Annotated in this window: 111 protein-coding genes and 4 tRNA genes (2 of these 115 only partly in view); 86 read left to right on the top strand and 29 right to left on the bottom strand. The window is 69.6% G+C overall.

Features of this window, described 5'->3' with window-relative positions; all coding sequences use genetic code 11:
- Together nuoN and HNR67_RS02670 are read left to right on the top strand one after the other, a co-directional pair.
- A protein-coding gene (nuoN, locus tag HNR67_RS02675; protein ID WP_246492808.1) for an NADH-quinone oxidoreductase subunit NuoN crosses the window boundary here: on the top strand, positions 1 to 877 show its 3' portion. The gene continues 626 nt to the left of window position 1, outside the view; 877 of the gene's 1503 nt are visible here — the last part of the coding sequence; the start codon falls outside the window, past its left edge; its stop codon occupies positions 875 to 877.
- 20 nt (positions 878 to 897) lie between these two features.
- Positions 898 to 1908, top strand: a complete 1011-nt coding sequence (locus HNR67_RS02670; RefSeq protein WP_185000546.1) for a polyprenyl synthetase family protein — start codon at positions 898 to 900, stop codon at positions 1906 to 1908.
- 1 nt (position 1909) lies between these two features.
- On the opposite strand, the gene rarD is transcribed toward HNR67_RS02670, so the two are convergent.
- Entirely contained in the window at positions 1910 to 2839 is a 930-nt protein-coding gene (gene rarD / locus HNR67_RS02665; protein WP_185000545.1) for an EamA family transporter RarD, read from the bottom strand.
- Positions 2840 to 3011: 172 nt separating this feature from the next.
- Here rarD and HNR67_RS02660 point away from each other — a divergent pair, with 172 nt between their 5' ends.
- Positions 3012 to 4634: a hypothetical protein gene (locus HNR67_RS02660; protein WP_185000544.1), complete on the top strand. Its 1623-nt coding sequence runs from the start codon at positions 3012 to 3014 to the stop codon at positions 4632 to 4634.
- A 60-nt stretch (positions 4635 to 4694) separates the two neighbouring features.
- Here HNR67_RS02660 and HNR67_RS02655 read toward each other — a convergent pair whose 3' ends face one another.
- The 4 genes from HNR67_RS02655 to HNR67_RS02640 all read right to left on the bottom strand — a co-directional run bounded on the left by HNR67_RS02655 (position 4695) and on the right by HNR67_RS02640 (position 9169).
- Positions 4695 to 5765, bottom strand: coding sequence for a 2-oxoacid:ferredoxin oxidoreductase subunit beta (locus tag HNR67_RS02655; RefSeq protein ID WP_185000543.1), 1071 nt, complete (start codon positions 5763 to 5765; stop codon positions 4695 to 4697).
- Positions 5762 to 7642 carry a 2-oxoacid:acceptor oxidoreductase subunit alpha gene (locus HNR67_RS02650; RefSeq protein WP_185000542.1) on the bottom strand — a complete coding sequence of 627 codons (1881 nt, stop codon included), beginning with the start codon at positions 7640 to 7642 and terminating at the stop codon, positions 5762 to 5764. Before HNR67_RS02650 ends, HNR67_RS02655 begins: the two co-directional genes overlap by 4 nt.
- 251 nt (positions 7643 to 7893) lie before the next feature.
- Positions 7894 to 8655: an enoyl-CoA hydratase gene (locus tag HNR67_RS02645; protein ID WP_185000540.1), complete on the bottom strand. Its 762-nt coding sequence runs from the start codon at positions 8653 to 8655 to the stop codon at positions 7894 to 7896.
- A gap of 61 nt (positions 8656 to 8716) precedes the next feature.
- Positions 8717 to 9169: an Lrp/AsnC family transcriptional regulator gene (locus HNR67_RS02640; protein ID WP_185000538.1), complete on the bottom strand. Its 453-nt coding sequence runs from the start codon at positions 9167 to 9169 to the stop codon at positions 8717 to 8719.
- A 74-nt stretch (positions 9170 to 9243) separates the two neighbouring features.
- Between HNR67_RS02640 and ddaH the strand changes: the two genes are divergently transcribed.
- The gene (ddaH, locus tag HNR67_RS02635) at positions 9244 to 10128 is read left to right on the top strand and encodes a dimethylargininase (RefSeq protein WP_185000537.1); all 885 of its coding nucleotides are present in this window, start codon (positions 9244 to 9246) and stop codon (positions 10126 to 10128) included.
- A gap of 308 nt (positions 10129 to 10436) precedes the next feature.
- Here the strand turns inward: ddaH and HNR67_RS02630 are convergent, their stop codons facing one another.
- The gene (locus tag HNR67_RS02630; protein ID WP_185000535.1) at positions 10437 to 11648 is read right to left on the bottom strand and encodes a DNA sulfur modification protein DndB; all 1212 of its coding nucleotides are present in this window, start codon (positions 11646 to 11648) and stop codon (positions 10437 to 10439) included.
- 408 nt (positions 11649 to 12056) lie between these two features.
- Between HNR67_RS02630 and HNR67_RS02625 the strand changes: the two genes are divergently transcribed.
- The gene (locus tag HNR67_RS02625) at positions 12057 to 12671 is read left to right on the top strand and encodes an NYN domain-containing protein (RefSeq protein WP_185000533.1); all 615 of its coding nucleotides are present in this window, start codon (positions 12057 to 12059) and stop codon (positions 12669 to 12671) included.
- 582 nt (positions 12672 to 13253) lie between these two features.
- Here the strand turns inward: HNR67_RS02625 and HNR67_RS02620 are convergent.
- Positions 13254 to 14195, bottom strand: a complete 942-nt coding sequence (locus HNR67_RS02620) for a hypothetical protein (protein ID WP_185000532.1) — start codon at positions 14193 to 14195, stop codon at positions 13254 to 13256.
- Positions 14196 to 14284: 89 nt separating this feature from the next.
- On the bottom strand, positions 14285 to 15043 hold the full coding sequence (locus HNR67_RS02615; RefSeq protein ID WP_185000530.1) for a GntR family transcriptional regulator: 759 nt from the start codon (positions 15041 to 15043) through the stop codon (positions 14285 to 14287).
- A 133-nt stretch (positions 15044 to 15176) separates the two neighbouring features.
- Here HNR67_RS02615 and HNR67_RS02610 point away from each other — a divergent pair, with 133 nt between their 5' ends.
- From HNR67_RS02610 to htpX, 4 genes are all read left to right on the top strand, one after another.
- Positions 15177 to 15593: an NADH-quinone oxidoreductase subunit B gene (locus HNR67_RS02610; RefSeq protein WP_312986268.1), complete on the top strand. Its 417-nt coding sequence runs from the start codon at positions 15177 to 15179 to the stop codon at positions 15591 to 15593.
- Complete coding sequence (locus tag HNR67_RS02605) at positions 15590 to 16171, top strand: NADH-quinone oxidoreductase subunit C (protein WP_185000526.1); 582 nt, start codon at positions 15590 to 15592, stop codon at positions 16169 to 16171. The genes HNR67_RS02610 and HNR67_RS02605 overlap by 4 nt, the downstream gene beginning before the upstream one ends.
- Positions 16168 to 16623, top strand: coding sequence for a 4Fe-4S binding protein (locus HNR67_RS02600; RefSeq protein ID WP_312986266.1), 456 nt, complete (start codon positions 16168 to 16170; stop codon positions 16621 to 16623). The genes HNR67_RS02605 and HNR67_RS02600 overlap by 4 nt, the downstream gene beginning before the upstream one ends.
- Before the next feature lie 72 nt (positions 16624 to 16695).
- On the top strand, positions 16696 to 17571 hold the full coding sequence (gene htpX, locus HNR67_RS02595) for a zinc metalloprotease HtpX (protein WP_185000524.1): 876 nt from the start codon (positions 16696 to 16698) through the stop codon (positions 17569 to 17571).
- A 12-nt stretch (positions 17572 to 17583) separates the two neighbouring features.
- Here htpX and rfbA read toward each other — a convergent pair whose 3' ends face one another.
- Both rfbA and HNR67_RS02585 read right to left on the bottom strand, forming a co-directional pair.
- The gene (gene rfbA, locus HNR67_RS02590) at positions 17584 to 18474 is read right to left on the bottom strand and encodes a glucose-1-phosphate thymidylyltransferase RfbA (protein ID WP_185000522.1); all 891 of its coding nucleotides are present in this window, start codon (positions 18472 to 18474) and stop codon (positions 17584 to 17586) included.
- A 16-nt stretch (positions 18475 to 18490) separates the two neighbouring features.
- Positions 18491 to 18982, bottom strand: a complete 492-nt coding sequence (locus HNR67_RS02585; protein ID WP_185000520.1) for a YajQ family cyclic di-GMP-binding protein — start codon at positions 18980 to 18982, stop codon at positions 18491 to 18493.
- A 141-nt stretch (positions 18983 to 19123) separates the two neighbouring features.
- Here HNR67_RS02585 and HNR67_RS02580 point away from each other — a divergent pair.
- From HNR67_RS02580 to HNR67_RS45510, 3 genes are all read left to right on the top strand, one after another.
- Positions 19124 to 19204, top strand: a tRNA-Tyr gene (locus HNR67_RS02580).
- Between the two features lie 77 nt (positions 19205 to 19281).
- Positions 19282 to 20574, top strand: a complete 1293-nt coding sequence (locus tag HNR67_RS02575; RefSeq protein ID WP_185000519.1) for an HNH endonuclease — start codon at positions 19282 to 19284, stop codon at positions 20572 to 20574.
- Positions 20575 to 20683: 109 nt separating this feature from the next.
- Positions 20684 to 21526 (top strand): DivIVA domain-containing protein, encoded by an 843-nt coding sequence (locus tag HNR67_RS45510; RefSeq protein ID WP_185000517.1) that lies wholly within the window; start codon positions 20684 to 20686, stop codon positions 21524 to 21526.
- Here HNR67_RS45510 and HNR67_RS02565 read toward each other — a convergent pair.
- Positions 21523 to 21789 carry a DUF3892 domain-containing protein gene (locus tag HNR67_RS02565; protein ID WP_185000515.1) on the bottom strand — a complete coding sequence of 89 codons (267 nt, stop codon included), beginning with the start codon at positions 21787 to 21789 and terminating at the stop codon, positions 21523 to 21525. The genes HNR67_RS45510 and HNR67_RS02565 overlap by 4 nt on opposite strands.
- 145 nt (positions 21790 to 21934) lie before the next feature.
- The gene (locus HNR67_RS02560; protein WP_185000513.1) at positions 21935 to 22948 is read right to left on the bottom strand and encodes an aldo/keto reductase; all 1014 of its coding nucleotides are present in this window, start codon (positions 22946 to 22948) and stop codon (positions 21935 to 21937) included.
- Between the two features lie 369 nt (positions 22949 to 23317).
- On the opposite strand from HNR67_RS02560, the gene HNR67_RS02555 reads away from it, so the two are divergent.
- The 6 genes from HNR67_RS02555 to HNR67_RS02530 all read left to right on the top strand — a co-directional run bounded on the left by HNR67_RS02555 (position 23318) and on the right by HNR67_RS02530 (position 27622).
- A complete protein-coding gene (locus tag HNR67_RS02555; RefSeq protein WP_185000512.1) occupies positions 23318 to 25963 on the top strand; it encodes a putative bifunctional diguanylate cyclase/phosphodiesterase in 2646 nt (881 codons plus the stop codon).
- A 94-nt stretch (positions 25964 to 26057) separates the two neighbouring features.
- Positions 26058 to 26130: transfer RNA gene (locus tag HNR67_RS02550), tRNA-Thr, on the top strand.
- A gap of 74 nt (positions 26131 to 26204) precedes the next feature.
- Positions 26205 to 26278 (top strand) — tRNA-Met (locus HNR67_RS02545).
- A gap of 5 nt (positions 26279 to 26283) precedes the next feature.
- Positions 26284 to 26607, top strand: coding sequence for a 50S ribosomal protein L33 (gene rpmG, locus HNR67_RS46595; RefSeq protein ID WP_407645107.1), 324 nt, complete (start codon positions 26284 to 26286; stop codon positions 26605 to 26607).
- Positions 26608 to 26711: 104 nt separating this feature from the next.
- Positions 26712 to 27188, top strand: coding sequence for an FAS1-like dehydratase domain-containing protein (locus HNR67_RS02535; RefSeq protein ID WP_185000509.1), 477 nt, complete (start codon positions 26712 to 26714; stop codon positions 27186 to 27188).
- A complete protein-coding gene (locus HNR67_RS02530) occupies positions 27185 to 27622 on the top strand; it encodes a MaoC/PaaZ C-terminal domain-containing protein (protein ID WP_185000507.1) in 438 nt (145 codons plus the stop codon). Before HNR67_RS02535 ends, HNR67_RS02530 begins: the two co-directional genes overlap by 4 nt.
- A gap of 79 nt (positions 27623 to 27701) precedes the next feature.
- Here the strand turns inward: HNR67_RS02530 and HNR67_RS02525 are convergent, their stop codons facing one another.
- The gene (locus tag HNR67_RS02525) at positions 27702 to 28904 is read right to left on the bottom strand and encodes a pyridoxal phosphate-dependent aminotransferase (RefSeq protein ID WP_246492448.1); all 1203 of its coding nucleotides are present in this window, start codon (positions 28902 to 28904) and stop codon (positions 27702 to 27704) included.
- Positions 28905 to 29116: 212 nt separating this feature from the next.
- Here HNR67_RS02525 and HNR67_RS02520 point away from each other — a divergent pair.
- The 5 genes from HNR67_RS02520 (at position 29117) to rplA (ending at position 31858) form a co-directional block, all read left to right on the top strand.
- Positions 29117 to 29189 (top strand) — tRNA-Trp (locus HNR67_RS02520).
- Positions 29190 to 29223: 34 nt separating this feature from the next.
- Complete coding sequence (secE, locus tag HNR67_RS02515; protein WP_185000503.1) at positions 29224 to 29622, top strand: preprotein translocase subunit SecE; 399 nt, start codon at positions 29224 to 29226, stop codon at positions 29620 to 29622.
- A 71-nt stretch (positions 29623 to 29693) separates the two neighbouring features.
- Positions 29694 to 30497 carry a transcription termination/antitermination protein NusG gene (nusG, locus tag HNR67_RS02510; protein WP_185000501.1) on the top strand — a complete coding sequence of 268 codons (804 nt, stop codon included), beginning with the start codon at positions 29694 to 29696 and terminating at the stop codon, positions 30495 to 30497.
- A 118-nt stretch (positions 30498 to 30615) separates the two neighbouring features.
- Positions 30616 to 31050, top strand: coding sequence for a 50S ribosomal protein L11 (gene rplK, locus HNR67_RS02505; RefSeq protein WP_185000499.1), 435 nt, complete (start codon positions 30616 to 30618; stop codon positions 31048 to 31050).
- Between the two features lie 91 nt (positions 31051 to 31141).
- On the top strand, positions 31142 to 31858 hold the full coding sequence (gene rplA, locus HNR67_RS02500; RefSeq protein WP_185000497.1) for a 50S ribosomal protein L1: 717 nt from the start codon (positions 31142 to 31144) through the stop codon (positions 31856 to 31858).
- 69 nt (positions 31859 to 31927) lie between these two features.
- Here rplA and HNR67_RS02495 read toward each other — a convergent pair whose 3' ends face one another.
- A complete protein-coding gene (locus HNR67_RS02495) occupies positions 31928 to 32548 on the bottom strand; it encodes a hypothetical protein (protein ID WP_185000495.1) in 621 nt (206 codons plus the stop codon).
- A 305-nt stretch (positions 32549 to 32853) separates the two neighbouring features.
- Here HNR67_RS02495 and rplJ point away from each other — a divergent pair, with 305 nt between their 5' ends.
- The 17 genes from rplJ to HNR67_RS02410 all read left to right on the top strand — a co-directional run bounded on the left by rplJ (position 32854) and on the right by HNR67_RS02410 (position 57226).
- Positions 32854 to 33420, top strand: a complete 567-nt coding sequence (gene rplJ, locus HNR67_RS02490) for a 50S ribosomal protein L10 (RefSeq protein ID WP_185000493.1) — start codon at positions 32854 to 32856, stop codon at positions 33418 to 33420.
- A 60-nt stretch (positions 33421 to 33480) separates the two neighbouring features.
- Positions 33481 to 33867, top strand: a complete 387-nt coding sequence (rplL, locus tag HNR67_RS02485; protein ID WP_185000492.1) for a 50S ribosomal protein L7/L12 — start codon at positions 33481 to 33483, stop codon at positions 33865 to 33867.
- A 259-nt stretch (positions 33868 to 34126) separates the two neighbouring features.
- Positions 34127 to 35251, top strand: coding sequence for an ABC transporter ATP-binding protein (locus HNR67_RS02480; protein WP_185000490.1), 1125 nt, complete (start codon positions 34127 to 34129; stop codon positions 35249 to 35251).
- Positions 35248 to 36036 carry an MlaE family ABC transporter permease gene (locus HNR67_RS02475; RefSeq protein WP_185000488.1) on the top strand — a complete coding sequence of 263 codons (789 nt, stop codon included), beginning with the start codon at positions 35248 to 35250 and terminating at the stop codon, positions 36034 to 36036. The genes HNR67_RS02480 and HNR67_RS02475 overlap by 4 nt, the downstream gene beginning before the upstream one ends.
- The gene (locus HNR67_RS02470; protein WP_185000486.1) at positions 36036 to 36875 is read left to right on the top strand and encodes an MlaE family ABC transporter permease; all 840 of its coding nucleotides are present in this window, start codon (positions 36036 to 36038) and stop codon (positions 36873 to 36875) included. The genes HNR67_RS02475 and HNR67_RS02470 overlap by 1 nt, the downstream gene beginning before the upstream one ends.
- The gene (locus HNR67_RS02465) at positions 36872 to 38233 is read left to right on the top strand and encodes an MCE family protein (RefSeq protein ID WP_185000484.1); all 1362 of its coding nucleotides are present in this window, start codon (positions 36872 to 36874) and stop codon (positions 38231 to 38233) included. Before HNR67_RS02470 ends, HNR67_RS02465 begins: the two co-directional genes overlap by 4 nt.
- Entirely contained in the window at positions 38230 to 39255 is a 1026-nt protein-coding gene (locus tag HNR67_RS02460; protein WP_185000483.1) for an MCE family protein, read from the top strand. The genes HNR67_RS02465 and HNR67_RS02460 overlap by 4 nt, the downstream gene beginning before the upstream one ends.
- Positions 39252 to 40235, top strand: coding sequence for an MCE family protein (locus HNR67_RS02455; RefSeq protein WP_185000481.1), 984 nt, complete (start codon positions 39252 to 39254; stop codon positions 40233 to 40235). The genes HNR67_RS02460 and HNR67_RS02455 overlap by 4 nt, the downstream gene beginning before the upstream one ends.
- Positions 40232 to 41419 (top strand): MCE family protein, encoded by a 1188-nt coding sequence (locus HNR67_RS02450; protein ID WP_185000479.1) that lies wholly within the window; start codon positions 40232 to 40234, stop codon positions 41417 to 41419. Before HNR67_RS02455 ends, HNR67_RS02450 begins: the two co-directional genes overlap by 4 nt.
- Positions 41416 to 42597, top strand: a complete 1182-nt coding sequence (locus HNR67_RS02445; RefSeq protein ID WP_185000477.1) for an MCE family protein — start codon at positions 41416 to 41418, stop codon at positions 42595 to 42597. Before HNR67_RS02450 ends, HNR67_RS02445 begins: the two co-directional genes overlap by 4 nt.
- Entirely contained in the window at positions 42597 to 43853 is a 1257-nt protein-coding gene (locus HNR67_RS02440; RefSeq protein WP_185000475.1) for an MCE family protein, read from the top strand. Before HNR67_RS02445 ends, HNR67_RS02440 begins: the two co-directional genes overlap by 1 nt.
- 18 nt (positions 43854 to 43871) lie before the next feature.
- Positions 43872 to 44435, top strand: a complete 564-nt coding sequence (locus HNR67_RS02435; protein WP_185000473.1) for a hypothetical protein — start codon at positions 43872 to 43874, stop codon at positions 44433 to 44435.
- Positions 44436 to 44451: 16 nt separating this feature from the next.
- Positions 44452 to 45315, top strand: a complete 864-nt coding sequence (locus HNR67_RS02430) for a hypothetical protein (RefSeq protein ID WP_185000472.1) — start codon at positions 44452 to 44454, stop codon at positions 45313 to 45315.
- 435 nt (positions 45316 to 45750) lie between these two features.
- Positions 45751 to 46116: a hypothetical protein gene (locus tag HNR67_RS02425; RefSeq protein WP_185000471.1), complete on the top strand. Its 366-nt coding sequence runs from the start codon at positions 45751 to 45753 to the stop codon at positions 46114 to 46116.
- Positions 46117 to 46144: 28 nt separating this feature from the next.
- Positions 46145 to 48913 (top strand): helicase-associated domain-containing protein, encoded by a 2769-nt coding sequence (locus HNR67_RS45505; RefSeq protein ID WP_185000469.1) that lies wholly within the window; start codon positions 46145 to 46147, stop codon positions 48911 to 48913.
- Between the two features lie 816 nt (positions 48914 to 49729).
- Entirely contained in the window at positions 49730 to 53215 is a 3486-nt protein-coding gene (gene rpoB, locus HNR67_RS02415) for a DNA-directed RNA polymerase subunit beta (protein ID WP_185000467.1), read from the top strand.
- A gap of 99 nt (positions 53216 to 53314) precedes the next feature.
- On the top strand, positions 53315 to 57226 hold the full coding sequence (locus HNR67_RS02410) for a DNA-directed RNA polymerase subunit beta' (protein ID WP_185000465.1): 3912 nt from the start codon (positions 53315 to 53317) through the stop codon (positions 57224 to 57226).
- A gap of 70 nt (positions 57227 to 57296) precedes the next feature.
- On the opposite strand, the gene HNR67_RS02405 is transcribed toward HNR67_RS02410, so the two are convergent.
- From HNR67_RS02405 to HNR67_RS02370, 8 genes are read right to left on the bottom strand one after another with little or no spacing between them, the layout of a single operon-like run.
- Positions 57297 to 58412 (bottom strand): ADP-ribosylglycohydrolase family protein, encoded by a 1116-nt coding sequence (locus HNR67_RS02405; RefSeq protein ID WP_185000463.1) that lies wholly within the window; start codon positions 58410 to 58412, stop codon positions 57297 to 57299.
- Positions 58409 to 60409 carry a TNT domain-containing protein gene (locus tag HNR67_RS02400; RefSeq protein WP_185000461.1) on the bottom strand — a complete coding sequence of 667 codons (2001 nt, stop codon included), beginning with the start codon at positions 60407 to 60409 and terminating at the stop codon, positions 58409 to 58411. The genes HNR67_RS02405 and HNR67_RS02400 overlap by 4 nt, the downstream gene beginning before the upstream one ends.
- On the bottom strand, positions 60406 to 61407 hold the full coding sequence (locus HNR67_RS02395; protein ID WP_185000459.1) for a type VII secretion system-associated protein: 1002 nt from the start codon (positions 61405 to 61407) through the stop codon (positions 60406 to 60408). The genes HNR67_RS02400 and HNR67_RS02395 overlap by 4 nt, the downstream gene beginning before the upstream one ends.
- A gap of 2 nt (positions 61408 to 61409) precedes the next feature.
- Entirely contained in the window at positions 61410 to 62294 is an 885-nt protein-coding gene (locus HNR67_RS02390; protein ID WP_185000457.1) for a nucleoside hydrolase, read from the bottom strand.
- Positions 62295 to 62337: 43 nt separating this feature from the next.
- Positions 62338 to 62637 carry a hypothetical protein gene (locus HNR67_RS02385; protein ID WP_185000455.1) on the bottom strand — a complete coding sequence of 100 codons (300 nt, stop codon included), beginning with the start codon at positions 62635 to 62637 and terminating at the stop codon, positions 62338 to 62340.
- The gene (locus HNR67_RS02380) at positions 62634 to 70322 is read right to left on the bottom strand and encodes a WXG100-like domain-containing protein (RefSeq protein WP_185000453.1); all 7689 of its coding nucleotides are present in this window, start codon (positions 70320 to 70322) and stop codon (positions 62634 to 62636) included. The genes HNR67_RS02385 and HNR67_RS02380 overlap by 4 nt, the downstream gene beginning before the upstream one ends.
- 44 nt (positions 70323 to 70366) lie before the next feature.
- Positions 70367 to 70684: a hypothetical protein gene (locus HNR67_RS02375; protein WP_185000452.1), complete on the bottom strand. Its 318-nt coding sequence runs from the start codon at positions 70682 to 70684 to the stop codon at positions 70367 to 70369.
- Positions 70684 to 71202 (bottom strand): YbaB/EbfC family nucleoid-associated protein, encoded by a 519-nt coding sequence (locus HNR67_RS02370; RefSeq protein ID WP_185000450.1) that lies wholly within the window; start codon positions 71200 to 71202, stop codon positions 70684 to 70686. The genes HNR67_RS02375 and HNR67_RS02370 overlap by 1 nt, the downstream gene beginning before the upstream one ends.
- Before the next feature lie 408 nt (positions 71203 to 71610).
- On the opposite strand from HNR67_RS02370, the gene rpsL reads away from it, so the two are divergent.
- The 28 genes from rpsL (at position 71611) to map (ending at position 89058) form a co-directional block, all read left to right on the top strand.
- Complete coding sequence (gene rpsL / locus HNR67_RS02365; RefSeq protein ID WP_086785056.1) at positions 71611 to 71985, top strand: 30S ribosomal protein S12; 375 nt, start codon at positions 71611 to 71613, stop codon at positions 71983 to 71985.
- Entirely contained in the window at positions 71985 to 72455 is a 471-nt protein-coding gene (gene rpsG, locus HNR67_RS02360) for a 30S ribosomal protein S7 (protein WP_185000447.1), read from the top strand. Before rpsL ends, rpsG begins: the two co-directional genes overlap by 1 nt.
- An 89-nt stretch (positions 72456 to 72544) precedes the next feature.
- The gene (fusA, locus tag HNR67_RS02355) at positions 72545 to 74644 is read left to right on the top strand and encodes an elongation factor G (protein WP_185000446.1); all 2100 of its coding nucleotides are present in this window, start codon (positions 72545 to 72547) and stop codon (positions 74642 to 74644) included.
- A gap of 179 nt (positions 74645 to 74823) precedes the next feature.
- Positions 74824 to 76017, top strand: a complete 1194-nt coding sequence (tuf, locus tag HNR67_RS02350; RefSeq protein ID WP_185000444.1) for an elongation factor Tu — start codon at positions 74824 to 74826, stop codon at positions 76015 to 76017.
- 395 nt (positions 76018 to 76412) lie between these two features.
- Complete coding sequence (gene rpsJ, locus HNR67_RS02345; protein ID WP_003938093.1) at positions 76413 to 76718, top strand: 30S ribosomal protein S10; 306 nt, start codon at positions 76413 to 76415, stop codon at positions 76716 to 76718.
- Between the two features lie 48 nt (positions 76719 to 76766).
- On the top strand, positions 76767 to 77417 hold the full coding sequence (rplC, locus tag HNR67_RS02340; RefSeq protein WP_185000442.1) for a 50S ribosomal protein L3: 651 nt from the start codon (positions 76767 to 76769) through the stop codon (positions 77415 to 77417).
- Positions 77417 to 78109 carry a 50S ribosomal protein L4 gene (rplD, locus tag HNR67_RS02335; RefSeq protein ID WP_185000440.1) on the top strand — a complete coding sequence of 231 codons (693 nt, stop codon included), beginning with the start codon at positions 77417 to 77419 and terminating at the stop codon, positions 78107 to 78109. Before rplC ends, rplD begins: the two co-directional genes overlap by 1 nt.
- Positions 78106 to 78405: a 50S ribosomal protein L23 gene (rplW, locus tag HNR67_RS02330; RefSeq protein ID WP_185000438.1), complete on the top strand. Its 300-nt coding sequence runs from the start codon at positions 78106 to 78108 to the stop codon at positions 78403 to 78405. Before rplD ends, rplW begins: the two co-directional genes overlap by 4 nt.
- A 21-nt stretch (positions 78406 to 78426) precedes the next feature.
- Positions 78427 to 79260, top strand: a complete 834-nt coding sequence (gene rplB, locus HNR67_RS02325; RefSeq protein WP_185000436.1) for a 50S ribosomal protein L2 — start codon at positions 78427 to 78429, stop codon at positions 79258 to 79260.
- Between the two features lie 18 nt (positions 79261 to 79278).
- The gene (gene rpsS, locus HNR67_RS02320) at positions 79279 to 79560 is read left to right on the top strand and encodes a 30S ribosomal protein S19 (RefSeq protein ID WP_086785072.1); all 282 of its coding nucleotides are present in this window, start codon (positions 79279 to 79281) and stop codon (positions 79558 to 79560) included.
- A 41-nt stretch (positions 79561 to 79601) separates the two neighbouring features.
- Complete coding sequence (gene rplV / locus HNR67_RS02315) at positions 79602 to 80018, top strand: 50S ribosomal protein L22 (protein WP_185000434.1); 417 nt, start codon at positions 79602 to 79604, stop codon at positions 80016 to 80018.
- Positions 80018 to 80854: a 30S ribosomal protein S3 gene (rpsC, locus tag HNR67_RS02310; RefSeq protein ID WP_185000432.1), complete on the top strand. Its 837-nt coding sequence runs from the start codon at positions 80018 to 80020 to the stop codon at positions 80852 to 80854. Before rplV ends, rpsC begins: the two co-directional genes overlap by 1 nt.
- A 3-nt stretch (positions 80855 to 80857) precedes the next feature.
- Positions 80858 to 81277 (top strand): 50S ribosomal protein L16, encoded by a 420-nt coding sequence (gene rplP, locus HNR67_RS02305; protein ID WP_185000430.1) that lies wholly within the window; start codon positions 80858 to 80860, stop codon positions 81275 to 81277.
- On the top strand, positions 81277 to 81534 hold the full coding sequence (gene rpmC / locus HNR67_RS02300) for a 50S ribosomal protein L29 (RefSeq protein ID WP_185000428.1): 258 nt from the start codon (positions 81277 to 81279) through the stop codon (positions 81532 to 81534). The genes rplP and rpmC overlap by 1 nt, the downstream gene beginning before the upstream one ends.
- Positions 81531 to 81809, top strand: a complete 279-nt coding sequence (gene rpsQ / locus HNR67_RS02295) for a 30S ribosomal protein S17 (protein ID WP_185000427.1) — start codon at positions 81531 to 81533, stop codon at positions 81807 to 81809. The genes rpmC and rpsQ overlap by 4 nt, the downstream gene beginning before the upstream one ends.
- Positions 81810 to 81893: 84 nt before the next feature.
- Positions 81894 to 82262, top strand: coding sequence for a 50S ribosomal protein L14 (rplN, locus tag HNR67_RS02290; protein ID WP_185000426.1), 369 nt, complete (start codon positions 81894 to 81896; stop codon positions 82260 to 82262).
- Between the two features lies 1 nt (position 82263).
- Positions 82264 to 82578, top strand: a complete 315-nt coding sequence (gene rplX / locus HNR67_RS02285; RefSeq protein WP_185000424.1) for a 50S ribosomal protein L24 — start codon at positions 82264 to 82266, stop codon at positions 82576 to 82578.
- 2 nt (positions 82579 to 82580) lie between these two features.
- On the top strand, positions 82581 to 83144 hold the full coding sequence (gene rplE / locus HNR67_RS02280) for a 50S ribosomal protein L5 (protein ID WP_185000422.1): 564 nt from the start codon (positions 82581 to 82583) through the stop codon (positions 83142 to 83144).
- 3 nt (positions 83145 to 83147) lie between these two features.
- Positions 83148 to 83333 (top strand): type Z 30S ribosomal protein S14, encoded by a 186-nt coding sequence (locus tag HNR67_RS02275; protein ID WP_185000420.1) that lies wholly within the window; start codon positions 83148 to 83150, stop codon positions 83331 to 83333.
- Positions 83334 to 83421: 88 nt separating this feature from the next.
- Positions 83422 to 83820: a 30S ribosomal protein S8 gene (rpsH, locus tag HNR67_RS02270; protein ID WP_185000418.1), complete on the top strand. Its 399-nt coding sequence runs from the start codon at positions 83422 to 83424 to the stop codon at positions 83818 to 83820.
- Between the two features lie 15 nt (positions 83821 to 83835).
- Positions 83836 to 84375, top strand: a complete 540-nt coding sequence (gene rplF / locus HNR67_RS02265) for a 50S ribosomal protein L6 (RefSeq protein ID WP_185000416.1) — start codon at positions 83836 to 83838, stop codon at positions 84373 to 84375.
- Positions 84372 to 84779 carry a 50S ribosomal protein L18 gene (rplR, locus tag HNR67_RS02260; protein ID WP_312986250.1) on the top strand — a complete coding sequence of 136 codons (408 nt, stop codon included), beginning with the start codon at positions 84372 to 84374 and terminating at the stop codon, positions 84777 to 84779. Before rplF ends, rplR begins: the two co-directional genes overlap by 4 nt.
- Positions 84780 to 84813: 34 nt before the next feature.
- Positions 84814 to 85455 (top strand): 30S ribosomal protein S5, encoded by a 642-nt coding sequence (rpsE, locus tag HNR67_RS02255; RefSeq protein WP_185000414.1) that lies wholly within the window; start codon positions 84814 to 84816, stop codon positions 85453 to 85455.
- Positions 85456 to 85460: 5 nt separating this feature from the next.
- Positions 85461 to 85646 carry a 50S ribosomal protein L30 gene (rpmD, locus tag HNR67_RS02250; RefSeq protein ID WP_185000412.1) on the top strand — a complete coding sequence of 62 codons (186 nt, stop codon included), beginning with the start codon at positions 85461 to 85463 and terminating at the stop codon, positions 85644 to 85646.
- Positions 85643 to 86089, top strand: a complete 447-nt coding sequence (rplO, locus tag HNR67_RS02245) for a 50S ribosomal protein L15 (protein ID WP_185009984.1) — start codon at positions 85643 to 85645, stop codon at positions 86087 to 86089. Before rpmD ends, rplO begins: the two co-directional genes overlap by 4 nt.
- 299 nt (positions 86090 to 86388) lie before the next feature.
- Positions 86389 to 87702: a preprotein translocase subunit SecY gene (gene secY / locus HNR67_RS02240; protein WP_185000410.1), complete on the top strand. Its 1314-nt coding sequence runs from the start codon at positions 86389 to 86391 to the stop codon at positions 87700 to 87702.
- The gene (locus HNR67_RS02235) at positions 87702 to 88253 is read left to right on the top strand and encodes an adenylate kinase (RefSeq protein WP_185000409.1); all 552 of its coding nucleotides are present in this window, start codon (positions 87702 to 87704) and stop codon (positions 88251 to 88253) included. Before secY ends, HNR67_RS02235 begins: the two co-directional genes overlap by 1 nt.
- 13 nt (positions 88254 to 88266) lie before the next feature.
- Positions 88267 to 89058, top strand: coding sequence for a type I methionyl aminopeptidase (gene map, locus HNR67_RS02230; protein WP_185000407.1), 792 nt, complete (start codon positions 88267 to 88269; stop codon positions 89056 to 89058).
- Positions 89059 to 89113: 55 nt separating this feature from the next.
- Here map and HNR67_RS02225 read toward each other — a convergent pair whose 3' ends face one another.
- Both HNR67_RS02225 and HNR67_RS02220 read right to left on the bottom strand, forming a co-directional pair.
- The gene (locus tag HNR67_RS02225) at positions 89114 to 90121 is read right to left on the bottom strand and encodes a hypothetical protein (RefSeq protein ID WP_185000405.1); all 1008 of its coding nucleotides are present in this window, start codon (positions 90119 to 90121) and stop codon (positions 89114 to 89116) included.
- Complete coding sequence (locus HNR67_RS02220) at positions 90118 to 90645, bottom strand: RNA polymerase sigma factor (protein WP_185000404.1); 528 nt, start codon at positions 90643 to 90645, stop codon at positions 90118 to 90120. The genes HNR67_RS02225 and HNR67_RS02220 overlap by 4 nt, the downstream gene beginning before the upstream one ends.
- Positions 90646 to 90727: 82 nt before the next feature.
- Between HNR67_RS02220 and HNR67_RS02215 the strand changes: the two genes are divergently transcribed.
- From HNR67_RS02215 to truA, 10 genes are all read left to right on the top strand, one after another.
- Positions 90728 to 91156: a DUF1707 SHOCT-like domain-containing protein gene (locus HNR67_RS02215; RefSeq protein WP_221489751.1), complete on the top strand. Its 429-nt coding sequence runs from the start codon at positions 90728 to 90730 to the stop codon at positions 91154 to 91156.
- 88 nt (positions 91157 to 91244) lie between these two features.
- Positions 91245 to 91424 (top strand): hypothetical protein, encoded by a 180-nt coding sequence (locus HNR67_RS02210; protein WP_185000402.1) that lies wholly within the window; start codon positions 91245 to 91247, stop codon positions 91422 to 91424.
- Positions 91425 to 91680: 256 nt separating this feature from the next.
- Entirely contained in the window at positions 91681 to 91902 is a 222-nt protein-coding gene (gene infA, locus HNR67_RS02205; protein WP_029136093.1) for a translation initiation factor IF-1, read from the top strand.
- Positions 91903 to 91957: 55 nt separating this feature from the next.
- On the top strand, positions 91958 to 92071 hold the full coding sequence (rpmJ, locus tag HNR67_RS02200) for a 50S ribosomal protein L36 (RefSeq protein WP_010148647.1): 114 nt from the start codon (positions 91958 to 91960) through the stop codon (positions 92069 to 92071).
- A gap of 183 nt (positions 92072 to 92254) precedes the next feature.
- Entirely contained in the window at positions 92255 to 92635 is a 381-nt protein-coding gene (gene rpsM / locus HNR67_RS02195; RefSeq protein ID WP_185000400.1) for a 30S ribosomal protein S13, read from the top strand.
- A gap of 29 nt (positions 92636 to 92664) precedes the next feature.
- Positions 92665 to 93072, top strand: coding sequence for a 30S ribosomal protein S11 (gene rpsK, locus HNR67_RS02190; protein WP_185000398.1), 408 nt, complete (start codon positions 92665 to 92667; stop codon positions 93070 to 93072).
- A 22-nt stretch (positions 93073 to 93094) separates the two neighbouring features.
- Positions 93095 to 93700 carry a 30S ribosomal protein S4 gene (gene rpsD / locus HNR67_RS02185; protein ID WP_185000396.1) on the top strand — a complete coding sequence of 202 codons (606 nt, stop codon included), beginning with the start codon at positions 93095 to 93097 and terminating at the stop codon, positions 93698 to 93700.
- Positions 93701 to 93830: 130 nt separating this feature from the next.
- Positions 93831 to 94883 (top strand): DNA-directed RNA polymerase subunit alpha, encoded by a 1053-nt coding sequence (locus HNR67_RS02180; protein ID WP_185000394.1) that lies wholly within the window; start codon positions 93831 to 93833, stop codon positions 94881 to 94883.
- Positions 94884 to 94946: 63 nt separating this feature from the next.
- Positions 94947 to 95522 (top strand): 50S ribosomal protein L17, encoded by a 576-nt coding sequence (rplQ, locus tag HNR67_RS02175; RefSeq protein WP_185000393.1) that lies wholly within the window; start codon positions 94947 to 94949, stop codon positions 95520 to 95522.
- Positions 95519 to 96379: a tRNA pseudouridine(38-40) synthase TruA gene (truA, locus tag HNR67_RS02170; RefSeq protein ID WP_185000392.1), complete on the top strand. Its 861-nt coding sequence runs from the start codon at positions 95519 to 95521 to the stop codon at positions 96377 to 96379. Before rplQ ends, truA begins: the two co-directional genes overlap by 4 nt.
- A 26-nt stretch (positions 96380 to 96405) precedes the next feature.
- Here the strand turns inward: truA and HNR67_RS02165 are convergent, their stop codons facing one another.
- Together HNR67_RS02165 and eccE are read right to left on the bottom strand one after the other, a co-directional pair.
- Complete coding sequence (locus HNR67_RS02165; protein WP_185000390.1) at positions 96406 to 97131, bottom strand: hypothetical protein; 726 nt, start codon at positions 97129 to 97131, stop codon at positions 96406 to 96408.
- Positions 97128 to 98309 (bottom strand): type VII secretion protein EccE, encoded by a 1182-nt coding sequence (eccE, locus tag HNR67_RS02160; RefSeq protein ID WP_312989489.1) that lies wholly within the window; start codon positions 98307 to 98309, stop codon positions 97128 to 97130. Before eccE ends, HNR67_RS02165 begins: the two co-directional genes overlap by 4 nt.
- A 190-nt stretch (positions 98310 to 98499) precedes the next feature.
- Here eccE and eccB point away from each other — a divergent pair, with 190 nt between their 5' ends.
- The 3 genes from eccB to HNR67_RS02145 all read left to right on the top strand — a co-directional run bounded on the left by eccB (position 98500) and on the right by HNR67_RS02145 (position 101710).
- Positions 98500 to 100203, top strand: a complete 1704-nt coding sequence (gene eccB / locus HNR67_RS02155) for a type VII secretion protein EccB (RefSeq protein ID WP_312986240.1) — start codon at positions 98500 to 98502, stop codon at positions 100201 to 100203.
- A gap of 83 nt (positions 100204 to 100286) precedes the next feature.
- A complete protein-coding gene (locus HNR67_RS02150; RefSeq protein ID WP_185000383.1) occupies positions 100287 to 100607 on the top strand; it encodes a hypothetical protein in 321 nt (106 codons plus the stop codon).
- Positions 100604 to 101710: a hypothetical protein gene (locus HNR67_RS02145; RefSeq protein WP_185000381.1), complete on the top strand. Its 1107-nt coding sequence runs from the start codon at positions 100604 to 100606 to the stop codon at positions 101708 to 101710. Before HNR67_RS02150 ends, HNR67_RS02145 begins: the two co-directional genes overlap by 4 nt.
- Before the next feature lie 77 nt (positions 101711 to 101787).
- Here HNR67_RS02145 and mycP read toward each other — a convergent pair whose 3' ends face one another.
- Positions 101788 to 103227, bottom strand: coding sequence for a type VII secretion-associated serine protease mycosin (mycP, locus tag HNR67_RS02140; RefSeq protein WP_185000379.1), 1440 nt, complete (start codon positions 103225 to 103227; stop codon positions 101788 to 101790).
- Positions 103227 to 104603 (bottom strand): type VII secretion integral membrane protein EccD, encoded by a 1377-nt coding sequence (eccD, locus tag HNR67_RS02135; protein WP_185000378.1) that lies wholly within the window; start codon positions 104601 to 104603, stop codon positions 103227 to 103229. The genes mycP and eccD overlap by 1 nt, the downstream gene beginning before the upstream one ends.
- A gap of 242 nt (positions 104604 to 104845) precedes the next feature.
- Between eccD and eccCa the strand changes: the two genes are divergently transcribed.
- The 5 genes from eccCa to HNR67_RS02110 all read left to right on the top strand — a co-directional run bounded on the left by eccCa (position 104846) and on the right by HNR67_RS02110 (position 111857).
- Positions 104846 to 108862, top strand: coding sequence for a type VII secretion protein EccCa (gene eccCa / locus HNR67_RS02130; RefSeq protein WP_185000376.1), 4017 nt, complete (start codon positions 104846 to 104848; stop codon positions 108860 to 108862).
- Positions 108863 to 108875: 13 nt separating this feature from the next.
- On the top strand, positions 108876 to 110621 hold the full coding sequence (locus tag HNR67_RS02125) for a type VII secretion-associated protein (RefSeq protein ID WP_185000373.1): 1746 nt from the start codon (positions 108876 to 108878) through the stop codon (positions 110619 to 110621).
- Between the two features lie 44 nt (positions 110622 to 110665).
- Positions 110666 to 111061, top strand: a complete 396-nt coding sequence (locus HNR67_RS02120) for a hypothetical protein (RefSeq protein ID WP_185000371.1) — start codon at positions 110666 to 110668, stop codon at positions 111059 to 111061.
- A 95-nt stretch (positions 111062 to 111156) separates the two neighbouring features.
- A complete protein-coding gene (locus HNR67_RS02115; RefSeq protein ID WP_185000369.1) occupies positions 111157 to 111510 on the top strand; it encodes a WXG100 family type VII secretion target in 354 nt (117 codons plus the stop codon).
- Positions 111511 to 111575: 65 nt separating this feature from the next.
- A complete protein-coding gene (locus HNR67_RS02110) occupies positions 111576 to 111857 on the top strand; it encodes a WXG100 family type VII secretion target (protein WP_185000367.1) in 282 nt (93 codons plus the stop codon).
- A gap of 65 nt (positions 111858 to 111922) precedes the next feature.
- Here HNR67_RS02110 and HNR67_RS02105 read toward each other — a convergent pair whose 3' ends face one another.
- Positions 111923 to 113597: the 3' portion of an AfsR/SARP family transcriptional regulator gene (locus HNR67_RS02105; protein ID WP_185000366.1), read on the bottom strand. 1541 nt of this gene lie beyond the right edge of the window; only the last 1675 of its 3216 coding nucleotides appear in the window; the start codon falls outside the window, past its right edge; it ends in the stop codon at positions 111923 to 111925.

The raw sequence follows: 113597 nt of genomic DNA, 5'->3' as shown, positions 1-113597 counted from the left end.
GATCGCCAACGCGGCCGCGGGCAACGAGCGCTCCGACACCCTGCTCTACGCCGGGGTCGGCCTGCTGGTGGTCGGCCTGCTGTTCAAGGCCGCGGTCGGCCCGTTCCACACCTGGAGCCCGGACGTCTACCAGGGCGCGCCGACTCCGGTGACCGCGTTCATGGCCGCCTGCACCAAGGTGGCGGCCTTCGGCGCGATCCTGCGGGTCTTCCAGGTGGCGCTGAAGTCCAGCAGCTGGGAGTGGCAGTACGTGCTGTGGGCGGTGGCCATCGTGTCCATGGTCATCGGCGCTGTGCTCGGTCTCACGCAGAGCGACATCAAGCGGATGATCGCCTACTCCTCGGTGGCGCACGCGGGCTTCCTGCTCGTGGGCTCGATCGCGCTCACCCCGCAGGGGCTGTCCGGCACGATGTTCTACCTGCTGGCCTACGGCTTCACCACGCTGGCGGTCTTCGGCGTGATCAGCCTGGTCCGGGATTCGCACGGGGAGGCCACCGACATCTCCCAGTGGGCCGGTCTGGCCAAGCGGTCGCCACTGGTGGCCGCGGTGTTCACCTTCCTGCTGCTCGCACTGGCCGGCATCCCGCTCACCAGCGGGTTCATCGGCAAGTTCGTGGTGTTCGCGGCGGCGATCGAGGACGGGGCCGCTCCGCTGGTCGTGGTCGGCCTGGTCACCAGTGCGATCGCGGCGTTCTTCTACCTGCGGATCATCGTGCTGATGTACTTCCAGGAGCCCGCGGAGGACGGTCCCACGGTCACCGTGCCTGGGGCGTTCACGGTCATGGCCATCACACTCGGTGTGACCGTGACCTTGCTGCTCGGAGTCGTGCCGCAGTTCGCCCTCGACTGGGCGGACCTCGGAGTGTTCGCCTTCTGAGTGCTACGTAGGCTGCAAGTGTGACGACGAGTGAGCAGGCCGGTCGGGGCGCCGGCATCGTGCTGGCAGACCCCGACCTGGAGGCCACGGTTCTGGCCGGGCTGGCCGCGGTCGAGGAGCTGCTGCAGGACTCGGTCCGCAGCGACCTCGACTTCGCGACCGAGGCATCCCTGCACCTGATGGAGGCGGGCGGAAAACGAATCCGCCCGCTCTTCGCCCTCCTGGCCGCCCACTTCGGCGACCCGGGCCGCCAGGAGGTCATCACCTCCGCCGTCGTGGTGGAGCTGATCCACCTGGCCACGCTCTACCACGACGATGTGATGGACGAGGCCCCGATGCGGCGCGGCGCGCTCAGCGCGAACGCCCGCTGGAACAACTCGGTGGCCATCCTCACCGGCGACTTCCTGTTCGCGCACGCGTCCAGGCTGGTGGCCGACCTCGGCACCGACGCGGCCCGGATCATCGCCAACACCTTCGCCGAACTGGTCACCGGCCAGATGCGGGAGACCGTCGGCCCGGCCGAGGGCGCCGACCCGGTCACCCACTACCTCTCGGTGATCGATGAGAAGACCGGTTCGCTGATCGCCACCGCGGGCCGCTTCGGCGGCATGTTCTCCGGCGTGCCAGAGGAACAGGTCGAGGCGCTGTGCCGGTACGGCGACGTGATCGGCGCGGCCTTCCAGATCTCCGACGACATCATCGACATCGCCTCGCCCGCGGTGGAGTCCGGCAAGACCCCCGGCACCGACCTGCGCGAGGGCGTGCGCACGCTGCCGATGCTCTACGCGCTGGCCGAGGACCACGTCTCCGGCGCCCGGCTGCGTGAGCTGCTGTCCCGGCCGCTGGACACCGACGTCGAGGTCGAGGAGGCGCTGGAGCTGCTCCGGGCGTCCTCGGGCCTGGAAGAGGCGCGCAAGACCCTCAGCGAGTACTCCGAGCGCGCGCACGCCGCCCTGGTGGACCTGCCGGACTGCCCGGCCCGCTCCGCGCTGTCCGCGCTGGCCAACTTCGTGGTGGCCCGCTCCCAGTAGCTCAGGAGCCCACGGTGACCTGCGGAGCCGGTTCGGCCCGGCTCCGCAGCACCCGCCGGGCGGCCAGCACGCCGTCCACGGTGAAGACCATCACGGCCACCCAGACCAGCGCGAACCCGGCCCAGCGGGCAGGCGACATCGGCTCGTGCAGCACCAGCACGCCCCAGGCGAACTGCAGGATCGGCGCGAGGTACTGCAGGATGCCCAGCGTGGTCATGGACACCCGCCGCGCGGCGATGCTGAACATCAGCAGCGGCAGCGCGGTGATCGGCCCCGAGGCCATCAGCAGCAGATCGTGGCCGGTGAGCCCGGTGGTGAAGGTGCCTTGCGCGCCCAGCCAGACCAGGAACCCGATCGCGGGCAGGCCCAGCACCAGGCTCTCCGCGGTCAGCGAGTCCACCGCGGCCAGCTTCGAGGTCTTCTTGATCAGCCCGTAGGTGCCGAAGCTCGCGGCCAGCACCAGCGCGAGCACCGGCACGTCGCCGTGCTCGAAGGTCAGCACGCACACCGCGGCGCCGCCGACGGCCACCGCGGCCCACTGCGCCCCGCGCAGCCGCTCGTTGAACACCAGCACCCCGAAGAGCACCGAGACCAGCGGGTTGATGAAGTAGCCCAGCGAGGTTTCCACCACCTGCCCGCTGGTCACCCCGTAGATGTAGACGCCCCAGTTGATCGCGATGAGCACCGCACCGGCGCCTGCCATCAGCCAGCCGCCGGGGGAGAGCCGCCAGAGGATCTTGCCGCGGCGCAGCACCAGGGTGACCAAGGCCATCACCGCCAGGGTCCAGACCAGGCGATGTGCCAGGATCTCCAGTGGACCGGCGGGTGCCAGCAGGGGCCAGAAGGCGGGGAAGAAACCCCAGAGCACGTACGCGCCCGCCCCGCACGCCAGGCCGGCCGCGCCGGCCGAGGAGGAAGGCGACGACGGCACGGATCGAGCCTACGCCGCGGCGCTGACGGCCCGACAAGTAACTTCGTCACATCAACTGTCGCCACCTGGTCAACCAGACGCGGCGGGCGGCCCCGCGGGTTAGGGTTCGGCAAGGTTTCACCTGCGCGCGGAAAGCGCCAAAGAAAGTGGAAAAGGCCGGAGGGATGTCGCGGTGTCGTCGTTGTTCGGGCAGGTCTGGCTGTGGAGCCTGCTCGCATTCGTGATCGGTGGCCTGGCCACCTGGGTGCTCTTCGTCACCCCGGCCCGCCGTGAGCTGGCCGCGCTGGAGGACGAGCGCGCCACCCGCCGACCGGACCCGGTCGCCCCGACCGTGATCCGCCACGACGAGGACGACGAGATCGTCTTCGAACCCCTCCCCACGCCGAAGCCGGTCCGTCCCATCGCCACCGGCGAGGAGACCACGGTCCTGCCCACCCAGCCCAAGGCGGAGCAGCCCAAGACCGCCCTGTTCACCCCCGTCTCCACCCCGGAACCCCGCACCTCCATCTTCACCCCGGCCGAGGAGACCACCACCCAGGCCGACGCCCCGTGGGAACGCCGCCGCGAACCCACCTGGTCCCAGCCCGCCGAGCCCGCGCCCACCCAGCAGTGGTCCGCCCCGCGCCCGGAGGAGACCCGCCGCCCGGAACCGGCCCCGACCCAGCAGTGGTCCGCGCAACGCGCCGAAGCGGACACCCCGCCCGCCGAGCCCGCCGCCACCCAGCAGTGGTCGGCCCCCCGCACCGAGGACGAGGAACCCGCCCTGCAGTGGCACGAGGACACCTCCTCCCGCCCCGCCGAGCCCGCGGCCGCACCGACCAAGGCATGGTCGGCCGATCGCGCCGAGGACACCCAGCGCGCGGAGCCCGCCCCGACCCAGCAGTGGTCCGCTGATCGCGCCGAGGACTCCCGCCGCGCCGAGCCCGCCGCCACCCCGCAGTGGCCGGCCGACGCGGAGCCCGCGCCCACCCAGGCGTGGTCCGCCGAGCGCCCAGAGGACACCCGCCGCGAACCGGCTCCCACCCAGCAGTGGTCCGCGCAGCGTGCCGACGAGGACTTCCGCCGGTCCGAGCCCGCGCCGACCCAGCAGTGGTCCGCCCAGCCCCCGGCCGACGAGCCCGTGACCGCGCACCTGGAGGCCCCGGCCTCCCACCTGGAGGCGGACGACCAGCAGCCCTGGTCGGCCACCCACCCCGAACCCCCGGCCCCGGTCACCCGCCCCGCCGAGCAACCGACCACCGCGCTCTTCGCCCCGGTCGGCGAGCCCGCCGAAGCCCAGCCCGAGCCGGACGACCGGCCGCTGTTCTTCGAGGCCGAGACCCCGGCCTACGGCATCCCGAAGAACGAGATCCTCAACGCCCTGGAAGAGGACCCGGAACCCCGCCAGGCCCAGCGCCCGGTGCCTGCCCCCGCACCGCCCGCGCCGCAGGTGAGCGCGCCGCCGGAGCTGGACGTCACCGACACCGAGCTGGCCGATCACCGCCCGGCCCGGCCGCCGCGGCCGGCCCAGCGGGTGGCGCCGCCGCAGTTCCCGCCGCGGCCGTTGCCGCCGCAGGACCTCCAGGCCAGGGACACCGCCTACTTCCAGCACCTGGCCGCCTCCAGCGGTCCTGGCAACCCGCCCTCGGTGCCCGCACCGCCGCGCCAGATGCCGCCGGTGCCGCCCGCGCCGCCGCGGCCGGTGACCCCGGCCGAGCAGCCGCCGCCCCCGGTGGCGCCCGCCGAACCGCCCGCACCGCAGGGTGAGCGGTCCCGGTCGTTGTTCGAGCCGGTGATCGATCCCGACCGGCAGTGACATGGAGAAGGCCCCCGGGGAACGTTCCCCGGGGGCCTTTCTCGTTGCTACGTCAGGACATCAGGCCAGTACGGTCCAGGTGTCCTTGCCGCGGAGCAGACCCGCCAGGTCGGGGGTCTTGCCCTGCTTGGCCTGTTCCACCTGGGCGCGGGCCTGGTCGTCGTAGGTCGGGCGGGGCACCGAGCGGAACACACCGGTGACGGTGTAGTCCAGGTTCTGCCCACCCAGCCGGGACAGCGCGAAGGCGTAGCTGGGGTCCTGCAGGGTCGCGTCGTGCACCACCAGCGCGTCCTCGCCGACCTCGTCCACCTTGCGCACCACGAACGAGCCGTGCTGGCCCTCCCGGATCACGCCGTACTCCTGCTCGGCGCCGAACCGGATCGGCTTGCCGTGCTCCAGCGGCACGATCCGCCGTTCCTTCTCGCCCGGCTCCTTGAGCACGTCGAACGCGCCGTCGTTGAAGATCGGGCAGTTCTGGTAGATCTCCACCAGCGCGCTGCCCCGGTGCGCGGCGGCCTGCCGCAGCACGTCGGTCAGCCCGGCCCGGTCGGTGTCCAGCGCCCGGCCCACGAAGCTCGTCTCCGCGCCCAGCGCCAGCGAGATCGGGTTGAACGGGTGGTCCAGCGAACCCATCGGGGTCGACTTGGTCACCTTGCCGACCTCGGAGGTCGGCGAGTACTGGCCCTTGGTGAGCCCGTAGATCCGGTTGTTGAACAGCAGGATCTTCAGGTTCACGTTGCGGCGCAGCGCGTGGATCAGGTGGTTGCCGCCGATGGAGAGCGCGTCACCGTCACCGGTGACCACCCACACCGACAGGTCCGGCCGCGACACCGAGAGTCCGGTGGCGATGGCGGGCGCCCGCCCGTGGATGGAGTGCACCCCGTAGGTGTTCATGTAGTACGGGAAACGCGAGGAGCAGCCGATGCCGGAGACGAAGACGATGTTCTCCCGCTTGAGCCCCAGCTCCGGCAGGAAGCTCTGCATCGCGTTCAGGATGATGTAGTCACCACATCCCGGACACCAGCGCACCTCCTGGTCGGACTTGAAGACCTTGGCGGTCTGCTTCTCATCCGTCGTCGGAACACCGTCCAGGCCGCCGATGATCGGCAACCCGATGTCGACCGCGGTCATGCCTTGACCCCCTGGATGATCTCGATGAACACGTCCTGGAGTTCCTCGGCCTTGAACGGGGTACCCGCGACCTTGGTGTGGCTGATCGCGTCCACCAGGTACTTGGCCCGCAACAGCAACGCGAGCTGGCCGAGGTTCATTTCCGGGACGAGCACCTTGCTGTAGCTGCCCAGCACCTCACCCAGGTTGTTCGGGAACGGGTTCAGGTGCCGCAGATGGGCGTGCGCGACCTTGAGGCCCAGCCTGCGCACCCGGCGCGCGGCGGCGCCGATCGGTCCGAAGGTGGAGCCCCAGCCGACCACGAGCACTTCGGCGTCGCCGGTCGGGTCGTCCACCACGAGGTCCGGCACGTCCACGCCGTCGATCTTGGCCTGGCGCAGGCGGACCATCTTGTCGTGGTTGTCCGGGTCGTAGGAGATGTTCCCCTTGCCGTCGCCCTTCTCCAGCCCGCCGATCCGGTGCTCCAGCCCCGGCGTGCCCGGCACGGCCCACGGACGCGCGAGCGTCTCCGGGTCGCGCAGGTACGGCCAGAACTCACCGGAGCCATCGGGCGCGTTCGGCTCGGTGGCGAAGGTGACCCGCAGGTCGGGCAGGGTGTCGACGTCGGGGATGAGCCACGGCTCGGACCCGTTGGCGATGTAGCCGTCGGAGAGCAGCAGCACCGGGGTGCGGTACTTCAGCGCGATCCGGACGGCGTCCACGGCCATCTCGAAACAGTCCGCGGGCGTGGCCGGGGCCAGCACCGGGACCGGAGCCTCGCCGTTGCGGCCGAACATGGCCTGCAACAGGTCGGCCTGTTCGGTCTTGGTCGGCAGCCCGGTGGACGGACCGCCCCGCTGCACGTCGATGATCAGCAGCGGCAGCTCGGTCATCACCGCGAGGCCGATGGTCTCCGACTTCAGCGCGATGCCGGGGCCGGAGGTGGTGGTCACGCCCAGCGCGCCACCGTAGGCCGCGCCCAGCGCCGCGCCGATGCCGGCGATCTCGTCCTCGGCCTGGAAGGTGGTGATGCTGAAGTGCTTGTGCCGGGACAGCTCGTGCAGGATGTCCGAGGCAGGCGTGATCGGGTAGGTGCCGAGGAAGACGGGCAGCTCGGAACGCTGTCCGGCGGCCACGATCCCGTAGGCCAGCGCGGTGTTTCCGGTGATCTGCCGGTAGGTGCCCTCGGCCAGCTTGGCCGGGGCGACCTGGTAGGTCACCGCGAACGCCTCGGTGGTCTCGCCGTAGTTCCAGCCGGTGCGGAAGGCCAGCACGTTGGCCTCGGCGATGTCGGGCTTCTTGGCGAACTTCTCCCGCAGGAAGCGTTCGGTGCCCTCGGTCGGCCGGTGGTACATCCAGGACAGCAGCCCCAGCGCGAACATGTTCTTCGCGCGCTCGGCGTCCTTCTTCGACAGCCCGGTGGGCTCCAGCGCACCGCGGGTCAGGGTGGCCATGGCCACCCTGTGCACCGCGTACGGCTCCAGCGAGCCGTCCTCCAGCGGGTCGGCGGCGTAGCCGACCTTGCTGAGGTTGCGCTTGTTGAACTCATCGGTGTTGACGATGAGGATGCCGCCGTGCGGCAGGTCCTCGATGTTCGCCTTCAGTGCCGCGGGGTTCATCGCGACCAGGACGTCCGGCCGGTCGCCCGGGGTGAGGATGTCGTAGTCGGCGAAGTGGAGCTGGAAGCTGGAAACCCCGGGCAGGGTTCCTGCGGGCGCCCTGATCTCGGCGGGGAAGTTGGGCAGCGTGGCCAGGTCGTTGCCGAAGGCCGCCGCCTCCGACGTGAACCGGTCGCCGGTCAGCTGCATACCGTCACCGGAGTCGCCGGCGAACCTGATGACCACTCGGTCGAGCTTGCGGACCTCAGCGGTCTCGTGGCCCGGGGTGCTCACACTCATGGGCTCGCGATCCCTCTCTTACCTCACGCGCCTGATCGGCCGTTACTAACGCCGATGCTCCCCCAGCGAGGGTAGTCCGGGTCGGGGGCCATCAGCGTCGGGGAACTCACGCTTCGGATTTGCTGGAACTACCTTGACAACGCTGTGAACACGGTAAGGGTGCCCTTGGCGCACTCTCGGGATAGAGACGCAGGTCACACGCGTCGTTCCAAAAGCGCACAACGGCTCTAGGCGTAACCCGCGACTGCTGGCTACTTCCCGCTGATCCGGGCCTTCATCGCGGCCAGTCGCTCGGCGAAGGCCGGGCTGTTCATCGAGATGAGCTGGGAGACCAGTTCGACCTCGACCGCCTCGGCGTGCTCGGCCACCGCGGCGGTGCGGCGCATGGACTGCTTGGTGGCCAGCACGAGTTCGCGCGGCGCCCCGGCAGAAGCGGCGGCCAGCTCTACCGCCGCGTCGACCACATCTGCCGGTTCGCCGGGTGTCCGTGCCCACACCAGACCGGCCTTCTCGGCCGCCTCGGCGTCCAGGACCTGACCGAACAGGGCCATCGCCATCGCGGTCTGCGGGCCGACGATGCGGTCCAGCATCCAGGTCATGCCGCCGCCGGGGTGGATGCCCAGCTGCAGGAAGCGGGCGTCGAAGCGGGCCAGCGGACCGGCCAGGCGCACATCGCAGGCCAGTGCGAGGTTCAGCCCGGCGCCGACCGCGGCCCCGTTGACCGCGGCGATGGTCGGCAGCGCGCAGTCGGCCACGGCGAGGAAACCGGCGTAGATGGTGCGCAGGCCGGCCTCGCGGGACTCGCCGAGCGCGGTCAGGTCGGCGCCAGCGCAGAAGGCGGGCGGGGCGCCGGTGACCACCACGGCGTTCACCTCGCCGTTGTGCTCGCAGGCGGTGACCGCCTCGGCCAGCCGGGTGGAGATGGCCGGGGTCAGGGCGTTGCGGCGGTCGGGCGCGTTGATCGTGATGACCGCCACCCGGCCACGCTGCTCCAGGAGCACCTCAGCTGACATGGCCGTGATCCTGCCGCATCGGGTTGGCAAAGTGCCCATCCGGGCGGTGATTTCCGCCTCTTCAGCGAGGCGGTTCCGGCGCGGGCGGGCGCTCCAGCAGGGTCGAGAGGATGACCGTGGAGACGGTGCGGTCGACGAAGTCCAGCGCGCGCAGCCGTTCCAGCGCGGTCTCCAGGTGGTGGATGTCGCCTGCCCGCAGGTGCACGATCGCGTCGGCCGAGCCGGAGACGGTGTAGGCGGCCACCACCTCGGGCAGGGATTCCAGCCCGGCGCGGATCTTGCCGGGGGTCACGTTGCCCTGTCCGTGCACCTCCACGAAGGCCTCGGTGCCCCAGCCGAGCGCCTCCGGGTCGACCACCGCCGTGAAGCCACGTAACACGCCCGTATCCAGCAACTTGTCCACCCGGCGCTTCACCGCGGGAGCGGACAGACCGACGCTGGAACCGATCTCCGCGTAGCTGGATCGGGCGTTGGCGACCAGGCACGAAATGATTCGATGGTCGATGGTGTCCATGCGCAACATTCTGCCCCATTCCGGGCGCGATGCGGTGTTGAACGAACGTCATGTGGCCATTTACATTTCGAATCATGTCCTCCGCTCTCGACGTCTCGCCCGCCGCCTCGGTGGAGACCTCCGCGATCGCCGCCCCGGCGGTGCGCACGCCGACTCGTCGTCGTTACCTGATGTGCCCGCCGCGTTACTTCACGGTGGAGTACTCGATCAACCCCTGGATGGATCCCAGCCAGCCGGTCAGCGCGGACCGGGCGCTGGAGCAGTGGACTGCGCTCAAAACCACCTACGAGTCCCTCGGCCACCAGGTCGAGGTGATCGAACCGGCCCCCGGCCTGCCGGACATGGTCTTCGCGGCCAACTCCGGCACCGTGGTCGACGGCAGGGTGCTGGGCGCCCGCTTCCGCGCCGAACAGCGCGCGGACGAGGCCGAGCACTTCCGCCAGTGGTTCCTGGCACACGGCTACCGCGACGTGGTCATGCCCACCCGGATCAACGAGGCCGAGGGCGACTTCGCCTGGACCGGCCGCCTGCTGCTGGCAGGCACCGGCTTCCGCACCGACGCCGGCGCGCACGCCGAGGCCCAGGAGGTGCTCGGCGTCCCGGTGGTCTCCCTGCAGCTGGTCGACCCGCGCTACTACCACCTGGACACCGCGCTCGCGGTGCTCGACGACCGCCCGGAACAGGGCCTGGTCGTCTACTACCCGGAGGCCTTCTCCACCGGCTCCCAGCAGGTCCTGCGCTGGCTGTTCCCGGACGCGGTGCTGGCCACCGCCGAGGACGCGGCCTGCCTGGGCCTCAACGGCGTCTCCGACGGCCGCAACGTCATCCTGCCCACCGAGGCCACCGCACTGGGCGAACGCCTGGCCCTGCGCGGTTTCCAGCCCGTCTACGTGGACATCTCCGAACTCCGCAAGTCCGGCGGCGGCCCGAAGTGCTGCACCATGGAGCTGCGCGGCTGACCTCGCCCACGCAGTGCCGTTCCGTAGTCCCAGTTTGAAGGCCTCATACGTGGGTTGACCCGCCCCGATGCTGCCAATGGCGTCAGTGTCGGCAGGTCACGGTCTGCCGCTGACTGCGGCCTTCTGCGGGTGTCTGCGGAACATATGTGGAACAAGAAGAGCCCCCGGCGCGATCATCGCCGGGGCTACTTCGTGCCAGTCTACCTGCGCAAACACTATTGGTCGGGCCGACGGCTCTACTAAGACGGCGAGCGACCTCGCTGCGACGCTCGCGGGGCCTTGAGCCTCACGTCGGCGCTGTCGCGTGGTTACTTCCCGCGAATCCGTAGGCCCAGCGGTGAGTCGGGCCGAAGGATCGCGTCACAAACGCGGTGCCCGGAGTCCTTGGCGCCACCGGCGAACGACAGATCTCCTTTGGCGGTCCGCTTCGCGGCTACGCCTTCCCAGTACTGGGGCTCGCGATCCCAGCGGATATCCTTAAGAATTGAGACGAATTCTTCACGTTTCATCGGGGCTTCGTCGGCAGACCACGGCATCGTGGTATGTGCGGCCGCGCCGACGCCGGCCAACACCGCTGGTGTCGTAATGGCGGTTCGCCTGGAAAACTCGTCCGAGAAGGTGGAAATGATCAGAGACACTGTCGCTGCAACCTGGTCGCGAACTTCAGTCGACTGAAAGTTGGGAATTCGACTCGAATCGATCGTCCCTGAGGTCTCTTCGATTCCAGGCTTCCCTAGCATGACCGTGGCGGCGAGCGATCGCAGCGCCGACAGGGTGACCCACTCCTCATCGGTCTTGGCGAGCTGACGCTTCTTGGTGTTCACGTACTTCGCGAAGTCCACGAGCTTGCCGTCGACCTGAACCCTGGTCATGGCCATAGCATGTTGGGCCACTGTAGTGCCGAAGTCGCGCTGGTCCATCGAGAGTGCGAGGGTCTTCGCGACGGGCACGCCGAACAGGTTTCGGTCATGAAAGATCTGCCGCGCTTCCTCGCTTGAGATTCCCCAATAAAGCTCGTAGGGTACGGCCATATCTGTGAGTTCGGAGTCGTCAAGATCAAATGCATCAGGGTCGTTCATGATCTTATGCATGGCCGCGACTTGAGTTTCTGCATCGATCGCAATAACCGGGTTTCCAAGCGGGAGTGAAGCAACTACTGGGCGGCCAAGTCCTGGTTCTTCTGAGTCCTCGCCAGCGATCCGGAGGGGACGTGAAGACCAGAGGCATAGAGGCGGTGTCGACCACGCCTTGCCGAGGTCGCCTCGAATTCCTGCTGCGATGTACGACGCGTACGACGCAACATTACGCCCCTTCTGGGTTCCTTTGAGGAGGCGTTGCACGGTCGCGCGAAGCTCGGCGTGCTCACGAAGCCGGCGGTCGAAGCGAAGCGCGCCCTTCGTTTCTTCGAGGATGGGATCCGGGACGAGGGTCAGCAGGGTGCCCCAGCTCATGACACCGATTGCTGCCTGGTCCCTGAACAGCATCAGATGTACCGGTACGCCCTCGTGCATGGCGGCCATAGGGGCTCCTTGTCGTGCAGGAAGGGCTTGAGGCCCAGGTCTGGATGCGTCTCGACCATAGGGCCGCTGGCGCTCGCTCGCAACCCCGCACGCTCGTGTTTGCGAACTGCGGGGAGGCATTGCGCGGCGTGTTGCGTCCCGCTGCTGCTTCGGTCTACTCTACGGGCCTACGCAGCGCCACGAGCTGCACGGCGCGCACGGGAAGGTTGTATCCGCGGTTGGGGAGACGGTGCAGGTGTGCCGGGTGCACACCTGACTGGGGCTTCGTCGCGCGGCGTGGCCTGCTGCGCGAAGCAGGAGAAATAGAAACGGCCCCGTTGCCGGGGCCGTCGGGCCAAGGCTGCTCACCTTGGCGTGGTATGGCCATACCCTACCGGAGACGTAGGGCTGATCGCCAGGGAGGACCCCGTGGTGCGAGTCACCGCCTACGTCGATGGCTTCAACCTCTACTACGGCCTCAAGGCCGCGTCCGGCCGCAAGCACTTGTGGCTGGACCTTGAGTCGTTGGCGACCAGCTTGCTCCGTCCTGACCAGCAACTGGAGGGCGTCCAGTACTTCACCGCGGCCGTCCGCAACGATCCGACCGGCCTCCAGCGTCAGTCGGACTACCTTCACGCTCTCACGCATCACTGCCCACGGTTGACGGTGGTCAACGGCCGTTTCCAGCTGAAGGACCGTTTTTGCCGGACCTGCAACTCCCATTGGAACGTGTACGAGGAGAAGGAGACGGACGTCAGCATCGCCGTGGCGATGGTCGAGGACGCCGCGTGCGACCGCTACGACGTGGCTCTTCTGATCTCAGGCGACAGTGACCTGTGCCCTGGAGTTCGCGCGGTTAAGCGGATGTGTCCGGAGAAGCGGATCATCGTGGCCTTCCCGCCGAAGCGTCACTCCGGCGACCTCGCACGGGCTGTCGATGGCTCCTTTACCATCGGCGACGCCAAGATCCGCCAGGCGCAGTTGCCTGCGACTGTTACGACCTCGGGTGGGGTTGCGATTCCGCGGCCGGCGTACTGGGCGTGATGCCTGGTGCTTCGCCTGAGAAACAGGAGTCCGGACGCGAAGGTTCCGGGGACAGTCAGTTCCGAGGGGCCTTCTCATCCGTGTAGTGGGGGTTCGTCACGCGTTGCCGTTCAACATGGCGTCGATCTTCTGACTTGACTTCTCCTGCTGCCCGTCCAGCACCTTCGCGTAGACCTTCAACAGGACGTCGACCATGTGCCCAGCCCGCTCCGCGACCTCAGCCGGAGGCCGCCGCGAGCCACGTGGAGATTGCCGCGTGGCGGAGCGAGCACGGGGTGTCCGCCAACGGCGACTAGACCTGCTCCGGCGAGAGCGCGAGCTCACGAACCCGCCCCCACTCGTGGGTGTAGACCGTCGAGTTGATCGGTCCCCGCTAGGCAGTTTGGTCGAGCTGAGCCCGGCTGCCTGCCGCGCCTGTGGACAGCTCGCCGCCTAGACGGCGTCGACGAGCCCACAGTCTTGCCCACGGAACATGTGTGGAACAGAGTGCGCCCGCAGAAGCCGACAGGCGGCAGCCGCAGGTCAGGGTTATGATCAGCTCATTGCCCAAGCTTCGCACGATGGAGCTGCGCGGCTGAGCCCTCACGGGCCCTTGTGCCACACCAGGCCGTGGAAGACGAACCGGCCGTTGGCCGAGGGCGAGGACGGCAGTGCGATCACCCGGAGCCGGGCGTAGCGACCCTCCCGGCTCCGGGCGCACAGGTGCGTGCCGACCCGCAGCGCGCTGAAGTTCGCCCTGCCGGTCATGCCCTTGGCGTTGCGGCAGGCTGACCAGTCCGGCTCGCCGCCGGTCATCACCGCGAGCTGCGCGCCCAGCGCGGTGGCGATCCCGGTGCCGTCCATGTTCAGGTCGCCGTCCCGCTGGTGCTGCTGCCGCCAGTAGTCCATCCACACCGAGTCATCGCCCGGCGTCGTGTTCAGCGTGACCTCGCGCTGCTCGCTGACCGGCGGCGCCTGCCCGGTGCTCGGACCAGGGGTGTCCCGCCGGTCCTCGCCGGTGGTGGCCGGGGGGAGCGGTGGCCGTTCCGTCGCCGAGCCGCCCGCCGGCGTGGTCCCGGGCGGTGGCCGCCCGGACAGCCCACTGGGACTGGGCGTCGGACTGGACCAGGCGCCCGTCGACGAGCTGGGCGGGGCGTCGGTGGCCGGACCGCTCGACGGCCCGGCGCCGGTTGCCGGTTGCGCGGTGGGCGATGGCCCTGCGGTGTCGCCGGGCACGGCCAGCCACAGCCACGACCCGGCGCCCACCGCCAGCACGCAGCTCAGCGCCAGCAGCGCGCTCGCCGGCCCGCGGTGACCGCCATGCCTGCGGCCCCAGACCAGCCACACCAGCAGGAACAGCCCGGCCAGCAGCAGCACTACCGCCGCCAGCACCCGGACGCCCTGCCACAGCGCCAGTCTGGCCTGCACCACCAGGCCCACCACCGACAAGAGCACGCCGATCGCGGTCAGCAGCTCCTTGCGCACGTCGGCGAAAGCCAGTGCCGTCCCCCGTCCCGGTTCCCCGGGACTCTCCCTGTCTGCCACGTGTCCCCTCGGCTGCCGCGGCCCGTCTCACCGGAAAATGAGCTGAGCCTGTATTCGCGGCCGCCGTGGCCGGTGTTACCCGGTGCCGTTCAGGCCGGGAACTCGTACTCCAGCACGTAGGAACCCGCGTCCAGGGTCATCTCGGTGACCTCGATCGCCTCGCCGGTGGTGGTGAAGGCGGTGCGCACGATCACCACCAGCGGGGTGCCCGGTTCCAGCCGCAGCGCCTTGGCCTCCTCGCCGCGCGGCATCCGGGCCCTGATCTCCTCGCGGAAGGCCGCGGCGGGCTTGCCCAGCTCGCGGAGCCGGGCGTACACGCCGCCGGGGCCGGGATTGGCCCTGGTGAGCGCGGAACCGGCGACCAGCGAGGCCGGGAAGTAGGACACCGACAGCATCACCGGGTGACCGTCCACCAGGTTGCGCCGCCGCCGGGCCCAGACCCGGGCAGGCTCGTGCAGCCCGAGCACCCGCGCCACGTAGTGCGGCGCCTGCTCCTCGGCCACCTCGACGTTGTCGATGGTCAGCGTGCGACCGGTGAGATCGGTCTCCCACCGGCTCGGCCAGGACGCGCTCCGGTCCCCGCGCAGGCGCTGCGGCGAGTTGCGCCTGATCGGCCGGTCGTCCCGGACATAAACCCCCGAACCCCGGCGGGACCAGGTCAGACCCTCGTTCTTCAGTACCTCCAACGCCGCCCGAACCGTCATCCGCGCCGCGCCGTGCCGCTCCATCAGCTCGTTCTCGCCGGGCAAACGCGCGCCGGGCGGGTACTTGCCGCAGGAGATGGCGGTTCGGAGTTCATCGGCTATGCCGCGGAATTTAACCCGGTACGCAGAGCCCGCCTCAGCCACTGGATCGGCCCCTCTCGAGTCGCAGTTGCCGATCGTCAGAGTACTCTCTTTCCGTAATCAACTAGCTACGTTCCGCCTACAAAACCCAGGTCAATCGCTGCTCCAAGTGGGCGGTCTTTTACCCTCGGGAGCTGTGAACACCGCTGTTGAGCTGGACTGGGGGACCACCTACCAGGTCACCGTGCTCGATCTCGGCCTCGCCTGTTGCGGGGTCGAGGTCATGGCCGCCCTGAACGGCTCCGACCTGGCCGGATACGGGATCGACCCGGCAGGCGGCCCGGACCGGGCCCAGGTGCTGGTGGTCTCCGGCACGATCACCGACGTGATGCTGCCCGCGATCCTGGCCACCTACCGCGAACTGCCCGAACCGAAATACGTGCTCTCCGTCGGCGCCTGCTCCAACACCGGCGGCCCGTACTGGGACTCCTACGCGGTCACCAAGGGCATCGACCAGCTGCTGCCGGTGCACGTGGCCGTGCCCGGCTGCCCGCCGCGCCCGGAGGCGCTGCTGGAGGGCATGGTCGCGCTGCACAAGCTGGTGCGGTCGTGACCAGCCTCGCCCTGGCCGAGCAGCTCGCCGCGCTGTCGCCCGAGGTCACCGTGAAGACGGCCTTCGGCCAGAGCACCGCGCACGTGCCGGTCACCGCCTGGGCCACCGCCGCCAGGCAGGCCAGGGACGAGCTGGGCTGCGCCCTGTTCGACTGGCTGGGCGCGGAGGACGCCGGCCGTCCCGGCGCCCTCGGCGGCACGCACGCGGTGACCCTGCACGTGCTGCGGCCGGGCCCGTGGACCGGCCTGCTGCTGCGCACCGAGGTGCCGGCCGGCCAGCCGCTGCCCAGCGTGGCCGCGGTGTGGGCCGGAGCGGCCTGGCACGAGCGGGAGGCGGCCGAGATGTTCGGCCTGGACCTGGCCGAGCACCCCGATCCACGCAGGCTGCTGCTGCCGGATTCGTTCTCCGGGCACCCGCTGCGCAAGGATTTCGTGCTGGCCGCCCGCGTGGTCCGGCCCTGGCCCGGTGCGCTGGAACCCGGCGAGGACGGCACCGGCGCGCCCAGCCGCAGGCGGATCGCGCCACCAGGAGTGCCCGGCCCCGAGTGGGGACCGCGCCGAGAAGAGGGAGCCCAGTGACCACCCAGCCCGAGGACCTGGCGCCGCGCACCCGAGGCGTGATCGCGTTGCTGGAGGCCAACTGCACGGTGTGCATGCTGTGCGCGCGGGAGTGCCCGGACTGGTGCATCCACATCACCTCGCACACCGAGACGGTGGAGACCCCAGGCTCGGCGCGGGCCCGGCAGCGCAACGTGCTGGACCGCTTCGCCATCGACTACGGCCAGTGCCTCTACTGCGGCATCTGCGTGGAGGTCTGCCCGTTCGACGCGCTGCACTGGGCGCCGGACTTCGGCTACCCCGGCACCGGCTCGCCGGAGGGGGCCGGCGCGGTGGCCGAACTGGTGCACGAGCGGGACCGGCTGGGGGAGTGGGTGGCCGCCGCGCCGCCGCCCCCGCCGCTGGACCCGGCCGCCGAAGTGGCCCCGGAGGCAGCGTCCAGGGGCGGTCGGGGCAGCCGCCCAGGAACCTGACGCCTCTTTCACACGTTGACTTCATTGGCAGGCCGATTTGTCCGACCAGGCCAGGAGGAGGTCGAGGGACCCATGCACAAGCACTTCAACGGGCTCAAGACAGCCCTGCTGCTCGGCGGACTCAGCGCGCTGATCGTGCTGATCGGCTCGCTCTTCGGCGGACCGTGGCTGTGGGTGGCGCTCTTCGGCGCGCTGGCCTTCAACGCCTACGCCTACTTCAACTCCGACAAGCTCGCGCTGCGCGCCATGCACGCCAGGCCGGTCTCCCAGTGGGAGCAGCCGGGGATGTACCGGATCGTGCGCGAGCTGGCCACCTCGGCCCGGCAGCCGATGCCGCGGCTCTACATCAGCCCGACCGCCGCGCCCAACGCCTTCGCCACCGGCCGCAACCCGCGCAACGCCGCGGTCTGCTGCACCACCGGCATCCTGGAGCTGCTGGACGAACGCGAGCTGCGCGCGGTGCTCGGGCACGAGCTGGCGCACGTCTACAACCGGGACATTCTCATTTCCTCGGTGGCCGGCGCGCTGGCCAGCGTGGTGACCTTCCTGGCCAACATCGCCATGTTCGCCGGGCTCTTCGGCGGCAGCGACGAGGACCGGCCCGGCCCGCTGGCCGTGCTGCTGATCGCCATCCTGGGCCCGGTGGCCGCGGGCGTGGTGCAGCTCGCGGTGAGCCGCTCCAGGGAGTACCAGGCCGACGAGTCGGGCGCCGCGCTCACCGGCGACCCGCTCGCCCTGGCCTCGGCCCTGCGCAAGCTGGAACTGGGCACCCAGGCCGCGCCGCTGGCGCCCGAGCCGCAGCTGATGTCCCAGTCGCACCTGATGATCGCCAACCCGTTCCGGGCAGGCGAGTCGATGGCACGCTGGTTCTCCACCCACCCGCCGATCCAGGATCGGATCCGGCGGCTGGAGGAGATGGCCAAGCGCGGCAGTTACGGCGGCTACTGACCCGCCGCCGGGCTACTGGGCGGCCGGACCGGCCCCCGCGTTGAGCGCGACGTCCATCACGTACTGCCCGTAACCCGACTTCGCCAGCCCCGCGCCCAGCGCGTAGCAGGCGTCCGCGTCGATGTAGCCCATCCGCAGCGCGATCTCCTCGAGACAGGCGATCCGCACGCCCTGCCGGTGCTCCAGCACCTGCACGAACTGCCCGGCCTCCAGCAGCGAGTCGTGCGTGCCAGTGTCCAGCCAGGCGAAACCACGGCCCAGGTCGAGCAACTTCGCCCGGCCCTGCTTGAGGTAGGCCAGGTTGACGTCGGTGATCTCCAGCTCACCCCGGGGCGACGGCGAGAGCCCCTTGGCGATCTCCACCACCTCGTTGTCGTAGAAGTAGAGCCCGGTGATCGCCCGGTTGGAGCGGGGACGCTTGGGCTTCTCCTCGATGGAGATGAGGTTGCCCTCCTCGTCCGCCTCACCGACGCCGTAGCGCTCGGGGTCCTTCACCGGGTAGCCGAAGAGCACGCAGCCGTCCAGGTTGCCGACGAGCTGCTGGAGCTGCCGGGAGAAGCCCTGGCCGTAGAAGATGTTGTCGCCGAGCACCAGCGCCACGTCGTCGTCGCCGACGAAGTCCGCGCCGATGACGAAGGCCTCGGCCAGTCCGTTGGGCTGCGCCTGCTCCGCGTAGGACAGGCGCAGGCCGAACTGGGACCCGTCACCGAGCAGCCGCTGGAACATCGGCAGGTCGGCGGGGGTGGAGATGAGCAGGATCTCCCGGATGCCGGCGAGCATGAGCGTCGACAACGGGTAATAGACCATGGGCTTGTCGTAGACCGGCAACAGCTGCTTCGACACCGCCTGGGTGATCGGGTGCAGCCGCGTGCCGCTGCCCCCCGCCAGGATGATCCCCTTCATCGCCCCCGCCTTTTCCCTACCGGTAGTTCGTGAACTGGAGCGCGATGCCGAAGTCCTTGGACTTGAGCAGCGCGATGACGTCCTGCAGATGGTCCTTCTTCTTGCCGGTCACCCGCAGCTGATCGCCCTGGATCTGCGCCTGGACCCCCTTGGGAGCCTCATCGCGGATCACCTTGGCGATCTCCTTGGCCTTGTCCGAGGCAATCCCCTCGATGACCTTGCCGGTGACCTTGTAGATCTTCCCCGACAACTGCGGCTCGCCGATCTCGAACGCCTTGAGCGAGATCCCCCGCTTGATCAACTTCTCCTTGAGCACCTCGATCGCCGCCAGGCACCGCTCCTCGGTCTCCGCCTGGATCGCGATCCCGTCCTCACCGACCCAGGTGACCTTCGCGTCGACACCCCGGAAGTCGAACCGGGTGGTCAACTCCTTCCCGGCCTGGTTGACCGCGTTGTCCACCTCCTGCCGCTCGACCTTGCTCACCACGTCGAATGACGGGTCCGCCACGTTGCCGCACCTCTCCCAGCCGTGAACCCGAGCCTCCATCGAGGCTCCTCGCGGGCAAGACGCTACCCGCTGGATACCCGCTTGCACGCCCCTGCCCAGGGGTATGTAAGCTTGTCCCCGCAGCCGAGAGATCAGCTGCACGGCAGGTTGCCCGAGTGGCCAAAGGGAACGGACTGTAAATCCGTCGCGAAAGCTTCGAAGGTTCGAATCCTTCACCTGCCACAACAGCCAGAACAGCCCCCGGCCCCACCAGGCCGGGGGCTGTTCTTTTTGGCGTCGGCTGAACGTGGAGGGGAGCCATGCGGCGGACCGGGTTCATCTACATCCCGCAGGAATCCAGGGACAACCTGGAAATCGGACTGGCCCGAGGCGTGTGGGGGTGGAAAGACCAGGCGATGGCCCGCCAGGACGGGACGTCGAAGATCCGCCCGTTCGAGTTCGGCGACTACGTGGTGTTCGGCACAGGCGGCCCGAATCCGCGGATCTCCACCGAGCGCTACCGGGACGAGGCAACGCTCACCCGGATGGTGCTGGCCACGGTCGTCCGGCCGCTCTACCAGGACGACCGGCCGGTCTGGCCGGGTGAGTTCCCGCACCGGATGGACCTGGAGTTCCTGGTCGACCACTCCGGCTCGTTCACCGCCGCCGAACTCGGCGACGGCGCGCTCGAGGCGCTGCGGCAGTCGGCGAACCGGATCGGCCTGCTGGTGCCCGGCGATGGGCTGCGGGCAGTCGGGTACCTCGGCGAGTTCCCCCGGATCACCACTTCGGCGCCGCCGCTGACCGGAGTTCCCGCCACGCACCGGACCCAGCGGTACGGCCAGGTGCGCGAGGTCCGGCCGGGGCTGGAGCTGCCCACCCTGGCGGATTGGGAGCAGCGGAAGGTCCACCGGGACCCGGTGGCCGTGGTGTGCGGGGACCGGACCGACGGGGCGGAGTCCCTGGTACTCGCGGCGGAACCCGACCCGGCACAACCGGAGGCCGACCTGGTCCACGTCGTCGGCCCCGATGCCCCCGCCACCGCCAACGCCGTGCTGACCAAGAGCCGGGACAACGGCAAATCGGTCCGGGTGCTGAGCCCCTCCACCGGCGGCTTCCGCTACCTCGGCCTCTACCAGGTCGTCGACAACTACCTGGTCCACCAGGCGGGAGGCGCCGAGACCCACCACGTGCTGTCCCGGCTGGCTGAGCCGAAGGCGGGCACGGACCAGCCGGAGACCCGCACCGCGGTGGTCACCCGCCGGATCCGCTCCACCGCCGTGGCGGAGCAGGTGAAGGTCTTCTACAACCACACCTGCCAGGTCTGCCGGACCCGGCTGGTCGCGGCGGGCCGCGCCTACGCCGAGGGTGCGCACATCCGCCCGCTCGGTGGCAGGCACGAGGGCCCGGACCGGATCGAGAACATCCTCTGTCTCTGCCCGAACTGCCACACGCTGTTCGACCTCGGCGGCATCGTGATCGGCCAGGATCTCAAGGTGCACCAGGAGAACGTGATGCCCTTCGACCTGCACCGGATCCCGCAGCACGCCATCGACCTGGCCCAGCTCGCCTACCACTGGTCGCTGCACCGCTCGAAATCCCGAACCACCTGAACCATCCGCCGCGCACATCCGTACGGGGGTGTGTGGCTGGGCCGTCAGGCGGAGTTCCGCCATGCCCGAACCCGGGCACTATGGCCGCACCAAGTCTCCTGGAGGCGCCATGACGCTGACTCCCGAGGACGTGCGTGATGTCCGGTTCCACCGGCCGCCGCCGGATGCGAAGGGGTATGACGAGCCGCCGGTGGACGCGTTCCTGGAGCGGATCGCCGGCACGTTGCGTGGGCGGGACACCATTACCGCGCAGGATGTCCTGAAAGCGCGGTTCCCGCCCGCGGTGGTGGATGGCAACGGGTATGACCGGGACGAGGTCGAGTTGTTCCTCGATCTGGTGGCCACCGTGCTGGAGCAGCGGGCGCTGGCCGAGCAGGGCAGGCTGACCGCCGCCGATGTGGCCGAGGTGGGGTTCCAGCGGCCCAAACCCGGGGTCATCGGGTACGACGAGCGGCAGGTGGACGCGTTCCTGGCGCGGGTGCAGGCGACGTTGCGTGGGGCGGATGACCTGACGCCGCAGGATGTCCAGGCGGTGGAGTTCGCGGCGGCGACGGTGGGGCTGGGCGGGTATGACCGGGGTGGGGTGGACGCCTTCCTCGACCAGGTGGCGCTGACCCTGCAACGGGCCGCCGCGGCGCCCCGGCCGCAGCTGGTTCCCGTCCGCGGTGGGCCCTCGCCCGCGACGCTGACCGCGGCGGACGTGCACAACGTGGGGTTCCACCTGGTGGGGGCCGGGGCGGGGCGCCGCGGTTACGACGAGGACGAGGTGGACGGCTTCCTCGACCGGATCGAGGGCACCCTGCTCGGTGCGGACACCCTCACCCCGCACGACGTGCGCCGGGTGCGCTTCACCGAGCACCCCGGCACCGGCTACGACCCCGACGAGGTGGATGCCTTCCTCAATCTGGTCGAGGTGCACCTGCGCCGCCGCTACGGGCAGAACACCGGCTAGAACCGGGGCAGCTTCAGCAGTTCCTGGCTCAGCTGACCGCCGGTCTCGGTGCTCAGGTACCTGCCGCCGACCGCGACCACCTCGACCTTGGACCAGCCGCTCCAGACGAACACCCGCCAGCCGCGCCGGAGGCGGCCGACCATGGTCGCGGTGCTGTCGGTGTCCCACTCACTGCTGTTGTCCGCGTTCTGCCAGCGCACGGACTGGATGTGCCGGTAGGTCTCGCCACCGCTCAGGTGGATGTGCGTGATGCGAACCTCCACGAGCCGGACCTCCTGTTGATTGTGATCTCCAGGTGGTCTGTCCATCGTGGACAGTCGTGGCTCGGTTAACCGGCGTCATCGTCCTGTGTCCGTGCTGTAGTCGACCGTGTCCGGACCGTGGCCGTTCCGCGTCAGTACGGCGGGGTCAGGGCTGGGCCGGGCCGCTGCCCGCGCCGGTGCGCTCGATCGCCGCGGTGATCTCGGCCAGGTCGGCCGCGGTCAGCTCCAGCGATCCCGCCGGCAGCCAGCCGTCGATCTGCGCCGGGTTGCGGGCGCCCACGATCGCGCCGGTGACCCCCGGCCAGGACAGCGTCCAGGCCACCGCGACCGCGCCCTGGCCTACCCCGTGCCGCTGTGCCACCGGCCGTAGGGCTTCGGCCAGTGCGAGGTTGGCGGTCAGGCCGGTGCCGGTGAAGTCGGCGCTGCGGGAGCGCCAGTCGTCGGCGGGCAGCCCGGCCGCGCGCCCGGCGCTGAACGCGCCGGTGAGCAGACCGGCCTGCATCGGGCTGTAGACGATCACGCCGGTGCCGTTTTCGGCGCACCACGGCAGTTCGGCCGCGCCCACCCCGCGCCGGATCGCGGAGAACGGCGGCTGCAGGGTGTCCACGTGCCCGAGCTTCTCGGCCAGGGCGAGCTGCTCGGCGCTGTGGTTGGACAGCCCGGCCGCGCGGATCTTGCCCTCCGCCTTGAGGTCCAGCAGCGTCTGCCAGTAGTCCTCGACGCTCGCGCCGTCATCGGCCGGCCAGTGCATCTGGTACAGGTCGATCCGCTCCACGCGCAGGCGGCGCAGCGACTGCTCGACCTCCCGGCGGATGCTCGCCGGCGCGCCCGCCCTGGCCGGTTCCTCGCCGGGGTTCGCGGGATCCCAGACCATGCCGCACTTGGTGAAGACGTACGGCCGCTCGTTCTCCGGGATGTCCCGCAGGGCCGCGGCGACCACTTCCTCGGAGTGGCCGAGGCCGTAGACCGCGGCGGTGTCGATCCAGTTCACCCCGGCCGAGATCGCGTGCCGGATGGCCGCGATTGAATCCGCGTCGTCCTGGGCACCCCAGCCGTAGGCCCAGTCCGCGCCGCCGATGGCCCATGCGCCGAAGCCGACCCTGGTGATGTCCAGACCGGTGCTGCCGAGGGGGACGGTGGGAAGTGCTCCGCTTGTCATGTCGCCGATTCTTCTTCGAGACATTCACGCAGTCCAATAGAGGAAAAAGATGCCATTCAGCAGCTGGCGTGATGAGAGTACGGGCGTACGGAACGGCCTGGAGCTGTGGGCGAAACCACGCGGAGTGACCCTTGCGGTGGGCGAATGTTCACACTCTGGGCCGGTTGACCTTCATCTGATCGGGCTAAGTTGCAGGTCAAAGCTACCGCTGTCATTGCGCTGATCCCCCATCTGTGACACCACTACCCGGGCGCCTTCGCCAGGTGGGTGAGAACGCTCCGTCATCGCTCTGGTCAAGCGGCCGTACGTCAGTCACGATCGGCTGTTGATGCGGTTTGCAAGCTGCAAATCGAGGTGTAAGGAGGGTGGATGTCGGATCGCCGACGGCCACTGGACCCGGACTCGCCCCCTGACGCCCCGCGTCCGCTGGCGAGCCCGCTGGACCACGCCGCCCGCGGCCGGGCATTCACCCGGTTCTCCCTTGTCGTGCTCTTCGTCGGTCTGGCCGCGGCCGCCGCGGTGTCCTGGTGGCTGCCCACCGAACTGGACCCGCAGCTGCTCTGGATCGGCCCGCTGCTGGCCGCCGCCTTCCTGCTGGCCGAACAGCTGACCATCGACGTCGACGTGCGCACCGTCGGCTGGACCATCTCCTTCACCGAGATCCCGCTCGTCATCGGCCTGCTGGTGGCCCCCTTCGAAGTGGTGCTGGCCGCGCACCTGGTCGCCGGGCTCGGCGCCCAGCTCGGCCGCCGCGGCGGCGACCACGTGCTCTACAACGCGGGCGTCATGTGCCTGGAGATCGCGGTCCCGTTCACCGTGGCCACCCTGGTCCAGCGCGCCATCACCGACGGCCCGGCCTGGCTCGGCGCGGTTTTCGGCACCGTCACCTCGCCCCTGGTCAGCGTGATCTTCGCGCTGGCCGCGGTGTACGTGCTCGGCGGCGAGATGCGGGTGGCCGGCGCCGCCCGGCTCGGCCTGCGCACCCTGGTCATCGGCCTGCTCAACACCTCGACCGGCCTGGTCGGCTACGAGATCGTGCGCAGCACCGCCTGGGGCTGGGTGCTGGTGGTCCTGGTCTCGGCCGCGCTGGTGCTGCTCTACCGCGCCTACTCCGGCCTGCTGCGCGATCAGCGCGACCTGGAGGCGCTCAGCGACGTCAGCCTCACCGTCGCCCGCTCCGGCCAGCAGGCGGTCAGCAGACCCGCGGGCGCGGACCAGAACTACAGCGAACTGCACACCCCGACCAGCACGGTCGAATGGCAGCAGATCGCCGAGCGGATCCGCGAGCAGCTCAACGCCACCAGGGTGGTGCTGCACCTGCGCCCCGACCCGCCCGCCGGCGTGCGCACCCTGGTCGCGGGCGAACCACTGCCCGAGGGCGCCCCGGCCAGCGACGCGGTCGAACTGCGCGACGACCCCATGTTGCAGCTGCCCGGCAGCCACGTCCGCTACTTCCGCACCGTGGACGCCGCCGACGACGTGCGCGAGGCCCTGCAACGGCGCGGCGCGCACGAGGCGCTGGTGGTCCCGCTGCGCGGCGCGCACCAGCTGCTCGGCGCGGTCGAGACGCACGACCGGCTCAGCCGCTGGCGCGGGTTCGGCCGGGCCGACGTGCGGCTGTTGCGCACCCTGGCCAGCCACCTGGCCACCGCGCTGGACAACCGGCGACTGCTCGCCCGGCTCCGGCACGACGCCTACCACGACCCGCTCACCGGGCTGCTCAACCGGCCCGGCCTGCGCGAGGCCGCCGCCGAACCACTGCGGCAGTCCCCGCGCTCGGTGGTCATCCGGCTCGACCTCGACGTGCTCAGCCAGGTCAGCGACGCCCTCGGGCATGCCTGGGGCGACCGCATGGTGGTGGCCGCGGGCCGCCGCATCCGGGAGGCCCTCGGCGCCGAGGTGCCGCTCGCGCGCCTGGAGGGCGGCACCTTCGCCGCGCTGCTGGTGGACTGCACCACCGAGGCCGCGCACGGCATCGCGGAGAAACTGCGCGCCCAGGTCGCCGCGCCCTACCCGGTGGAACGGCTCACCGTGGAGGCCACCGCGGTGGTCGGCTACGTGCCCACCATCGCCGAGGACGGCAGCCCGGTGCAGGACGTGGACACCCTGCTCCAGCACGCCGACGTGGCCGTGCGCGCGGCCCGCTCCAGCGGGGACGCGGTGCGCAGCTACCTGCCCAGCATGACCCAGGGCTTCCTGCGCCGCTTCCAGCTCGTCACCCAGTTCCGGCACGCGCTGGACAGCGGTCAGGTGCAGGTGCACTACCAGCCCAAGGTGGCCCTGCCCAGCCGCGAGGTGGTCGGGGTGGAGGCGCTGGTCCGCTGGGTGCACCCGGAGTTCGGGCGGGTCGACCCGGACGAGTTCGTGCCGGCGGTGGAGGCCACCGGCCTGGTGGACGCGCTCACCGGGTTCGTCATGGAATGCGCGCTGATCCGCATCCGCAAGTGGCTGGACCGCGGGCTGCGGCTGTCCGTCGCGGTCAACCTCTCGGTGCGCAACCTGGAGGACGAGACCTTCCCGGACAAGGTCGCCGACGCGCTGCGCCGGCACGACGTGCCGCCCAGGCTGCTCACCTTCGAGCTGACCGAGTCCGGCGTGATGGCCGACCCGGAACGCTGCCTGCCGGTGCTGCGCAGGCTGCACGGGCTCGGCGTGGTGCTGGCCGTTGACGACTTCGGCACCGGCTACTCCTCGCTGGCCTACCTGCGCCAGCTGCCGGTGGACGAGGTGAAGATCGACAAGAGCTTCGTGCTCGGCATGGGCACCGACCTCGGCGACCTGGCCGTGGTCCGCTCCATCGTCGAACTCGGGCACTCCCTCGGCCTGCAGGTGGTCGCCGAGGGCGTTGAGGAGGACGCGGCCAAGGAGGCGCTGGTGCGCATGGGCTGCGACATCGCCCAGGGCTACCTGATCTCCCGGCCGCTGTCCGAGGACCGCTTCGAGGCCTGGTTGCGGGCGCGCACGGTGCGCGCGCGGGGCAGGCACGACGAGATGGTGCTCACGTTGGTCCGCTGACCCACCCCCCGATTTCGCTTCTGGGGGAGGCCTGTTGTAAAGTTCTCCACGTCCAGCCGGGAGGGCAACAACCTCCAAGCGGGACAAGCGCAACGCCCCAATAGCTCAGTCGGTAGAGCGTCTCCATGGTAAGGAGAAGGTCTACGGTTCGATTCCGTATTGGGGCTCTACGGGTGGGCCGGGGTGATCATCCAATGATCGCCACGGCCTGTCCGTGTGAGGGGACCTAGTCTCCTCGGATAGCGGTGTAGCTCAGCCTGGTAGAGCAAACGGCTCATAATCGTTGTGTCGCCGGTTCAAGTCCGGCCACCGCTACGCGAATGGTTGGACTGTGCCTGCCGCCCTTGGGGCTGCAGGCGGGTTCGCTTCCGCATCACACTGGGGGCCGAGCCCCCAGACCCCCAGCCGGGGGTGTGCCCCCGGACCCCCCGCTTCCGTGGCGGGGCCGGTTTTCCGAGTTGGTTTGGGAGGGCTGCCCTGTGGCTGCTACTGATGTTCGGCCGAAGATCACTCTGGCTTGCGAGGAGTGCAAGCACCGGAACTACATCACCAAGAAGAACCGGCGCAACGACCCGGATCGCTTGGAGATCAAGAAGTTCTGCCCGAACTGCGGCACGCACCGTGCGCACAAGGAAACTCGCTGAGCGTAGTCCCTGCTTGTGGGCTATAAGACATTCAAGACTGCTGGCTGAGAGGCTGCCCTGTTCGGAGCAGGGCAGCTTCTTTGTTTCCGGGTACTCTGCCCGCCGTGGCGCTTAACCAGTCTTTCGTAGGACGCTCATACCGGCTTCCCTGGGTCTACGAAGTCGGCCGCGAGGGCATCCGTGACCTCGCGTACGCGATCGGCGACCTGAACCGGGCCTACCGCGACCCCGAGGTCGCCAAGAGCTTCGGGCACGCCGACATCGTCGCGACCCCGACCTTCGCTACCGTGCTCGCCGTCCGCTCCCACCACGTGGTGACCGACGACCCCGAGCTGGGCATGGACTACAGCCGGATGATGCACAGCAGTCAGCGGTTCATCAACCACCGGCCGATCAAGCCCGGCGACCGCCTCGTCTGCGAGGTGCACGTGGACGACATCTCCTCGCGCATGGGCAACGACTACATCACCCTGCGCTCCGAGCTGCTGACCGAGGACGGCGAGGCGATCTGTTCGGCCATCGCCACCCTGATCGTCCGCGGCGAGAAGCCGGTTGCCGCCCAGGAGGGGGACTCCGCATGAGCATCGCGACCACGCTGCCGCGTTACGGCGACGTCGAGAAGGGCCTCCAGCTGCCCTCGCTGGAGCTGCGGATCACCCGCCGCGACCTCGTGCGCTACGCCGGGGTGTCCACCGACTGCAACACCATCCACTGGAGCGACCGGGCCGCCAAGGCCGCCGGGCTGCCAGGGGTGGTCGCACACGGTCTGCTGACCATGGCCATGGTGGCCAGGATCGTCTCGGACTGGACCGGCGACCCGGCCGCGATCATCGACTACCAGGTGCGCTTCGGCCGCCCGGTGGTCGTGCCCGACGACGACGAGGGCGCCACCGTCGAGGTCACCGCCAAGATCGGTGAGAAGCGGGACGACAACACCGTGCGGGTGGACATCACCGCCCGGTTCGGTGGGCAGTCGATCTTCGGGCGGGCCTACGCCATCGTGCGTCTGGCCTGAGGTGGGTTGAAGCTGACACGCTGATGGGGCGCCCTGGTCTGTGCGACCGGGGCGCCCCGTCGGCGTTTTCGGGAGTTGGTCAGCGGGCCTCTGACAGCAGGTCGGCGAGGCGGGTCACGCCGGTGACCAGGTCTTCCTCGCCCAGGGCGTAGGAGAGGCGGAAGTAGCCGGGGGTGCCGAAGGCCTCGCCGGGGACCACCGCGACCTCGGCCTCTTCCAGGGCCAGTTCGGCCAGTTCCAGGCTGGTGGCGGGGCGGCGGCCGCGGATCTGTTTGCCGAGGATCTCGCGGACCGAGGGGTAGGCGTAGAACGCGCCCTGGGGGGTCGGGCAGGTCATGCCGGGGATCTTGCTCAGCAGGTCGACCATCAGGCCGCGGCGGCGGTCGAAGGCCTCGCGCATGCGTAGCACCGCGTCCAGTGGGCCGGAGACCGCGGCCAGAGCGGCCCGCTGGGTCACGTTGGCGACGTTGGAGCACAGGTGTGACTGGAGGTTGGTCGCGGCCGTCACGACATCGCTGGGGCCCAGCAGCCAGCCTGCCCGCCAGCCGGTCATCGCGTAGGTCTTGGCCACCCCGTTGACCACCACCCAGCGGTCGGCCAGCTCTGGCGCGACCACCGGCATCGAGACGTGCTCGGCGCCGCCGTAGACCAGGTGCTCGTAGATCTCGTCGGCCAGCACCCAGACGTCGTTGGCCGCCGCCCAGCGGCCGATCGCGGCCACCTGCTCCGGCGGGTAGACCGCGCCGGTGGGGTTGGACGGCGAGCAGAACAGCAGCACCTTGGTGCGCGGGGTGCGCGCGGCCTCCAGCTGTTCGACGGTGGCCAGGTAGCCGGTGGACTCATCGGTCGGCACCACCACCGGCAGGCCGCCTGCCAGCGTGATCGCCTCGGGGTAGGTGGTCCAGTACGGCGCGGGCAGCAGCACCTCGTCGCCGGGGTCGAGCAGGGTGGCGAAGGCGGTGTAGACGGCCTGCTTGCCGCCGTTGGTGACCAGCACCTGACTGGGCTGGATCTCCAGGCCGGAGTCCCTGCGGGTCTTGTCCGCGATCGCCGCGCGCAGCTCGGGCAGGCCGCCCGGCGGGCTGTAGCGGTGGTTGCGGGTGTCCCGGCAGGCCGCCTCGGCCGCCGCGACAATGGGTTCGGGGGTGGGGAAGTCGGGTTCACCCGCGCCGAAGCCGATCACCGGCCGGCCCGCGGCCTGCAGGGCCTTGGCCCGGCTGTCCACGGCGAGGGTGGCGGAGGGGGCGATGCCGCCGATCCGCGCTGAGATGCGTGCGCCCATGAGAGGCATCGTGGCAGAGGACACCCGCCGGAACCGGCTGCTTTTCGCCGCCGACACCCCCTCCGACCACGCGGTTGGGGACTTCGGTGAGGTGTGCTCTACACTCATCGAACTGGGACGTCCGAACACCGAGCCCCACGCCCCACGTGGGGGTGGTGGAGGGCGGCCTAAATCGCGGTTGGGCAGTCTGTAAACTGAGTGCCGGATTGCGAAGGGGCGTAGCTCAATTGGCAGAGCAGCGGTCTCCAAAACCGCAGGTTGCAGGTTCAATTCCTGTCGCCCCTGCGTCAAAGTGGTCGGTCGAGCGGAGGGCGGCGGCGTGAGCGAAGACCGCGAGCAGGAAACGCGGCCGGAGGAAGAGAAGAAGGATTCCTCCCGCCCTGTTACCGCCGCTGCGCGGCGTGAACGTCGCGCCTCCGCCCGGCCGGAACGGACTCGCCCTGGCAAGAAGGCCGGCGAGGCCGAGACCAAGGGCACCAAGGGCCGGGCTACCCCGGCCCGGCGCACCAAGGAGCGCAAGGGCAACCCGATCAAGCGGCTCGGGCGCTTCTTCCGCGAGGTGTTCTCCGAGCTGCGCAAGGTCATCTGGCCGACGCGCAAGCAGCTGGTCACCTACACCGCGGTGGTCCTGGTGTTCGTCACCTTCATGGTGGCGCTGGTCACCGGACTTGACCTGGCCTTCGTGCAAGGCGTGACGTGGTTGTTCGACAACAAGTGACGCCCGCCCGCTGGGGTCGGCGTGAGGTCGTCGGCCACACGAGCAACGTTCGATAGGAAGCGAGACCCACTGTGACCTCACACGACGGCGGCCAGGAAGTGGCCGGCGTGACCGACGAGCAGGAAGCCCCCGGCATCGAGGGTGACTCCGCGCAGGTCGAGCACGCTGGTACGGACGCCGAGGAGGCCGCTGAGGTCACAGACTCGGAAGACGAGGCCGCGGAGCCCGCCGAAGAGGCGGAGCTGACCGAGCCCGTCGCCGAGGAAGGCGACCCCGCCGACGAGCTGCGTGAGGCACTGCGGCACGCGCCCGGCGACTGGTACGTCGTGCACTCCTACGCGGGCTACGAGAACAAGGTCAAGGCGAACCTCGAGACCCGGATCCAGACCCTGGACCAGGAAGACTTCATCTTCCAGGTCGAGGTGCCGACCGAAGAGGTCACCGAGATCAAGAACGGCCAGCGCAAGCTGGTCCAGCGCAAGGTGCTGCCCGGCTACATCCTGGTCCGCATGGAGCTGACCGACACCTCGTGGAGCGCGGTGCGCAACACCCCCGGTGTCACCGGGTTCGTCGGCGCCACCTCCAAGCCGTCCCCGTTGACGCTGGACGAGGTGCTGAAGTTCCTGCTCCCGCGGGTCGAGCAGGCCAAGCCCGAGAAGGGCGGCAAGCAGACCGCCGCGAACGTCGCCAAGCCCACCATCGAGGTGGACTTCGAGGTCGGCGAATCGGTCACCGTCATGGACGGCCCGTTCGCCACCCTGCCCGCGACCATCAGCGAGGTCAGCGCGGACGCGCAGAAGCTCAAGGTCCTGGTGTCGATCTTCGGCCGCGAGACTCCGGTCGAGCTGTCGTTCACCCAGGTCTCCAAGATCTGACCGCGCCGCCTCGGCAGGAGGCGCGGCGGCCGCGCCGGGGTCAGGCAAACCTCGACGTGGACATCCGGTGGGCGCCGTGGCACGGAGCCCACCTCAACACGGCAGAAGGAAAGACGAGATGCCGCCCAAGAAGAAGAAGCTGACAGCGATCATCAAGCTGCAGATCACCGCCGGTCAGGCGAACCCGGCACCGCCCGTTGGCCCCGCGCTGGGTCAGCACGGCGTCAACATCATGGAGTTCTGCAAGGCCTACAACGCCGCGACCGAGTCGCAGCGTGGCACCGTGGTGCCGGTCGAGATCTCCGTGTTCGAGGACCGCTCCTTCACCTTCGCGCTCAAGACGCCGCCGGCCGCGCGCCTGCTGCTCAAGGCCGCCGGTGTGGAGAAGGGCAGCGGCGAGCCGCACAAGACCAAGGTCGCCAAGGTGACCATGGACCAGGTGCGCGAGATCGCCCAGACCAAGATGGTCGACCTCAACGCCAACGACATCGACCAGGCCGCGAAGATCATCGCCGGTACCGCCCGTTCCATGGGCATCACCGTCGAGGGCTGAGTTCCGCCGTTCTTCGCATCACCTGATCACCCCGTGGGAGAGCCACGCGCTGGCTCGCTACCACAACTGACCTGAAGAAAAGGACAGCACCATGAAGCGCAGCAAGGCCTACCGCCAGGCAGCCGAGCTGGTCGACCGCGAGCGGCTGTACAGCCCGCTCGAGGCCGCCGAGCTGGCCAAGCAGACCTCCAAGGTCAAGCTGGACGCGACCGTCGAGGTCGCCATCCGCCTGGGCGTCGACCCCCGCAAGGCCGACCAGATGGTCCGCGGCACCGTGAACCTGCCGCACGGCACCGGCAAGACCGCCCGCGTCATCGTCTTCGCCGTCGGCGACAAGGCCGCTGAGGCCGAAGCCGCAGGCGCGGACGCGGTCGGCTCCGAAGAGTTGATCGAGCGCATCCAGGGCGGCTGGCTCGACTTCGACGCGGCGATTGCCACCCCGGACCAGATGGCCAAGGTCGGCCGGATCGCCCGCATCCTCGGCCCGCGTGGCCTGATGCCGAACCCGAAGACCGGCACCGTCACCCCGGACGTGACCAAGGCCGTCAACGAGATCAAGGGCGGCAAGATCAACTTCCGCGTTGACAAGCAGGCCAACCTGCACCTGGTCATCGGGAAGACCTCCTTCGACAAGGACAAGCTGGTCGAGAACTACGCGGCCGCGCTGGACGAGGTCCTCCGGGCCAAGCCCTCGGCCGCCAAGGGCCGCTACGTCAAGAAGGTCACCTTCAGCACCACCATGGGCCCGGGTATCCCGGTTGACCCGGCCCGCACCCGCAACCTGCTGACCGACGAGGCCACTGCCTGATCGGCTCGCAAGCAGCGAAAGGGGCGCTCTCCGCGAGGAGGGCGCCCCTTTTTCGCGTCTCCGGAAAGCTCAGCCGGTCAGGCAGTCCGCGGGCTCCTTCTCGTGCCCGGTGATCACCCAGCCCCCGTCGCCCTGCTTGGTCAGGATGAACACGCCGAGCCGGTCCCCGCCGGTGACGCCGAGGTCGCAGGACCGGATCTCCGAGGTGCTGCCGCTGGTGAAGGCGGCGTTCTCGGGGAAGTCCGGGTTGGCGTAGCGGGACTTGTCGGTCACCTTCGCCGCCGCGGCCTGGGCCGCCTGCAGGCAGTCCGGCACGCCGAAACTCTTGGCGAAGGCGGCCTTGCCGGTCGCGGAGAACACCGCGCACGCCTGCTTCGGATCACCGGCCACGTAGTGGTAGACGGTGCGCACCGCCTCCTTGGGTGAGGTCTGCTGCACGGTCTGGTCCTGCTGCCCGGCACCGCCGCCACCACCGCCGCCACCGCGTAGCGGGCTGTCCTCGCAGCTGAAGAAGTAGAAGTAGGCGAAGATCAGCACCGCCGCGAGCACGCCGTACTTGATCAGCCGGTTGCGCCAGGTCCGCTGTTTGGGCAGGCGCTTCTCCAGGCGCTGCACGATGCGGTCCTCGACCTGCCGCAACTCCAGTTCCCGCTTGTCCGCGGCGCCCTGGTCATCGAACTTTGGGTCCACCACTACCTCCTGTCCTGACACATGGTGCCGTCTCGGTCACCCGTCATGTGCGACCGCCGGGCTGATTTGGAGCCTTGACAGGCCGTCGCGTAGTCTGTTCGCAGTTCCACCAAAGACCGCTGGTCTTTCCCTTTCCGGTTCTCCGGTCAGGGAGACGAAGGCCCCGTGACTACGAGGGCGGCCCGCGCAGGAGGACGAGGCTAGCTTCGCGCGTTTTCGCGCGTTCTCTCACGCCCCGTGCCTGTGCGCCGGGGCGTTCGTCGTCTCCGGGCCCCATTTCATCAGAGCTTGGAGAGGAGGCGACCATGGCGAAGCCCGACAAGGTTCAGGCCGTCGCCGAGATCACGGAGAAGTTCCGTGGTAGCTCGGCCACGGTTGTCACCGAGTACCGCGGGCTCTCCATGGCGCAGCTGACGGAGCTGCGTCGTGCCCTCGGTACGGGCACCACGTACACCGTCGCGAAGAACACGCTGGTGAAGCGTGCCGCCGAGGACGCAGGCATGGCCTCGCTCACGGAGCTGCTGGTCGGCCCGACCGCGATCGCCTTCATCGAGGGTGAGCCGGTCGACGCCGCGAAGGCGCTGCGCAACTTCGCGAAGGACAACAAGGCCCTTGTCATCAAGGGTGGCTTCATGGAGGGCAAGCCGCTCTCCATTGATGAGGTCAACCGAATCGCGGACCTCGAGTCCCGCGAGGTGCTGCTCGCCAAGCTGGCGGGCGCGATGAAGGGCAACCTGGCCAAGGCCGCCGGTCTGTTCGCCGCTCCGGCGTCGCAGGTCGCGCGTCTGGCGCAGGCCCTGGCGGACAAGCGTGCTGCGGAGGGTGGCGCCGCGGCGCCGGCCGACGCCGCCGACGCGCCTGCCGAGAGCTGACCAAACCGAAATCCGCGTTCGCGCGATCACCGCGGCGCAATGTATGAGAGGAACGCCACCATGGCGAAGCTCAGCACCGAAGAGCTGCTCGACGTCTTCAAGGAAATGACCCTGCTCGAGCTCTCCGCGTTCGTGAAGGAGTTCGAGGACACCTTCGAGGTCACCGCTGCCGCGCCGGTCGCCGTCGCCGTCGCCGGTGGCGCCGCTGCGCCGGCTGAGGCCGCCGAGGAGCAGGACGAGTTCGACGTCGTCCTCGAGTCCGCCGGTGACAAGAAGATCCAGGTCATCAAGGTCGTGCGTGAGATCGTCTCCGGCCTGGGCCTGAAGGAGGCCAAGGAGCTCGTCGAGGGCGCGCCGAAGGCCGTCCTGGAGAAGGTCGCCAAGGAGGCCGCCGAGGCCGCCAAGGAGAAGCTGGAAGCCGCTGGCGCCAAGATCTCTGTCAAGTGATCTGAGCGGCCTCGGCCGCTTGAGCACAGCCGCTTAGCCGTACGGCGGGGCGGGTTCCCATTCGGGAGCCCGCCCCGCCGTCGTCTGTGCCTGTCAGGTTGTGCGCACCTTGTCCGACCACGTTATGCACCTGTGACCGCTAACCCAACTGGGCAGTAACTTGCTGCGGCAACGCTCGTTGCACCAGTGTGACGCCGGTCGCTCCGGCGTCAGTTGTCCTGGGCCGGCGCGGACGAGCCGCAGTGAAGCGGGAGGTGCGATGGGCGTCGAGGTGGTCGTCGAAGGCCTGAGCAAGTCCTTCGGCAGGCAGACCATCTGGGGCGATGTCACGCTGACACTGCCGCAGGGCGAGATCAGCGTGCTGCTGGGTCCCTCGGGTACCGGAAAATCCGTCTTCCTCAAATCACTCGTCGGTCTGCTCCGGCCCGAACACGGCCGGGTGATGATCAACGGGGTCGACATCTGCAGTTGCTCCGAGCACAAGCTGTACGAGACCCGCAAGCTCTTCGGCGTCCTGTTCCAGGACGGCGCGCTGTTCGGCTCGATGAACCTCTTCGACAACATCGCCTTCCCCTTGCGTGAGCACACCCGCAAGACCGAGGCCGAGGTGCGCCGGATCGTGCTGGAGAAGATGGAGATGGTCGGGCTCATCGGCGCGGAGAAGAAGCTGCCCGGTGAGATCTCCGGCGGTATGCGCAAGCGCGCCGGGCTGGCCCGCGCGCTGGTGCTGGATCCGGAGATCATCCTCTTCGACGAGCCGGACTCCGGCCTCGACCCGGTCCGGGTGGCCTACCTCAACCAGCTCATCGTCGACCTGAACGCGCAGATCGACGCCACCTTCCTGATCGTCACCCACGACATCGGCACCGCGCGCACGGTGCCGGACAACATCGGCATGCTCTTCCGCCGCGAGCTGGTCATGTTCGGCCCGCGCGAGGTGCTGCTCACCTCCACCGAACCGGTGGTCGAGCAGTTCCTCAACGGCCGCCGTGAGGGCCCGATCGGCATGAGCGAGGAGAAGGACGCGGCCCAGGCCGCCGCCGAACTCGCCGCGCTGGCCGCCAACGGCGGCAGCACCCTCGGCGGGCCCAAGGGCGGTGGCGGCACCGGCATCGTGCCGCAGATCGAGGTCAGCCCAGGGCTGCCGGTGCGGGCCGCGGTGCGCAGGCGCAAGGAGCGGGTGATGCGCATCCTGCACACCCTGCCGCCGACCGCGCAGCAGGCCATCGTGGCCAGCCTGACCCCGGACGAGCAGGCCTACTTCGGTGTCTACGCCGGCGCGGGCGCGCCGCAGCGGATGACCCAGCCGATCGCGCCGCCCAGCCCGCAGCCGAGGGAGCCGTGGACCCCCTCGCCGTGGACCAGGCCGGGAGGCGAGGCATGACCCGCTCCGCCCCGAACTTCCCCGGCGCGGGCGCGCTGGCCGAGACCGGCCGGTTGTTCGCCCTCGGCCTGGACACCACCAGGGCGATGTTCAAGCGGCCGTTCCAGTTCCGCGAGTTCATCCAGCAGTGCTGGTTCATCGCCAGCGTCACCATCCTGCCCACCGCGCTGGTCGCGATCCCGTTCGGCGCGGTGATCGCGTTGCAGCTGGGCTCGCTGACCAGGCAGATCGGCGCCCAGTCCTTCACCGGCGCGGCCAGCGTGCTCGCGGTGATCCAGCAGGCCAGCCCGATCGTGACCGCGTTGCTGATCGCGGGCGCCGGCGGTTCGGCGATCTGCGCCGACCTCGGCTCGCGCAAGATCAGGGAAGAGATCGACGCGATGGAGGTGCTGGGCGTCTCGCCGATCCAGCGCCTGGTGGTGCCGAGGGTGCTGGCCGCGATGCTGGTCGCGGTGCTGCTCAACGGCATGGTGAGCGTGGTCGGCGTGCTCGGCGGCTACTTCTTCAACGTGGTCATGCAGGGCGGCACGCCAGGGGCCTACCTGGCCAGCTTCTCCGCGCTGGCCCAGCTACCGGACCTGTGGATCAGTGAGATCAAGGCGCTGATCTTCGGCTTCATCGCCGGGATCGTGGCCGCCTACCGCGGGCTCAACCCGGCAGGCGGGCCCAAGGGCGTGGGTGACGCGGTGAACCAGTCCGTGGTCATCACCTTCCTGCTGCTGTTCTTCGTCAACTTCGTGCTGACCACGGTGTACCTGCAGCTGGTCCCGGCGAAGGGGATGTGATGGCGACCGTCGGCGACAAGCTCCGCAGCGCGGCCAAGGCGCCGCTGCACGGCCTGGACGCACTCGGCGACCAGCTCTCCTTCTACCTGCGCGCACTGGCCTGGGTGCCCCGCGCGCTGCGCCGGTACATGCGCGAGACACTGCGACTGCTGGCCGAGGTCAGCTTCGGCAGCGGCGCGCTCGCGGTCATCGGCGGCACCATCGGCGTGATGATCGGCATGACGGTCTTCACCGGCACCGTGGTCGGCCTGCAGGGCTACGCGGCGCTGAACCAGATCGGCACCTCGGCCTTCACCGGGTTCGTCTCGGCCTACTTCAACACCCGCGAGATCGCGCCCCTGGTGGCCGGGCTCGCGTTGTCCGCAACGGTCGGCTCCGGCTTCACCGCCCAGCTCGGCGCGATGCGCATCTCCGAGGAGATCGACGCGCTGGAGGTCATGGGCGTGCCCAGCCTGCCGTACCTGGTGACGACCCGGGTCATCGCCGGGTTCGTCGCGGTGATCCCGCTGTACGTGATCGGCCTGCTGACCTCCTACCTGGCCTCGCGCACGATCACGACCGAGTTCTACGGGCAGTCGGCAGGCACCTACGACCACTACTTCAACCTGTTCCTGCCACCGGAGGACGTGCTCTGGTCCTTCGGCAAGGTGCTCGTGTTCAGCGTGGTGATCATCATGACCCACTGCTACTACGGCTACCGGGCCAGCGGCGGACCGGCGGGTGTCGGCGTCGCGGTCGGCCGCGCGGTGCGCACCGCGATCGTCACCACGGCGCTGCTGGACTTCTTCCTCAGCCTGGCGATCTGGGGAACGACGACCACGGTGAGGATCGCTGGATGACCGCTCGCTCCACCCTGTCCGTGCTGCGCCGCCGACTGCTCGGCGTCGTGTTCCTGGCGGTCATCGCACTGGTGCTCGGCCTGACCGTGTCGGTCTACCGCGGCGTGTTCGAGCACACCGCGGCGGTCACCCTGCGCACCGACCACATCGGCAACCAGCTGATGACCGAGTCCGACGTGAAGGTGCGCGGGCTGATCGTCGGCGAGGTCAAACGCATCTCCAGCAGGGGCGACGGGGCCGAGCTGGAGCTGGCCCTGCAACCGGACAAGCTGGCGCTGATCCCCAAGGACGTCACCGCGCGACTGCTGCCCAAGACCCTCTTCGGCGAGCGCTACGTGGCGCTGGTGCCTGGCAAGCCCGGCGGCGGGCACCTGGCCGAGGGCGATGTGATCAGCCAGGACCGCAGCAGCTCGGCCATCGAGCTGGAGCGGGTGCTGTCCAACCTGATGCCGGTGCTGCAGGCGGTGCAGCCGCAGAAGCTGGCCAGCACGCTCGGCTCGATGGCCACCGCGCTGGACGGCCGCGGCGAGAAGCTCGGCGAGACGCTGACCCTGCTCAACCGGTACCTGCGCGAGCTGAACCCGGCGCTGCCGGAGCTGAAGGCGGACATCTCCGCGCTGGCCGATGTCAGCTCGGTCTACGACAAGGCAGCGCCGGACCTGCTGCAGGCGCTGGCGGAACTGACCACCACCACGAAGACCGTGGCCGAGCAGCGCACCAACCTGCAGACGCTCTACACCAGCGTCGGCAACACCTCGACCGACCTCACCGGGTTCCTGGCCGCCAACCGCAACAACCTGATCAGGGTGGCCGCCGACAGCGGGCCGCTGCTGGACGTGCTGGCCAAGTACGCGCCGGAATATCCCTGTTTCCTCAAGGGGATGACCGAGCTGGCGCCGCGGCTGGACAAGGCCTTCGGCAAGGGCACCAGCACGCCGGGCCTGCGGATCACCATGGAGATCACCGCGAACCGTGGGAAGTACGTGCCGAACCAGGACGAGCCCCGCTACGCCGACAAGCGCGGACCGCGTTGTTATGACATCCACCCGCGGCCGGAGCCATTCCCGCAGTACCCGCCGGACGGCCCGGTGAAGGACGGCAGCAAGCCGCCGCCCGCCGCGCGCAGCGTCAACGACGGGCTGAACCCGCCGATCAACGCGGCCAACGGCGGCTATGTCGCGCCGTCCGCGGCTTCGGGTGGGGTGGCAGACCTCGGGATCGCGAACTCCCCGGCCGAACAGGACTTCCTGGCCGCGCTGATCGCCGGCCAGCTCGGCGTCGCGCCGCAAGAGGTGCCCAGCTGGGCGAGCCTGGTGCTCGGCCCGGCACTGCGTGGCACGGAGGTGACGCTGCGATGAGGGGACTCACCGGCCCGCTGATCAAGTTCAGCGCGTTCGTGCTGGTCACCGTGCTGGCGACCACGCTGCTGGCGATCACCATCGCCAACTCCGACCTGCGTGACTCCGCCGGTTACCTGGCCCGGTTCACCGACGTCACCTCGCTCAATCCCGGTGACGACGTGCGCATCGCCGGGGTGAAGGTCGGCCAGGTCGAGGAGGTCAAGGTCGCCGACCGGCGGCTGGCCGAGGTCCGGTTCTCCGTTGAGCAGCAACGGAAACTCCCGGCCGCGGTGACCGCGACGGTCAAGTACCGCAACCTGGTCGGCCAGCGCTACATCGCGCTGGAGCAGGGTTCCGGCGGGGCGGGCACGCTGCCGCCCGGCGGGGTCATCCCGCTGGAGCGCACCCGGCCGGCGCTGGACCTGACCGCGTTGTTCAACGGGTTCAAGCCGCTGTTCCAGGCGCTCAACCCGGAGGACGTGAACAAGCTGTCCTACGAGATCGTCCAGGTGCTGCAAGGCGAGGGCGGCACGATCACCAGCCTGCTCGCGCACACCGCCTCGCTGACCACCACCATCGCCGGCAAGGACAAGGTGATCGGCGAGGTGGTGGACAACCTCAACCAGGTGCTGGGCACGGTCAACGACCGCGACCAGCAGCTCACCGGCCTGATCGTCCAGCTCCAGCAGCTGGTCTCCGGGCTGGCCAAGGACCGCCAGCCGATCGGCGAGGCGATCACCGCGCTCGGCTCGCTGACCAACGCCACCGCCGGACTGCTCAACGGGGCGCGCGAGCCACTGCGCAAGGACATCGGCGAACTCGGCAAGCTGGCCAAGAACCTGGGCGATGGCAACGAGATCGTGGAGGGCATCCTGCAGCGGATGCCGAAGAAGCTGGAGACGATCACCCGCACCGCGACCTACGGCTCCTGGTTCAACTTCTTCCTGTGCGAGGCCAGCGGCCAGGTCACCGTGCCGATCATCAACAAGCCGGTGGAGATCCCGGTCCTGCCCAGCACCCAGCCGAGGTGCAAGGCATGAAACCCTTCCGCGCGCGCAACCCGATCACCATCGGCCTGGTCGGCCTCACCGTGCTGACCCTTGGCCTGCTCAGCGCGTTCTTCTTCGAGGACCTGCCGATCATCGGCGGCGGCACCAGCTACCGGGCCCAGTTCACCGAGGCCGCCGGGCTCAAACCGGACGACGAGGTGCGGGTGGCCGGGGTCAAGGTCGGCAAGGTGGCCGACGTGGAACTGGAGAAGGACCACGTGCTGGTCACCTTCCGGGTGGACGACGCCTGGGTCGGCGACCGCAGCACCGCGGCCATCAAGATCAAAACGTTGCTGGGGCAGAAGTTCCTCGCGCTGGACCCGCAGGGTGGCGCCCCGCTCAAACCGAGCGAGGCCATCCCGCGTGAGCGCACCATGTCGCCCTTCGACGTGACCGAGGCGTTCACCGGCCTGGCCAGCACGGTCGGGCAGATCAACACCGAACAGCTGGCCAAGAGCTTCCAGACCATCGCCACCACCTTCCGGGACACCCCGGATGAGGTGCGCGGCGCGCTGGACGGGCTCAACGCGCTGTCCAAGACCATCTCCAGCCGGGACGACCAGCTGGCCGCGTTGCTGGCCAACACCAACAAGATCAGCAAAACGCTGGCCGACCGCAACGCCGAGTTCGAGAAGCTGCTCGGCGACGGCAACCGGCTGCTGGCCGAGATCCGCAAGCGCAAGGACGCGATCAGCTCGCTGCTCACCGGCACCCAGAAGCTGTCCAGGGAGCTGCAGGGACTGGTGGCCGACAACAAGAACCAGCTGCGTCCCGCGCTGGAACAGCTGGAGCGGGTGACCACCATGTTGCAGCGCAACCAGGACAGCCTCGGCCGCAGCATCAACCTGCTGGCCCCGTTCGTGCGGGTCTTCGCCAACACCCTGGGCAACGGGCGCTGGTTCGACACCTACATCTGCGGGCTGCTGCCGCCCTCGCTCGGCCCGGTCAACCCGGAGGGGTGCCGCCCATGAGCACCTCGGTCAACACCCGGCCGGACCTGGCCCGGCTGATCGCCTTCGGCGCGGTGGTCGTGCTGCTGCTCACCGCCACCCTGTGGTGGGTGCTCGCCCGGCCGGCCGGACGGCTGGTCACCGCGTACTTCTCCGCCGGGATCGGCGTGTACGAGGGCGGCGACGTGCGGGTGCTCGGCGTGCGGGTCGGCGTGATCGACAAGGTCGAGGCGCAGGGCACCCAGGTCAAGGTCGAGATGCGGGTGGACCGGGACGTGGAGCTGCCCGAGCGGCCGAACGCGGCCGTGGTCAACCCGAGCGTGGTCAGCGATCGGTACGTGCAGCTCGCCCCGGTCTACACCGGCGGCCCCAAACTCGGTGAGAACACGGTGATCCCGCGCGAGCGCACGGTCACCCCGATGGAGCTGGACGAGGTCTACGGCAGCCTGGACAAGCTGACCACCGCGCTGGGACCCAAGGGCGCCAACAAGGACGGTGCGCTGTCCCAGCTGCTCGACGTCAGCGCGGACAACCTGGCAGGCAACGGCAAGAAGCTGCAGGACACCATCCGCGGCCTGGGCGACGCCGCCGGCACCTTGAACGGCGCGCGCGAGGACCTGTTCGGCACCATCGACAACCTGCGCAGGTTCACCTCGATGCTGGCCGCCAACGACTCGCAGGTGCGCACCTTCAACACCCAGCTCGCCGACGTGAACCGGTTCCTGGCCGCCGAACGCGAGGACCTGGGCGCCGCGGTGCGTGAACTGGCAGGCGCGCTGAGCAGCGTGGAGGGCTTCATCCGGGACAACCGCGAGCAGCTCAAGTCCAATGTGGACAAGCTGGCCAGCATCACCAAGGTGCTGGTGGACCAGCGGGCCGCACTGGCCGAGGTGCTCGACGTGGCCCCGCTGGCCCTGGGCAACCTGCAGAACACCTATAACGCCTCCAGTGGCACCCTTGATACCCGGACGAATATCAACGAGTTGACCAGGCCGCCGATCGTGATGGTCTGCGAGCTGCTCCGGCAGACCACGCCCAAGCAGCTCCCGCAGGTGCTCGCCGACGTCTGCGGCAAGCTCGCCGGGGTGGTCGACGGGGTGGTGAAGCTGCCCAGCGTGGCCGAGGTGATCTCCTCGCTGCAGCAGGGGAAACTGCCGCAGCTGCCACCGCTGCTGGGCGTCCCCGGCGGGAAGGGGTCACGATGAGGACCGCGCTGCGCCTGGCCGGACTCGCGCTGACCGGCTGCCTGCTCGCCGGCTGCGGCATCGGTGAGTTCACCGGGCTGTACAACGTGCCGCTGCCCGGCGGCGCCGACCTCGGCGATCACCCGTACCGGGTCAAGGTGCGGTTCAAGGACGTGCTCGACCTGGTGCCGCAGGCCGGGGTGAAGGTCAACGACGTGGCGGTCGGCCGGGTGGAGAACGTGGCGCTGGCCCAGGACGGCTGGACCGCCGAGGTCACCGTGCTGGTCAACGGCGAGGTCAAACTGCCTGCCAACACCGACGCCAAACTCCGCCAGTCCAGCCTGCTGGGGGAGAAGTTCGTCGAGCTGGCCGCGCCCAAGTCACCGCAGGGCAGCCTGGCCGACGGGGCGCTGATCCCGCTGGAGCGGACCAACCGCAACCCGGAGGTCGAGGAGGTCTTCGGCGCGTTGTCGCTGCTGCTCAACGGCGGTGGCGTCGCCCAGCTGCAGACCATCACCAAGGAGCTGAACAAGGCGCTGTCCGGGCGTGAGCCTGAGCTGCGCGAGCTGCTGTCCAATGTGGACAAACTGGTGACCACCCTGGACGGGCACAAGGGCGAGATCGCCCGCGCGCTGGACGGGCTCAACCGGCTCTCCGCCACCCTGGTCGGCCAGATCGGCAACATCAAGACCGCGCTGGACGGGCTGGAACCGGGGCTGAAGGTGCTCGCCGAGCAGCGGCAACAGCTGGTCGGCATGCTGCAGGCGCTGGACCGGCTCTCCGGGGTGGCCACCGATGTGGTCAACCGCAGCAAGGACGACATCATCCACGACCTCAAGGCGCTCACGCCCACCCTGCAGAAGCTCGCCGAGGCCGGGCAGAACCTGCCCAAGGGCCTGGAGATGCTGTTCACCTTCCCGTTCCCGGACTCCGCGACCGAGGCGGTCAAGGGTGACTACACCAACCTGCACGCCAAGATCGACCTGGACCTGAGCCGCATCCTGGACAACCTGGGCAGCTCCCGGCAGGGCCTGCTCGGCCCGCCCTCGCCCGGCACGCCGCAGCCCGGCGCCACCCCGCCGCTGCTGCCAGGACTGCCCGGCCTGCCAACGCCGCCGACGCCGAACCGGCCGGGCGGCGGCGGGCAGCAGGGCGGCCTCGGCGGCCTGATCGGCTCGCTGCTGGGTGGTGGTCGCTGATGATGACCCGCCGGATCCGCCTGCAGATCATCGCCTTCGTGGTGATCGCGCTGGTCGGGGTGAGCTACGCCGGGGCCCGCTATGCCGGGCTGGACCGGCTCTTCGGCCCGCGCGGCTACCTGGTGACCATGAAACTGACCGACTCCGGTGGCATCTTCACCAACGCCGAGGTCACCTATCGCGGGGTCACCGTGGGCCGGGTCGGGCAGTTGCGGCTGACCGAGACCGGGCTCGAGGTGGAGCTGGACATCGAGCGGGACCACGATCGCATCCCGGCCGACACCAAGGCCGTGGTGACCAACCGGTCCGCGGTCGGCGAGCAGTACGTGGACCTGCGGCCCAACGTCGACGCCGGGCCGTACCTGGCGGGCGGCTCGGTGATCAGCGTGGATCGCACCGCGACCCCGCCGCCGGTGGAGACGCTGCTGGCCAACCTGGACGGGCTGGCCACCTCGGTGCCGCTGGACTCGCTGCGCACCGTGGTGGACGAGCTGGGCACCGCCTTCGACGGCACCGGCCCGCAGCTGCAGCGGTTGCTGGACACCACCTCGGTGTTCACCAAGGACGCGGTGAAGAACCTGCCGCAGACCCTGGAGCTGCTGCGCAAGGCACGCACCGTGCTGGGCACGCAGAACCAGCAGGCATCCTCGATCACCTCGTTCAGCCGGGACCTGAAGCTGATCGCCGAACAGCTCGGCAAGTCCGATCCGGACCTGCGCAAGCTGATCGAGAACGCGCCGAAGGCCGCCGGGCAGGTCAGCGGGCTGCTGCGGGAGTCCGGCCAGGGCATCTCCGAGCTGACCGCGAACCTGCTCACCACGGTGGACATCGCACTGCCGCGCAAGGACGGCCTGGAACAGGCCATGGTGACCTACCCGATGGTCGTCGGCGGCGCGTTCACCGTGGCACCGGGCGACGGCACCGCGCACTTCGGGCTGGCGATCAACCTGTTCGACCCGCCGCCGTGCACCAAGGGCTATGAGAAGACCAAGCGCAGGCCGGGCGATGTCACCGCGCCGATCGCGCTGAACAGCCAGGCGTACTGCGCCGAGGGGCCGGGTAGCCCGATCGAGGTGCGCGGCGCGCAGAACGCGCCCTACGGCGGCAAGCCGATGACCCCGCCGCCGTCGACCAGGCTGGTCGGCCCGGCCCGGCAGCCCCAGGCAGGCGCCGCCTCCGGCCTGCTCGCGCTGTTGCAGTTGCCAGGAGGCCAGGCGCCGCGCAGTCTGGCCCAGATGCTCGGCCTGCCCGGCTGAGCGAGTTTTTGGAGCGTCATGACCGATCGATCGACCACCGACCTCAGCACGGACCCACCGCAGGGCGCGGATCCGCGCCGCGTGCTCGTGCTGGGCGCCACCGTGCTCGTCGTGCTCGCGACCCTGTTCGCCGGCTGGTACGGGGTGTCGTGGGCGGTGGCCGGGTCGGATGACGGGCTGGACTTCGCCAGGGAGCGGGACGAGGTGGTGCTGGTCGGCCAGCAGCACGTGATCAACCTGCTGCACCAGGACTACCGCAAGTACGACGAGATCTTCGAGCAGCTCAAGTCGGCGACCACGAGCCCGCTCAGCGAGGCGCTGGCCGCCGACAAGGAGGCCACCAAGAAGTACCTCAACGACCGCAAACTGGTGACCACCGCCAAGGCCAGGGAGAGCGCGCTCACCGAGCTGGACCTGCGGGCGGGCAAGGCGAAGATGCTGGCCATCGTCGAGCTGACCGGCAAGTCCGGCGAGGAGCAGCCGCAGGTGTCCACCGGCCGGGTGGCCGTGGAACTGACCAGGACCCCCGACGGCTGGCGGCTGTCCGCGCTGGACGCCGTTCGCCCCGCCCCGGCCGTCTGAGGAGGAGACCCACCCCGTGCCCCCCATCCGTCGTCACCGCCCAGCCGGCGGTCCGGTCCGCCACCCGAAGGTCGCGGGCAGCCGCACTCGCCCGGCCACCGACCAGTTCGAGGACCCCACCGCCGCCCCCGCGGATTTCGCGGACACCAGCGCCGCCGAGCTGTCCGAGCAGGGCGTCCTGGAACCCGAGGCCCCCGCCACCCCGGAACCGGCTCCGGCGACCGCCACAAAGCCTGTGTCCAAGCCAAAACCGGCCCCCGCGCCGGAACCGCCCGCGGCCGAACCACGCCCCCGGGCCGCAGCCCGCGCGAAGTCCACGGCCAAGCCCCAACCCGCCTCCGAGCCGCAGCCCGTCCCGGAACCCGTTGCGCCCCAACGGTCCGTCGGCTGGTTGCTGCCCGCGGCGCTGATCCTGGCGGCCGCCGTGCTGACCGTGCTGGGCTTCTGGTTCCGCGGTGAATCGCTCCAGGCCGAAAGCGGTGGCAGCAACCAGGCCCTGGTCGACAACGCCCGCACCAGCGAGGTGGTCGGCCAGGTGACCAGCGCGATCCAGACCGTGCTGTCCTACAACTTCGCCGAGCCGCAGAAGAACGAGGACGCCGCCAAGGCGGTGCTGATGGGCAAGGCCACCCAGGACTACGACACCATCCTGACCGGCCTGCGCAGGAGTGGCCCTGAGCAGAAACTGGTGTACAGCACCATTGTCCGCTCCGCCGCGGTGCGCGTGCTGGAGGAGGACCGCGCCATGGTCCTGGTCTTCGCCGACCAGCACAGCGAACGCGCCAGCGACGGCTACCGCGGCGACACCGCGCTGCAGGTCGTGGTGAACCTCCAGCAGGTCGACGGCAAGTGGAAGATCACCGAGATCCAGCCCCGCTGACCCACCCCACTCACTTGCCCCCCATCGTGTGACCCACCAACCCTGTTTGCCACCCGGTCACAGGGCACAATCACGCGACCCCAAACCCCCCCACCCACCGCACCGCTTTCCCCCAACCACCCGCCAAACCCGCCACCCACCCCCACATTCCCGCAGGTCACGGCCCTCCCCGCCGTTTCATCCGTTCGTGTCACCCGCCGCAGTGGCTGTGCCAACCCGGCACAGCGCACGCTCGTGATGTCGAACCACACCCCAGGGAGACCCCCCGTGTACCCACCCCCACCGGCCCACCCGCCCCGCACAACCGCCAGACCCCCGCCGCGCTACGACAATTGGGTGAGTTCCTCGCGGTCGTGCCTGGTAGTGCCAGCTCGGTTTTGTGAAGTCCCAATCGGTCACGAAACGCTAACGGTGGCTGTGGCATAGTCGTCGCCCATGCGTGACTCCGAGCCCGACGGGATCACCGAGCTGACCGAGGAGCAGTTGGCGTTCCTCGCCGAACTGCCCTCGGAGCGCAGGCACGAGTTGCTCGACTGGTGGCATGCCCGGCGAGCCGCGCTGGTGGCGCTTCGCGAGGACGGCAAACGCTTCGCCGATCGACTGGACGAACTGGTCGGCGAAATGCAGGCGGAGCTTGGCGATCAGCCGAGCGAGGAGGCCAAGGAGTCCTTCACCGACCTGCTCACCGGACTGGCGTTGATCGCCGAGTCGGGCCGGGCCTTCGCCAGGGACGACGTCGACAGCGCCGTGGAACTCAGCTCGGTTGCCGGTGACTACATGCGCAGGGCAGGGGAGGAGTGATCACGATACGGCGGGAGTAGTCAGGCGGATGAACCTCAAGGAGTACCTGCGCGGCCTCGACCGGACAGCGCTGCTGCGCCTGCTCGAGCTACGGCCCGACATCCTGGTCGAACCCGCCCCCCGCCATTGGGACGGCCTGGTCAAAGCCCTGACCACCCAAACCTCCCTGGCCCAAGCCCTGCAACACCTCGACCAGGACGCCCTGACCCTCACCCAGGCCCTCCAGGTCCTCGGCCCCGGCGCCACCCCCACCGCCCTGGCCACCACCCTCAACTCCCCCCAACCCCTGGTCAACGCCGCCCTGTCCCGCCTGACCGAACGCGCCCTGACCTGGCCCACCACGCCAACCCCCACCCAGCAGCCCCCCACCACAAGCCACCCAGCCGCGCCCCACGCCACGGGGAATGACGCCACCGCGAGCCCTGCCACCGCGAGCCCTGCCGCTACGAATCTCCCGGCCGCGAATCGAACCGCGGCGGACGACCTCACCGCGAACCGCGGCCCGGCAAGCCACTCGGCCGTGAACCTCCCGGCCACGAACCACCCGCCCGCGACCCGCACCGCGGCAAATCACTGGTCCGCGAACCCCGCCGCCGAGCCTCACCTCCCCAAGTCCCTCCTCCCCGAGCCCCACCTGGCCTACCCGCCCCGCCTCGCCACCTGGTGGCCCACCCCACTCGGCCTGGGCGCCCCGGCAGCCGACCTGCTCGCCCAATACCCCCTCCCCGAGATCCGCGCCCTGGCCGCCCGGCACAAACTCCCCGCCAAGGGCACCCGAGCCGCCCTGACCCAGCAGCTCGCCGCCCGCCTCAACGACCGCCCCCACCTGACCCGCCTGCTGAACTCCCTCCCGCCCGCGGCAGCCGAGCTGCTGACCACCCTGCGCGCCGGCTCCCCCCACCTGGACCTCACCGACGAGGCCCTGACCCCCGCCGCGGCCCTCTTGCTCGACCTCGGCCTCCTGCTGCGCCGCGGCAAGTCCGCCGCCGAGGTCCCCCGCGAAGTCGGCCTGGCCCTGTTCGACCACCACCGCCACCGCCTGACCGGCGCACCCCAGGTGGTCACCAGCCCCGCCACCCCGGAACTAGCCGAGAACCAGGCCGCGGTGGCCGCCGCCGAGGCGGTGCGCAGTGCCACCACCCTGCTCGAGAACGCCGAGGCGGAACCCATCCCCGCCCTGCTCTCCGGCGGCATCGGCACCAGGGAGCTGCGCCGCCTCGCCAGGTCCTTCGCCTGTCCGCCGGAACAGGCCGCGCTCTGGCTGGACCTGGTGCACGCCGCGGGTCTGCTGGGTCACCACCACGCCGGACACCACGTCGACAGCTACGCCCCCACCGCCGCCTACGACACCTGGCGCACCCAGCCCGCGGCCCAGCGCTGGACCACCCTCGCCCGCACCTGGCTGACCCTCCAGGAAGCCCCCACCCACCGGTACACCCCCGACGGCCGCCCCATCCCGCCCACAGTGCCCAACCCCGGCCCCGCCCAGACCCAGCGCCAGGCCGTCCTGACGACCTACGCCGCCCTCCCGCCACACCGGCGAGCCACCCCCACCGCGGTCCTCCAGGCCCTCACCTGGCACCTCCCCCTGCTGACCGCCTCCGACCACAACACCGCCCTGACCCAGGCCGCCATCACCGAAGCCCAACTCCTGGGCATCCTCGCCGAGGACCAACTGACCCCACCCGGCGCGGCTCTCCTGCACGCCACCCATCTCCCCACCAGCCCCACCGCCACTGCCCCCACCACCGCGGTCGCCACCGGCATCCCCGGCCCGCCCCCACCGCCCGAGTCCGCCACCCCGCCCCCAACCCCCACCCCGGAGCCCGCCCCCACCCCGGACGCCCCAGCCGTCCCCCCGGACCCCGAGGCCGCGCTCCTCGCCGCCGTGACCGCCCTGCTCCCGGCCACCTCCGAAACCACGCGCCTCCAGTCCGACCTCACCGCCATCGTCACCGGCGACCCGGCCCAGCACCTGGTCCGGCTGCTCGACACCGTCGCCGACCTGGAGTCCAGCAGTGCCGCCCGGGTCTGGCGGTTCTCCCCGGCCAGTGTGCGCCGGGCCCTGGACACCGGGGCCACCGCCGAGGATCTGCTCGCCGATCTGGCCGCGGTGGCGCCGGATGGGGTTCCGCAGCCGCTGGCCTACCTGGTGCACGACGTGTCCCGGCGGCATGGCTCGATCCGGGTGGTCGACGCCGGTTGTGTGCTGCACACCGCCGATGAGATCCAGGCGCTGGAGATCCTGAACTCGCGGCCGTTGGCGCGGTTGGCGTTGCGGCAGGTGGCGCCCGCGGTGCTGGTCAGTCCCAGGCCGCGGCCGGAGACGCTCGCGTTGTTGCGGCGGGCCGGGTTCACCCCGGTCGGGGAGGACTTCACCGGCAACGAGGTGCCCGAGGACCAGACTCCCCGGCGCGGCAGGGCCCAGCCGGCCCCGTGGCGGCCCGAGGACCACGTCACCAGCCCGGCCGCGCTGGCCGCGGTGCTGGCCGACTCCACCGACGCCGACGAACCGCTCGACCCGGACACCCAGCTGCGCGTCCAGGCTCCCGAGCTGCCCGCGGCCGACCGCGGCTGGCTGGCCGCCGCGGCCAGGGACGGTGGGGCGGTCGAGATCGTCTACCGGGGTCCGGCTGGCGTCCCGGCCCCGCGCGTGGTCAGCGACCTGACCCTGGAGAGCGGGATCATGCTCGCCTGGTGCCACCGGCACGAGACCGAGGCGCACTTCCTGCTGGACCGGGTCACCCGCGCCCGCCCGATCGCCGGTCCCGTGCCCGCGGGCGGGAGGCCACAGTGACCGGGCCGGACACGTGGCCGCGTGCGTTCCGCGCGGCCGGGGCGAGGCCGATCGGCCCACCGGGGACCGTGGGTCAGCGCCGATCGGCTCATGGCCGCCGGGGCCGGAAACCGGTATCCTTGATCAAGTTCGGCGACCCGGGTTTCCGCGGTGGGGACAGCGCAGTGCCAGCCGTGTGGGAGATCGCGGGGAGTCGCCGTTCGGCGACGCGGAGTGCTCGTTCTCCGCACTGTCGCGGGGTCGGACCCGCTGTGCCGGGGTCTGGGTCACAGGTTGATCAAGGTCTGTGGAGTTGGCCGGACCTTGGTCACCCGGTCGTGGCTGCGATGAGCGGTCGCTGGTGACGGCGAAGTGTTCTCGCCGCAAAGTCGGAACGCTCGGTGACCAGGGGAATTCATGCGGTGAGTGGTCGTTCTGGTCGGCAAGCGGACCAGTGTGACGTTCCTCAACCCCTCTCGGCAAGGCCGGAATCGGGTATAGAAATCCCGCTCTTCGGGTGCTACCCCACTGGATGACCTGGTCAAACGGTTACGCCAGGTGAGTTGGGCTTGCGCCATGGGAGTGATCACCGCGCGGCATCTTGACTGTGAGCGCCTGCGGGTTCACTCTGTCCGTAAGCACGAGTTCGGGTGTCCGCTCTGGACCCCGCTCGACAGCCGCCGTCTGTGTGGCTAGACTGCCACTTTGCGCTGTCCATTTTCTGTTCACCCTGCCCAGGGTCCCGAGATGATGGCCGCGCCGCACCCTTGACAACTGCCACGGCGCTCGCGCGTCGGGGCAGCTTCCAGCCAGCAACAGTCCCTGGAAGGACGCATCTTGGCAGTCTCCCGCGCGACCAAGGCCACTGCTGCGACCAACTCCACGTCGGGGATCCCTGGGGCGCCGAAGCGGGTTTCGTTCGCGAAGATTCGCGAACCCCTGACGGTGCCCGATCTGCTTGACCTGCAGATTCAGTCCTTCGAATGGCTCGTCGGCGCCGACGAGTGGTTCCAGCGCCGCATTGATGCCGGCGATGAGGATCCGATTGGCGGCCTCGCTGAGGTCCTCAACGAGATCTCGCCGATCGAGGACTTCTCGGGATCCATGTCCCTCTCCTTCTCCGATCCGCGCTTCGACGAGGTCAAGGCCTCGGTCGAGGAGTGCAAGGACAAGGACATGACGTACGCGGCCCCGCTGTTCGTCACCGCGGAGTTCACCAACCACAACACCGGCGAGATCAAGAGCCAGACGGTGTTCATGGGTGACTTCCCCGTGATGACCGACAAGGGCACGTACATCATCAACGGCACCGAGCGAGTCGTGGTGTCGCAGTTGGTGCGGTCCCCGGGTGTCTACTTCGACACTAACGTCGACAAGACCACCGACAAGGACGTGTTCAGCGTCCGCATTATCCCGAGCCGGGGCGCCTGGCTGGAGTTCGACGTCGACAAGCGCGACACCGTCGGCGTCCGCATCGACCGCAAGCGCCGCCAGCCCGTCACCGTCCTGCTGAAGGCATTCGGCTGGACCGCCGAGCAGATCCGCGAGCGCTTCGGTTTCAGCGAGACCCTCATGGCCACGCTGGAGAAGGACCACACCGCGGGCCAGGACGAGGCGCTGCTCGACATCTACCGCAAGCTGCGCCCTGGCGAACCGCCCACCAAGGAGAGCGCGCAGACCCTCCTGGAGAACCTGTTCTTCAAGGAGAAGCGCTACGACCTGGCCAAGGTCGGCCGGTACAAGGTGAACAAGAAGCTGGGCCTCGACCAGCCGTTCACCACCGGCGTGCTCACCGAGGACGACATCGTCTGCGCGATCGAGTACCTGGTGCGCCTGCACGCGGGTGAGACCGCCATGACCGCCCCCGGCGGCGTGGAGGTCCCGGTCGAGGTCGACGACATCGACCACTTCGGCAATCGGCGCCTGCGCACCGTGGGTGAGCTGATCCAGAACCAGATCCGGGTCGGCCTCTCCCGCATGGAGCGCGTGGTCCGCGAGCGGATGACCACTCAGGACGTCGAGGCGATCACGCCGCAGACCCTGATCAACATCCGCCCGGTGGTCGCGGCGATCAAGGAGTTCTTCGGAACCTCCCAGCTCTCGCAGTTCATGGACCAGACCAACCCGCTGGCCGGCCTGACGCACAAGCGGCGTCTGTCCGCGCTCGGCCCCGGTGGTCTCTCCCGTGAGCGGGCCGGTCTTGAGGTCCGTGACGTGCACCCCTCGCACTACGGCCGCATGTGTCCGATCGAGACGCCGGAAGGCCCGAACATCGGCCTGATCGGCTCGCTGTCCTCCTTCGGTCGGGTCAACCCGTTCGGGTTCATCGAGACCCCGTACCGCAAGGTCATCGAGGGTCGGGTCACCGACAACATCGACTACCTGACCGCGGACGAGGAAGACCGGTACGTGAAGGCCCAGGCCAACACGCCGATCGACGCCGACGGGAACTTCCTCGAGGACAAGGTCATGGTCCGCCGTAAGGGCGGCGAACTGGACCTGATCCCGCCGAACGACGTCGACTACATGGACATCTCGCCGCGGCAGATGGTGTCCGTGGCGACCGCGATGGTGCCCTTCCTCGAGCACGACGACGCCAACCGCGCGCTCATGGGCGCGAACATGCAGCGTCAGGCCGTGCCGCTGCTCCGCTCCGAGTCGCCGCTGGTCGGCACCGGGATGGAGCTGCGAGCCGCGGTGGACGCCGGCGACGTGGTCGTGGTCAGCAAGGCCGGTGTGATCGAGGAGCTGTGCTCCGACTACATCACCGTGATGGCCGATGACGGCACCCGCCAGACCTACCGGCTGCACAAGTTCCGCCGCTCCAACCAGGGCACCTGCATCAACCAGAAGCCGATCGTCAACGAGGGCGACCGGGTCGAGGTCGGGCAGGTCATCGCGGACGGTCCGTGCACCCAGAACGGCGAGATGGCGCTGGGCAAGAACTTGCTCGTCGCGATCATGCCGTGGGAGGGGCACAACTACGAGGACGCGATCATCCTGTCCCAGCGCCTGGTGCAGGACGACGTGCTCACCTCGATTCACATCGAAGAGCACGAGATCGACGCCCGCGACACCAAGCTGGGCGCCGAGGAGATCACCCGGGACATCCCGAACGTCTCCGAGGAGGTCCTGGCCGACCTGGACGAGCGCGGCATCATCCGCATCGGTGCCGAGGTCCGCGACGGCGACATCCTGGTCGGCAAGGTCACGCCCAAGGGCGAGACCGAGCTGACCCCGGAGGAGCGCCTGCTCCGCGCGATCTTCGGTGAGAAGGCGCGCGAGGTGCGCGACACCTCGCTGAAGGTGCCGCACGGTGAGACCGGCAAGGTCATCGGCATCCGGGTTTTCTCCCGCGAGGACGACGACGAGCTGCCCCCGGGCGTCAACGAGCTGGTCCGCGTCTACGTGGCCCAGAAGCGCAAGATCCAGGACGGCGACAAGCTCGCCGGCCGGCACGGCAACAAGGGCGTCATCGGCAAGATCCTGCCGGTGGAGGACATGCCGTTCCTCGAGGACGGCACCCCGGTCGACATCGTGCTGAACACCCACGGTGTGCCTCGTCGTATGAACATCGGCCAGATCCTGGAGACCCACCTCGGGTGGATCGCCAAGCAGGGCTGGAGCATCGACGGCAACCCGGACTGGGCGCGCAAGCTGCCCGAGGAGCTGTTCCAGGCCGAGCCCGGCACGAACACCGCCACCCCGGTGTTCGACGGCGCCCGCGAGGAGGAGATCACCGGTCTGCTCTCCTCGACCCAGCCCAACCGCGATGGTGAGCGGATGGTCAAGGGTGACGGCAAGGCTCAGCTCTTCGACGGCCGCAGCGGTGAGCCGTACCCGTACCCGACCTCGGTCGGCTACATGTACATCCTCAAGCTGCTGCACCTGGTCGATGACAAGATCCACGCCCGGTCCACCGGCCCGTACTCGATGATCACCCAGCAGCCGCTGGGTGGTAAGGCGCAGTTCGGTGGCCAGCGATTCGGCGAGATGGAGTGCTGGGCCATGCAGGCCTATGGCGCTGCCTACACGCTGCAGGAGCTGCTGACCATCAAGTCGGACGACGTGATCGGCCGGGTGAAGGTCTACGAGGCCATCGTCAAGGGCGAGAACATCCCCGAACCGGGTATCCCGGAGTCGTTCAAGGTGCTGCTCAAGGAGCTGCAGTCGCTGTGCCTCAACGTCGAGGTGCTCTCCAGCGACGGCGCTGCCATCGAGATGCGCGACGGCGACGATGAGGACCTGGAGCGCGCCGCCGCGAACCTGGGCATCAACCTGTCCAGGTCCGAGTCGCCTTCGGTCGACGACATCGTCAACTGACCTCGCCGTCGGCGTGGGACGGGCTGAGTGTGAGCCCAGCCCGTCCCGCCCCGACCCGACTCAGCCTCTGAACCCGAACTATCAAGGGGAAGAACCGACGTGCTAGACGTCAACTTCTTCGACGAGCTCCGCATCGGACTGGCTACCGCGGACGACATCCGGCAGTGGTCCTTCGGCGAGGTCAAGAAGCCTGAAACCATCAACTACCGCACCCTGAAGCCCGAGAAGGACGGACTCTTCTGCGAGAAGATCTTCGGTCCCACCCGGGACTGGGAGTGCTACTGCGGTAAGTACAAGCGTGTCCGCTTCAAGGGCATCATCTGCGAGCGCTGTGGCGTCGAGGTCACCCGCGCCAAGGTGCGTCGTGAGCGGATGGGCCACATCGAGCTGGCCGCGGCCGTTACGCACATCTGGTACTTCAAGGGCGTTCCGAGCCGGTTGGGCTATCTGCTCGACCTGGCACCCAAGGACCTCGAGAAGATCATCTACTTCGCCGCCTACGTGATCACGTCGGTGAACAAGGAGATGCGGCACAACGATCAGGCGACCCTGGAGAACGAGATCCAGGTCGAGCGCAAGCGCATGGAGGACAAGCGCGACTCCGATCTGGAGACCCGCGCGCAGAAGCTCGAGACCGACCTCGCCGAGCTTGAGGCCGAGGGCGCGAAGAGCGATGTCCGCCGGAAGGTCAAGGAGGGTGGCGAACGTGAGATGCGCCAGCTCCGGGACCGGGCCGGGCGCGAGATCGACCGCCTCGACGAGATCTGGGACACCTTCGTCAAGCTGGACGTCCAGCAGCTGATCGCGGACGAGATGCTCTACCGCGAGCTGATCGACCGCTACGGCGAGTACTTCACCGGCGGCATGGGCGCGGAGGCCATCCAGCAGCTGCTGGGCACCTTCGACGTGGACGCCGAGTCCGACAAGCTGCGCGAGATCATTCGCAGCGGCAAGGGCCAGAAGAAGCTGCGCGCGCTCAAGCGGCTCAAGGTCGTGGCGGCCTTCCAGGCCACCCGCAACAACCCGCAGGGCATGGTCCTGGACTGCGTCCCGGTCATCCCGCCGGACCTGCGCCCGATGGTGCAGCTCGACGGTGGCCGCTTCGCCACCTCGGACCTGAACGACCTGTACCGCCGCGTGATCAACCGCAACAACCGCCTCAAGCGACTGATCGACCTCGGCGCGCCCGAGATCATCGTCAACAACGAGAAGCGGATGCTGCAGGAGGCTGTCGACGCGCTCTTCGACAACGGCCGCCGCGGCCGGCCGGTGACCGGACCGGGCAACCGCCCGCTCAAGTCGCTGTCCGATCTGCTCAAGGGCAAGCAGGGCCGGTTCCGTCAGAACCTGCTCGGCAAGCGCGTCGACTACTCGGGCCGTTCGGTCATCGTGGTCGGCCCGCAGCTGAAGCTGCACCAGTGCGGTCTGCCCAAGCAGATGGCGCTGGAGCTGTTCAAGCCCTTCGTGATGAAGCGGCTGGTCGACCTCAACCACGCGCAGAACATCAAGTCCGCCAAGCGGATGGTCGAGCGCCAGCGCCCGCAGGTGTGGGATGTCCTCGAAGAGGTCATCACCGAGCACCCCGTGCTGCTGAACCGCGCGCCCACCCTGCACCGCCTCGGCATCCAGGCCTTCGAGCCCCAGCTGGTCGAGGGCAAGGCGATCCAGCTGCACCCGCTGGTGTGTGAGGCGTTCAACGCGGACTTCGACGGCGACCAGATGGCGGTCCACCTGCCGCTGTCCGCCGAGGCGCAGGCCGAGGCCCGCATCCTGATGCTGTCCAGCAACAACATCCTCTCGCCCGCCTCCGGGCGGCCGCTGGCGATGCCGCGTCTGGACATGGTCACCGGGCTGTTCCACCTCACCAAGCTGCGTGAGGGCGCCAAGGGCGAGGGCAACGTGTACTCGTCCCCGGCCGAGGCGATCATGGCCTACGACCTGGGCGCGCTGCACCTGCAGGCCAAGATCCGGATCCGGCTGACCGACCGCCTGCCCACCCGTGGCAGCGAGCCGGAGGGCTGGGAGCCGGGTCAGATCTGGCTGGCCGAGACCACTCTGGGCCGGGTGCTGTTCAACGACCTGCTGCCCGCGGACTACGCCTTCATCAACCGGCAGCTGCCGAAGAAGAGCCAGGCCGAGATCATCAACGACCTCGCCGAGCGGTACCCGATGGTCACCGTCGCCCAGACGCTGGACAAGCTGAAGGACGCCGGTTTCTACTGGGCCACCCGTTCCGGTGTGACCGTGGCGATCTCCGACGTGGTCGTGCCGGACAACAAGCAGGACCTGTTGGACGGGTACGAGGCCAAGGCCGACCAGGTCGAGAAGCGGTACCAGCGTGGTCTGCTCTCCAAGACCGAGCGCAACAACGAGCTGGTGCAGATCTGGACCCAGGCGACGAACGAGATCGCCCAGGTCATGGAGGACAACTTCCCCGACGACAACCCGATCTCGGTGATCGTGAAGTCGGGTGCGGCCGGCAACATGACCCAGGTCCGCCAGCTGGCGGGCATGAAGGGTCTGGTCAGCAACACCAAGGGCGAGTACATCCCGCGGCCGATCAAGGCGAACTTCCGCGAGGGCTTCTCCGTGCTGGAGTACTTCATCTCCACGCACGGTGCCCGCAAGGGTCTGGCCGACACCGCGCTGCGCACCGCCGACTCGGGTTACCTGACCCGTCGTCTGGTGGACGTCTCGCAGGACGTCATCGTCCGTGAGATCGACTGTGGCACCGAGCGGGGCATCATCATGCCGCTCACCGAGCCCACGGCCGACGGCGGTTACGTCAAGCACCGGCACGTGCAGACCAGCGTGTACGCCCGCAACGCCTCCGAGGACATCTTCGACGGCGAGGGCAACCTGCTGATCGGCAAGGGCGCCGACCTCGGCGACCCGGCGATCGAGACCCTGGTCCGGGCAGGCGTGCCCAAGGCCAAGGTCCGCTCCGTGCTGACCTGCGAGTCCGCGGTCGGTGTCTGCGCGACCTGCTACGGCCGCTCGATGGCCACCGGCCAGCTGGTGGACGTCGGCGAGGCCGTCGGCATCGTGGCCGCGCAGTCCATCGGTGAGCCCGGCACCCAGCTGACGATGCGTACCTTCCACACCGGTGGTGTGGCGGGCGATGACATCACCGCTGGTCTGCCGCGTGTTCAGGAACTCTTCGAGGCTCGCGTGCCGAAGGGCAAGGCGCCCATCGCCGACGCCGACGGCCGCGTGCAGATCGAAGAGGGCGACCGGTTCCGCAAGATCACCATCGTGCCGGACGACGGTGGCGAGGAGATCGTCTACGACAAGCTGTCCAAGCGGCAGTGGCTCGCGACGATCAGCGTGGACGACTCCGAGCGGGCGCTGCAGGACGGCGACCACGTCAGCGTCGGCCAGCAGCTGCTGGAAGGTGCGGTCGACCCGCACGAGGTGCTGCGCGTCATGGGTCCCCGTGAGGCTCAGCTCCACCTGGTCCGCGAGGTGCAGAACGTGTACCGCACGCAGAGCGTGTCGATCCACGACAAGCACATCGAGACCATCGTGCGCCAGATGCTCCGCCGCGTGATCATCATCGACTCCGGTGCCACCGAGTTCCTCCCGGGTGCACCCGTCGAGCGCAGCGACTTCGAGACCCAGAACCGCCAGATGGTGGCCGAGGGCAACGAGCCGGCCTCTGGCCGTCCGGTGCTCATGGGCATCACGAAGGCGTCGCTGGCCACCGAGTCGTGGCTGTCCGCGGCCTCCTTCCAGGAGACCACGCGTGTCCTCACCGACGCCGCCATCAACGGCAAGAGCGACAAGCTGATCGGCCTGAAGGAGAACGTGATCATCGGTAAGTTGATCCCGGCTGGTACGGGCATCAACAAGTACCGCAACATCCAGGTGCAGCCGACCGAGGAGGCACGGGCCGCGGCCTACGCGATCCCGTCCTACGACGACGGCTACTACACCCCGGACGTCTTCGGCGCCGGCACGGGTGCGGCGGTGCCGCTCGACGACTACGACTTCGGCCGCGACTACCGCTGACGAAGCCAGTACAAGCGGAAAGGCCCCGCCACCGGATTCCGGTGGCGGGGCCTTTCCGCGTTGCCGGGGGTCAGTACCTGATCGGGAAGTTGGTGAACCAGTCCGAGCCGGTGAAGGGCTCCGGGCCGAACTCGGTGGCCGCGCCGTCGGCCAGGGTGGCGATCTCCGCACCCAGCTCCAGATCGCGCATCAGCGGGACCGGGACCACCGAGGTGAAGGTGTAGACCGAGGTCAGCAGGCTGGCCGCGAGCGAGCCCACGGTGCCGGTGTTGCCGGGGTGGCCGACCGCGCAGGCCAGCACCAGGTCGAAGCGCGGGCTGGAGAAGGCCGCGTGCACCGCCATCGCCAGCGCCTCGTGCGCGTCCCAGCCGGTGCCCAGCGTGGCCACCTGGGCCGCGGTGACCTGCTCGCCGTCGCCATCGTCGAAGCGCCGCAGCGACTCGGCAAGGGCTTCGCTGACCGGCTCATGGCCGGGGTGCCTGGCGAGTTCGTCCAGCGCCGCGTAGACCGCCCTGGACGGGTTGCTGAGCCCGCGCAGGAAGGTGTGCACCAGCACCGCGTAGGCGCCCGCGGACAGCCAGGCGATCGGGTGGCCGTGGGTCAGCGCGGCGATCTGCGCGCCCAGGTCGAACACCTGCCGCGGGTCCGCGCTCCACAGCGCGGCGGCGGCGGCCCTTGGCAGCACGGTGGCCGAGCGGGCGTCGTTGACCGGCTGCTCCGGCGTGCCCAGGGTGTCCGCGCGCAGCAGGGTCAGCGTGGTGTGGTCCGGCCAGCGTTTGGCGGTCAGACCGGGCCTGCCCGGCCACCAGCCGTCGGCCGGGCCGTCCAGCCGCGGTTCCTGGGTCTGCGCCCAGCGGCGCAGGCCCAGCCGGACCTCGCCGAGCGGGTCGGCGACCCCGGTGCGCCTGCGCCGGATGCCCGCGCGCAGCACCGCGTCCAGCACGAACAGCGACACCTGGGTCTCGCCGGTGATCAGTCCGTGGCCGCCGAAGACCGGGGGATACTCCTCCGGCCAGGCCGCGCCCTCGGCCGTGGACAGCTCGGCCCGGTCCAGGGTCCGCACCCCGGCGCCGATCGAGCCGCCGATGGCCTGGCCGACGTAGCAGCCGATGAGCCGGTCCTTGGCCAGGCCGAACTTGCCGTCCAGCGGCATGCCGGTGTCGGCAGGGCGCACGGGCGTGCTCACTGCCGCACCTCCCCTGGCGGGATCTCCACCAGCAGGCCGCGGGCCAGGTAGTCCGACAGCGGCTGCGGCAGCAGGTACACCCTGGCGCCGCCCGGCTGGGTCTCGCCCGGCCGGGTGCGGGCGCCGATGATCTTCCAGTCGCCGACCAGCCGGAACCGGCCGTAGGGGCCCTGGGCGAACTCCGGCGGCAGCGTGGTCCGCTCGAAGCCGGTGCCCGCGTCGAAGAGGGTGTTGCCGTCCGGCGGGCCGTACCGCTCGACCTGGTGGCCCTCGGGCACGATCACCGAGTCGATCTCGTCGTAGTGCGAGATCGCCGGGTCGTTGCCCATCGCCTGGATCGGCGACTCCTCCGGCAGCAGCGGCTCGTCCTCGGCCCGCTGCAGGTTCGGGTAGTTCAGGTAGAGCTGGCCGATCAGGTAGGTGGCCGCCTGGGAGACGTCGTCGAAGCGGGCCTCCAGCTCCCGGCGCTGCTCATCGGCCCACCACCAGAACACGGTGAACCGCTCGTCCGCCTCGCGGAACAGGCACCAGGCCTGGTCGGCGTAGTCGCCGAAGCTGAGGTACCGGCGGCTGACGCTGAACCGGATGGCGAAGTCCCGCACCGAGAACACCGCGCGCTCCCAGTCGTCCTTGGCGCCGGGATGGGTCTCCGGCATGTCCATGACCAGGGAGGTGGCTCGCTGGAGCACCCGCTTGGGCAGGGTGACCGGCGGCCGGTAGCCCTGGCCGCGGAGGTGGTCGAGCAGTTCCAGCGGCGGCACCACATCGTGTTCGCGCAGGTAGTAGGCCAGCGCCGCGCTCCAGACCCACACCCCGTCGGTGTGGTAGGCCATCGGCACCAGGCTTTCCTGCTCGGGGTGCAGCAGGTCGGGCGCGTAACCGCGGGAGGACAGCACCACCGGCGCGGCCTGCAGGTAGGTCTGCACCGCCAGCCATTCGGTGTGGCTGAGCCGGGTCCGGTAGGCCACCGGCGGCCTGCCCTCGACGACCTGGTCGAACAACCGGGCCAGCGCCAGTTCGGGCTGCGGCACGGGCTTGGCGTTCTCGCCCTTCCGCACGGCCTGCTCGGTGCGGATCCGGTCGTGGTGGAGCTGGTCCTGGTAGGCCTGCCAGGCCTGCTGGAACAGCCAGGGCGGGGTGGCCGCGGCCGAGCGGGGCAGGATGGCCAGCTCGGTCAGCGCGGCCTCGCCCTCGGTGAACTCCAGCGCCCAGTCCGGTGCGGTCTGGAAGTCGAACTCGATGGTGGGCTCGCCGCCGGGCACCAGCCCGAAGTCTGCGGTGAACCAGGCGCCGGTCTCCGGCCGGTAGGTCCTCAGGCGCAGCCGGTGCAGCCACTGACCGACCCGCGGCGGCGGCGCCCAGTAGTACTCCTGGCCGTCGGCCAGGGTGAGCACCGCGGTCAGTTCGAGCCTGCCGCCCAGGGCGCGGGCGACGATCCCGGCGCCCTGCCAGCCCTCGGGCGCGGTCGCGGTGACCGCGGCGGCGAGGCCGTCCAGCACCGCGGTGAAGTCCGGTTCGGCCTCCTCGGCCGGGCCCGCGTCGGCCGGGGCGGGGAACCCGTCCAGTGCGGGCCGGGAGCGCACCTGGGTGCCCCGGACCTGGATCACCTTGGCGAGTTCGGCCAGCGGCTTCTCGCCGCCGAAGGTGAGCCGGTCGTAGGTCTGCAGGCCGCGCTGGGCGACCTGCTCCTGGGTGAGCCCGCCCTGCCGCGGCCAGACCACCCTGGCCAGGCCGGGGGCCAGCCCCTCGACGTCGTAGGTCACCTCGTAGGGCTCGTCGTCGACGAAGCCGTACGCCTGGCTGGTGAAGATCGACTCGGCCTCGCCGGGGCCGACCTGCTTGAGGAAGGTCTCGCCGGACTGCTCGAAGTCACCGGTCGGCACCACCCCTGGCGGCGCGACCAGGTAGGCGGGCTTGCCGGGCTGGGTCCGGTACTGGAAGAGCTGGTCCTGCCAGTACGCCCAGGCGCCGTTGTGCGGGTGCTGATTGATGATCATGTGCTCAGTTCTCCCCTGGAACGGGCTCGCCCCGCGGTCTGCTCGCCTGCGGCGAAGTCGATCAGGTCCTGCAGCGGGATGGTCGCCGACAGCGCGCCGGTCACCCCCGCGTTGAGGCGGAGCCGCACTCCGCCGAAGCCGAGCAGCGCCCTGCCCTGGGCCGCCTGGCAGCTGGTCCACTCCTCGGGCCGCCGCTCCGGCGAGGTGCACGCGTCCAGCACCGAACCACCGGCCTCCTCGGAGAGGAATAGCTCGCCGGGGTGGTCCGGGTACTCGGCCATGGTCAGTTCCCAGTCGAGCAGGGTGGCCAGCGCGGTCTCCCTCGGCCCGTAGCCGCTCAACGCCAGCTCCAGATCGCGTTCGAGCTGGTTGGTCGGCCGCGGCCAGCCCAGCGCCTGCGGGCCCGGCCGGTAGCCGGGGTTGGGCACGTACTCGCCGAAGTGCCCGTGCTCGTCCACCCGGTAGCCACCGCGCACGCCCCACGGCGGCACCACGCTGCTGGGGTCGAACTCCGCGTCGATCGAGTACAGCCAGCTGTTCGGCTGGTGCCTGGCGACCGCACGCATCTCCTCGGTGATCTCCGGTGGCTCATCGGCTGCCGGGCTGTGCTCCCTGGTCAGCTCCTCCTGCTCGGCCACCGTACCGACCAGCGCCGGATCGGCCGGGCCGAACAGGGCCAGCGTGGTCGTCGTCTCGGTGTCCGGCCGGTGCACCTCGGTGCCGCCGGACCAGTTGCGGGTCTGCCCGAGGCAGACCACGTCCCGCCGGGCCCCGTTCACCGCGAGGAACCAGCCCAGTTCCTCCAGGTCCCGGCGCACCCGCAGCAGCGCCTCGTACACATCGTGCGCGCGCGCCTCGCCGGTGCCCCACGGGCCGTGCACCCGGACCAGGGCGTCCTCGTCCTGCCCGCGCTGGTACTCCGCCCTGGCCTGCGTGGTCCCGGCGTCCAGGAAGACGGTGTCCGCCCGGAAGGCGGCGATCTCGATCGTGTGCAGCATGCTCAGGCCACCTCCGCCCGAGCCGCCGGGTCCAGCTGCCGGTCCAGCCAGTCCAGGAAGGCGTGGTGGTCGGCGGGGCCGCTCAGCTCGACCGGCGTGCCCCGCCCGGACCGGCTCATCCGGCCGAGTTCGTCCAGGACCACCCGCTCGGCGGTGAAGCCGACGAAGGGCAGCTCCAGCGCCGCGGACAGGGTGAGCGCGTCGTGCTGGATGGTGCCGGGGTGGAAGTCGGTGAACCACTGCGCCAGGTGCGCGGCGAGCAGCCCGGCCCAGGCGGGCGCGGCCGGATCGGCCAGCCGACGGTGGGTGGCCGAGGCGACCCTGATCTCCAGCTCTGGGGTGAACGTGGTGTCGGAGAGCACCAGCCGCGGCCGGTGCGCCAGGGCCAGCACGGTGTGCGCGGCGGCCGGATCCACCCGGACGTTGTGCTCGGCCCGGCTCGGATCGCGGTAGTGCAGCGCGCCGCCCATCTGGGTCAGCCGGATCCGCTCGGCGAGTCCGGGACGGGCGGTGAGCACGTCGGCGAGGTTGGACATCGGGCCGAGACCCACCCAGCGCACCCCTCCGGTGCAGACCGCCTCGACCGCGGCGAGCAGCTCGCCGGACTGGGCGGGGACGGTGTCCGGCACCAGGTCGCGCACGCAGTTCAGCCGGGTGTTGCCCAGGTCGCGACCGGCCACCACCGGCACCTCGGGGCGGCCGAGCAGGTCCAGCAGCAGCCGGACGAACCGGGCCCGATACCCGCCGGGCAGCTCGTCGCCGGTGAGCACCAGCGCCAGCTCGGGCAGGCCTGCCGCGGCCACCAGCGCCAGCGCGTCGTCCGGGTCGCCGCCCGCGTCGGTGTCGATGACCACGGGCAGGCCGGGTGTCGCGGTGTGCGGGCCCATGTCACCTCCTCCGTGCTTGGACCACCTCAGCGTGTTCCCCCGGTCAGGGCGCGGAGGCTTCCGGCGTGTCGCTCTCGTCGGTGAAGCGGTAGTAGCTCATGTTCGTCTGGTTCAACAGCGCGCCCAGGTAGGCCGCGGGTTCGTCCGGGCGCACCATCCGGCGCTGCGCGTGCAGGTCGACGCCGTTGGTGTAGAAGTGCCGGGCGATCTCGCCACGCTCGGCGTCCAGCACGGTCAGCCCGACCGATCCGTCGGCCAGTAGTCGGTACTCGGCCACCCGCACCCAGCCGCGGGGCACCCGCATGTGCAACGCCACCCGGCTCGGCGTCCGGTTCTCGCTCAATGCCTCGACCCCCGCACTGTCAGCAGTCCGGCGTTCTTCAACCGCCCGGACCACGCCTCGCCGTTGATCATGCCGTGCGCCTGGACCTCGACCAGCCTGCCTGCCGCGCCCTCGACGCTGTCCTCGCTCAGGCCCATCCCGCGCAGGACGGCCCGCAGCGCGTCCGGTTCGATCGCGCGCACCTGGGCCATCACCTCGGGGCTCAGCGGCTGCTGGAACAGGGCCGCGGTGAAGTCGGAGCGGATGCCGTACTCGGGATCGGGGGACTCCGGGAAGGAGTACCCGTGGTCGATCGCGACCAGGTTGCCGTCGTGGTCGGTCAGGTAGTTGCCGGGGTGCCGGTCGGTGTTGCCCGCGATGTAGTCGAGCACCGCCATCCGCTCCTGCTGGGCCAGTGGATAGTCCGCGGCCTGCCGACCGGGACCCGCCACCACGAAGTCCTGCAGCGAGCCCTCGCCGAGCGGACCGGTCACCATCGTGGTGGTCGGCACCAGCCCGAATCCGAGCAGCTCGTCCACCCGGGAGGCGGCCACCTCCCGCTCGGCCAGCTCGGTGTGCGGGATGCCCTCGCGGAGCCCCTCCGGCACGCCGTCGGACGGCTTGTACATCGCCGAGGTGTCGTTGTCGAAGTAGACCTCGAAGGCCGGGTTCACGTGGTCGGTGTCGCCGAACTCCTCGTACCCGATGACATTCCGCGACCGGAGTTCCCGCTCGGCGTCGCTGAGCCCCTCCTCGGCCGGATCCATCCGGAACTCGGCGCCCGCGCCGGGCAGGCCCTCGCCGGGCTGGGCGGCCGCGTCGGGGGAGGAGTCCTCGGCCACGTCCGCACCCTGATCAGGGACCGCGTCGGTGGGCTGGTCGGCGGCGAAGTTCATCGTCGGCTGGTCGGGCGGGACCTGCTCGGTCTCGGCCGGAACCGTCTCACCCGGCTCGGTCCGGTCACCGCTGGTGGCCGTCGCGGCGGGCGGTGGCGGTGGTGGATCGCTCGGTGGCGGTCCGGCCGGAGCCGCGGCCGCGGGCGGGTCGCTGTCCGGCTTGGCACTGGCCGCCGCGGCGGCAGCGGCCTTGGCTGCCGCGTGATCGGCGGCGAGCTGCTGCTGGTCGCCGGTGTAGGTCTGGCCGTCGTCGGTCAGCCGCCAGCCGCCAGCCGGGTTACCCGGCCCGTTGTCCAGATTCGGGTCGTAGGCCCCCAGCAGCACGGAGTTGCCGGCGCGGTCGGTCAGCCAGATCTCGGCCTGGTCGAACCGGTGCGGGTGCAGCTCGAACTCGGGCACCGGGTTGTCCCGGCTCGCGGTGAACCCGTGTCCGGCGAACGGCGCCGGGTTGCTGCGGCCGTTGCCGCCCATCGGGAATGGGTCGGCCGCGTCGTGGTTGCCGTAGGCGATCGGCATCGCCTGGTCCGGGGTCACCGGACCGGTGTGGTTCGGGCCGAGGTCGACCGAGCCTGGGTCGAACGGGAACCGCAGCGTGGCCACGAACTCATCGCCGAAGTCATACGGCGGCCTGCCGTTGCGGTCTAGGTAGCCGTTGTCGGTGTAGTCCAGCCGCAGGCCCTCGATGACCTGGCTCGGCGTCCGCAGGTCCGCCACGTCGGCGTAGCGCGCGGTGAAGCCCTTGGTCTGGTCCGGCCTGCCGAACCGGCCGCCGTCGTCGGTGAACGGCGGACCCGGCACCCAGGCGTTGCCGAGCAGGTTCGCCGCCGCCTCCGCGGTCAGCGCCCGCTGCAGCATCTCGCCCGGCTGGGCCTGCACCTGCTCGCGGATCCGGGTCATCGCCTGGATGTCGGCGGTGTTGCCAACGAAGTCCTCGATGGACTGCGCGCGCATCCGGTCGAAGTCCGCCCGCGAGACCCCCGCGTTGGCCAGGATCTCGTCCAGGTTGGCCGGGAACCCGGTCGAGGCGTCGAGCTGGTTGTCCGCGAACTGGGTCTGGTACGGCGTCCCGTCGTCGAAGACCACCTGCTGACCGGGCACCGCCGGGACGTCGGTGGTACTGCCCGGATCGGCCGGGCTGTCCGGCGGCACCGAATTGTCCTCGGTCGGCGGACCCTCCGCGCCGCGCTGGTGTGCTTCCGGCGCGAAGTCCGGCTGGTGCGGTCCCCAGGTCGGCGCGGGGCCAGGCGGGTACGGCCCGTGCACCCTGGCGAGGGAGCCGTCCGGGTTGATCGTCACCCACTCGCCGTTGGGCGGCCAGCCAGGGCGGCGGATGCCGTTGTCGACCGTGGTGTTGCTGGCGAAGACGTTGCCGCTGTTGTCCACCCACACGTCGGACCGGCTGGCGGTCACCGGCTGGCCGAGTGCGGCGGCCAGCTGCGCGGCGAACTGCGGATCGGTCTGGCAGGCCAGCAGCCGGACCGGCCGAGGGTTGGCCGCCCAGTCCGGGTTGGCCCGGATAACCGAGGCCAGCGTGTGCGGGTCGACCCGGCCGCCGTTGTGGCCGCCGAACATCACCCCGTTCGGCGAGCCGTGCAGGTCGACGGTGAAGCTGTGCGGATCCGGCCGCACCTGCGCGGCACTGGCCCGGTGCGCGCCCTCGGCGTCCGGGAAGACCGACATGCCCGCCGGGGTGGAGTACATCCGGCTGAGGTCGCCCGGTCGCAGCCCCGACCGCGGGTCGTTGTCGTCCAGTCCGAGCCGGTCGCCGAGCGGACGGCCACGTCCGGGATCGGGCATCGGCGAGACGCCCAGCCTGCGCTGTTCGGCCGCCTGCATGCGCTCGGCCTTGAGCTGGGCCATCTCCGCGCGGTGCCGGTTGAGTTCGACCTGCTCACCGGTGGAGAGCACTTCGCCGTTGTCGTAGCGCAGTTCCAGGTCGTCCATCCGCTTGCGGAAGTCCGCGGTGGACTCGACCGGCCTGGCCTGTTCGGGCCGGGTGTGCGCCTCGGGGAAGGCCGAACCGGTGGGGCCGAAACGCACGCCCTCGGTCTGGCCCCAGCTGTTCCGCGGGTCCCGAGGGGTGGCGGGTTCCGGCGCGGGCGCGGGACGCATCGGCGGGGCGCCGGGCGGCGGCCCGTTCCAGCGCGGTCCGGGGGCAGGCCGCATCGGCCGGCCACCGGGCGGCGGCATCGGGTTCGGGCCGCTGGGACGGCCCATCGGATTCGGACCACCCGGCGGGAAGCCCCGCGGCGGCGGTGGTGGTGGCATCGGCCCGGTGGGGCGGCGCACCGGCGCGCCCATCGGCGGCTGACCCTGGCCGAACTGCGGCGGGCGAGGACCCGGCGGCGGTTCCACCCTTGGCGGCCTGCCCTGGAAGTCGGCGGCAGGCAGGTTCGGCTGGGTACGGCTCCGGGACGGGTCGAACTGCGGCCTGCCCTGCGGCGGGAACTGGTTCGGATCCTGCGGAACCCGGCCGGGCGGCACGTCCTGCGGCGGCCTGCCGGGCTGGCTGCCCGCGGCCGGGGGCGGCGGGAACTGCCCCGACCGGCTCGGCGCACCGGTGGCCGGGTCGAACTGCGGCCTGCCCTGACCGGCCTCCGGCAGCGGCCGGTGCTGGCCCAGCGCCGGATCCGGCTGCGGCCGAGGGCCGGGAGCGGGCGGCAGGTCCTGCGGAGGACGCACCGGCGGGAACCCGCCCGGCTGCTGCCGGGGCAGGCCCTGCGGTGGCGTTGGCGCGTGCGGATCCACCGGCCGGAGGGGTGGTTCGGGTGTGCGGACCGGACCCGGCTCGTCCTGCCGGGGCAGACCCCGCGGCGGGGTCGCCGCGTTCGGGTCCACCTGCTGCTGCTGGTCGAACCGGCGGTCCGGCAGGCCCTGAGCGGGCGGGGCCTGGGGCGGGGGCGGCGGGTCCTGGCGCACCGGCGGGGCGGGCGGCGGTGGCGGGTTGTCCAGCCGGGACATGGCGTCCAGCCGGGACACCGGCGCGGGCACCGGGTCGCCGCCGCCCAGCTCGGCGCTGAGCGCGCGGGTGGGCCGCTCCGTGGTGCCCAGCGGCGGGTCGGCCAGGCTGCCGTCGGGCAGGCGCGGCGTCGGCACCTCGCGCATCTCGATCACCCAGGTGCCGCTGGCGTCCTGGTACTTGTTGGTGATCTCGAAGCTGGTCCCCGGCGGGAACAGCACCTCGGACTCGTTGCGCGGCGCGATCGAGGAGATGTCCCGGCCGGAGACCGACTCGATGACGAACTTCAGGTTGCCCTTGAGCTTGCGCCCCTCCACCGCGGCCGAGGAGGTGAAGTTGCGTTCGGTGACCGTGGAGCCGGGGGAGTAGCGGTCCAGCGCGGCGTCGAGGTCGACGGCGTCCGGCAGGTAGATCGCCCGGTTGACCGTGCCCTGGTGCAGCGGGAACTCGTTGAGCACCGAGGCGATCAGGCGGATCTGCCCGTCCAGCTCGGCCAGCTTGGCCGGATCGCCGGTGCGCAGGGCGGTGTTGAGGTCCGCGGACTGCGACATGGCGTAGCCGACCAGCGCCGCCAGGTGCTCCCGCGGCACGCCTTCCAGCGCGGCCGCGACCTCGGGCTTGCGGCGGAGCACGTCCTCCAGCGTCGCGAGGTCCTCGGCGAAGGCGCCCGACTGGACGTAGGGCGAGTTCCGCATGTGCGCGAGATCGGCCTCGGTGGCCCGCTGGCCCGGGTTGCCGAGGTAGTCCGGATCCCTCGGGAAGTCCACAGTGGACTCGTTGTCGCGGAGCGTCGGACCGGATTCCGTTGGCAGCGGACCGGTCCGCTCGGCTGGACTGTCCGAAGTGGACAGATCGCGAGCGGCGGGCGGGTCGACTGTCGCGTGCACCCGTTGCTGCGGTGTGGCGGCCGCGGCCGGGCGCTGCCCCTCGCCGGTGCGCTGCGGCCGCGACTCGGACTGTCCACTGTGGACAGGTGAGGTCGGCGACGGCGGCGGTGTGCCGGGCGGGGCGGTCGAATGTGGTTGCGGCGGCTGGAATCGCCGCGGATCCATCGAGGAGTCCGCGGGCTCGTGCTCACCGCGCCGCCACACATCGCGCGGCCCGCGATCAGGCAGATCGCTGCCCCAGGTCGGGGTGTGGCCGGGCGGGTGGGACTGGTTGTGCGCGGTGCTGGTGCCGTCCGGGCGGAAGGTGGCCCACTCGCCGTTGGGCGGCCAGCCCGGCCGGAAGTCCTGGCCACGCCCGTCCAGGTGCGCGCTGCTGGCGAAGACGTTGCCGTCGGCGTCGATCCAGGCGTCCTTGGTCGGCGCGAGCACGTCCACGCCGAGTTCCTGGGCGAGCTGGGCGGCGAAGCCGTCGTCGTTGCGGCCGGTCTGGCAGGAGATCAACCGGATCGGCTGCTCGCCGTCCCAGTCCGGGTTGGCCCGGATGATGTCGGCCAGGTCCTTGGCGGAGAGGCGCTGATCGCCGACCCGCACCCGGTCCGCCGCGCCGTGCATGTCCACGGTGAACCGGCCGGGGTCGGGCGCGACCCGCATGCCGGCGTTGGACTGGGCGGGGAACTTGTGGTCGAAGGTGTCCAGCACGATGCCCGCGCCGGAACGCCGGATGTTGGGCTCCAGCCCGGCCAGGTGCTCGGGCAGTGGTGCGGACTGACGCGGCGCGGGCGGCGGTGCGGCCGCGGCCGGCGCGGGCCTGCTCGGCGGCGCCTCGGGCTGGGTGACCGGACCGTGCTGCGGTGGACCGGCCGGCCGGTGCTGCTGGCCGCCGCCGGTGTCCATCGGCGTGGGCGTGGACACCAGCGCCACGTCCGGGGTCATGGCGGGGGAGCCGTCCGCGCGCATCGGCATCGGCGGCGGGGGAGCCTGCTGGTGGTGCGGCATCGGCGCGGGCGGCGGCGTGCCGTGGTGCGGCAGCGGACCGCCGGGCGGCGGGCCACCCGGCAGCGGGCCACCGGCGCCGGGGCCGAAGCCGGGCCCGAAACCAGGGCCGAACCCGGCGCGCGGCTGCCCGCCGACCGGCTGCTGGCCGGGAGTCTGCTGGTGCTGACCGGCGGGCTGACCGCCGTGCGGCTGCTGTCCGGGCGGCGTGCCGGGCTGACCGGGATGGCCGCCGGGCGTGCCGGGCGGCGGACCGCCCGCGGGACCGTGCGCCGGACCGGTGCCACCCGGGCCAGTGCCACCCGGAGTGGAGCCGCCCGGCGTGGAACCACCTGGCGTGGGGCCGCCCGGAGCAGGGCTGCCGGGGGTGGGGCTGGTCGGCGAACCGCCGCCGGGCGTCGGTCCGCCCGTGTTCGGCGTCGAGCTGCCACCCGGTGAGTGCGCGGGTCCGGCCCCGGCCGGCGTCGAGCCGCCCGCCGGGCTGTGGCTCGGCCCACCGCCGCCGACCGGGCCGCCGCCACCACCCATCGGCGGTGCGCCACCCATCGGCGCGCGCGGTGCGGGCGCGCCGCCACCGCCTGCCGGTGGCTGGCCGCCGGGCGGCGGGGCGCCCTGTTGCTGCTGGCCGGACGGGCCGAACTGCTGCTGCTGCTGCGCCGGACCCTGCTGCTGAGGCTGGCCCTGCCCGCCGCCGTCGGCCTGCGGGCGCACCGGCGGTGCCTCCGGCGGGGCGACGCCGGAGGTCGCGGTGCTGTCCTGGTTGCCGCGGTGCACCGGCCCGTCGCCGGAACCGCCGCCCGAGCCGCCACTGCCCGAGCCCCCGCTGTGCGAGCCACCCGAGCCGCCACCGGAGCCGCCGGGACCGCCGGTGCTGCCCGAGCCACCGCCCGAGCCGCCGGTGCCGCCGGTGTGCGCGCTGCCGGAGTCGGCCGAGCCGCCGGAGTGACCAGACCCACTCGAGAGGTCGGGGACCGGTGGCGCGGCCGGGGGCGCCGAGCGGCCGCCACCGTCGCCGGTGCCGCCGACGTTGCCCAGGTTGGTGTCCAGTGAGGCCAGGTTGGCCATGCTGCGGGCGTCGAAGTTCTCCTTGGCGCCGCCGACCGCGCCGGAGGCCGCGCCCGAGGTGCCGCCGAGCGCGACGTCCTTGAGGTTGAAGTTGCCGCTCATGACGCCCTCGGCGGCGGCCGAGACCGCTCCGGTGACGCCCTCCTCCAGGGCGTTCTTGCCCATGGTCTTGCCGATGCCGTCGCCGATGCCCTCGCCGAAGGCCTTGCCCATGCCGCCGCTGACCGCGCCGCCGACCAGACCGGAGATGGCGCCGGACTTGGCCGCGTCCAGGGTCAGGCTGGTGTCCCAGGAGTCCCGGCTGCCCTTGGCCATCTGGACCAGCTGCACGCCGGCGTCGATGGCGACGCCCGCGGCCACCTCGACCCCCACGTTGATCACCAGCCGGCGCAGCAGGTTGGTGCCGAAGCGCTGCATGATGGTCTGGATCAGCCTGCGGAAGATGCCCTGCACGACCACCCTGGTGGCCATCTGGGCGACCGGGATGCCCGCGGTGCTCGCGCCGAAACTGACGAAGGCGGCCGCGATCATCGCCGCGATCTGGGCGGCCAGCAGGATCAGCGCCGCGATGATCGACAACTTCGCGTACTCGACTTGCAACGCGCAGTTCTTGCAGGCCGAGCTGAGCGTCTTGGTCAGCTCCTGCAGCTTGGGCAGCGCGCCCTCACCGCCCTGGGCGATCTTCTTCCAGAACTCGTCGAACTTCTGGGCGGCCTCGCCCTCCATGTTGGCGCGGGCCTCACGGACGGCGTTCTCGGCGTTGCGCAGCGCGGTCTCGACGTCCCCCGACGCCTTCTCCCAGCTCTGGCTGAGCCGCATCAGCGCGGTCTCGTCGCCTTCCGGCCACTCCGACCCCACCACGATCGGCGCCAGCCACTGCAGCCAGCCGGGCAGTTCGATTCCCACGAGCCTGTGCTCCCCATCCCGCCGCTAGCGGCGCGCGCCCCTGCTCAACTGCCGCTTGCCTTCAGATCGGCCGCACTGCCGGTGTCGGCCTGCTCCAGGGTGGTCGCCTGGTCGTTGAGCCCCTTGGCCACGTTGATCAGGCCCTGGGCGACGTCGGCGATGCCCTTGCTCACCGCGTCCGCGGCGGGCACGTAGTCCTTGCTGAAGGCCTGGCCGGACTCGTCGTTGCCCCAGCACGGACCCTCACCGGTGAGCGAGGCCTGCAGCGCGGTGGCCGCCTTGGCCAGGTCGTCGCCGGCCCGGCTGAGCCTGCCGGCCCCGGCCCGGATGCCGTCGGCGTTCTGCCTCGTCTTGCCCGACATCACCAACCGTCCTTCCGGTACACCGAGCCGTAGCCCTCCTCGTCCTCCTCGGACTCCGGCCGGCGGTGCGCCGGTTTCGTGTTCTCCGTCACTTCTTCCAGCGGCGGGATCCGGAGCAGGTCGGCCAGTGAGGGGGCGCCGGGCAGCAGGTCCGGCAGGTCGATCATGGGCTCGTCCTCGGTGGCCAGCGGGGCCAGCTCCTCCTGGATCTGCTCCTGCGCCCTGGCCGCGGCCTCGCGCACCACGCCGGTGATGGTCCGGGCCAGACTCTCCGGGGTGACCCGTTCGAACGCACGCGGGGCGAGGGTCAGTTTGTTCAGCACGCCGTTGGCCCCGACCGTGGCGGTCACCACACCATCGGGTGAGCTGGCCTCACCCACCACGGCGGCCATCCTGGCCTGCGCCTCACGCAGGTTGTCGGTCTTCTCCCGCAGGTCACGCATCATGTCGTCGACGCGATCGCGCAGCTGGGCGTTGCGCGACTCCAGCTCGGCGTTCTCGGCGTCGAAGTCGAACATGCGGGTGCTCCCGAGGTCGGGCCTGGCGCGGGTGGGCCGCGTGGTCACAGGGAAGCTACCGTGAAGCCGGTTACGGTGTGCGCTGATCCATCCCATCCACACCCGTCACCACCTGCGCGGGGAGTATCCACAGCCGGGGCGGCCCCCGTTTTGACCCTCCCGGTGGACGCCAGGTATCTTTGCTACTCGTGCCCGACTTGCGTCGGGCCGCTCCGCGTGCCTGAGAGGCGCAGCCCGTGTGTCGCAGCCGGGCTGACCTCCAGGTGACACGCGCGGAATCCTCCCAATCCCAGTGGGACGTCTCAGGTGGAAATGGGGCGCGGAATCGGGCGACACGCCCGACCTCGGGTTACGGAGGAGCCCCGCAGAACCCCGGACACATCAGAGGCGAACAGAGAAAGACGGTCCATGCCCACGATCCAGCAACTGGTCCGCAAGGGCCGGCAGGACAAGGTCACGAAGACCAAGACCGCGGCGCTCAAGGGGAGCCCGCAGCGGCGCGGTGTGTGCACCCGCGTCTACACCACTACCCCGAAGAAGCCGAACTCGGCGCTGCGCAAGGTCGCTCGCGTCAAGCTGTCCAGCCAGATCGAGGTCACGGCGTACATCCCCGGTGAGGGCCACAACCTGCAGGAGCACTCGATGGTGCTCGTGCGCGGCGGTCGTGTGAAGGACCTCCCCGGCGTTCGCTACAAGATCGTGCGCGGTTCGCTCGACACGCAGGGCGTGAAGAACCGTAAGCAGGCTCGCAGCCGGTACGGCGCGAAGAAGGAGAAGAGCTAATGCCTCGCAAGGGTCCTGCCCCCAAGCGGCCGCTGATCTCCGACCCGGTCTACAGCTCCCCGCTGGTCACCCAGCTGATCAACAAGGTGCTTGTCGACGGCAAGCGGTCGGTCGCGGAGAAGATCGTGTACAAGGCGCTCGAGGGCGCCCGCGAGAAGAACAGCGCCGACCCGGTTGTCACGCTCAAGCGCGCGCTCGACAACGTGAAGCCGACGATCGAGGTCAAGAGCCGTCGGGTGGGTGGCGCCACCTACCAGGTTCCGATCGAGGTCAAGCCCGGCCGGAGCACCACTCTCGCGCTCCGCTGGCTGGTGAGCTTCTCCCGCCAGCGCCGCGAGAAGACCATGGTCGAGCGCCTGATGAACGAGCTGCTCGACGCCAGCAACGGTCTCGGGGCGAGCGTCAAGCGCCGCGAGGACACGCACAAGATGGCCGAGTCCAACAAGGCCTTCGCGCACTACCGCTGGTGATGACGTGGCGGATGGGGCCCACTCGGCGCCATCCGCCTTCCCGCGCTTGACAACGCGCGCCTCACGCAATCAGGAAACGAGGAAGACCCGTGGCACGCGACGTGCTGACTGACCTGGCCAAGGTCCGCAACATCGGGATCATGGCCCACATCGACGCGGGCAAGACCACCACGACCGAGCGCGTCCTGTACTACACCGGTGAGAACTACAAGATCGGTGAAGTGCACGACGGTGCGGCGACGATGGACTGGATGGAGGAGGAGCAGAAGCGCGGCATCACGATCACCTCCGCCGCGACCACCTGCTTCTGGAACGACCACCAGATCAACATCATCGACACGCCGGGTCACGTCGACTTCACCGTCGAGGTGGAGCGGTCGCTGCGCGTCCTGGACGGCGCCGTCGCGGTCTTCGACGGCAAGGAAGGCGTCGAGCCCCAGTCCGAGACTGTGTGGCGCCAGGCCGACAAGTACGACGTGCCGCGAGTCTGCTTCGTCAACAAGATGGACAAGCTCGGTGCGGACTTCTACTTCACCGTCAAGACCATCATCGAGCGTCTCGGCGCCAAGCCGCTGGTCATCCAGCTGCCGATCGGCTCCGAGAGCGACTTCGAGGGTGTTGTCGACCTCGTTCAGATGAAGGCCCTCACCTGGCGTGGCGACACCAAGAAGGGTGAGGACTACGCGGTCGAGGAGATCCCGGCCGACCTGGTCGAGCGCGCCGCGGAGTACCGCCTCGCGCTGGTCGAGGCCGTCGCCGAGACCGATGACGCGTTGATGGAGAAGTACCTCGACGGTGGCGAGTTCACCGTGGAGGAGATCAAGGCCGGCATCCGGCACATCACCATCAACAGCCAGGCCTACCCGGTCCTGTGTGGCTCCGCCTTCAAGAACAAGGGCGTGCAGCCGATGCTGGACGCCGTGGTGGACTACCTGCCGACTCCGCTGGACGTGCCGTCGGTCAAGGGCACGCTGCAGGACGGCGTCACCGAGGCGGTCCGCAACGCGGATGCCTCCGAGCCGTTCGCGGCCCTCGCGTTCAAGATCATGACGCACCCGTTCTTCGGCAAGCTGACCTACATCCGGGTGTACTCGGGCAAGGTCGCCGCGGGCGCGCAGCTCATCAACGCGACCAAGGACCGCAAGGAGCGTCTGGGCAAGCTCTTCCAGATGCACGCGAACAAGGAAAACCCGGTCGACGACGCCGCGGTTGGCCACATCTACGCCGTGACCGGTCTCAAGGAGACCACCACCGGCGACACGCTGGCCGACCCGCAGAAGCCGATCGTCCTTGAGTCGATGACCTTCCCGGACCCGGTCATCAAGGTCGCCATCGAGCCGAAGACCAAGGCTGACCAGGAAAAGCTGGGCATCGCGATCCAGAAGCTCGCCGAGGAAGACCCGACCTTCCAGGTCAAGCTCGACGAGGAGACCGGTCAGACGACCATCTCCGGCATGGGTGAGCTGCACCTCGAGGTGCTGGTCAACCGGATGAAGAGCGACTTCAAGGTCGAGGCGAACGTCGGCAAGCCGCAGGTCGCCTACCGCGAGACCATCCGCCGCAAGGTGGAGAAGTACTCGTACACGCACAAGAAGCAGACCGGTGGCTCTGGCCAGTTCGCCAAGGTCATCATCAACATCGAGCCCCTGGACACCTCCGAGGGCGCGATGTACGAGTTCGACAACAAGGTCACCGGTGGTCGCATCCCTCGGGAGTACATCCCGTCGGTGGACCAGGGCGCGCAGGACGCCATGCAGTACGGCGTGCTCGCGGGCTACCCGCTCGTCGGGGTGAAGGTGACCCTGACGGACGGCGCCTACCACGAGGTCGACTCCTCGGAAATGGCGTTCAAGGTGGCGGGCTCCATCGCGCTGAAGGAGGCTGCCCGTCAGGCCAGCCCCGCGCTGCTTGAGCCGGTCATGGCGGTCGAGGTGACCACCCCTGAGGACTACATGGGTGAGGTCATCGGCGACCTGAACTCCCGCCGTGGGCAGATCCAGTCCATGGGCGAGCGCAGTGGTGTCCGCGTGGTCAACGCGCTGGTGCCGCTGTCGGAGATGTTCGGGTACGTGAGCGACCTGCGTTCCAAGACGCAGGGTCGCGCCAACTACTCGATGCAGTTCGACTCCTACGCCGAGGTTCCGCAGAACGTGGCGAAGGAGATCATCGCGAAGGCGACGGGGGAATGACCCCGGGAGCCGGCCCGGCCTCCAGGTGAGGCCGGGCGGGCTCCAGCCGGAACCGCACGTCCCGTGCGGGCCAAAAACGGGGAGCCTTCCCCAGGGTCCGCACTCCGGCCCTGATATCGCCGGACCGACCACGATCAGTTGGCACGGCGGCAAGACAAGAAGTCCAGGAGGACAATCCAGTGGCGAAGGCGAAGTTCGAGCGGACGAAGCCGCACGTCAACATCGGAACCATCGGTCACATTGACCACGGGAAGACCACGCTGACCGCGGCCATCTCGAAGGTTCTGCACGACAAGTACCCGGACCTGAACCCCTTCACGCCGTTCGACCAGATCGACAAGGCGCCGGAGGAGAAGCAGCGCGGTATCACCATCTCGATCGCGCACATCGAGTACCAGACCGAGAAGCGCCACTACGCGCACGTGGACTGCCCGGGTCACGCGGACTACATCAAGAACATGATCACCGGTGCTGCGCAGATGGACGGCGCGATCCTGGTGGTGGCCGCGACTGACGGCCCGATGCCGCAGACCAAGGAGCACGTGCTGCTGGCCCGCCAGGTCGGTGTGCCGTACATCGTGGTCGCCCTGAACAAGGCCGACATGGTGGACGACGAGGAGATCCTGGAGCTCGTTGAGCTCGAGGTGCGCGAGCTGCTCTCCGAGTACGAGTTCCCGGGCGACGACCTCCCCGTGGTCCGCGTCTCCGCGCTGAAGGCGCTGGAGGGCGACAAGGAGTGGGGCGAGAAGCTCATCGGGCTCATGGACGCGGTGGACGAGTCCATCCCGCAGCCGGAGCGCGAGATCGACAAGCCGTTCCTCATGCCCGTCGAGGACGTCTTCACCATCACCGGCCGCGGCACCGTGGTGACCGGTCGTGTTGAGCGTGGCGTCGTCAACGTCAACGAGGAGGTGGAGATCGTCGGCATCAAGGAGAAGTCGGCGAAGACCACCGTCACCGGTGTCGAGATGTTCCGCAAGCTGCTGGACCAGGGCCAGGCCGGTGACAACGTCGGTCTGCTCGTCCGCGGCATCAAGCGCGAGGACGTCGAGCGCGGCCAGGTCATCTGCAAGCCGGGTTCGGTCACCCCGCACACCGAGTTCGAGGCGACCTCCTACATCCTGTCCAAGGACGAGGGTGGCCGGCACACGCCGTTCTTCAACAACTACCGTCCGCAGTTCTACTTCCGGACCACGGACGTGACCGGCGTGGTGACCCTCCCCGAGGGCACCGAGATGGTCATGCCGGGCGACAACACCTCCATGACGGTCGCGCTGATCCAGCCGATCGCCATGGAGGAGGGCCTGCGCTTCGCCATCCGCGAGGGTGGCCGGACCGTCGGCGCCGGCCAGGTTACCAAGATCATCAAGTGATGTCCGGGGGAGAGGTGGCGTGAGCTGCCTCTCCCCGTCACGGCCCCGATTTGGATCGCCATACCCCGGTGTGGCATTCTGTACGGGTTGCTCGTTGGGGCGGCCAGGCAAGGGTAAATCGTCTGGCCGCCCCACCACGAGTAGTCCCGCGTTCGTGAGGTTTAGCTGCTTTACGTACGTAGCCAGGACAGTAGGACCCGGGCCTAGCGGCCCATCCCACAGGTTCAAGTCAGTGGGACCGGTCTGTGCCTCAGGGCGCGACACGCCCGACCGCGTGGACCGGGAACCGTGACATCTCAACAGAGGCGGCGCCTGGCGCGGCCAAGACCCCAGAGCGGGCCAAGGCACAGCTGGCCAGCACCGCAGCGGTACGAGAAGAGGAACGGCAAGCCACCATGGCGGGACAAAAGATCCGCATCCGGCTCAAGGCCTACGACCACGAGGCGATCGACGCGTCCGCACGCAAGATCGTGGAAACCGTGACGCGCACCGGCGCTCGCGTGGTCGGGCCGGTGCCGCTGCCCACGGAGAAAAACGTCTACTGCGTCATCCGCTCCCCGCACAAGTACAAGGACTCGCGGGAGCACTTCGAGATGCGCACCCACAAGCGTCTGATCGACATCCTCGACCCCACGCCGAAGACGGTGGACGCGCTCATGCGCATCGACCTGCCGGCGAGCGTCGACGTCAACATCCAGTAATAGCCGGACGCACCGTTCGATTTTTGGGGCGAGGAAGTAACGAGACCCATGTCTGACAGGCAGATCAAGGGGATTCTGGGCACCAAGCTCGGTATGACCCAGGTCTTCGACGAGAACAACCGGATCGTTCCGGTTACCGTCGTGAAGGCCGGGCCGTGCGTGGTGACTCAGGTCCGTACGCAGGAGAATGACGGCTACTCGGCCGTCCAGCTGGCATTCGGCGCGATTGACCCTCGTAAGGTCAACAAGCCGGAGAGCGGCCACTTCAGCAAGGCCGGCGTGACTCCGCGCCGCCACCTGGTCGAGGTGCGCACCCAGGACGCCGCCGAGTACGAGGTCGGCCAGGAGATCACCGCTGAGCTGTTCGAGGCCGGCGCCGTGGTCGACGTGGTCGGCACCAGCAAGGGCAAGGGCTACGCGGGTGTCATGAAGCGGCACGGCTTCGCTGGCCTCGGCGCTTCCCACGGCACTCAGGCCAAGCACCGCTCGCCCGGCTCGATCGGTGGCTGCGCCACCCCGGGTCGCGTGTTCAAGGGCGTGCGCATGGCCGGCCGGATGGGCAGCGCTCGCGTGACCACCCAGAACCTGACCGTGCACCGCATCGAGGCCGAGGCCGGCCTGCTGCTCATCAAGGGTGCCGTTCCCGGCCCCAAGGGTGGACTGGTGCTGGTCAAGACGGCCGCGAAGGGTGGTGCGTGATGACCACGAGCGTTGACGTCCGGACTCCGGACGGCAAGACCGACGGCACCATCGAGCTGCCCGCGGAGCTGTTCGACGTTCAGGCGAACATCCCGCTGATGCACCAGGTCGTGATCGCGCAGCTGGCCGCCAAGCGGCAGGGCACGCACAGCACCAAGACGCGTGCCGAGGTCTCCGGCGGTGGCAAGAAGCCGTACCGGCAGAAGGGCACCGGCCGCGCCCGTCAGGGTTCGACCCGGTCGCCGCAGTTCTCCGGTGGTGGCGTCTCGCACGGCCCGAAGCCGCGGGACTACTCGCAGCGGACGCCCAAGAAGATGAAGGTCGCCGCTCTGCGTGGCGCCCTCTCCGACCGGGTGCGCAACGGCCGGCTGCACGTGCTGACCTCCCTGGTCGAGGGTGACACCCCGTCGACCAAGGGCGCTCGCCGCATCATCGAGTCCATCAGCACCGGCAAGCGCACGCTTGTCGTGGTGACTCGCGCGGACGAGCTGACCTGGGTCAGCCTGCGCAACCTGGACAACGTGCACGTGCTCGTGCAGGACCAGCTGAACACCTACGACGTGCTCGTCAACGACGACGTGGTGTTCACCAGGGACGCACTGGCGCTCTACATCGCCGGTCCGACCTCGGGCCACTCGGTCAAGGCCAGCGCTCGCGCCAGCGAGGTTGTCGCAGAGGAGGGTGACAAGTGATCCCCGATTACCGCGACATCCTGCTCGCTCCGGTGATCTCGGAGAAGAGCTACGGGCTGCTCGAAGAGGGTAAGTACACCTTCATCGTCTCCCCCGATGCCAACAAGACCGAGATCAAGATTGCTGTCGAGAAGGTCTTCGGTGTGAAGGTCGTGTCTGTGAACACGATCAACCGCCAGGGCAAGCGCAAGCGGACCCGCACCGGGTATGGCAAGCGCAAGGACACCAAGCGCGCGATTGTGACGCTGTCCGCCGAGAGCAAGGCCATCGAGATCTTCGGCGGCCCGGCCGCCTAAGGGATTGAGGACGCGTTAGAGATGGGCATCCGCAAATACAAGCCTACGACCCCGGGTCGTCGTGGCTCGAGCGTCTCGGACTTCGCCGAGATCACTCGTTCCACCCCGGAGAAGTCGCTGATCCGCCCGCTGCACGGCCATGGCGGCCGTAACGCGCACGGCAAGATCACCACGCGGCACAAGGGCGGCGGTCACAAGCGTGCTTACCGGCTGATTGACTTCCGCCGGGCGGACAAGGACGGCGTGCCGGCCAAGGTCGCGCACATCGAGTACGACCCCAACCGCACCGCACGCATCGCGCTGCTGCACTACCTGGACGGCGAGAAGCGCTACATCATCGCGCCGAACAACCTGCGCCAGGGCGACCCGATTGAGAACGGCCCGAAGGCCGACATCAAGCCGGGCAACAACCTGCCGCTGCGCAACATCCCGGTCGGCACCGTGATCCACGCGATCGAGCTGCGGCCGGGTGGCGGCGCCAAGATCGCCCGTTCCGCGGGCGCCAGCGTTCAGCTGGTGGCCAAGGACGGTCCGTACGCCCAGCTGCGGATGCCCTCGGGCGAAATCCGCAATGTCGACGTGCGCTGCCGCGCCACCGTCGGCGAGGTGGGCAACGCCGAGCACCAGAACATCAACTGGGGCAAGGCAGGCCGCATGCGCTGGAAGGGCAAGCGCCCGACCGTCCGTGGTGTGGCCATGAACCCGGTCGACCACCCGCACGGTGGTGGTGAAGGCAAGACCTCCGGTGGTCGCCACCCGGTGAACCCCGCTGGTAAGCCCGAAGGCCGGACCCGCCGCCGCAAGGCAAGCGACCAGCTCATCGTCCGGCGTCGTCGCACCGGTAAGAAGCGCTGAGCAGGAAGGGAGTGAAGGATGCCTCGCAGCCTGAAGAAGGGCCCCTTCGTTGACGACCACCTGCTCAAGAAGGTGGACGCGCAGAACGAGGGCAACAAGAAGACGGTGATCAAGACGTGGTCCCGTCGCAGCACGATCATCCCGGACATGCTGGGTCACACCATCGCGGTGCACGACGGCCGCAAGCACGTCCCGGTGTTCGTCACCGAGTCCATGGTCGGGCACAAGCTGGGCGAATTCGCCCCTACCCGCACCTTCAAGGGCCACATCAAGGATGACCGGAAGTCGCGTCGCCGCTGACCGCGGCCAGTGACACGAACAAAGAGCAAGGGGTAACAGCAATGGGTAACGATGCCGCAGGCGTGGAGCAGCTTCCGCGCGCAGTGGCGCGGGCCCGCTACGTCCGCATGACGCCCATGAAGGTGCGTCGCGTGGTCGAGCTGATCAAGGGCCGTAACGCCCAGGACGCCCTGGCCGTGCTCCAGTTCGCGCCGCAGGCCGCAAGCGGTCCGGTGGCGAAGGTGCTCGCCAGTGCCATGGCCAACGCCGAGAACAACCTCGAACTCGACCCCGACACCCTCTGGGTGAGCGCGGCGTTCGTTGACGAGGGCCCGACCATGAAGCGGATCCAGCCGCGCGCCCAGGGGCGCACGTTCCGGATCCTCAAGCGGTCCAGCCACATCACCGTCGAGGTGGAGTCCCGTCCGAAGGTGGTCAGCAAGGCTCGTAAGTCCAGCGTGAAGGGGAGTGGCCGGTAGTGGGCCAGAAAATCAACCCGCACGGCTTCCGGCTGGGGATCACCACCGACTGGAAGTCCCGCTGGTACGCAGACAAGCAGTACGCGGAGTACGTCGCGGAGGATGTCAAGATCCGCAAGATGTTCGCCCGCGGCATGGAGCGTGCCGGTATCTCGAAGGTGGAGATCGAGCGCACCCGTGACCGGGTTCGCGTCGACATCCACACCGCTCGTCCCGGCATCGTCATCGGACGCCGTGGCGCTGAGGCCGACCGGATTCGCGGTGCGCTGGAGAAGCTCACCAAGAAGCAGGTCCAGCTGAACATCCTCGAGGTCAAGAACCCCGAGTCGGACGCCCAGCTGGTCGCCCAGATGGTCGCCGAGCAGCTGTCCAACCGCGTGTCCTTCCGGCGCGCGATGCGCAAGGGCATCCAGTCCGCCATGCGCTCGCCGCAGGTCAAGGGCATCCGGGTGCAGTGCGGTGGCCGCCTCGGCGGTGCCGAGATGTCGCGCTCGGAGTTCTACCGCGAGGGTCGCGTCCCGCTGCACACGCTGCGCGCGGACATCGACTACGGCCTCTACGAGGCGCGCACCACCTTCGGCCGGATCGGCGTGAAGGTGTGGATCTACAAGGGTGACATCATCGGTGGCCGTCGCGAGGCAGTCGCCGCCGCGGCACCGGACAACCGCGCCCCGCGGCGCGAGCGTCCGAGCCGTCGTCGCTCCGGCGCGTCGGGCACCACGCCGACCAGCACCGAGGCCGGGCGGGCAGCGGCTGAGGCCGCGACCGAGCCGGTCGACACCACCCCCGCCGCGGCCGAGGCTGGCAACAGCGCGGCTGAGAAGACGGAGGGCTGAGTCGTGCTCATCCCGCGCAGGGTCAAGCACCGCAAGCAGCACCACCCCGGTCGCTCCGGCGCCGCCAAGGGTGGCACCAGGGTCACGTTCGGCGAGTTCGGCATCCAGGCGCTGGAGCCGGCCTACGTGACCAACCGGCAGATCGAGTCCGCTCGTATCGCCATCACCCGGCACATCCGCCGTGGCGGCAAGGTCTGGATCAACATCTTCCCGGACCGTCCGCTCACCAAGAAGCCTGCCGAGACCCGCATGGGTTCCGGTAAGGGTTCGCCGGAGTACTGGGTGGCCAACGTCAAGCCGGGTCGCGTCGTCTTCGAGATGAGCTTCCCGAACGAGACCGTGGCCCGCGAGGCGCTCCGCCGCGCGATCCACAAGCTTCCGATGAAGTGCCGCATCGTCACGCGTGAGGGTGGTGAGTTCTGATGGCAGCGACGAACACCGCTTCCGAGCTGCGTGAGCTCACCAACGAGGAGCTCGTGCTGCGTCTTCGGGAGGCCAAGGAGGAGCTGTTCAACCTCCGCTTCCAGATGGCGACCGGGCAGCTCGACAACAACCGGCGTCTGCGTGCCATCCGGCACGAGATCGCCCGTATCTACACCGTGATGCGGGAACGTGAGCTGGGCCTGTCCGTCTCGCCGGACGAGGTCGCGGCATCCGCTGAAGGTGAAGGTGCAGCATGAGCGAGAATGTCGAGAGCACGGAAGACCGCAACAACCGTAAGACCCGCGAGGGCTACGTTGTCGCGGACAAGATGGACAAGACGATCGTGGTCGCGCTCGAGGACCGCAAGAAGCACCCGCTGTACGGCAAGGTCCTGCGCACCACCACCAAGGTGAAGGCGCACGACGAGGCCAACACCGCTGGTGTGGGCGACCGCGTCCTCCTGATGGAGACCCGGCCGCTGTCGGCGACCAAGCGCTGGCGGCTCGTCGAGATCCTCGAGAAGGCCAAGTAACACCACCGCCCGGCGCGAGCGGGGCGGGACCGCGCGTGTCAGGTCGGAAATCTGGCACGCCAGTATGGGTCAAGGAGAAGGTAAGTGATTCAGCAGGAGTCGCGACTGCGCGTCGCCGACAACACGGGTGCGAAGGAAATCCTCTGCATCCGCGTTCTCGGTGGTTCGGCGCGTCGCTACGCGGGTATCGGCGACGTCATCGTCGCCACCGTCAAGGACGCGATCCCCGGGGCCAACGTGAAGAAGGGTGACGTCGTCAAGGCGGTCATCGTTCGCACGGTCAAGGAGCGTCGCCGTCCGGACGGTTCCTACATCCGGTTCGACGAGAACGCGGCCGTTCTGATCAAGAACGAGACCGAGCCCCGCGGGACCCGTATTTTCGGGCCCGTCGGCCGTGAGCTGCGGGACAAGAAGTTCATGAAGATCATCTCGTTGGCGCCGGAGGTGCTCTGACATGAAGATCAAGAAGGGCGACACGGTCGTCGTCATCGCTGGCAAGGACAAGGGCGCCAAGGGCAAGGTCATTCAGTCCTACCCGGACAACGACCGCGTCCTCGTCGAGGGTGTCAACCGGATCAAGAAGCACACGCGGGTCTCGCAGACCCAGCGTGGCGCCCAGACCGGTGGCATCGTGACGCAGGAGGCCTCGATCCACGTGAGCAACGTGATGGTCGTGGACTCCGACGGCAAGCCCACCCGCGTTGGTTACCGCACCAACGACGAGGGTCGTCGCGTCCGTATCTCGCGGCGGAACGGTAAGGACATCTGATCATGACGACCGCAGAGAAGATCGCTCCGCGGCTCAAGGGCCGCTACCGCGAGGAGATCACGGGCGCGCTGCAGGAGCAGTTCGTCTACGCCAACCGGATGCAGATCCCCGGCCTGGTGAAGATCGTCGTGAACATGGGTGTCGGTGACGCCGCCCGCGACGGAAAGCTGATCGAGGGCGCCATCCGCGACCTGGCCACCATCACCGGCCAGAAGCCGGAGGTGCGCAAGGCTCGCAAGTCCATCGCGCAGTTCAAGCTCCGCGAGGGCATGCCGATCGGCGCCAAGGTCACCCTGCGCGGCGACCGCATGTGGGAGTTCCTGGACCGGCTGCTGACCATCGCGCTGCCGCGTATCCGTGACTTCCGCGGTCTGTCCCCGAAGCAGTTCGACGGCAACGGGAACTACACGTTCGGTCTGAACGAGCAGTCGATGTTCCACGAGATCGACCCCGACTCGATCGACCGCCCGCGTGGTATGGACATCACCGTCGTCACCACCGCCGGCACCGACGAGGAGGGCCGGGCGCTGCTGAAGCTCCTGGGCTTCCCGTTCAAGGAGAACTGATCCATGGCGAAGAAGGCGCTTGTCCAGAAGGCCGCGCGCAAGCCGAAGTTCAAGGTTCGGGGTTACACCCGCTGCCAGCGCTGCGGCCGTCCGCACTCGGTCTTCCGTAAGTTCGGCTTGTGCCGGGTGTGCCTCCGCGAGATGGCGCACCGGGGCGAGCTTCCCGGCGTGAGCAAGTCCTCCTGGTAATCCAGGTCGGCCGGCCCACGCCCCACTGATTTCCACTTCGCCGTAGGCCCGTGCGGGAACCCCGGCGAGAAAGGTTGACAAGGTCACCATGACGATGACCGATCCGATCGCAGACATGCTCACCCGTCTGCGCAACGCCAACTCGGCGTACCACGACCAGGCCGTGATGCCGCACTCGAAGCTGAAGGCGTCGATCGCCGACATCCTGCAGCGCGAGGGCTACATCTCCGGTCACCGGACCGAGCAGGGCGAGAAGAGCCAGCATCTCGTCGTCGAGCTCAAGTACGGCCCCAACCGTGAGCGGAGCATCGCCGGCCTCCGGCGGGTCTCCAAGCCCGGTCTGCGGGTTTACGCCAAGTCCACCAACCTGCCGAAGGTGCTCGGCGGACTGGGCGTTGCCATCATCTCCACGTCGACCGGTCTGCTGACCGACCGGCAGGCCAACAAGCAGGGTGTGGGCGGGGAAGTCCTCGCCTACGTCTGGTAAGGGAGGGGAGTACACATGTCGCGTATCGGTAAGCTCCCGATCCCCGTGCCCGCCGGTGTGGACATCAACATCGACGGCCCCAGCATCACCGTGAAGGGCCCCAAGGGCACCCTCGCGCACACTCTCGTCGAGCCGATCCTGGTCGAGCGGGACGAGGACGGCGTGCTCCAGGTGAAGCGCCCGAACGACGAGCGTCGCAGCCGCGCGCTGCACGGTCTGTCGCGCACCCTGGTGAACAACATGGTCGTCGGCGTGACCGCGGGCTACGAGAAGAAGCTCGAGATCCACGGCGTCGGTTACCGCGTGGCGCTCAAGGGCTCCGAGCTGGAGTTCGCGCTCGGCTACAGCCACCCGGTGAAGGTGACTCCGCCCGAGGGCATCACCTTCGTCGTCGAGTCGCCGACCCGGTTCTCGGTCGTGGGCATCGACAAGCAGCAGGTCGGCGAGGTTGCGGCGAACATCCGCAAGCTGCGCAAGCCGGACCCGTACAAGGGTAAGGGCGTGCGCTACGCGGGCGAGATCATCCGCCGCAAGGTCGGAAAGACGGGTAAGTGAGCATGAGCGAGACAGCAACCGTCAAGCGCAAGCGCGCAGGCAAGGACGTCTCCACCCTGCGTCGCGTGGCCCGTACGCGTCGGCACTTCCGGCTCCGCAAGAAGATCAGCGGAACCCCGGATCGCCCGCGTCTGGTGGTCACCCGGTCCTCGCGGCACGTTGTCGCGCAGGTCATCGACGACCTCGCCGGTCACACCCTGGCCTCCGCCTCCACGCTGGAAGCGGACATCCGTGCGCTGGACGGCGACAAGAAGGCTCGTGCCGCCAAGGTGGGCGAGCTGGTCGCGGCCAGGGCCAAGGAAGCCGGCGTCGCCAAGGTCGTGTTCGACCGGGGTGGCTACGACTACCACGGTCGTATCGCCGCGCTGGCCGATGCCGCGCGCGAGCACGGGCTGGAGTTCTGAGAGTCATGCAGAGCACTGAAGGAAGGAACGCCTGATGCCGGGACGTACACGGCAATTCGGCGGCGGCCAGGGCGGTCCGGGTGGCCAGGGCAACGAGCGTGGCGAGCGGCGTGACCGCCGCGACCGTCGCGACTCCGGTCGTGGCGGAGCTCCCCAGGAGAAGAGCCTGCACATCGAGCGCGTGGTTGCGATCAACCGCGTCGCGAAGGTGGTCAAGGGTGGTCGTCGCTTCAGCTTCACCGCGCTGGTGATCGTGGGTGACGGCGACGGAATGGTCGGCGTCGGCTACGGCAAGGCCAAGGAAGTTCCGGCCGCCATCGCCAAGGGTGTCGAGGAGGCGAAGAAGAGCTTCTTCCGCGTCCCTCGTATCGCCGGCACCATCCCGCACCCCGTGCAGGGTGAGGACGCCGCGGGCGTCGTCCTCCTGCGTCCGGCCAGCCCCGGTACCGGTGTTATCGCCGGTGGCCCGGTGCGCGCCGTGCTGGAGTGCGTGGGTATCCACGACGTGCTGAGCAAGTCGCTGGGTAGCGACAACGCCATCAACGTCGTGCGTGCCACCGTCGCCGCGCTGAAGATGCTGCAGCGGCCTGAAGAGGTTGCCGCGCGTCGTGGCCTGCCGCTGGAGGATGTTGCTCCGGCCGGCATGCTGCGGGCCCGTGCTGGACAGGGGGCCTGATCCCCATGGCCAAGCTCAAGGTCACCCAGACGCGCAGCATCATTGGCTGCAAGCAGAACCAGCGCGACACCATTCGCACCCTGGGTCTGCGCAAGATCCGCCAGTCGGTGGTCCGCGAGGACTCTCCGCAGGTTCGTGGACTCATCCACACCGTGCGGCACCTGGTGGCGGTCGAGGAGGTCGCTGACTGATGACTATCAAGCTGCACCACCTGCGTCCGGCCCCTGGCTCCAACACCCCGAAGACCCGCGTGGGTCGTGGTGAGGGTTCCAAGGGCAAGACCGCCGGTCGTGGTACCAAGGGCACCAAGGCGCGCAAGAACGTCCCCGCGCGCCTCGAGGGTGGGCAGATGCCCATCCACATGCGGCTGCCGAAGCTCAAGGGCTTCAAGAACCCCTTCCGCACCGAGTACCAGCCGGTCAACGTGACCGACCTGGCCCGCCTGTTCCCCGAGGGGGGCAGCATCGGCGTCGAGGACATCGTCAACGCCGGTCTGGTCCGCAAGGGCAAGCTGGTCAAGGTGCTCGGCAACGGGGACCTCGGCGGGGTGAAGCTCGACATCACCGCGCACAAGTTCTCGCAGAGCGCGATGGACAAGATCAACGCGGCTGGCGGCTCGGTCACCGAGCTGTGAGCTGTTAGCTCGTGGACGGGCCGGCAGGGCGACCTGCCGGCCCGTTCCTGCTTTACAAGGCAAGTGGATTCGCGGATAGACGGTTGATACTCCGTTTCACCCATTCCCAAGGTCAATCCGACGGTAGGGGTGGGCACGGAGATCCCGGCTGTTAGAGTCGTCAGCACGCTTCGTACTGTGGTGGTGCGATGCGTCCCTGGACTGCGCGAGTTCGCTCGCCAGGTGGTGCACAGCCGGCCAGCGAGGCCGGGTCCGTCAGTAGTCGGCCAACCGGGCCGGCCACGCCGAGGAGGTCTTGCGTGCTCAGCGCCTTCCGCTCGGCTCTTGCGACGCCTGACCTACGCCGCAAGATCCTCTTCACCCTCGCGCTCATCGCGGTCTACCGCCTTGGCGCGACCCTGCCTTCGCCTGGGGTGTCGTACCCGAACATCCAGGCATGCATCCGGCAGGCTGAGGGTGACAACGCCAACAACATCTACACCCTGCTGAACCTGTTCAGCGGTGGTGCGCTGTTGCAGTTGTCGATCTTCGCGCTGGGCATCATGCCGTACATCACCGCGAGCATCATCATCCAGCTGCTCACCGTGGTCATCCCGCGGTTCGAGCAGCTGCGCAAGGAGGGTCAGGCCGGTCAGGGCAAACTGACCCAGTACACCCGGTACCTCACCATCGCGCTGGCCATCCTGCAGGCCACCGCGTTCACCGCGCTCGCCGTGCGGGGTCAGCTCTTCCAGAACTGCACCCTGGACATCATCCCGGACAAGGGCATCTTCGGCCTGATCGTCATCGTCATCACGATGACCGCGGGCACCGCGGTGATCATGTGGCTGGGTGAGCTGATCACCGAGCGCGGCATCGGCAACGGCATGTCGCTGCTGATCTTCACCATGATCGCGGCCCGGATCCCGGCCGAGGGCGCCAACATCCTGCGCCAGGGTGGCGTCACCTTCACCATCATCTGCGTGTTCGGCCTGGTGATCATCGCCAGCGTCATCTTCGTGGAGCAGGCGCAGCGCCGGATCCCGGTGCAGTACGCCAAGCGCATGATCGGTCGCCGGATGTACGGCGGCACCTCGACCTACCTGCCGCTGAAGGTGAACCAGGCCGGTGTCATCCCGGTCATCTTCGCCTCCTCGCTGCTGTACCTGCCGGACCTGATCACCCGCCTCACCGCCTCCACCGGTGACCCGAGCTGGTGGCAGATCTTCCTGCGCGACCAGGTGGTCAACCAGCGCAGCTGGGTGCACATCGCGCTGTACTTCATGCTGATCATCTTCTTCACGTACTTCTACGTCGCGATCACGTTCAACCCGGACGAGCGCGCGGACGAGATGAAGAAGTTCGGCGGCTTCATCCCCGGTATCCGTCCCGGCCGTCCGACGGCGGAGTACCTGCAGTTCGTACTGAGCCGGATCACCCTGCCGGGCTCGCTCTATCTGGGCATCATCGCCGTGTTGCCGAACTTCTTCCTCGGTGTCACCGGCGATGGGCAGAACCAGAACTTCCCGTTCGGCGGCACCGCTGTGCTGATCATGGTCGGCGTCGGCCTCGACACGGTGAAGCAGATCGAGAGCCAGCTCATGCAGCGTAACTACGAAGGGTTCCTCCGCTAGTGCGACTCGTTCTTGTCGGCCCGCCCGGAGCGGGCAAGGGTACCCAGGCCACCGTGCTCAGCCAGAAGCTCGGCGTGCCGCACATCTCCACCGGCGAGTTGTTCCGGTACAACGTCGGCCAGGAGACCGCTCTGGGCAAGGAAGCCAAGCGCTACCTGGACGCTGGTGAGCTGGTGCCGGACTCGGTCACCAACTCCATGGTCCGCGAGCGGCTGGCCGAGGCGGACGCGGTGAACGGTTTCCTGCTCGACGGCTTCCCGCGCAACACCGCGCAGGCCGACGTGCTGGGCCAGATCCTCAAGGAGAACGACGAGGGCCTGGACGCGGTGCTGGAGTTCGCGGTGCCGGAGGACGTCGTGGTCGAGCGCCTGCTCGCCCGCGGCCGGTCCGACGACAACGAGGACGTGATCCGGCGGCGCCAGCAGGTGTACCGCTCGGAGACCGCCCCGCTGCTCGACTACTACGCCGACATCCTGCTGAAGGTGGACGCGGTGGGCACGGTCGAGGAGATCACCGGCCGCGCGCTGGACGCGCTCAACAACCGTAGGTAGAAGGGCGGGACCCGTGCTCAGGCGCGGACGCGGAATCGAGATCAAGACGCACACCGAGCTGGAGGCCATGCGGGCCGCCGGCCTGGTGGTGGCACGCACCCTGGCCGCGGTCGCCACGGCGGCCAAGGCCGGGGTGAGCACCGGTGAGCTGGACGAGCTGGCCGAGCAGACCATCCGGGACGCCGGCGCGGTGCCCTCGTTCAAGGGCTACCACGGCTTCCCCGGCTCGATCTGCGCCTCGGTGAACGAGCAGGTCGTGCACGGCATCCCGAACCGGGAGCAGGTGCTCGCCGACGGCGATCTGCTGTCGGTGGACTGCGGCGCGATCCTGGACGGCTGGCACGGCGACTCCGCGGTGACCCTGGCCATCGGCACGGTGACCGAGCAGGAAGTGAAGCTGTCCAACGCCTGCCGGGAGTCGATGCTGGCCGGCATCGCCGCGGTGCGCCCGGACAACCGGCTCAGCGACATCAGCCACGCCATCGAGACCGCCGTGCTGGCCGCGGCCAAGCGCGACGGCCTGGAGTACGCCATCGTCGCCGACTACGGCGGCCACGGCATCGGCACCCAGATGCACATGGAGCCCTTCCTGCCCAACCGAGGCAAGCCGGGCAAGGGCCCCAAGCTCAAGGTGGGCATGGCCATCGCGGTCGAACCGATGGTCACCCTGGGCAGCGACGACACCGTCGAACTCGAGGACGGCTGGACCGTCATCACCGACGACGGTTCCCGGGCCGCGCACTGGGAGCACAGCGTCGCGGTCACCGAGAACGGCCCCTGGGTGCTCACCGCCCTGGAGGACTGAATCTGAACGCACGAAGGGCGCCCCGGAGTCTCGGCTCCGGGGCGCCCTTCGTCGTTCACTTGGCCGGGATCCGGCGCACCGCCGGCTTGAACTCCTGGTAGACCCAGACCGCCGGCAGCGGCACGTCGTCGAAGTGGCCGGGGTCCTCGGTCAGCACCGTCTCCCTGGCCAGCAGGCTGCCGTCGTTCTCATTGATCACCAGGGTGATCCGGACGGGCTTGCCGAAGCCACCGGGGGCGTCCACGTCGTCGATGGTGATCGCCAGGCCCCGCCTGCCCGCACGGTCGGTGGCCCGGCCGGGGCTGTTCAGGTCGGTCACGGTCGCCAGCTGGCGCAGCGCCCAGGCCCGCTGGCGCGGGTTGAGCGCCCGGGTGCCGAACAGCTCGGCGACCCGGTAGAAGCTGTAGCCGCGCAGCACCGGCCCCTGCCACAGCCACGGGCCGAAGGCGGCCTCGTCCTGGGGAATAGTCCCCACGTAGGCGTCCTCCTTGCCACCCGGCCGGTAGTGGTCGAACGTGGGCGGGGCACTGCCGTGCGGGCGGCCCAGCAGGCGGGTCCCATCCGGTTCGGTCAACACCTCCAGGTCGATGGTGCGCTGCTGGGTCGCGGTGGAGCGATCGACCGGGCGCTCCAGGACCTGGGTCACCGACCGCACTTCCTCCCACGCGCCCGGTCCCACCGGGTCGGGCAGGGCCTCGACCTTCACAGCGAGCCGGCGCAGCAGTTCCGCGGCCGGTGGCTGACCGGACCCGAGGGGCTCGACCACCAGCGGCCTGGGCCACTGTCCCGCCGCGGACTGGAGGTCGGGACTGAGCAGGTTCACCCCGACCACCGTCCCGGCGGCCACGGTCGCCGCCACCAGTCCCACCGCCAGCAGCCGGCGCCGGGGCATCGAGGCGCGACGGGCCGCGGGTTGCCGCACGGGCAGCTGGGTGAGGCCCGCCGGTTCGGCCAGGATGCGGCGCAGGTCGGCCGCCCGCTGTTCCGGCGTGGGCAGCGCGTCCCCCGCCGCCGGGTCCAGCGCCTGGTAGTGCAGGCGCAGCTCGTCCTCGACGCCCCTCATCGTGTTCCTCCAGTCCCCGGCATGGCCGGGATCAGCTCGATGTGCCTGGCCCGCAGCCGTCGCCGTAGCCGGTGCAGGCGCATGGCCAGCGCGGCCGGGTTGCAGCCCAGCACCGCCGCGGCCTCCCGGCTGGTCAGGCCCTCCCAGGCGATCAGCCGCACCGCCTCGCGGTCGGGTTCGGGCAGCTGGTCGAACAGCCGGGCCACGGCCAGCCGGGTCTCGGTCTGCTCGGCGTGGTCGGGCGCCTGGCCCGGACCGGCGTGCGCGGCCACCCGCTCGATGAGGGCCTCCGCCCTGGCCGCGCCGCGGAAGGCGTTGGCCAGCACCCGCCGGGCCACCCCGTACAGCCAGGGCAGCGGCAGCGGGCTGCGTTCCAGTTCGGCGAAGCGGCGCCAGGCGGTCAGGAACACCTCGGCCACCGTGTCCCGGCAGTCCAGTTCCGGCGCCCGGCGGCGCACATACCGGGCGATGTCCTCGTAGTGCAGCTGGTACAGCGCGGTGAAGCGCTGTTCGGGCTCGGTCATCGCACCCCCTTTCATCGCAGTCTGTGTCCGGACCGGTCACGGCCATAACAACCGATCCACCGGATCTGCGAACATCACCGGTGTGAGTGAGCCGGTGCCGTACGAGCGGATGCGGATCTCCGACGCCGACCGGGAGGCGGTGGCCGGGCGGCTACGGCACGCCCAGGGTGAGGGGCGGCTCACCCTCGGCGAGTTCGACGAGCGGGTCCGGCTGGTCTGGGCCAGTCGCACCTACGGGGAGCTGGCCGCGGTCACCGCCGACCTGCCCGACCTGGCCACCCAGTCCCCGGTGCCCGCGGTGCCGGCGCCCGCGCGCAGGCCGCGCCGGTTCTTCCGCGCGGTGCTCGGGGTGTACCTGTTCGCGGTGCTGATCAACCTGGTGATCTGGGGCCTGGTCAGTGTGACCGAGCTGGAGCCTGCCTACCCCTGGTTCCTCTGGGTGGCCGGGCCGCCGGGAGTGGTGGTGCTCACCCTGCACCTGCTCGGGCGGACTCCGCCGGACGGGCGTTGACGCGCGGGCGGGCTACGCCCACGGGACCCCCTCGAATCCGCATCGCGGATGACGACCGGGGACCGACCGCGCTGGCACGCTGGCCTGCGTGAGCGAATCAGTGCGGGTCTGGCTCATCGCCAGCGCGGTCATGGTCGCGGTGTGGGCAGGCACCTCGCTGCTGTCGGCCGCCGCGGTCTACCCCTGGTTCCTCTGGCCGATCGGCATCTGGGGGGCCATCGAACTGTTCAGCTGGATGAGCAAGCGGGACGGCCGGCGGCCCGGCTGACCGGCCCCGGTTTGGAGACCAGCGCATACTGCGCCTACACTGGAGCAACGGCGCATCTCGTTGTGCCCGTTCCGACGTGCCCGTGGCTGTTCTTCAGCCGCCTGGCGACCGGTTCTCCGCACTTCTGTGCGCATCCGGCGGTCATCCAGGGTCTCGAAGGTAGCGGGTTGCCGGGATGCCCGTGAACCGCCTGATCAGGGGTTTTTCCGCCCTGGTTGGGTTTGCCAGATCATCACCGTCACGAAACGCGGAGGACATGGGCAAGAAGGACGGGGCCATTGAAGTCGAGGGCCGCGTAGTCGAGCCGCTCCCCAACGCGATGTTTCGCGTCGAGCTGGAGAACGGCCACAGGGTCCTTGCACACATCAGCGGCAAGATGCGGCAGCACTACATCCGCATCCTGCCCGAGGACCGGGTAGTCGTGGAGCTTTCGCCCTACGACCTGTCCCGTGGCCGCATCGTCTACCGCTACAAGTGACCTCCACGGTGTCCTGGTGCCCCCAGGACACGCGGCCAAGCAGGAGTGCACGACCGTGAAGGTCCAGCCGAGCGTCAAGAAGATCTGCGACAAGTGCAAGGTGATCCGCCGTCACGGGCGGGTCATGGTGATTTGCGAGAACCTGCGTCACAAGCAGCGTCAGGGCTGATCACCCGCACTTTCGTTCGCTGATCCCGGACGACAAGCAACCACAAGCCTTCCCGAACCTGTCCGGTACCGCGGTACCGCGACTGACCCCCGGACTTCAGGCCGGGGCCCGTGAGCAGTTGAGTCGACTCGCGGGGCGGTCGGGGAGAAGACCTGGAGATACGACGAAGGAGAAAGTCGCCGCATGGCACGACTCTCTGGCGTCGATCTTCCCCGCGAGAAGCGGTTGGAGATCGCGCTGACCTACATTTTCGGTATTGGCCGGACCCGCTCCCGGGAGATCCTGGGCGCCACCGGCCTGAGCGCCGACCTGCGTGTTCGCGAACTGACTGACGACGACGTCGTCAAGCTGCGCGAGTACATCGAGAACCACTTCAAGGTCGAGGGTGACCTCCGCCGCGAGGTTCAGGCCGACATTCGCCGGAAGATCGAGATCGGCTGCTACGAGGGGCTGCGGCATCGCCGCAACCTGCCCGTGCGAGGCCAGCGCACCAAGACCAACGCGCGCACCCGCAAGGGCCCGAAGAAGACGGTCGCCGGCAAGAAGAAGGCCGGAAAGAAGTAACCTCGCGCTAGCTAGGAGATCACCGCAACATGCCACCGAAGTCCCGTACGGGCGCCGGGGTCAAGAAAATCCGGCGCAAGGAAAAGAAGAACGTCTCTCATGGGTTCGCCCACATCAAGAGCACGTTCAACAACACGATCGTCTCGATCACGGACCCGGCCGGGAATGTGATCAGCTGGGCGTCCGCAGGCCACGTCGGCTTCAAGGGCTCCCGGAAGTCGACGCCGTTCGCCGCCCAGATGGCCGCCGAGAACGCGGCCCGCAAGGCCGCCGAGCACGGCATGCGCAAGGTCGACGTGTTCGTGAAGGGTCCTGGCTCCGGCCGGGAGACCGCGATCCGTTCGCTGCAGGCCGCCGGCCTCGAGGTCGGCACTATCCAGGACGTGACCCCGCAGCCGCACAACGGCTGCCGCCCGCCCAAGCGGCGCCGGGTCTAAGCGCGGGAAGGAGTAATTCACGATGGCTCGTTACACCGGTCCCGCGACTCGTAAGTCTCGTCGGCTCAAGGTTGACCTCATCGGCGGCGACCGCTCCTTCGAGCGCCGTCCGTACCCCCCGGGTCAGCACGGACGGACTCGCATCAAGGAGTCCGAGTACCTGCTGCAGTCGCAGGAGAAGCAGAAGGCTCGCTTCACCTACGGCGTGCTGGAGAAGCAGTTCCGTCGCTACTTCGAGGAAGCTCGGCGCGTCACCGGCAAGACCGGTGAGGCCCTGCTGATCATCCTCGAGTCGCGGCTGGACAACGTCGTTTACCGGGCCGGCCTGGCTCGCACCCGGCGCCAGGCGCGCCAGCTGGTGAACCACGGCCACTTCCTGGTCAACGGCAAGAAGGTCAACATCCCGAGCTTCCGGGTGTCCCAGTACGACATCATCGACGTGAAGCCGAAGTCGCTGCCGACGCTGCCGTTCCTGGCCGCGAAGGAAGCCCTCGGCGACCGTGGGGTGCCGGCCTGGCTCCAGGTTGTTCCGTCGACGCTGCGTGTGCTCGTGCACTCGCTCCCGGTCCGCGCGCAGATCGACACGCCGGTCCAGGAGCAGCTCATCGTCGAGCTCTACTCGAAGTGACGTGACCCGGGGCGACCGTTTCGACGGTCGCCCCGGTACTGCGTCTGACCATCGGCACGAATGGTGTGCCGGTGGTGCAAGCCCAGTACGGCGTCAAATAGCGGGCGCCGACAGGTAAAGGAGTTCCACAGTGCTTATCTCCCAGCGGCCCACGCTGGCCGAGGACACGGTCAACGAGACCCGCTCCCGGTTCGTCATCGAACCACTGGAGCCGGGCTTCGGCTACACCCTCGGCAACTCGCTGCGGCGCACGCTGCTGTCCTCCATTCCGGGGGCAGCGGTGACCAGCATCCGCATCGACGGCGTGCTCCACGAGTTCACCACGGTGCCCGGCGTGAAGGAGGATGTCACCGACATCATCCTGAACCTCAAGGAGCTGGTCGTCAGCTCCGAAGAGGACGAGCCGGTCACCATGTACCTGCGCAAGCAGGGCCCCGGTGAGGTCACCGCTGGCGACATCGTGCCGCCGGCCGGTGTCACCGTGCACAACCCCGACCTGCACATCGCCACCCTGAATGGCAAGGGCAAGCTGGAGATCGAGCTCGTTGTCGAGCGCGGTCGCGGCTACGTCCCCGCCATGCAGAACAAGCAGGCCGGCGCCGAGATCGGCCGGATTCCGGTCGACTCGATCTACTCGCCGGTGCTGAAGGTGACGTACAAGGTCGAGGCCACCCGTGTCGAGCAGCGCACGGACTTCGACAAGCTGATCCTGGACGTGGAGACCAAGCCGTCGATCACCCCCCGCGACGCGGTGGCATCGGCCGGTAAGACCCTCGTCGAGCTGTTCGGCTTGGCCCGTGAGCTCAACGTCGACGCCGAAGGCATCGAGATCGGCCCCTCGCCAGCCGAGGCGGACACCATCGCGGCTTTCGCGATGCCGATCGAGGACCTGGACCTCACCGTCCGGTCCTACAACTGCCTCAAGCGCGAGGGCATCCACACCGTTGGCGAGCTGGTCTCGCGCAGCGAGGCGGACCTGCTCGACATCCGCAACTTCGGTGCCAAGTCGATCGACGAGGTCAAGCTGAAGCTGGCAGGCCTTGGGCTCGCGCTCAAGGACAGCCCGCCTGGGTTCGACCCGTCCGCGGCGGCCTCGGAGTACACCGGTGAGGGCTGGGCGAGTGGGCACGTTGACACGGGCCACGACGATGGCCAGGACTACGCGGAGACGGAGCAGCTCTGAGCTGTCCGTCCACTGTGGACGCTGACACGTCACAGCGTTGAGCTTGATCTAGAGGAGTAACCGATGCCCACGCCCACCAAGGGAGCCCGGCTCGGTGGGTCCCCGGCCCACGAGCGGCTGCTGCTGGCCAACCTGGCCACCCAGCTGTTCCAGCACGGTCGGATCACCACCACCGAGGCCAAGGCGCGGCGGCTGCGTCCGCTCGCCGAGAAGCTGATCACCAAGGCCAAGCGCGGCGACCTGCACAACCGCCGCGAGGTCATGCGCACCGTCCGCGACAAGGACGTTGTGCACAAGCTGTTCGCCGAGATCGGTCCGCACTTCGCGGAGCGTCCCGGTGGCTACACCCGGATCATCAAGTCGATGCCGCGCAAGGGCGACAACGCCCAGATGGCGATCATCGAACTGGTCGGGGAGAAGACCGTCACCGCTGAGGCGGAGAAGGCCCGCGGCACCAAGTTCGCCAAGGACGCCGCCAAGGTCGACGCCACCACCGGCGCCGAGGTCGTGGACACCACGGCCGAGGAGGCCGCGGAGACCAAGGCCGAGACCACCGAGGACACCAAGGCCGAGGCCGAGGTGACCGAAGAGGTCAAGGCTGAGGACACCGAGGCCAAGGACGCCAAGTCCGAGAAGTGACGACTGAACTTCAGTCCGCCGAGCCCGCCATTCCCGCTGGGGATGGCGGGCTCGTGCGCGTCCGCCTCGACCTTGCCTACGACGGCACCGACTTCTCCGGCTGGGCCAAGCAGCCTGCCCGCCGCACCGTGTGCGGGGTGCTGGAGGAGGCCATCTCCCGGGTGCTGCGCCGGGAGATCACGCTGACGGTGGCCGGGCGCACCGACGCCGGGGTGCACGCCACCGGCCAGGTGGCCCACCTCGACCTGCCCGCCGAGTACGACGTGCCCGGCCTGCCGCGCAGGCTGGCCCGGCTGCTGCCCGCCGATGTGCGGGTCTACGCCGCCAGGGTGCTCACCCCTGACTTCGACGCGCGGTTCTCCGCGCTGCGACGGCACTACGAGTACCGGGTGGGCACCGCGCCCTACGGCGTGCCGCCGCTGGACGCCCGCCGGATCGTCTCGGTGCCGCGACAGCTGGACCTGGCCGCGATGAACGAGGCGGCCGCGCTGCTGCTCGGCGAACGCGATTTCGCCGCCTTCTGCAAGCGCCGCGAGGGCGCCACCACCGTCCGCGAGCTGCAACGGCTGGAATGGCGGGCCGAGAGCGAGCACGTGCTGGTCGCGGCCGTGTCCGCGGACGCCTTCTGCCACTCGATGGTGCGCAGCCTGGTCGGCGCGCTGCTCGCGGTCGGCGAGGGCCGCAAGCCGGTGGGCTGGCCGGCCGAACTGCTCCGGTCCAGCGAACGCGCCAACGGCGTCACGGTGGCCCCCGCGCACGGACTGGTGCTGGTGCGGGTCGACTACCCGGCCGACGCCGACCTGGCCGCCAGGGCCGAGATCACCCGCAACGTGCGCGTGGTGCCCGGCTGCCGCTGAGTTCCCGCGGCAGCCGGTCGTCCACGTCAGTCGCCGCGGCGGACCGGGCCGAGGATCTGCTGTTCCTTCGGCGTGGTCACCAGTCGCAGCGGACGCCACAGGTTCGCGCCCAGCGCCACCACACCGTCGTCCTTGAGCTGGGTCAGCTGGTTGACCATCGGCGGCGGCAGCCGCCAGATCCGCCCGGCCAGCTGGGCCTGACCCACCGGCAGGCGCTGCATGAGCACCAGGTCGGCGTTGTTCGCGGTGGCCGAGGCCTGCGGGTGCAGGTACGGCAGCACGTAGAGCGTGGTCTGCCAGGCCGAGCGGGGCGGGAACATCTCCTGCGGCACCGCGCCACCGTCGTGCACCACCAGCAGCGGCCCGTCCTCCGAGGCCCTCGGCAGTTCGATCGGGGACAGCCTGCGGATCTGCACCAGTGGCATCTGCTGCGCCTCAGGGCCCTGTCCGGCTGCCCTGGTCAGCATCTGCCAGGCCTGCGGACGGCCGGTGGCGATGACCACCCAGGCGCCGATCGCCATCGCGCGCAGCGCCACCTGGCGGGCCAGGTAGAGCCCGCCCACCGAGACGATCCGGGTGGGCTGGTTGCGCAGCACCGAGACGGTCAGCGGCTCGCCCTTGATGCCCGAGCCGAGCACCATGCCGCCGCGGTCGCCGGAGGGGCTGATCGCGTCCAGCATCTCGGGGGCGACCAGGAACTCCGGCGCGACCCCGAGGTCGGCCGCCTTGTTCTCCATCATGCGGCTGCTCATGTGTTCCCTCCCAGCGGCAACGAGGCGGCGAAGGCGTCCAGCTGCTGGCCCCGCAGCGGGGTCAAGGTGATGCCGATGTGGTTGCTGACCTGCTGCAACCGCGCGTCGGCCGCCTCAAGCTCGGCGGGGTTGCGGGCACTGACCCGCACCAGCCCGCGCAGGCCGACCTGACCGGTCTCCCCGCTCGGCGCGATCGCCACGGACACCGTTGAGGACAGCGCGCGGATGCCGGTGAGCACGTTCAGGCTCTGCGCCACACCCTTGTTGGACCAGCTGGTGATCGCGTAGCTGGCGTGCCCGATGCCTGCCGCGGTGACCCCGGTCCAGCCCTCGACCAGGCTGACCGGCTTGCCGGTGCCGGTGGCACTGCTCAGCTCGGCCGCGGAGGTCGCCGAGCGCAGCAGCTCGTCGGCGTCCAGCGGCCGGATCGGCACGCCCCTGGACTCCAGCGCGTTGCGCACCCGGGAGACCGCGCCGATCAGCGCGCGGTGCGCGCCGACCACGCCGCCACCGCGTTCCCGCACCGCGGCGGGGCAGCGCTTGGGGTCCAGCCGGACCGCGATCCAGGTGGTGCGCCGGGCGGCCGCGGGCAGCGGGCCCAGCACCTCGAGGTAGGAGGCCAGCGCGGGCGAGGACGGCGGCAGCGCCGCGCTGCCCGGGTAGCAGTGCGTGATGACCTGGATCGAGTCCAGCACCACGCCGCGGTCCTCCAGGCAGGGCGCGAGCGAACTCAGCGGCAGCGGCGGGGTGGCGCCCACGTGCGAGACCATCTGCGGCGCCGGGTCGACCAGCAGCAGCGCGGTCCAGGTGCCCTCGTGCCAGGCCAGCCCGATCGGCCGGTCCTCGTGGTCCTTGCTGTGCGCGACCACCAGGTCCGGGAAGGCCAGCCGCAGCAGCCCGACCCGGACGTCCTCGGTGCTGGTGACCTTGGCGTCGGTGTCGGCGGCCGAGACGGCCAGCTCCGGCGGCACCGGGTGCGCGACCCTGGTGTGCGAGCGGAAGCGGAAACTGGTGGTCAGTCTGATCCACTGGGTGAGCCAGCGCCCGCGCCAGCGGGTCAGCGCGAGGATCAGCGCCAGCCCGGCCACGCCCGCGCCCACCGGCAGCAGGCTGGTGTTGATGGCCAGCACGACCAGCCCGAGCGCGACGCCGACCTCGAGCACGATGAGGTTGGCCACCGGCAGCGCCCCGAGGGTGGCGCCGACCTCGCGCCGCCGGGCCCGCATCACGGTGCGCACGGCGCCGGCCATGGCCGCCGGGTTCGGCGGCGCGGGCGGACGCTGCTGGGCAGACTGAGGTGTGGTCACGGACATCCGCCCTCTGTAGTTCCCCTCGTGGGCACGAAAACGCTCCCCTGATGGACCTGGCATGTGGCAGCCGGTGGACTATGTGCGTGCGCCGGGCTCCGCCGAAGGAGTGTCGGGTTCCCCCAACAGCACCCACGCGACCCGCCGATCCGGCTATCCTGCCGAACCGTACCGCGACCGGGAGAGCAGCAGGCCGAGAATGCCCTCAACACCTACCACCAAGTCCCAGGTTCACGCGTACCAGTTCGTGATTCGCAGGATGGAATCCGCGCTGGTCCGCAAGGACGCGGTGATGTTGCACGAACCCACCCGAACCCAGACCCGGGCCACCGTGGTCGGGGCGATCCTGGCCGCGGTCTGCGTGCTGGGGTTCCTCGTCTACGGCTACCTGGACCCCACCGGCAAGGTGCCGCCGGAGAACGGCATCGTGATCAGCAAGCAGTCGGGCGCCGTGTACGTGGCGATCAACAACCCGACGAAGATGCTGGTCGCGACGCCGAACATGGCCTCGGCGAAGTTGCTGCTGCTGGCGATGGGCGGTGGCGCAGCCGGTCAGGGCGCCACGCCGACCACGGTGGACGAGGGCGCGCTGACCGGGGTCTCCAGGGGTGCCTTCACCGGCATCCCCGGCGCGCCCGAGCTGCTGCCCACGCCGGAACAACTGGTTTCACCCGACTGGGGGGTCTGCGATCAGCTGACCGTGGACCAGAGCGCGGTGCGCGGCGATGAGAAGCCAGCGGTGGACACCACCGCCTTCGGTGGCGTGACCAACCTGGGCCGCAGGCTCAAGGAGAGTGAGGGGCTGCTGCTGAAGTCCCCCACCGGCACCACCTACCTGGTCTTCGCCAGCGACCCGGAGAAGGGCCTGCCCGGCGCCGGCGCGGTGCGCGCCAAGATCGACCTGACCAACAAGGTGATCACCGGCGCGCTGCGGATCAGCAACCCCACCCCGCGACTGGCCTCCACCGCGCTGATCAACTCGATCCCCGAGGTGAACGAGCTGAAGGCGCTGGAGGTCCCGGACAAGGGCAGCAGCATCAGCGCGTACACCATGACCGGCGGCCGCAAGGTCGGCGATGTGGTGCGCACCCAGCGCGCGGACTCCAGCTACGCCTACTACCTGCTGCTCAAGGACGGCGTGCAGCAGATCCAGCAGGCCGTTGCCGACCTCATGCAGACCGCCTCCAGCACCAGCGGCGGCTGGCCGACGGTGTCCCTTGCCGATGTGAACAACGCGCCGAACACCCAGAACCCGGTCGCCATGAAGGACTTCCCGAAGGTCGTCCCGACCATCGTGCCGATCTCCGAGCAGACCACCACCTGCCTGAACTGGGGTGTGCAGAACAACAAGCCGGTCACCTGGGTCGGCCTGGCCAACGCCACGCCCACCCCGGACCCGAAGCTGAGGGCGGTCGAACTGGCCCAGGCCGACGGCAGCGGGGACAAGGTGGACAAGTTCTTCATGCCGCCGGGCAAGGCCGCGGTGGTGCGCAGCTCGACCTCGGAGAACAACTTCGACAAGGGCCCGATCTTCCTGGTCTCCGACCGCGGTGTGCGCTTCGGCATCCCGGACAAGAAGACCGCGGAGGGCCTTGGCCTTGGCACCAACTACGCGCCGGCGCCCGAGGTCATCCTGCGCACACTGCCGACCGGGCCCACCCTGGACCCGAAGGAAGCCGCCCGGATGTTCGACGCGGTCGAGCTGGAGGACACCGGTGGCAAGCGCCGGGTGACTCCCACCGCCAATCCGGCCGCGGGCGGCTGAGCCGCTTTCGGCCGGAGAGGGAACCGGGCACGCGGGCGCGCCGTCCGATCCGGTGCGGACGAGCACCGGGAATGGGGGCTGGAATGGCCGGCAAGGTCAGGGTCGACACCGACTGGCTGAACGGGTACGCCAAGCAGGTCACGGCGGCCGGTGACGAACTGGGCCGGGCCGCCGGCTCGCTCAACACCAGCCCGCTCGGCCCGGCCGCCTTCGGTGAGCTGGGCCGGGAGGTGGGCAGCGCGGAGTCCTACGCCAGGGCCGCGGAGTTGTTGCGCGGTCAGCTCAACCGGGCTGCCGAGCTGCTGCGCTCGGCAGGGGTGGAGCTGGGCGAGGTGGTCAGCCACTACAAGGGCGGCGAGTTCGACAGCACCGCCGGCCTGCGCCGCACCGAGGGCGGGCGGTGACCGTGGACTTCAACTCCTTGCGCGCGCACCCCGAGCCGCTCACCGTCTCCTCGGCGGGCAGCGGTCCGGACGGCCGGGCGGTGGCCCGTGGCCTGGACGATCACCTGAACTACCTGTCCAGCACCGCCCGCCAGCTCGGGGTGTCCGATCCGGTCGAGGAGTATTTCGGCCCGGTGGTCGGCCAGTGGAACGACATGCACGCCGAGGCCGCCCGCTGGCGGAGTGCGGCCCGTGGCCTTGAGGACGTCTCGGTCCGGGTGACCGGGCCGCTGGGCGGGCTGGACTCGGTGTGGGACGGCGCGGACTCCGACGCCTTCCTGGACCACATGCGCAAGGTCGGCCTGGCCGGGACCGGCGTCTCCGACGCGATGGTCGCGCTGGCCGACGCGCTGGACGCCACCGCGGACGGCCTGCGCCAGATCGTGCGGGACCTGGTCGAGGTGCTCGCCGACAGCGCGGAGAACGTCTCGGCCGCGATGATCGTGCCGGTGCAGGGCGAGGCCAGGGCCAAGAAGTACCTGGACGATCAGCAGCGTCCGACCAAGGAGCTGTTCGAGGCGGCCCGCCAGGTGCTCTCCGCCCTGGTCGGCCTGTGCGACGGCTTCGAGCAGGCGGATGCCTTCGCCGCGCTCAAGCTCACCCACACCATGCCTGCGGGCAACTGGTCCTTCGACGCCCCGAAACCACCCACCGGTACCGAGGACGGCACCAAGGCGGCCAAGGGCGGCGGCGGTGCGGGTGGCGGTGGTGGCGGCTTCGGCGGCGGTGGCGGTGGCCTGGGTGGCGGTGGTTCGGCCGGTGGTGGTGCGGGCGCCGCGCCCGCCGCGCCGCTGGCCCCCGGTGGCGCCGCCTCCGCGGTGCAGGGCCCGGCGGGCGGTCCGCTGCCCGCGGCGGCCTCGGCAGGCCCGATCGGCCCTGGCGCGGGCGCGCCCGCGGCCGGTGGCATGGGCGGCATGATGCCGATGGGCGGCATGATGGGCGCGGGTGGCGGCGGTCAGGGCGGCGACCAGGAGCACAAGTCCAAGACCAGGGTCACGGCCAGCTCCAGTGAGCTGTTCGGCAAGCCGAAGAAGGCCGCGCCGCCGGTCATCGGCGAGGACTGAGTCCACACTCGACTGTCCATGAACGACGGTGGCCGCCCCCCGAACCGGGGGACGGCCACCGTTGTCGTTTCGCGGGGCTAGTGCAGAGGCCGCAGTGCGGACTCCTCCTCGCCCTTCTTGTCCCGTTGCACCGTGTGCACGATGAACAGCGTCAGCAACAGCAGGCCGAGCCCACCGCCCGCGCCCGCGAGCGCGACCACGATGGGCGTCCAGTCCTTCTCCAGCGGCGGGTTCAGCGGCATGGTGTCGCGCACCGGCGGCACCGGCGTCACACCTGCCTCCTCCGGCAGCACCGCGGTCAGCGCCGCGATCGGGTCGACCATGCCGTAGCCGAGGTAGAAGTCCCGGCCGCCCTTGCCAGCCGGGTGCTGCGCGGTCTGCTGCAACCGGGACATCACCTGGTAGGCGCTGAGATTCGGGTACCGCTCGCGCACCAGCGCGGCCACCCCGGCCACGTACGGCGCGGCGAAGCTGGTGCCCTGGATCTCGGTGGGCTTGCCGCTGTTGTCCAGCATCCGGTTGGCCAGCTTGGTGGCGCCCTTGCCGGGGTCCAGCGAGGTGATCCTGGTGCCCGGCCCGGCGATGTCCACCCACGGGCCGCCGATGGAGAAGTTGGCCCGCTCGCCCTCGAAGGTGACCGCGCCGACGGTGAGCACGTCATCGTCGAAGAAGGCCGGGCTGGCCACCACGTTCGCCCGGCCCGGCGAGTTGTTCTGCTTGCAGCTGCTGGACTCGTCGCCCTCGGAGGTGTTCCCGGCCGCGACCACGATGACCTTGTTCTTGGTCTTCACCGCGTAGCGCACGGTGCCGCGCAGCGTGGTCTGGTCGGCCAGCGACCCGACCGGCCCGCAGATGGTCTCGGAGATGTTGATCACCGTGACCTCGGGGTCGTCGGCCGCCCGGCGGATGGCCTGGGCCAGCGTGTCCAGCCTGCCGGCGGAGCGTTCCTGCCCGGTCCGGGCGTCCTTGGCCTTCCAGAACGGGTCGGTCTGGCGGAAGGCCAGGATCTTCGCGTCCGGTGCGACGCCCTTGAAGCCCTCGGTGCTGTCGTCGTTGTCCGCGGCGATGATCCCGGCCACCAGGGTGCCGTGGCCGTTGCAGTCCTCGGTGCCGTTCCTGCCGTCCTGGACGTAGTCGCCGCCGCCCTCGAGCCGCCCCTTGAGCCGAGGGTGCGGGTTGACGCCGGTGTCGATGACCGCGACCTTCTGCTTCTTGCCGGTGGCGAAGCGCCAGGCCTTCTCGAACTGCAGCACCATCTGGCCCCACGGCCGGGGTTCCACGGTCAGCCCGTTGTTGCCGGGCACGATGCAGTTCTGCTTCTGCTCGTACGGCATGTCCTTCGTCGCGGCCGCGAACCCGGCAGGCGCGCCAGGGTCCGGGGGCTTCGGGAACACGTCGTCGGGCTGGGCGGCGGCCGAGGTCGAGGGCTGCTGGGCCTGCGCCACCCAGACCGGGGTGATCGCGAGCATCGCGGCCACGACGCCGGTCAGCGCCGCGGCGCGGCGCGACCGCCGCATCACAGGCTCCGGATCGCGGTGTACAGCTCCATGACCGCGAGGGCCAGCGGCAGCACCGCGGCGATGAAGACCGCCTCGGCGATGTCCACCGAGCGGCGCATCGGCGGGGAGAACCGCTGGTTCGGGAACACCACGCCGAGCACCAGGCCCAGCGTGGCCAGCACGATCAGGGTGCCGAAGACCCACAGCAGCTGACCAAGCGGGCTGGCGGTGAGCATCCAGCCGACCAGCAGACCGCCCGCGGACAGGATGCCGGTGGACAGCAGCGCCACCGCCTGGCTGCCGTTGGCGTAGGTGCGGGCCCGCAGCAGCAGCACCGCGGTGACCACCGCGCCGAAGATCGGGCCCCAGAACTTGGGCATGGTCCCGGCCAGCACCGCGCCACCGGCGGCGATCAGGCCGCAGCCGATGATCATGCCGGTCATGTACTCGTGGGCGAGGCCCGCGCGGCGCTCGATCACCTCGTAGTCCGGGAACCCCTGGTCCTCCTTGAGGTCCTCGGCGTTGCTCGGCACGTGCGGCAGCGGGATCTTGGCCATCTTGATGGTCATCTGCGGCAGCGTGGACAGCACCACCAGCGCGGCCGCCGCCGCGCCGGCGCCGAAGCCGTGCGGCGGGTAGTCCACGAACATGGCCACGGTGGAGGTCAGCAGGCCGATCACGCCGACGGTGACCGCGGCGATGAACACCGACACGCCCGCGCCGATCACCATCAGCGCCGCGCCGCCGACCACCGCGACCAGTGCGAAGGCCAGCAGCAGGTTGGCCGCGCCTGGCACCCCCGGCACCGCGTAGAGCCCGGCAACGAAGGCCATCGGCAGCCCGCCGGTGGCGGCGATGATCAGGCCGGTGGTGGGTGCGGCGTAGGAGCGCACGACCACCGCCCCGACGATCACCGAGACGATCGCGGCCACGCCGGCGGTGATCGCGGCGGCCAGCGGGAAGGCCGCGCCTGCCAGCCAGACCGTGGCCGCGGCGGCGATGAAGGCCAGGCCGCCTGCCCAGTGGCCGAGGCGGCGCGCGGTGTCGGCGTCCCAGGCCCGGAAGCTGTCCGGGTCGGCGTCGGCGATGGCGTCGACCACGTCGTCGTAGAGCGCCTTGGGCGGGTTCTCCACCCGGCGGCGCAGCTGCAGGATGTCGCCGTCGACCACGGCCAGCGAGGCCAGCGTGCGGCCCGGCTCCAGCGGGTCCTGGCCGATCTTGGCCAGGCACCAGCCGCCGTGGCGCACGCCACCGTCCGGGCTGTTCTCCTGGGCCATCTCCAGCAGCATCGGCAGCAGGTCGGCCACCGCGACATCCGCGGGAAGCGCGACGTCGATGCGCGTTCGCGGTGCCACCACGGTCACTCGGCTGAACACCGTCGTCCCGGTCGCCACCAGGCGCCCCCTTGCTCGTGTACTTGGGTCGGTCTCGGCTCGTGCCGCGTCATTCGTACCCGGTTCGGGGCGCATTGCCCGAACTGGCCCTAGCGGTCGGCGAGCGCCCCTAGTATGGCCGCACCGGTGTTCCCGGCACCCCGGGTTCGGGTGGAATGGGGTAGGAAAGTCTCCCTGGGCCCCCGTCTGGGTGGCGGGTGACCGGTTTGGCCGATGACGAGCGACTAAGAGGTATCCGTTCGGTGAGCACGCTTCAGTTCAAGCGTTCGCCGCGGCTCAGCCCGCCGCGACCCCCCGGCGGCGAGGTTCACCTGGAGCCGCCGCCCGAGGTGCCCAGGGTCATCCCCGGCAACATCTTCATGAAGGTGCTGCCGTTCGTGATGATCGTCGCCTCGGTCGGCATGATGATCTTCATGTTCCAGACCGGGGGCAAGAACCCCCAGTCGCTGCTCTTCGGCGGCATGTTCCTGATCTCGACCATCGGCATGATGGCCGGCGGCGGGATGGGCGGGGGCGGCAAGGGCCAGAAGAAGGCCGAGATGAACGAGGACCGCAAGGACTACCTGCGCTACCTCGGTCAGATGCGGCAGCGGGCCAGGGAGGCCATCGCCGAACAGCGCGCCGAGCGCGAGTGGGTGCACCCGGACCCGAAGATGCTGTGGTCGCTCACGGCCAAGAAGAGCCGCCGCATGTGGGAGCGCCGGGCCAACGACCCGGACTTCGTGCACGTGCGCATCTGCGTCGGCACCCAGCGGCTGGCCACCCGACTGGTCCCGCCGCAGACCGGCCCGGTCGACGAGCTGGAGCCGATCTCCACGCTGGCCCTGCGCCGCTTCGTGCGCGCGCACTCGCTGGTGCCGGACCTGCCGATCTCGATCACCATGCGCGGGTTCGCCGCGATCAGCCTGCACGGGGAGAGGGAGCTGACCCGGCCGCTGGCCAGGGCCATGCTGGCCCAGCTGGCCACCTTCCACACCCCGGAGGACCTGCTCATCGCGGTGGTCACCGCGGGCAAGACCAAGGCCGAGTGGGAATGGGCGAAGTGGCTGCCGCACGCCCAGCACCCCAAGCTGGTCGACGGCATCGGCCAGCTGCGCATGATGGCCGGTTCGCTGGCCCAGGTCGAGGAGTGGCTGGACCAGCTCGAGCAGCCGCTGCGGGACCGCCAGCGGTTCACCCGCAACGCGCCGCCGAGCACCGACGAGCCGCACATCGTGATCGTCATCGACGACGGCGACGTCACCAGGGAAGAGAACATCCTGATGACGGAGGGGTTCACCGGCGTCACGCTGCTGGACCTGTCCGACAGCCTCGGCTCGCTGGCCTCCCGGCGCGGCCTGCGCCTGGTCGTGGAGCCCACCCGGCTCGGCGCGCGCAGTGCCAGCGGGGTGGAGTGGTTCGGCGCGCCGGACGCGCTGAGCGTGCCGGAGGCCGAGGCGCTGGCCCGCCGGTTGTCCCCGTACCGCACCGCGACCGGTGGCGGCGAGGCCAACGAGGACGAGCCGTTGCTCAGCTCCAACGTGGGCCTGTTCGAGCTGCTCGGCCTGCGTGACCCGATGACCTTCGACATCGCCCAGGCCTGGCGGCCCAAGCCGATCAGCGACCGGTTCAAGGTGCCCTTCGGCGTCGGCGAGTTCGGTCAGCCGGTGGAGCTGGACATCAAGGAGGCCGCGGTCGGCGGCATGGGCCCGCACGGCCTGTGCATCGGCGCGACCGGTTCCGGTAAGTCGGAGTTCCTGCGCACGCTGGTGCTGGGCCTGATGGCCACGCACTCCTCGGCGCAGCTCAACCTGATCCTGATCGACTTCAAGGGTGGCGCGACCTTCGCCGGTCTGGACGGCGCGGCGCACGTCGCGGCGGTCATCACCAACCTGGCGGACGACCTCACCATGGTCGACCGGATGCGCGATGCCATCGCCGGTGAGATGAACCGGCGGCAGGAGTCGCTGAAGAACGGCGGCAACTTCAAGAACGTCTGGGACTACGAGGCCGCCCGCGAGAAGGGCGCCGACCTCGACCCGTTGCCCGCGCTGTTCATCGTCATCGACGAGTTCTCCGAGCTGCTCTCGGCCAAGCCGGACTTCATCGACCTGTTCGTCGCCATCGGCCGGCTGGGCCGCTCGCTGCAGATCCACCTGCTGCTCGCCTCGCAGCGGCTGGAGGAGGGCAAGCTGCGCGGTCTGGACACCCACCTGTCCTACCGGGTCGGCCTCAAGACCTTCTCCGCCTCCGAATCCCGCGCGGTGCTCGGCGTCCCGGACGCCTACGAGCTGCCGTCCATCCCGGGTTCGGGTTACCTCAAGTACGGCGCCACCGAACCGATGATCCGGTTCAAGGCCTGTTACGTCTCCGGCCCGTACCGCCCGCCGGGCATGCAGGCCGTGCAGACCTCCGCGCCGGTCGGCGGCGACCGCAGGCCGAAGCTGTTCGTGCCGGACTTCGTGGAGATCCCGAAGGAGCCGGTGCGGCCGATCAGCGCGGAGAAACCCAAGGAGGAGAAGAAGCCGGACGCCCCGGTGGAGCCCTCCGAGCTGGACATCGTGGTGCAGCGCACCAAGAACCAGGGCCCCAAACCGCACCAGGTGTGGCTGCCGCCGTTGGTGGAACCGCCCACCCTGGACCAGTTGCTGCCGATGCTGGCCCCGACCGAGGACCGAGGGCTCACCTCGCCCGGCTTCTTCGGCAACGGGCGGCTGACGGTGCCGATCGGCGTGGTGGACAAGCCGTACGAGCAGCGCCGGGACCTGCTGTGGGCCGACCTGTCCGGCGGCGCCGGGCACATGGCGGTGGCCGGTGGCCCGCAGTCGGGCAAGTCGATGGTGCTGCGGACCCTGGTGATGTCCATGGCGCTCACGCACACCCCGCAGGAGGTGCAGTTCTACTGCCTCGACTTCGGTGGCGGCACCATGGGTTCGTTGCAGGGCCTGCCGCACGTGGGTGGCGTGGCTGGGCGACTGGACCCGGACAAGGTGCGCCGGACCATCGCCGAGGTCACCTCGCTGATGAACGAGCGTGAGCAGCGCTTCCGCGATCTCGGCATCGACTCGATGGTGGAGTTCCGCAACCGCAAGCGGCGCGGGGAGATCCCCGGCGACCTCTACGGCGACGTCTTCCTGGTCATCGACGGCTGGCTGAACTTCAAGCAGGAGTTCGAGAACCTGGAGATGCAGGTCGTCAGCATCGCCTCCCAGGGTCTGTCCTTCGGCGTGCACGTGGTGATCGGCGCGACCCGCTGGGCGGAGATCCGGCCCGCGCTCAAGGACCTGCTCGGCACCAGGTTCGAGCTGCGCCTCGGCGACCCGAGTGAGTCCGAAGTGGACCGTCGGGTGGCGGTGAACATCCCGCAGAACCGGCCAGGCCGCGGTCTGTCGGTGGAGAAGCTGCACTTCCTGGTGGCGCTGCCGCGGATCGACGCGATGCCCAACGCGGAGGACGTCGGCGCCGGCATCCAGGACGCCGCGGCCAAGGTCACCGCCAGCTGGCGGGGTCCGGTCGCGCCGCGGGTGCGGATGCTGCCCGATGTGCTCCACTACGAGGAACTCCAGGTCAACCCGGAGCTGCCGCGTCACCTGGTGCCGATCGGCATCAACGAGGACGAGCTGGCCACGATGTACCTGGACTTCGACGCGGAGCCGCACTTCCTGGCCTTCGCCGAACGGGAGACCGGCAAGACCGCGCTGCTGCGTGCGATCACCAAGGGCATCTGCGACCGGTACACGCCCAAGCAGGCCCGGATCATCATGGTCGACTACCGGCGCACCATGCTCGGCTTCGTCCCCGACGAGCTGCTGCTGGCCTACGCGGCCTCGTCCAACCAGCTCGGCGGCATGGTCAACGACATCAAGGCGTCGATGACCAAGCGGCTGCCCGGTCCGGATGTCACCCAGGAACAGCTGAAGAACCGGTCCTGGTGGACCGGCCCCGAGCTGTTCCTGATCGTCGACGACTACGACCTGGTCGCGCCGCAGGGCAACAACCCGCTGGCCCCGCTCTCGGAGTTCCTGCCGCAGGCCAAGGACGTCGGCCTGCACGTGATCCTGGCGCGCAACGCAGGCGGCGCCAGCCGGGCGATGTTCGACCCGATCATCGGCAAGCTGCGCGAGCAGGCCAGTCCGGGCATTGTGATGAGCGGTAACCGGGACGAGGGCGCGCTGCTGGGCAACGTGAAACCGTCCCAGATGCCGCCGGGACGCGGCACCCTGGTCAGCCGCAAGGCCGGTCAGGCGCTCGTTCAGGTCGCCTACCTGCCAGGAGACTGAGAGTGAGGGCTCGTTGAGCCTGCGCGTCGCGATCGACTTCGGGACGTCCAGCACCTGTGTCGCGGTGTCCGTCGACGGGCGGGAACCGCAGCTCGTGGTGGTGGACGGCGCCGACTCGGTGATGCCGTCCGCGGTGTACGCCGCCGCGGACGGCACCCTGTTCGTCGGTCACGAGGCCGAACGGCAGGCCGCGGTCGACCCCTCGCGCTACGAGCCGAACCCCAAGCGCCGGATCGACGAGGGCGAGCTGCTGCTGGGCAGCGCGGTGCTGCCGGTGCTGGACGTGGTGCGCGCGGTGCTGGCCAGGGCGGTCGCCGAGGCCAGGCGACTGGCCGGCGGGGCCCCGGTGGACCTGCTGGTGCTCACCCACCCCGCGGACTGGGGCGCCATCCGCACCAGGGTGCTGCGCCAGGCGGGCAACCGGCTGGCCAACGAGCTGGTGCTGGTGCCGGAGCCGGTGGCCGCCGCGGTGTTCCACTCGGCAGGCCACGTGCTCTCCGACGGGGCGGCGCTGGCAGTGCTCGACCTGGGCGGCGGCACGGTGGACGCCAGCGTGGTGCGCAGGCAGGGCGAGTCCTTCCAGGTGCTGGCCACCAGGGGCGATCCCGGTTTCGGCGGCGCGGACATCGACCAGCTGCTGCTCGAACACGTCGGCGTGCTGGTCCGCGCGGTCGACCCGGACGGCTGGCGCTCGCTGGTCGAGGGCAGGGAACTGGCCGACCGGCGGCGCAGGCGGGTGCTGCGCCAGGACGTGCGCGGCGCCAAGGAGACGCTGTCCCGGCACGCCTACACCGACGTGCCGCTGCCGCCCCCGTTCCCGGACGCGCACGTCACCAGGGCCGACCTGGAACGCCTGATCCACACCCCGCTGGCCAGGGCCGCCGAACTGGTCCAGGCCACCGTGCAGTCGGCGGGCCTGACCGCGGCCCAGCTCAGCGCGGTCTTCCTGGTCGGCGGCTCCAGCCGGATCCCACTGGTGGCCCGCCTGGTGCACGAAGCCACCGGAATAGTCCCCACGACCCTGGACCAGCCGGAGACCGTGGTCGCCCGCGGCGCCCTGCGCGCCGTGGCCGTCGACCCACACCGCACCGCCAACCTCCCACCCCAGCCACCCCCACGCCTGCCCCCACCGCCGCACTACTCCCCACCCCAGCCGCCACCCCCCGCCCCGGCCAAGGCGTCCAAGGCACCCTGGCTGATCGGCGCCGCGGTGGTCGCGGCTGTCGCCGCGGTGGCCATCACGGTCGCCCTGACCACCACCGGCAACCCCCAGGCGAGCACCGGCGGCACCCCCACCCCGACCAGCCAGTCGACCACCCCGTCCGACCAGCAGATCGCCCAGTACAGCTACCGGTTCAGCCTGCCGGCGGGCTGGTACCAGGCAGGCGGCGACGGCCCGACCCGCAAGGTCCAGCTCCGCCCGGACGGCGAGACCGCGGGTTCGGACGTGGTGGCGGTGGAGGAACGCGCCCTGACCTACGACAGCAACACGGACCGTAGCCGCGCCCTGCGCGAACTCCGGTCGGAGTACCAGAAGGTCGAGGCCGACGGTTACTCCGGGTTCAACCAGAATCACCGCTTCGCGGGAAAGGACGTCGTTTACTACCGGCGCACCGCCGGTGATGCGACAGTGGACTTCTACGTGGTCTTCCAGGGCAAGGCCCAGGTCACGGTCGGTTGCCAGTCCTCGGGCGGAGGACGGGAACGGGTTCGCGCCGGCTGCGAACAGGTGGTCGCGACCCTGTCGGTCGCAGGTTGAGAGCGGTTCAGAAGGGCAACAGCGTCATGGGGGATCAGGTACCGGTGCACGAGGTCATCGCCCGCTTCCGGGCCGAGGTGAACGCCGCCGTCGACCGGGGCGGCCGTGCCGCCGCCGAGGCCAGGGAACACAGCGACACCTTCCGCGGCCAGACCCGCGACCTGACCGAGCAGATCCGCAAGGGCCAGCTCACCCCAGCCCGCGAGGACCTCACCAAGCCGGGAGCCCGCACCCAGGCCACCGACTTCCGCACCGCCCAGCGCCTCCCGGTCGAAGACCTTCCCGATGGCGAACAATTACTGGCCCCACCCCCAGAACCATCCCCCGAACGGGGAACGCAAAAGCAAACAAAGGGCGCCAACGCCTGGCCATCCCGAATGCAAAACCCCCGCCGCACCGGCGATGACGAGGACTTTTCCCAGGAGCAAATCCTCTACTGACCCCGGGTTCCGCCCCGCGACGTTTACTGTCGCAACGGCTTCCGGAAACCTGACAACGCGATGGAACCGACCATGGCAGTGTCAGCGTCACAACGATGTCCGACAAGAACGACCCAACCAGGGGGTTCCTCAAAATGGCAAGTGGATACGGTCTTGACGCCGAAGGCATGGCCAAGGCGGCAGTCGACGTCGACAAGGTGAACAACGACATCACCTCCGAGCTCCGCTCGCTGCGCAGCGGCCTCGAGCCCCTGATCGGCATCTGGAAGGGCTCCGCCGCCACCTCCTTCGGCAAGCTGATGGAGCAGTGGGGCGCCGAGACCGAGAAGCTGAACCAGGCTCTCGGCGGCATTGCCTCCACCCTGAAGGAGCAGTCCGGCGGCTACATGCTCCAGGAAGAGGAAGCCTCGTCGAACATCTCCAGCATTGCCGCTGGCCTCGACGGCTGACCTCCTGCTCCAGTTCCGCTGTTTCGCACACATTCTTCGTAAGACTTGCCAAAAGGGGATTGAACGTGGAAATCAACATTGACTTCGGCGCCCTCCAGGAGGGTCAGTCCGGCTGCCAGCGTGCCGCGGGCAACCTGCAGACCAAGCTCGACGACCTGAAGTCGGACCTCCAGCCGCTCGTCAACACCTGGACCGGTGGCGCCGCCGAGGCGTACCAGGTCCACCAGAAGGCGTGGGACACCTCCGCGGTCAAGCTGCAGGAGATCCTGGCCAAGATCGGCATCGCGCTGGGCACCGCCACCGAGGCATACCAGCAGAACGAGTCGAAGTCCGCCGGCTCCTGGTGACCAGGCTCTGACCTGACGAACTTCTGGCCCCGAGGCGATTTCGCCTCGGGGCCAAGTCATGTCCGTCAGCCGAGGTGCGTGGTGGTGACCATGGCCTGCGCCTCGACTGCCTCGGGCATGCCCAGCTCGGCGAACAGGCTCGCCGCCGCCTCCAGGTGGGGCAGCGCCTTGGCGACTGCTCCGGTGCCGAGGATCGCCACGCCGAGAGCCTGGTGGGCCCGCGCGGCGCCTGGGCCACTCTTCGTGGACTCGAAGAATTCCAGTGCCTGCCGAGCGTGGACGGTGGCCGCGGCGAATTCCGCGATTCCGCACAACGCATGGGCCAGCTGAACCGATGCCTTCTGCGCCAGGAATCTCAAGTCGCCCCCGTGGCCCCGGCTGCGGGCGATGGTCAGGTAGCGCGCGGCCTGCCGGTACTTTCGTGCTTTCAGGTGGCAGGTGGCGATCTCGATCATCGAATCGAGCTCGCCTTCCAGGTGCTGGATAGTCCTGGCCAGCCTCAGTGCGCGAAATGCCGAGTACAGTGCGTCCCGGTCCCTGGCTGTGTTCCGATAGCTCGCCGCCAGGACGTTGAGTGCCCGGGTGAGCGCCCAGTGGGTACCGGATTCACTCCCGGCCTGGATGGACTCTTCGGCGATACGGACTGCGGCGGAATAGTTTCCGATCTGGAGTTCGAGTTGCGCCTGCGAAGCGAGGACGACGGCTACCTCGTTGACCAGCTCGAACTGCTGGTATATTCGCAGGGCCTGGTCGAGTTCCACCCGTGAGTTCTCATTCATGCCCATCTCTCGATAAGCCCCACCCAGGTTCAGCCTGGCCACGGCTTCGATCCGGAGATTCGGGTTGTCGGTCGCCGAATTGATGGCCATGGCGCTGTGGCACTCCGCGACCATCTCCTCCAGTTCGCCGAGGTACCAGTGGCAGGCGCTCAGGCTGGTCAGTGTCACGGCGTGGCCGAGGGAATTGCCGGTATCAGTGAAGAGCCTGGCGCCTTCGAGGAAAAGATCGAGTGCGGTTCTGATATTTCCCAGTCTGCCATGCGCTGAACCGAGAGTCAGCAGAGCATGGGCCGCGTTGTCCTTCAGGTCGGCGGCAAGGAATATTTTCAGGGCTTTTTCGCCGAGTTTACGGGATTCGTGGAATTCATTGGCGAGAAAGTGGGTGCGTGCCTGGGAGTAGAGCATCGCCGCGGTCTCTGTTGGGCTTCCGTCTGCTTCGGCCGCGGAAAGCCCGGCCTCTGAGACGGCCGTCCGGTCGGCGTGTGAGGATCGATTGAGGAGATGTGGACGCAAGGCGTCGGCAAGCTCCCATGCCTTTCTGGAATGGCCGAACTCCTGCGCCCTGGTTGTCGCCGCGACCAGGTTCGACTGCTCCCTGGCCAGCCAGTTCGCCGCCTCCTCCGGGTTCCGCGGGGTCAGGGCACGCACCCTGTCAGCCGATTGCGGCAGCCGGGAGGTGCCGGGGTTGAGCAGTCTGGTGGCCGCGTCCGTGTTGACCAGGTAGTAGTCGAGAAGCCGCCCGCTGGCGTTGAACTGCGTTTCCGTCGGATCGGTCGAGTTTCGGCGTTCAGTGCTGTACTCGCGCAGGAGGTCGTGGAACTGGTAGCGATCATGATGCTGGTGCAGGATCAGATTCGCGGCGTGCAGGACCTGGAGTAGCCGGGTGGATTCCGTGTTGTCCCGGTCCAGCAGTGTCGCCGCTGCCCGCGCGTCAAAATCGAGTCCTGGAACTAGGCTGAGG

Source organism: Crossiella cryophila, from assembly GCF_014204915.1.
Lineage (GTDB): Bacteria > Actinomycetota > Actinomycetes > Mycobacteriales > Pseudonocardiaceae > Crossiella > Crossiella cryophila.
The sequence above is the reverse complement of the archived record's forward strand: the minus strand, read 5'-3'. Positions and strand labels throughout refer to the sequence as shown.

What these genes read in the sequence shown, in the direction of transcription:
- HNR67_RS02655 (WP_185000543.1), bottom strand. Translation starts at nt 5,765, where the DNA reads ATGACCGCGGTCGACATCGGGTTGCCGATCATCGGCGGCCTGGACGGT.
- HNR67_RS02650 (WP_185000542.1), bottom strand. Translation starts at nt 7,642, where the DNA reads ATGAGTGTGAGCACCCCGGGCCACGAGACCGCTGAGGTCCGCAAGCTC.
- HNR67_RS02645 (WP_185000540.1), bottom strand. Translation starts at nt 8,655, where the DNA reads ATGTCAGCTGAGGTGCTCCTGGAGCAGCGTGGCCGGGTGGCGGTCATC.
- HNR67_RS02640 (WP_185000538.1), bottom strand. Translation starts at nt 9,169, where the DNA reads ATGGACACCATCGACCATCGAATCATTTCGTGCCTGGTCGCCAACGCC.
- ddaH (WP_185000537.1), top strand. Translation starts at nt 9,244, where the DNA reads ATGTCCTCCGCTCTCGACGTCTCGCCCGCCGCCTCGGTGGAGACCTCC.
- HNR67_RS02630 (WP_185000535.1), bottom strand. Translation starts at nt 11,648, where the DNA reads ATGGCCGCCATGCACGAGGGCGTACCGGTACATCTGATGCTGTTCAGG.
- htpX (WP_185000524.1), top strand. Translation starts at nt 16,696, where the DNA reads ATGCACAAGCACTTCAACGGGCTCAAGACAGCCCTGCTGCTCGGCGGA.
- rfbA (WP_185000522.1), bottom strand. Translation starts at nt 18,474, where the DNA reads ATGAAGGGGATCATCCTGGCGGGGGGCAGCGGCACGCGGCTGCACCCG.
- HNR67_RS02575 (WP_185000519.1), top strand. Translation starts at nt 19,282, where the DNA reads ATGCGGCGGACCGGGTTCATCTACATCCCGCAGGAATCCAGGGACAAC.
- HNR67_RS45510 (WP_185000517.1), top strand. Translation starts at nt 20,684, where the DNA reads ATGACGCTGACTCCCGAGGACGTGCGTGATGTCCGGTTCCACCGGCCG.
- HNR67_RS02560 (WP_185000513.1), bottom strand. Translation starts at nt 22,948, where the DNA reads ATGACAAGCGGAGCACTTCCCACCGTCCCCCTCGGCAGCACCGGTCTG.
- HNR67_RS02555 (WP_185000512.1), top strand. Translation starts at nt 23,318, where the DNA reads ATGTCGGATCGCCGACGGCCACTGGACCCGGACTCGCCCCCTGACGCC.
- rpmG (WP_407645107.1), top strand. Translation starts at nt 26,284, where the DNA reads ATGGTTGGACTGTGCCTGCCGCCCTTGGGGCTGCAGGCGGGTTCGCTT.
- HNR67_RS02530 (WP_185000507.1), top strand. Translation starts at nt 27,185, where the DNA reads ATGAGCATCGCGACCACGCTGCCGCGTTACGGCGACGTCGAGAAGGGC.
- HNR67_RS02525 (WP_246492448.1), bottom strand. Translation starts at nt 28,904, where the DNA reads ATGGGCGCACGCATCTCAGCGCGGATCGGCGGCATCGCCCCCTCCGCC.
- rplK (WP_185000499.1), top strand. Translation starts at nt 30,616, where the DNA reads ATGCCGCCCAAGAAGAAGAAGCTGACAGCGATCATCAAGCTGCAGATC.
- rplA (WP_185000497.1), top strand. Translation starts at nt 31,142, where the DNA reads ATGAAGCGCAGCAAGGCCTACCGCCAGGCAGCCGAGCTGGTCGACCGC.
- rplJ (WP_185000493.1), top strand. Translation starts at nt 32,854, where the DNA reads ATGGCGAAGCCCGACAAGGTTCAGGCCGTCGCCGAGATCACGGAGAAG.
- rplL (WP_185000492.1), top strand. Translation starts at nt 33,481, where the DNA reads ATGGCGAAGCTCAGCACCGAAGAGCTGCTCGACGTCTTCAAGGAAATG.
- HNR67_RS02480 (WP_185000490.1), top strand. Translation starts at nt 34,127, where the DNA reads ATGGGCGTCGAGGTGGTCGTCGAAGGCCTGAGCAAGTCCTTCGGCAGG.
- HNR67_RS02475 (WP_185000488.1), top strand. Translation starts at nt 35,248, where the DNA reads ATGACCCGCTCCGCCCCGAACTTCCCCGGCGCGGGCGCGCTGGCCGAG.
- HNR67_RS02470 (WP_185000486.1), top strand. Translation starts at nt 36,036, where the DNA reads ATGGCGACCGTCGGCGACAAGCTCCGCAGCGCGGCCAAGGCGCCGCTG.
- HNR67_RS02465 (WP_185000484.1), top strand. Translation starts at nt 36,872, where the DNA reads ATGACCGCTCGCTCCACCCTGTCCGTGCTGCGCCGCCGACTGCTCGGC.
- HNR67_RS02460 (WP_185000483.1), top strand. Translation starts at nt 38,230, where the DNA reads ATGAGGGGACTCACCGGCCCGCTGATCAAGTTCAGCGCGTTCGTGCTG.
- HNR67_RS02455 (WP_185000481.1), top strand. Translation starts at nt 39,252, where the DNA reads ATGAAACCCTTCCGCGCGCGCAACCCGATCACCATCGGCCTGGTCGGC.
- HNR67_RS02450 (WP_185000479.1), top strand. Translation starts at nt 40,232, where the DNA reads ATGAGCACCTCGGTCAACACCCGGCCGGACCTGGCCCGGCTGATCGCC.
- HNR67_RS02445 (WP_185000477.1), top strand. Translation starts at nt 41,416, where the DNA reads ATGAGGACCGCGCTGCGCCTGGCCGGACTCGCGCTGACCGGCTGCCTG.
- HNR67_RS02440 (WP_185000475.1), top strand. Translation starts at nt 42,597, where the DNA reads ATGATGACCCGCCGGATCCGCCTGCAGATCATCGCCTTCGTGGTGATC.
- HNR67_RS02435 (WP_185000473.1), top strand. Translation starts at nt 43,872, where the DNA reads ATGACCGATCGATCGACCACCGACCTCAGCACGGACCCACCGCAGGGC.
- HNR67_RS02425 (WP_185000471.1), top strand. Translation starts at nt 45,751, where the DNA reads ATGCGTGACTCCGAGCCCGACGGGATCACCGAGCTGACCGAGGAGCAG.
- HNR67_RS45505 (WP_185000469.1), top strand. Translation starts at nt 46,145, where the DNA reads ATGAACCTCAAGGAGTACCTGCGCGGCCTCGACCGGACAGCGCTGCTG.
- HNR67_RS02400 (WP_185000461.1), bottom strand. Translation starts at nt 60,409, where the DNA reads ATGATCATCAATCAGCACCCGCACAACGGCGCCTGGGCGTACTGGCAG.
- HNR67_RS02395 (WP_185000459.1), bottom strand. Translation starts at nt 61,407, where the DNA reads ATGCTGCACACGATCGAGATCGCCGCCTTCCGGGCGGACACCGTCTTC.
- HNR67_RS02390 (WP_185000457.1), bottom strand. Translation starts at nt 62,294, where the DNA reads ATGGGCCCGCACACCGCGACACCCGGCCTGCCCGTGGTCATCGACACC.
- HNR67_RS02375 (WP_185000452.1), bottom strand. Translation starts at nt 70,684, where the DNA reads ATGTCGGGCAAGACGAGGCAGAACGCCGACGGCATCCGGGCCGGGGCC.
- HNR67_RS02370 (WP_185000450.1), bottom strand. Translation starts at nt 71,202, where the DNA reads ATGTTCGACTTCGACGCCGAGAACGCCGAGCTGGAGTCGCGCAACGCC.
- rpsL (WP_086785056.1), top strand. Translation starts at nt 71,611, where the DNA reads ATGCCCACGATCCAGCAACTGGTCCGCAAGGGCCGGCAGGACAAGGTC.
- rpsG (WP_185000447.1), top strand. Translation starts at nt 71,985, where the DNA reads ATGCCTCGCAAGGGTCCTGCCCCCAAGCGGCCGCTGATCTCCGACCCG.
- rpsJ (WP_003938093.1), top strand. Translation starts at nt 76,413, where the DNA reads ATGGCGGGACAAAAGATCCGCATCCGGCTCAAGGCCTACGACCACGAG.
- rplC (WP_185000442.1), top strand. Translation starts at nt 76,767, where the DNA reads ATGTCTGACAGGCAGATCAAGGGGATTCTGGGCACCAAGCTCGGTATG.
- rplD (WP_185000440.1), top strand. Translation starts at nt 77,417, where the DNA reads ATGACCACGAGCGTTGACGTCCGGACTCCGGACGGCAAGACCGACGGC.
- rplB (WP_185000436.1), top strand. Translation starts at nt 78,427, where the DNA reads ATGGGCATCCGCAAATACAAGCCTACGACCCCGGGTCGTCGTGGCTCG.
- rpsS (WP_086785072.1), top strand. Translation starts at nt 79,279, where the DNA reads ATGCCTCGCAGCCTGAAGAAGGGCCCCTTCGTTGACGACCACCTGCTC.
- rplV (WP_185000434.1), top strand. Translation starts at nt 79,602, where the DNA reads ATGGGTAACGATGCCGCAGGCGTGGAGCAGCTTCCGCGCGCAGTGGCG.
- rpmC (WP_185000428.1), top strand. Translation starts at nt 81,277, where the DNA reads ATGGCAGCGACGAACACCGCTTCCGAGCTGCGTGAGCTCACCAACGAG.
- rpsQ (WP_185000427.1), top strand. Translation starts at nt 81,531, where the DNA reads ATGAGCGAGAATGTCGAGAGCACGGAAGACCGCAACAACCGTAAGACC.
- rplX (WP_185000424.1), top strand. Translation starts at nt 82,264, where the DNA reads ATGAAGATCAAGAAGGGCGACACGGTCGTCGTCATCGCTGGCAAGGAC.
- rplE (WP_185000422.1), top strand. Translation starts at nt 82,581, where the DNA reads ATGACGACCGCAGAGAAGATCGCTCCGCGGCTCAAGGGCCGCTACCGC.
- HNR67_RS02275 (WP_185000420.1), top strand. Translation starts at nt 83,148, where the DNA reads ATGGCGAAGAAGGCGCTTGTCCAGAAGGCCGCGCGCAAGCCGAAGTTC.
- rpsH (WP_185000418.1), top strand. Translation starts at nt 83,422, where the DNA reads ATGACGATGACCGATCCGATCGCAGACATGCTCACCCGTCTGCGCAAC.
- rplF (WP_185000416.1), top strand. Translation starts at nt 83,836, where the DNA reads ATGTCGCGTATCGGTAAGCTCCCGATCCCCGTGCCCGCCGGTGTGGAC.
- rpsE (WP_185000414.1), top strand. Translation starts at nt 84,814, where the DNA reads ATGCCGGGACGTACACGGCAATTCGGCGGCGGCCAGGGCGGTCCGGGT.
- rpmD (WP_185000412.1), top strand. Translation starts at nt 85,461, where the DNA reads ATGGCCAAGCTCAAGGTCACCCAGACGCGCAGCATCATTGGCTGCAAG.
- HNR67_RS02225 (WP_185000405.1), bottom strand. Translation starts at nt 90,121, where the DNA reads ATGAGGGGCGTCGAGGACGAGCTGCGCCTGCACTACCAGGCGCTGGAC.
- HNR67_RS02220 (WP_185000404.1), bottom strand. Translation starts at nt 90,645, where the DNA reads ATGACCGAGCCCGAACAGCGCTTCACCGCGCTGTACCAGCTGCACTAC.
- infA (WP_029136093.1), top strand. Translation starts at nt 91,681, where the DNA reads ATGGGCAAGAAGGACGGGGCCATTGAAGTCGAGGGCCGCGTAGTCGAG.
- rpsM (WP_185000400.1), top strand. Translation starts at nt 92,255, where the DNA reads ATGGCACGACTCTCTGGCGTCGATCTTCCCCGCGAGAAGCGGTTGGAG.
- rpsK (WP_185000398.1), top strand. Translation starts at nt 92,665, where the DNA reads ATGCCACCGAAGTCCCGTACGGGCGCCGGGGTCAAGAAAATCCGGCGC.
- rpsD (WP_185000396.1), top strand. Translation starts at nt 93,095, where the DNA reads ATGGCTCGTTACACCGGTCCCGCGACTCGTAAGTCTCGTCGGCTCAAG.
- rplQ (WP_185000393.1), top strand. Translation starts at nt 94,947, where the DNA reads ATGCCCACGCCCACCAAGGGAGCCCGGCTCGGTGGGTCCCCGGCCCAC.
- HNR67_RS02165 (WP_185000390.1), bottom strand. Translation starts at nt 97,131, where the DNA reads ATGAGCAGCCGCATGATGGAGAACAAGGCGGCCGACCTCGGGGTCGCG.
- eccB (WP_312986240.1), top strand. Translation starts at nt 98,500, where the DNA reads ATGTGGCAGCCGGTGGACTATGTGCGTGCGCCGGGCTCCGCCGAAGGA.
- HNR67_RS02150 (WP_185000383.1), top strand. Translation starts at nt 100,287, where the DNA reads ATGGCCGGCAAGGTCAGGGTCGACACCGACTGGCTGAACGGGTACGCC.
- mycP (WP_185000379.1), bottom strand. Translation starts at nt 103,227, where the DNA reads ATGCGGCGGTCGCGCCGCGCCGCGGCGCTGACCGGCGTCGTGGCCGCG.
- HNR67_RS02115 (WP_185000369.1), top strand. Translation starts at nt 111,157, where the DNA reads ATGTCCGACAAGAACGACCCAACCAGGGGGTTCCTCAAAATGGCAAGT.